We start from the raw sequence: 115343 nt of genomic DNA on the forward strand, positions 1-115343 counted from the left end.
GGCTTTTTCAGCCGACGAAGCCTGCCTGTAGCAGGCAGGCAATCTTGCAACGATGGCTAATAGCGAGCGTATTAAGATTGCTTCGTCGTTCCTCCTCGCAATGACGATTGTTTTATATATCTGTCAATGTTAGTTTGCCGAAGGATTAACCTTAATATATTTTGAGGTGTTTCGATTACTTGTCCCGATTTTCATCGGGAGGCTCAACATGACAATTCCTATAAGAACTTCGTGATCAGCACCACTATATATCTCTTAATAATAAGAAGTATTCAGGTTAACATTGGCTTTCTCCGCGGCTTCAATAATCGAATAATCAGAAAGGATTAATGCCTGGCCTTTTTTAACACAAACATCGTGTTCGAAATGAACCGAAGGTTTCCCATCGGCTGTACGGATAGCCCAGTTGTCTTTATCCAGAAATACATCTTTCGTACCCATGTTAATCATAGGTTCGATAGCCATTACCAGGTTTTCTTTTAACATGGTGCCACTGCCTTTACGACCGTAATTTGCAACTTGCGGGTCTTCGTGCATACTCTGGCCCAGGCCATGCCCAACCAGATCCCTCACTACGCCATAACCTTGTTTTTCGTTATAGTTTTGAATGGCAAAGCCAATATCGCCCAAACGTTTGCCCACCACGGCTTCTTTAATACCTTCGAATAACGATTCTTTTGTGGTTTTCACCAGTTTTAAAACTTCAGGACTTGCATCGCCAATTACAAAAGTGTAGGCATGATCACCGTGCCAGCCATTTTTAATGGTACCCACATCCACTGAAATGATATCGCCATCACGTAGCTCTTCTTTGCCCGGAATACCATGTACTACCACATCGTTAATCGAGGTGATAATATGTGCAGGAAAACCATTGTAGTTATAAAAAGAAGGAACAGCGCCATGATCTAAAATAAACTCATTGGCCATTTTATCTATTTCCAGTGTTTTCATACCGGCTTTTAAAACTTTAGCAACTTCTGTAAGGGTTTGGCTCACCAATAAGGCACTGATCTGCATCAGCTCTACCTGTTCGTTTGTTTTATATAAAATCATGTGCGGCAAAGTTAATAATATCATTTGGTGTTGCGAACCTTCGTGTTAAAACTTTACTCCGCCCTGAAACTGTGTGTTTCGACAGAGATTTCTGGAATTTTATCTACCTTTTAAAGAAACAGGCATTGCGTTTTGCTCAGTCATGATTGTCTCATTCAGCAACAGAAAGCGGTGAAATAAAGCGAAATTGATGGTTTTTCTACCTTTTTGTTTACAATTTTCATCTTTTTTAAGGCAATAATATTCCAGTTTTGATTTAACCAAATTAGAGCTAACCTATACCAATCTTATTGGACAAAACAAGCGTGGGCAGATCAGGAAAAAGGATGTATTTAATAACATTCAGATTAAGGTGCAGGTAAAGTTCGGGTTTCAGGCTGCTAAAACAGATAACCTAAATAAAAACTCAAAAATTATGAAAAAAACCTTAATGCTATTCGCCCTGATGCTGGCTTTTGTGGTAATTAAACCTGCCGCTACAAAAGCACAAACTCCTACACAAGAGTATTACCACGAAATTACCAACGAGCTGGGTACTTTTAAAATTTGGTTATTCATTACCGAAAATGATGGTATCGACCATGCTTATATTATGGATCCGGAATTTAATACCTGGCCGGTAACCATTAGCTGGAAAGTATATGCTGGTGGTTACGGTGTAAACAGTGCGCATGTAACAGAATTCAAAGGTTCATTTGGTGCCTACAACATCGAGTGGGCGGGTCCTTTTGAGCCGGAAGAGAATTATCTACCTGTGATCACGACCCCTTAATAATACCCGTATCGCCCTGTTTACACAATATCTTAATCAAAAAATAAATTAACCATGAAGAAAACTATAGTAATCTTTTCTCTTTTGCTAAGCTTTTTTGCAATCAATAGTCAGGTAAAAGCACAATGCGTTCAACCACCGGCACAGATTTTAACTACCGCTTACGATCAATCGCAGTATTATGTAACCGTTACCTTAAACCCAACAACGGGTGCGCAATCGGTGTTGATTGAAGATCCGGGCAATACAGCTAACAATGCATATGTAACGATCGACAGTACTTATGGCGGTTGTTCAATGTCTGCTTATGAGGTATATGGCTCGTTTATCATATTCGATATTCCTACCCAAAGTTATAAAAGATACAGCGTATCGTTAACCGCACAAACTGGTTTCGATGGTACTAATGCTGAACAGGGGATGTATACCATAGGAGCGTATTTTCAATAAAATAACAGTATAAAAAATAGATTAGTTTGAGTTAGTACCCAGCCTTACTGCTTGTTGGTCAATGCAGGCAGTAAACCGGTTGGGATGAGGGAGCACATTTTAAATCAAGATTAAAACTATGAATTAAAACAACTAAATAATCCATAACCTAAACCACTTAAACAATGAAAAACACCAAAAAAATTTGTCTGGCCCTGCTTTTAACTGCCTCTGGCGGCATGTTGATGAGCGGATGCAAAAAAGCGCCTGTTGCCGAACCACAAACAACAACGCTGGCAAAACCAAACACATTGGCACTAGGCTCGGGAACCACTCCGCCGAGTTTTGTTACCAATACCAAAAATTTAAACATTGTAATGTTTGTGCCAACCGATAATCCGGCGCTATCCGATTACAAAACCAGATTAACCGATTTAATGGTTCATTTTCAGAACTGGTTTCATACCGAAATGCAAAGGTATGGCTACGACAAGTACATGGGCTTGCCTAAAATTGACTCGACCGGGTTGGTGAGGTTTATTGAAATCCCGGCCGCTGGCCCGCAGGCAGATTACCCTTATTCTTCAAGTGTATCGGCAACTAAAATCCTGAACGAAATTGCCGCTTATAAAGCTACGCATGCTTCAGAATTTTCAAATTCGAGCCACACACTGATTCTATTACCCAACCGTACCGATGGTGGCGACCAGCCTTTTTACGGTTACGGCCGAAACTGTTTTGCGGTTGATAATGCAAATATGGCGGTAGATAAAATTCCTAATGCGAGCTCTAATTTACTGGGTGGCATGCTGCACGAACTGGGCCATGGTTTAAACTTACCGCATGACCATGCCAAATATGCTTCTGAGCAACCTACTTTAGGTACTTCCTTAATGGGATCGGGTAATGTAACCTTCAGTAAAGGCCAACCAACCTTTTTAACCGAAGTTGATGCCGCTATCTTAAACCGCAATGAGATTTTTCAAAATCCATTGCCAACTGAAACACCTTATGAAAGTGCTACCACTACCATTAATGCCAATGCAAGTTTCAACAGCACTACACAGGCCTTTAATTTAAGCGGAAGTTTTACCAGCAATAAAGAGGTAACCGATATTTTGGTTTATATGGACCCGAACGTAAATAACGAAGGAACCGGCACAAACAAAGATTATAATGCGGTAACCTGGAGGTTTGCGCCCGGAACCGGAAATACTATTGCCGGAAGTATTCCGCTAAGCGAACTTTACTACAAAACCAACGAGCCTTACGAGTTAAAAGCCAAACTCCTGCTAAAAAATGGAAACGTAATTACACAAACCTATTCTTTCTCATTTTTAAATGGCGTGCCGCAAATCGGGGCTAATGGTTCGGCTAAGTTCTGCCAGAACTCAAATTACGGCGGTTATGCCATATCATTACCTGTTGGTCAATATACAACTGCCGATTTAATCAGCCGTGGCATAAGCAATAATGATGTATCGTCTGTTAATTTGGGCTTAGGAGTGAAAGTGATTATGTACGATGGTGATAACTTTACCGGAAGCAGCATTGAGCTCACTTCTTCGAGTACTTACGTTTCGACCTTTAACGATAAGGCATCTTCTATTAAAGTAATCGCCCTCTAAACTAAGCCGATATGAAAAAGATATATCCCTTAAGCTTGCTTAGCTTCGCTTTTTTACTGTCGGTTACCGCTTGTAAAAAGCCAAATACAGAGACCGATAGCCAGACATTTTCGTTAAAGAACAAGGCTATGGCTTCTGGTCCGGTATCGGGCATGGTTGCGCCGCTAACACAAACCTATACCGAAAACGTAGGCAGCCAGGCTGTGGCAAACAGGTTAATCCAGTCTAACCACAACGAAATGCTATCAACCGGTTACTATGTTGCTGCTAACGATTCTATATACGTTACCGTTGCGCAGGTAAGCGGTTCCCGTTTGCCGCAGTTGGTATTGGGAACGCCATTCAGAGATAATGTTCGGCCGGTGCGTACTTATTACACGCTGCAAGTCGGCTTAAACAAAATTAAAGCTGATCAGTACGGCGGTATGGCCTGGGTAAAATATGTAAGCAGCGCAACGCCCGCTGCTTCTGCCAGTCTGAGTTTTGGCAAAGGTTTTAAACCTGTGCCTTATTTTAAGAAAAATGTAACCAGCCATGCCGATTGGTTAACCATGCTCGATAGTTTGAGTAATGTACCCGATGTTATTATCGAAACCGATCGTGCCCTGGTAGTTGCCCGTAGAGACGATGCCATTACCTACAAAACCGATGATCAGCAGTTGTTGAGCACCAAAATTGATCAGATTGTCGATGCAGAAGATGCTTTCAGTGGCATAGATGGTTCTACAAGCCTGCATACCAAAGGTCCATACAAATATCTCATTACCGTTAGAGATCCGGCAAATTCAGGCGATTACATGGCTGCGGGGATTGGTATTTTCTACATCCGTTCTTTAACTTACCGTATCCTGCAAAATACCAATGTAGGTGGCGTTTCCGGTTGGGGATTATGGCACGAAATCGGCCACATTCACCAGCAGGGGCCATGGACCTGGACGGGTTTGACCGAAGTGACGGTTAACTTGTATGCGATGGCTGCCGAACGTTATTTTGCGGTTACACCATCGCGCATGAACCGCGATGGCAAATGGACATCGGTTGATAATTATTTTGCCATTCCGCAGGCCAGCCGTAATTTTAATGGCACCGTTGCCAATGCCAACGATACACGCCTGGGTATGTTTTATCAGCTATGGCTGGCTTATGGCGATAGTTTTTATATTACCCTGCACAAGCAAACCCGTACCGAAAATCCTTCGCTAACAACTGATGCAGCTAAAATGCGTTATTTTATGTTGAAAGCCTGTAACATCAGTGGTAAGGATTTGAGCGACTTTTTTAAGAAATGGGGGCTACCCGTAACGCAGTCGGTTTATGATGAAATAACAGCCCTGGGATTACCGGCGCCGGCAACAGATTTGACTACATTAAGAGACTAAATTTTAATACCTTACACTCCGGGAGTATTTTCTTCCGGAGTGTAAAAAAATACGAATGAAAAAAATATCCCTGTTTACCTTACTGATTGCTGGCCTGGCCACAAAGCTGTTTGCGCAATCAGCACCTTTAGATCAGTTTAAAGCCGATAAGTTCGGTATGTTTCTGCATTGGGGGCTGTATGCCCAAACTGCCGGCGACTGGAAAAACCATGCGGTAAAAGGAGGTGAACATTTTATGCTGTACGAGCGTATTCCCGTAAACGAATATGCAACCATTGCCAACCAATTCAATCCGGTTAAATTCGATGCCGATGCCTGGGTAAAACAGGCTAAAGATGCCGGAATGAAATATGTTGTTTTTACTGCTAAACATCACGATGGCTTTGCCATGTACAATTCGGCCAGCAGCGATTACAATATCGTAAAACGTAGTCCGTTTAAACGCGATCCCATTGCCGAACTGGCCAAAGCCTGTAAAAAATACCAGCTCATGCTCTGTTTGTATTACTCGCTGGGCAGAGACTGGCAAGATCCCGATGTGCCGACCAACTGGCCTGTAAAAGCCGGTAGAAGTAACACCTGGGATTACCCGAACGAAGATGCCAAGGTATTTAACCGTTATTTCGAAAGAAAGGTTAAACCACAAATTACCGAACTCTTAAGCAATTACGGCCCTATTGGCGTGCTTTGGTTCGATACGCCAGAGTTAATCAGTAAAACCGAAAGTGCCGAACTGAAAGCACTGGTACATCAATTACAACCCAATTGTTTGGTTAATAACCGTATTGGGAATGGGCTGGGCGATTTTTCGATTTCAGAACAATCGTTAACGCCATCGTCTAAAAAAGCCTGGGAATCTTGCTTAACCATTGGCAAAAACTGGGGTTATAACCGGCACGACAGCACCTGGAAATCGCCCGAAGTATTGGTGCGCCACCTGGTAGAAGTGGTAGCCAATGGCGGTAACCTGTTATTAAACATTGGGCCTAAGGGTGATGGTACCTTTCCCGATTGGGCTACGGCCAGATTAAAAGCAATAGGTAGCTGGATGAAAATTAATCAGGAAGCCATTTATGGTACACAGCCCTGGCTTGTGGTTAAAGAAAGTAACACCACATCAGAAGAAAATACCAGCATTGAAGCCAGTAAAAGCGCTACCAAAGATGCTGTTTTTGATGGCACACCACAATCTGTTGCACCAGATGTATATTACACCGCGAAAGATAAACTGATTTATGTGTTTTTAAGGAGCTGGCAAACACCGCAGGTGGTATTGAAGCAAATTAATAACCAAAACACCGCTATAAAAGACATTAACCTATTGGGCAGTAAGAAGAAAATTAAATGGAGCAGCAGCAAACAGGAGTTGAAACTGGATTTACCTGCTGATTTTAAAGCCACAACCAATGTTCCGGTTTATGTATTAAAAATAACAACCAACTAATGAAATTACTTGTTCTGGCCCTATCGTTATTTACAACTGTTGTCTTTGCCCAGGCACCTGGCAACGTTATCCCTATGCCCGATAAATATGTTAAAGGCGAAGGTATTTTTGTGTTAAACAGTAACAGTACCATCAGCTATAACAATAATCAGTTAAAAACAATTGCCTACTATTTTCAAAATGAGCTGTTGAGTCAAAAAGGCATTACCATACAGCAGCAAGCTAAAGGTGCGAGCATTGCACTGGTGCTGAAACCAGGCACGAAAAATGCCGATTCGAGTGCTTACCAGCTGAGTGTAAAGCCTAACCAGGTTACCATTTCGGCAAGTCACCCGAACGGAGTTTTTTATGGTGTAATTTCATTATTGCAAATGGCGCTAACGGCTAAAAATAACCAGATTGAGGCTGCCGAAATTACTGATGCCGCTGCTTATGGCTGGCGTGGCTTAATGCTCGATGAATCGCGCCACTTTTTTGGTAAACAAAAGGTGAAATCGATTTTAAACTGGATGGCCTTTTACAAACTAAACACCTTCCACTGGCATTTAACCGATGAGCCCGGCTGGCGTTTAGAAATTAAGAAATATCCTAACCTGGCACTTATTGGCGGAATAGGCGATTTTTTAAATCCCGGTTTGCCAGCTCAGTTTTATACCCAGGCCGATATTAAAGAAATTGTAGCTTATGCTGCTGAACGCTATATTAAGGTAATCCCTGAGATAGATATGCCCGGTCATGCCACTGCTGCCAACAAGGCTTATCCCGAATATTCAGGCGGTGGTTCGGCAGGTCATCCCGAATTTACTTTTAACCCCGGTTTAGAAAAAACATACAGTTACCTAACCGATATCCTGAAAGAAACCAATGTGCTTTTCCCTGCCGGAATGATTCACCTCGGAGGAGATGAAGTGAGTTATGGCAATGAAAAATGGAAAAGCAATCCCGATATTTTAAAACTGCGCGAGCAGAAAAACCTTAAAAACGATATTGAAGTAGAACAATATTTCATGAAACGGATGGCCGATTCGCTTTACAACCTTCGTGCTAAAGCTATTTTTTGGGATGAAATGGTTGATGTGGGCGTACCCAGGGAAAAAACAATTATTTTCTGGTGGCGGCACGATAAACCAGGTCAGCTGCGTAGTGCATTAAATAAAGGCTATCAAACCGTGTTGTGCCCGCGCTTGCCGCTTTATTTCGATTTCGTGCAGGATAGTACCCATCAGTATGGTCGCAAATGGAACAAGTTGTATAATCCGGTTGAGCAGGTATACCAGTTCGATGCCCGTTCTTTTTCCAAAGATGCAAAAGAACAACCACTCATTTTAGGTATTCAGGCCGATCTTTGGACCGAAACCGTAGATGGTGATGCCCGTTTGGATTATCTGCTCTTTCCACGCATTGCGGCTTTAGCCGAAGCCGCCTGGACCAAAAACAATCGTAAAGATTTTGCCGCCTTTAGCAATAGCTTAAAGCCACATTTAACACTTTACGGTCAGGCAGGTTTGTACTATTACAATCCTTTAAAGCCCTTGCAAAACCCCGAATTACCTGTAAAAAGGAAGAAACCCTTAAATTATAAAGATTAAACACACAAAAATATACATGAAGAATACGTTAAGATGCGCATTAATTGCTGTTGCAGCAGTGGCTGGCATAAGCCAGGCAAATGCACAGTGGACAGGCCCAAAAAAGAAACGCGATACCCTGATTGAAGTGAAATATGGTTCGCTTACACCACGCAACCGTACCGATGCGGATATGCAGGCCTTTCGCAGTTATGGTTTAGGGCAGTTTATCCACTGGGGCATTTATTCTATTGCCGGTAACGAATGGAATGGCGTAAGTGCGAGGGGTGGGGCAGCAGCTTCAGAATGGATCCGCTCATGGGGTGGTCCAACTGCGCCTAAAGACTGGACCAAAACTTACGATAATTTATACAAACAGTTCAATCCTAAAAACTTTGATGCCAAACGCTGGGCTAAACAGGCTAAAGAAATGGGAGCGAAGTATGTAATTTTTACTACCAAGCACCATGATGGTTTTGCCCTTTGGCCAACCAAATATTCAGATTATAATGTTTCGGCTTCGCCTTATAAAAAAGATATTGTAAAGCAGATTGTAGACGCTTATACGGCCGAAGGTATAGATGTTTACCTGTATTTTTCGATTTTAGAATGGAACAATCCGAACTATATGGGTAAGGCTCCTCAAACAGATGAAGAAAAGGCCAGATTTGATAAATTTTTGCAATATACCCGCAATCAGCTCCTGGAACTGGAAAGCAATTATCCAAAAATTAAAGGCTTCTGGTTCGATGGTACCTGGGATGCATCATGGAAAAGTGCTTATCAGTTTACCTATAACTTAGAAAAAGAACTGCGCGAAAAACATCCGGGTTTAATTATCGGTTCCCGTTTCCGCAATGATGAGCATGGTTCGCGCCATTTCGATTCGAACGGTGTTATTTTGGGCGATTATGAGCAGGGATGGGAACGTAAGCTTCCTGCCGAATTTGAATGGTTAAACGGCAACGATTGGGATGCAGTGATGACTATTCCGCCAAATGGCTGGGGTTATATGAAAGATTGGTCGGGCATTTATACCAAAACTACCGACGATTTGCTCGATATGTTAATGCATTCGGTATCGATGAACGGTAATTTCGTATTAAACTTTGGTCCGGATGGTAACGGGAATATGCATCCCGAAGAAGATAAAATAGCCGCAGAAATAGGTAAATGGGTAAAAGAAAATGCCGAGGCCGTTTATGGGGTACGTCATGCCGCTTTAACGCCTTCCAAACTGGGCTATTTTACCCAAAAAGCAGATCAGCTGTATTTAACCATTTTCAATCAACCGGTAAATGGCATTGTGCGCATTGCTGTGCCTAAAAATGCTACACAGGTTCCGGGCAGTGCAGCACTGTTGGTTGGTGGAAAAAGTTTAACCTTAAAACAATCAGATATGGGTATCGACCTGGATAAGAATACTTATTATGATGTACTTCTTCCAAAAGATTTTCAACCCAGCCAGGCATTTGTAATCAAGATGAAATTGGTTGCGCCAAAAGCTAAAACAACGAAATTAATGGATGCCAAAATGTAATTGGTCATCTTCTTTTGATATGCTCAGTGAGCTGAAAACTTAATTAATGTAATTTAAATGGAGACAAAGTGGTAATATAATTTGGTTTATTAGGATATCCAATACAATTACCTGATACTGGACGTACGTAGGATTGGTGATCTAATGTGCAACAGTATAAACATTTTGATTAGTTAGTTAATAATTGCGTAGCGATGGATGTTGCTGCGCAATCTTTTTTTTATAGCCTGTTGTTCTTGCTTGCAAATAGGATAAAGGAGCATTGTGATTGTATTGCCATGCATTACAAATGCATATTTCGCTCATTCTTTTTTGCAAAGGAAGACGATTAAGAGGAAACCTAGCTTGCTGTTTAAATGTTTTATATGCTGATGACTGACCAATTGTCAGATGTAGGCTAACAATTCGATCTGTACACTGACCAATTGTCTGTATACATGCAGCAATTGACTTTGGTACGCTCGCAAACGGCAGTGGAAGCCATACATAGCGTACTGATAGGTTTACATTTGATGCTGGTGCGCTCGCAAACGACACTGGAAGCTAAACATAGCGCACTAATGGGGTTACAATTGATGCTGTTTAGCTCGCAAACGAGCATAGAAGGCAAACATAGTCTACTGGTGGGCTAACACTTGAACCCGCACTCATTATTGTCCTCGTTTGCAACGAGGATACATGAGATTAGCGATTGCATCGCTATATTAAAATACACAGTTCTCTCGTTCTCGTTATTCCAAAGGAATCACTTTGTGACAAACGAGAACTATTAAACAGTGTTGTTCTTTGTCGTACATGTCCGAAAACATCGCATCAACCAAAGGCAGGCTAAAACAGATGGGGTATTGGTCTTATCATAACCAATGCAACGGAATGGATAAGCATTATCAAACGCTAAGGCAAGGCATAATCACTACCATAAGCAGACACCCTGGATGATTTAACTTCTTCATCCTTTCTGAGAATTAATCCGGTCTTTCTGAATATAAAACTTATCATCGTGTTGTTGTCAACCTTAATAAGTTTATAAATATTCCTTTTCTTTTTAATAACCGCTTTCATAATTGATTAGTTTGCGAAAGTAATATCTGTCTAATTGTTAGCTTGTTAAGTTTATCGCAAATATAGAAACGAAAGTTATACCGAATTGCTAATTTATGTAAAATCTTATCATTATTGTCTTCGTTTGTAACGAGGATACATGAGATTAGCGATTGCATCGCTATATTAAAATGCAACTATTGATTTGTGATGTTATTAATATTCAATTAAAACTGGTAGCCTCCTTTTAACAATTTCGTAATCCTAATTAATTAAACCGGTAATAACAGCTTTTCATCTTTGTATTACATTTCTGAAAGTAGAAGCAATAGCAATTCAACGGGCTATTGTTTGGACATATAAGCAAGCTTTCCGGAGAGATAAATTAAGCGAAATATTATGAGACTGATTTCTTGCGCCGCTTTGTTAATGGTTATTCCGGCAGTAGCCTTACTGATGAAAGCAGAAGACTTTACCGCTAATAAACCGACTAATACAGATGCACCTCAGCTTAAAAATAACAGCAAAGTTTTAAGTGTAGCACACTTATCTGCAACACAGGCAACAGTAAAAGATGATGCCCCGAAAGATGCAGCGTTCAAAACCGATTGCAGTCCACGCTTTGATGGGAGTAGCTATTTCACAAACATTCCTTTGTTGACCAAGCCATAACTATTTGTTCATCTGTTCAATGGTTCATGAGCTATGTAACCATTAGGCTACCCATAACCAACCGTCATTTCGAGCGGCCCCGATAGCTATCGGGGGCAACGGAGTCGAGAAATCTGTCTTGATAGATTTCTCCGTTTCGCCACCCGAGAAAACCGGTTGGCTTCAGTCGAAATGACGATCCTATTAGTGGAGCCATCATTGATAAAGAGCAGGGCGGAGTCGAGAACCACACAGTACTCGACACAACTAAATCTAGCTATTTGATGCAAAAAATAATTCCTTCAGCTAAACTAAATCAACTGAAGGAATTACTTAAGGCCTCAACTCCAAACTCCAAACTCCCAACTCCAAACTCAGAACTAACTATTTGCCTTCCCACCAGTTGAGTGGAAACTGAATCTCATCAACCGAACTGGCAATCATATCAGGTTTAAAAGCATAATGCCCTAAGGTATCTTTGGTTGATATGCCCGAAAGCACCAAGATCGTTTTATAACCCATCTGCACACCGCCTTGGATATCCGTTTCCATCGTATCGCCAATCACGGTAGTTTCGCTGGTTTCCAGGCCTAAAAATTTACGTGCCGAACGCATCATTACCGGGCTTGGTTTACCCGTAACAAAAGCCTTCCTACCGGTAGCTTCTTCAATCATAGCGGTAGTTGCAGCAATCCCTAAATTATTCCAGCCCGGTTTTTTAGGTGAGGGATCGCGGTTGGTGGTAATAAATTTAGCTCCAGCCAGAATCATATCTACCGCACGTTGTACCATTTCGAGTGTGAAATTTCTTCCTTCGCCCAAAACCACAAACTCAGGATCGGTATTTACCAATGTAATACCATGATCGTGTAAACTGCTCAATAAACCACCCTCGCCCAAAACGTATGCTGTACCGTTAGGGCTTTGGTCAGAAAGAAATTTACCCGTAGCCATCGCGCTGGTATATACATGGCTTTCCTCAACCTTTATACCCAATCCTTTCAGTTTGCGTACCACTTCGAGTTGGGTTCGCTGACTGTTGTTGGTCATAAATGCAAAGGGAATATCTTCATCAATTAAATGTTTAATAAATTTATCTGCACCAAATATCAATGCCTCCCCGCTGTAAATCACCCCGTCCATATCTATCAATAAGCCTTGTTTCATGTTTTTTCGTCGATTTAATGTTCAGCTGCAAACATAATATTTTCTTGTTCAATCCAGGTTAAGAGAAAAGTATTTCAACAGTCAGATATTATTTTTATCCGGATACCATCTTATTAAATACGATATTGAAATCAATTTATAACAAGAGGTGTAGCGTTATATTGTGCGGTACCGTTTTAACAAAAAAATAAATTATGAAAAACGCTTTCAAAATAACCATTGCTTTTCTATTCCTTATTTGGGGCTTTTATGCTTGTAAAAAGAAATCCGAGATTACCATAGACGATCAAAATTTAACCGAATGCCTTCAGGGAAATTGCACATATGAATATGTTAATAATAGCATAATCGTTAATCAGCCGATGACAGTTATGCCAGGCCAGTACCGGGTTTTTTCGGCTAAGAAAGAGAATGGCTTTAGCACCACTACAATATACTTTCAGGCGCCAATGCAGGGAGATAGTTTTTTATTAACCGAAGCCGATATTCTTGCCGGGAAAGTAAAACATTTCTTTTCTTGTGCTAGTTGCGATTATTATAAATCAACTCCAATAGCTGGAACTGTTAAAGGAATTAAGGTAAAGCGTACAAATACAGCATCCGAAAAATGGTTGTTGGATGCCACTATTGTTTTAGCAGCCGAAAATTCTAAGATACCTGTAGATACCGTTTACATTAAGCAGTATTTTAATTTAGCAGTAAAATAAAAAACAACGCCTTAGTAATGATTAATCAATAAGCCTTGTTTCATGTTTTTTGTCGATTTAATATTTAGTTGCAAACTCCATATTTTCTTGTTCAATCTACGTTAAGCGCATGTGTTTGAAAGGGTTTATTTGATGTTTAAACCCCACTGAACCATTTTTTTGTACATTTAATTGATTTAACATAAACTTAATATAGCTGTTGTAGCGGATAGCCTGCTGCGCACGTCTAGGTAAGAAAACAAAATCATGAAAAACGCTTTCAAGACAACAGCTTTTATTTTATTGGTGTTAAGTACTTTAACGGCCTGCAAAAAGAAAACCGATACACCACTGGATTTTACCATTGATGAGCAAAATTTAACCGAATGCCCGCAGGGGGCGAGTTGCAGTTTTATGTATGCTGATAATGCAGCGATGAGTGGTGACAATTTAATTTTAACCAAAGGGCAATACCGCATATTTTGGGTAAGGAGCCAGGGCGATGGCCGTACTTATTGGCTTTACATGCAGGCGCCAATGCAAGGTGAGCGGTTTTCATTAACTGACGAGGATGTTAAAGCGGGTAAGGTAAAATATGTTTCGTATTGCCCGGCATGCTTCGGTATTGAGTTTAAAGCATTAAAAGGAACGGTTAAAGGGGCTAGGGTGGCCAAAACAAATGCTTCGCCAGAGAAATGGCTCATAGAAGCTACTGTCGGAATTGGTGCAGCAGGTGCAACAGAACCTGCATCAACTATTGCCATTAAACAGTATTATTTTTCGGCGACAGAATAACGTTAACCTGTTTTAAATGTACATCGGTGCCATTTTACGCCAGTAGTGGGGGCGGTGTGCATTGCTCTCCCAGGTATGAAACTGGTTCGGGATACCTTTTTCCCATAATAAGGTACTGAGGTGCTGGTTGCCGCTTAAAAAAGGATCGGTTTCGCCAACTGCCAGTATAATTTCCATATTTCTTACAGCCGTTAATAAGCGGTCGTCGTTAAGGTTGGCAATGTATTGCGCCGGCATATTAAAATACACTTCGTCATTATGGAATCCGCTGAGCAAATCCTTAAAGTCGCCTATGTTGTCGGTTAAATCGTATCTGCCGCTTATGCCAACAGCTTTTTTAAACAACCAGGGGTATTTCATAGCCAGATTAATGGCATGGTAAGCGCCCATGCTGCAACCTGCAGTTTCTACATAACCGCTGTTGTTTTGTTGCCCGATAAAGGGCATTACTTCATCTAAAATATACTTTTCGTATTGCAGGTGACGGTCTATGCGTACCGATGGGAATACACCGTCGTTATAAAAGCTTTCGCCATCAATACTATCTAAACAAAATACCTGAATTTCGCCATTTTCGATCTGTTGGCTTAAGGAGCCGATAATCCCCCAGTTTTCGTAATCATAAAACCTGGCCATCCGGGTGGGGAAAAAGATTACTGCCCTTCCGCTGTGGCCAAAAAACAAAAGTTCCATATCTCTTTGTAAGCTATGGCTGAACCATTTATGGTATTCCCTTTTCATTAATTTAAATCTTTGAGGGAAAAATAGGGCTTCGATATTATCAGGATATTAATTAATGGTAATGATTAACCTAATTTCTCATTAACGATCTGCGTCCACAGGCGATAACCCGCTTCGCTGAGGTGGAGGCCATCATGGTCGTAAAATATGGGATCTGGATTACCTTCTTTTGTGAGCATCCTTTTAAAAACATCAATAAATTTCCAGTTTCCGTTATGCTTAATAATTTCGCTTTCAATCAGGTTATTGGTGTACCTGAACTGATCGGCCATGTGCCAGCGGGTTAAACTGGGTTTTAAGGAAATAAAATAACAGGGCAGATCATTAAACCGGCTGTTCGCCTTGGCCATCAGCTGCTGAAAAAAGATAAATATTTCTTCAGGGTGCCGGCCATCTCCGAGATCATTATCACCGGCATAAACAACCAGTGCCTTTGGCCGGTAATTGGTCATGATCCTTTCGAAAAACCAGACACAGGCCGCTAAAGTAGAGCCGCCAAAGCCCAGGTTAGTTACCTTGCTGGTCGGAAAATCATCTTCAAGGCTATGCCATAAACGTATGGACGAGCTGCCATAGAATACAATGCCAGGATGTTCCCGGTCCAGCCAATGTGTTTTTTCCAATTGCTTAACCTCTTCTTCGTACCAGTACATATCGCTAAAGATAAAAAGATATGCAATCCGAAGAACTGCCGGTTAGGTTAAGTTTATGTAAACAGGTTATTTGTTTACTGGTTTATTAGTCATACTTATAGCTCATCCGCCATTTCGAGCGGAGCTTAGCGAGTCGAGAACCCGAAGGCTCAGCGAAGCTAAATCTGTATGGATTAGATTTCTCCCTGCCCGATGCAGGCGGGCATTTCGCCACCGGCGAAAAACCAGCTGGCTTTAGTCGAAATGACGATTTAATTATGGGATTGTCGTTAGTAGCGGAGCTTAGCGGAGTTGAGGACCCGAAGGCTCAGCGAAACTAAATCTAATTACTCAAGGTGGAGGCAAACACAGTTTGCTAATTGGTTATTGGTAATTGAACATTGAGTATTGGTTATTGCTAATTGCCAATTAAAAATCAATACCCTTCCTACCCACCTCTGCTGATTGGGAAACAACTTAATAAGCATACAGACTACTCGCTGTAGTTTCTCTTGTTTGCATACACGTGGTACCAGATGTACAGTAACCAGATTAATATTACGGTGCTATAAACCAATTCGGGATCAAAAGTAGCATCCGTTGTTAATAAAGCAATTGAAGAGATCAGGGCAGTCAGGAAAATATAAAAGATATTTTTCATAACGTACTGATTTAATGAATTTTGTATGGTAAATCTAATAAAAAATCTTCAATTGATCAAGTAATTATCTTTTTTATTTTGTATTTAAATGACTTTTAGGTGTTTTTTACTGGATTTTGAAATGTAAATCAGTTGGATTGCTGCTTTACGATGATTATATTGTGTTGTTTGTGTGATTTTTATGTTAATTTTTAATTAACCCTGATAAATTAAGCGTGTATCTGAATATTTCTGCTCGTCTATAATGCTTTATTGTTTTTGATTTTGCTGTCCTCGTGTTTAGAATTGTTTAACATAAAGTAGCGTAGAAAGCAATAATTTCTGATTTTTTTTATGAGAATGATTATAATAAGTGCTGTTTAGCGTGAGTAATTCAAAGAAAAGTTAATTATAACAAAATTTTGGCAAGAGTTAATTTGTATTTTTTGTAAGTTTACCCGACACTAACCAAAAAAAGACAATAACAAACACACACAATGATCAAATTCTCTTTAAGTTTAATTTACTTATCTATTATTTTCCTGGGTTTTAAAAACCTTTTTAGTGAACCCGAGAAACCCCGTTTAGCGCCTCCGGGATTAACCATTACTAATTTTGCAGGACCAGATATTACGCCAAGTCCGGCATGTTTGGCCGTTGCACCAACCGGCGAAGTATTTGTTGGCGTAGATATGATTGGCTCTTTGGGTAAAGATGCCGGCAAAGGTCGTATTCTTAAACTCGTTGATAAAAATAACGATGGTAAAATGGATGGCCATACCGATTTTGCCGATGTAGATAATCCACGCGGTATCATTGTTCAGGGCGACCAGGTATTTGTATTGCATACCACTTTCTCTAAAGAAACCGGTAAAGCTACAGGTATGAATTTGGTTGTTTTTGAAGATAAAGATGGCGATGGTAAAGCCGATGGACCTGAAAAACCATTAATCGAGCACATCAGCAATGAAAAATACATTCGCGAACGCGGTACCGACCATGCTACCAACGGCATTAGAATGGGTATCGATGGCTGGATTTATATCTCAGTAGGCGATTTTGGTTTCCATGATGCCATAGACCGCTCGGGCAAAAAAATGACCATGCTTGGTGGCGGTATCGTACGTGTACGTCCTGATGGAACCGAAATGGAAGTATTTACACATGGTACCCGTAACGTATACGATGTAGCTATCGATCCTTATATGAACGTATTTACCCGCGAAAATACCAATGATGGTGGCGGATGGAATGTACGTTTTTCACATCACATTCAGTCGGGCGAATACGGTTACCCGGTTTTATTCCAGCATTTTACCGACGAAATTATTCCTGCCCTTGCCGATTTAGGTGGTGGTTCAGGTACAGGTGCATTATTTATGAATGAACCAAACTGGCCTGCACAATACAACAACGTGCCGATGATGGCCGACTGGGGAAGAAGTATGTTGTACATCCACAGGGTTACTGCTGATGGACCAACTTTTACCCAAAAAGACGAAGAGTTTATCAAACTTCCTCAAATTACCGATTTAGATGTAGATGGATCCGGAAGACTTTACCTTTCTGCATGGGATGGGGCAGGTTATTCAGGTAGTCCGGATAAAGGTTATATTGTTCGTGTAGTACCAACCGATTGGAGCTATAAGGCATTCCCTGATGTAAAAAAGTTATCTGTTAAAAAACTAACAGATTTACTTAAATCGAACAGTTCGGTAGGCCGCCTTGCAGCTTCGCAGGAATTGGTTGCCCGCAATAATAAACAAGCCACTGAGGTTGCTTTAAAAATTGCTGCTGATCAGGCTTTACCACTCGATGTTCGTGTTGCGGGGATCTACACTTATGCACAGTTAGCCAAAGAAAACGCTACTACTGAGCTGGTAGCATTAACAAAAGATAATGCAGTAAAAGAATTTGCGTTAAAAGCATTAACTGATCGTAAAATTTATCTGGCCAATGTGCCAATTGAGCCATTTTTACAGGGGCTTCAGGATGCTTCTCCACGTGTACATGCCGTTTCTATTATCGGTTTAAACCGTTTGGGTAAGGTAGACGAAGCTGCAAAAGTGCTTTTGGCTACCAAGGTTCCGGCATCGTTTACCGCACCTGCAAAAGGCATAGAAGGACCTCACGCTACACCTAATTCAGCTATCATTTTACCTCACCTGGCAGTTAGGGCTTTAGTATCGTTACAAGCAACGGATGCGATGGTAGCTGCTATTAAAACCGAAAATGCCGACCTTGCTTTATGGGCATTACGTTATATGCACAATGCAAAAGCCGTAAACGGATTAATCGATAATTATAAAACAGCTCAGGATGAAAAACTGAAAAAACAGATTTTAATTACTTTAGCACGTTTATATAAGGAAGAAATTGCTTACGATGCGAGCTGGTGGTGGGGAACACGTCCGGATTCGCATGGTCCGTATTTTAAAGCGGTTACCTGGTCAGAATCGCCGGTAATTGAGAAATTTTTAAAAGAAGAAGCGCTTAAACAAGGTGCCAGCGGAAAACAGTTTTTTGTTGATCTAAATGAGCGTAACCGCATGGATATTGCTGAATTTGCCGTAGAGGAAAAAGTTGCAGCAGTTGAAGAGCCTAAAATTGATCTGGAAAAAATTAAAAATCAAAAAGGACAGGTAGGTAAATCATCAATTGAAGATGTATTGCTTGCCATTAATAAATTACAAGGTAACCCTGTGAAAGGAAGAACCATTTTTAACAATCAGGGCTGTATTGCTTGCCACAGTTTAAATAAAACTGATAAAATGAAAGGTCCTTTTATGGGGCAAATCGGTTCAATTATGAACCGTGAGCAAATTGCCGAGTCGATTTTAAAGCCAAATGCTTCTATTTCACAAGGATTTGCTTCGGTAATGATTACTGCAAAAGGCGATAAAACCTATATGGGCTTCGTTCAGGAAGAAACTGCTGCCAAAGTGGTTTTGCGTAATATTGCCGGTGAAGTTTTTACCATCAAAGCAGGCGATATTCTTTCGCGTAAAGAGTTGGAAACCTCGATGATGCCGGAAGGTCTGGCCAATTCGTTATCTTATGAAGAACTGGCTTCGCTGGTTAGCTTCCTATCTGAACAGAAAAAATAAACACACTGAATGAAGAAACGATCATTCAAAACAGGTTTTTGCTTTATAGCCATGCTCTTTTACTGGAGCATGGCTATTGGGCAAACCAATAGTATCGATTCTACATTTAAAATGCCCGCTCATCCGAGGCTACTAATCTCATCCGAACTCGAAAAGCAAATTACACAGGAGATTAACCGCGATGCCGGTTTAATGAAAATCCATCAGGCTGTAATTACCGGAGCAGATAAAATGCTTAGCCTGCCAGGGCTAAACCGGATTATGACTGGGAAAAGACTCCTAGATGTATCGCGTGAAGCACTTAAAAGAATTTATTACCTTTCTTATAGCTACCGGTTAACCCACGATAAAAAATACCTGCAAAGTGCAACACAGCAAATGCTTGCTGTTTCGGCATTTACAGACTGGAACCCCTCGCATTTTCTTGATGTTGGAGAAATGACTATGGCGATGGCCATCGGTTACGATTGGCTGTACAATGATTTGGATCCCGAAACACGACGTACAATTGCACAAGCCATTTTGGAAAAGGGTATAAAACCTTCAATGGATAAGCGCTACAATAACTGGCTCAACATTACCAATAACTGGAACCAGGTGTGCAATTCGGGAATTACTTTTGGTGCCATTGCCACTTTTGATGAACACCCTGCACTTTCAGCCCAACTGGTAAACCGGGCTATAAAAAGTGTGGTATTGCCCATGAAACAATACGCACCCGATGGGGCTTATCCTGAAGGGTATGCTTACTGGGAATACGGTACCTCTTTTAATGTTATGCTAATTAGTGCTTTAGAAAGTGTATTTAAACAAGATTTTGGCTTAAGTAAGGCTCCGGGTTTTCTGCAAACGGCGGCATACATGGTCAATATGACCGGGCCTTCCGGTAAACCTTTTAATTATTCAGATAGCAGGGCCGTAGCAGAATTCAATCCCGCGCTTTTTTGGTTTGCTTCGAAGTCAAAGTCACCCTCATTGCTCTGGGTAAGTAAAACACAACTCCTCAACCCTAAATTATTAAACAACCGCTTACTGCCTTCGGCCATTTTATGGGCGAAAGATATATCATTAAAGGGTGTTCGCGAACCCCAATCACAATTTTGGCTGGGCAATGGCCCTACACCGGTAGCTTTAATGCGAAGTTCATGGACCGATTCTTTAGCTACATTTATAGGCTTCAAAGGAGGTTCTCCGGCTACCAGTCATGCTCATATGGATGTAGGTTCCTTTGTTATAGAATCGCAGGGCGTACGTTGGGCTATGGATTTAGGCATGCAGGAGTATGAGTCATTAGAATCGAAGGGGATTGATTTATGGAACAGTAAACAAGATGCACAGCGCTGGAAAATATTCAGATATAACAATCTTGCGCATAATACCCTCTCTGTTGACAGCGCTTTTCAACTGGTAAATGGAAAAGGAGTATTTCTCAGCAGTTCTGACCAAAGTAATTTTATGAATGCTGTGGTTGATATGCATACACTCTACGCCAATAAACTAAAAAAAGCAGTACGAGGAGTAGCTTTGATTGATAAAAAGACAGTGCTGATTCGCGATGAGGTAGAAACAGGTAACCAGGAGGTAACTTTACGTTGGTCGATGGTTACACCTGCTGTGGTAAAAGTATTAAATGCAAATACTATAGAACTAACCAGTGAGGGTAAAAAATGCTATTTGCATATAGAAACCAAAGCTAAAATCAATATAAAGCAATGGCCATCGGTTCCGGTTACCAATTACGACGCTCCAAACCCGGGAACTGTAATTGTAGGTTTTACGGTTGAAATACCTGCCAACAGCAGCAAAGCGATATCGGTTTTTTTAACTTCTGAAAAACTCAAGACAGGAGGAACCAAAACCATTTCACTGGCCAAATGGCCAAAAAGCTAATTATTCTGTCTTCACTCATAAATTCTTGTAAATCGAAATACTTATTCAAGTTAGTTGTGATGGGCTTTAATTGTCTTAATGTTATTTACACGCAATTTTTCTGATAATAATTGCGCTTTAAGTTTAGGATTAAAAAAACAAAACTTACATTTAACGATTAAATCTATATAGTTAATCAACAAAACAAATTTTAGTGGGGCAAACAATAATGATGGAGGACCATTTTTTTGAGCATATTTTTAAAAATCCCCTCGAACAGCCAAACATTCCACCAAACGAAGTCATCTCGAATTGGGCAGAAAAGCTGATTAAGGTCATTTTTCCCGAAAACACAGGGGAGGAATTCGCTGATATTTCGGCACTGAAACAATATGTGTCAGGCCTGGAGCTCGAGCTTTTTATGATTATCTCGGCAAGTTGTAAACTGAAAAACAGCGAATGCAAAAATGTAGCCGGTGAGTTTTTTGCCGGACTACCTGAGTTATACCGCATCCTTAACACCGATATTTCTGCCATTTATGAGGGCGATCCGGCTGCGCAAAGCAGGTTTGAAGTGATCAGAACGTATCCTGGCTTTTATGCCATTTGTTTTTACCGCATTGCGCATCTTTTGTATAATTTTGGCATTCCACTCGTTCCACGCATACTTACCGAGCATGCACATTCAAAAACCGGCATCGATATTCATCCGGCGGCCAGCATAGGAGAATATTTCTACATCGATCATGGAACAGGTATTGTAATTGGCGAAACCAGTATCATCGGGCGTTATGTGAAATTTTATCAGGGTGTAACCCTCGGTGCTTTGAGTGTTAAGAAGGTACTGGCGGGGAGCAAAAGGCATCCAACAGTAGAAGATCGTGTAGTTATTTATTCGGGAGCAACTATTTTAGGTGGCGATACCGTTATCGGGCACGATAGTATAGTAGGCGGGAATGTTTGGCTTACTGAAAGCATTGAGCCATTTTCTACCGCTTATCATTCGCCAATAATTACCATCAGAAACCATAAAGAAACAAGTTAAAACAGCATAATATGGCAGGAATAATCGATCTCATTGGTAATACCCCAATGGCCGAACTCCAAAAACTTAATATTAACCCTGCAGTAAGGGTATTTGCCAAACTGGAAGGCAATAATCCAGGAGGGAGTGTAAAAGACAGGGCCTCATTAAACATGATCAGAAGCGCAATAGAACGCGGACAGGTAACTCCGGAAACCAAACTGGTAGAGGCTACCAGCGGAAATACGGGCATTGCACTGGCCATGATAGCAAGCTTATATGGTTTAGAGATAGAACTGGTAATGCCCGCCAATTCGACAAGGGAACGTAAAGTAACCATGGAAGCCTTTGGTGCTAAGGTAACGCTGCTGGAGAGTATAGAAGAGTGCCGCGATTACGCGGAGGCCAAAGGAGTTACGCCCGGACACTTCTTATTAAACCAGTTTGCCAATCCGGATAATTATATGGCGCATTATAAAGCCACCGGCCCTGAAATTTGGCTCGATACCGAAGGTGAGATTACCCATTTTGTAAGCTCGATGGGTACTACAGGTACCATTATGGGCTGTTCGAGATATTTTAAAGAAAAAAACAGCAATATTCAGATTGTAGGTTGTCAGCCAACTGAAGGATCATCTATCCCGGGCATCAGGCGTTGGCCGGAAGAATATTTACCTAAAATATTCGAGCCAGAAAGGGTAGACCGTGTAATGGACATTGCGCAGGCAGAAGCTACAGAAATGTCGCGTAGAATGGCTAAAGAAGAAGGACTTTTTGCGGGCATGAGCTCAGGTGGAGCCTGTGCAGCAGCATTAAAACTGGCATCAGAGCTGGAATCAGGAACAATTGTTTTTATTGCCTGCGACAGGGGAGACCGTTATCTGAGCAGCGACCTTTTTGGATAATACACAGATTAATATCGAAAGTAAGCCAGGATTAAGTATTCTAATCCTGGCTTACTTTTTTTGTGAGCAACATTTTTACCCGGTTTACCATAGCGATCATTTCGAATGGTTTTTCGATATAATCATCCCAATGGACAGCAATATGTGGATTGGTGATAAAATTCATCTGCGACGACATTAGCAGGATGGGGATATGCGCATGAACAGATAGTTTTAATTCGGTGCAAATAGAACGCCCATCTGTTAATCCGAGCAAAGCATCAACTAAAATAATATCAGGCTTAAAATCCGATACCAGAGTGTGTAAATTTTGTGGGCCTGAAAGCGCCAATACTTCATATCCTTCAAACTCGAAAATCATTTTAATTGCATCAAGCGTTGCCGGGTAGTTTTCTAAGATGATGATTTTTGGCATGTAAGGGATATATTTTAGGGATAACGGAGGTTACCGGTCTTTCGTTTTTCTATCAACAGATCAATTAATTTAGAATCGGAGCGGGTTAAGCTATCAAGAGAACTGCGCAAACTTTGATTTACAAGACTTAAATTGGTAAACATGAGTCGCAGTTTCTCGTTCTCATCTCGCAGTTCCATCAGTTCGTTGGCAATAGTTCCAAAATCCCTTATCCAGGTATCAAAACATTCTTTATTAATATCTAATTCAGCATAGATGATTTCTGGTTCTTTTCCATTATAAAATTCTTGTATGCTTTCAATAATTTTAGCGGGTGTGGCACTTGGTTTCATAGTTTAGTTTACTTGCTGGCTTCTGGAAGGCTGGACCGTCCCCTGTCCAGGCCCACCAAAGCGCAGCATCTGTTTTAAAATCTTTATTAAGCAGATTGGGACAAAGAAATAACGCATTTAAAAGTTATCAAAATTATTATCTACTCACTCTTACGCGGTATTTTTAACGTGCTGTTTTTCAGTTATATAAAATGGATGTCTTAATAGGGTTTCATCTGTGGATATGGTTTTGAATTGATTAGCGTTTATTTAATAAACCATGCCGGTAGTCGTGTAACAAATCATCCCGGATAAGACCGTTGCTACCGACATGGTAAAAGTTGGGTACTTTCAGACATAAACAAGGGTTTGTTTGGTCATAAACAGCATCGCGCCGCCAGTACGCCATTTGAATTTATACAAAGAAGATGCGGTAGGTACATTTTTAAGCTACTCATTTCTACGCACGGTATATTAAGTTGTTGTTGTTTAGCGATTTAATGAAAGTTCGCAGTCTGTGTAACATGGCAATGATGTTGGTTCGTCTGCTAATACTTTTGTATGTTATTTAGGACGTTCTGGCCAAATCGAGTATCCAGCTTTGCAGATTTGCATCGGCATCGATACCTAATTTCTTACGTACACGGTATTTACGGCTCTCCACAGCCCGGACACTCAGGCGGCAGGCACGGGCAATTTCTTTGGTATCGAAACACAAACGGATGTAGGCACACAGTTCCAGTTCGGCTACCAGTAGCTGTGGCGAAAGACGTAATAATTCCTGTATAAAAGCGGCCTCGCTTTCGCGGAACCTTTCCATAAAAGCCGGATCTCTGGTTTGTGCCAGGGTAGTTAGTTCTTTAAGTGATAAATGGACAACAGGAGCCAGCTTTTTTTCGTCGAGCTGTTTTTTATAACCTTCCATTTGTTCTTGCAAAAGAATTTGCTGCCGGCGAAAGTGTGCGTTATGGCGCGAAAGGAGGCGTAACCTTTGTCCGAAAAGCCCTAAACTGATTAATATACCTTCAATTATTGCCGCAAAAGTAAGCAGGTTAAACGTATAAGACTGAAAGGGGATGATAGCCATCAGGCTGAGCACAAGATAAATAGAAACCAATGCTACAGGAATCCAGCCCAGTACATAAAAACTAATAAACGGGGCGGTTTTGGCATAACCGCGGATTACAATAACTTTTATACTGCTAAATAAAAACAGTAGTGAGGTTATCAGAAACAGCAGTTGCGTAAGCGCATTGGTAATGCTTCTGGCATCCCATAGCGAGCAGATTAAAACCAGGCCCCAGGCAATGTTGAGTATCTTAAAAACCTGATATAGAAAAGGAAGTTGTCTTTTTAACTTTAAAAAGTAAGTGTTGAATAAAATGGTGCAGATGTAACCCAGGGCAATAAAAAAATGGGCATGTAAAAAAATAAACCTGGCTACGGGCAGGCCAAGCATTAAACCATAGCCCTGCAGGTAGCAAACCATCGTAATAAAAAATAACAATATTACGCGCGCCATGTACAGGGCAAAAAGCTTGCTCCTGGTCATTACAAACATAAACAAGTGAAAAATCAGGATCATGAGTGCTATGCCCATATAGATAAGCTGTGCGCTATAATCTTTGGTTAGGGCGCGGTTTAATACAGGCTCGGTAATTAATTTTAAGGGTACCAGCAAGGTATTCATGGTTTGCATCCTGATGTAAATTTCGCTTACCGGTGTTTGGGTATGTTGTAATGGAAAGATATATCCGGTACCCAGTACTGCATCATTTTGTTTTAAACCAAGCATCCCAGAGTGCACATGCTGCACATTACCCAAAGTATCACGGTAAAATAAACAAAGCGTATCAATACTGGCGTAATCAATAAACAGGTAGGGCGTAGTTTCGGGTTTTCGGCTAAAACGTAATTTCATCCACCATACATGGCCATCGGTTCCGCCATTAAAAACAGGCGACTTTCCTGCAGTAAATTTTTTTAGGTTAAATTTTTCTACCGTTTCGAAAGGGGTTTTCCCCGTAGTATCGCACCAATAATAGGCCGATTTCCCTAAATTGATGAAGTTTTGCCCCTCAACCTGTACAACCGGTTGTGCGTTACATAGGGCGCTTACTGTACAGAAAGCAACAACAATAAATATGGCCCTCATTAATTAAACCATTGCAAAACACTCGGGATGATCTGTTACAGGGGAGAAATTATAGCTTTATAATAAAAAATCCAAATTTTATCTGAAAAAAGAATAATACCGCATATATCCGGCACTTGACTGATTCGTCCAAAATTGCATCATGTGTAAAACTTAAGCCTGAAAATTATTCATCAGGTTGAATTTAATTTTATATTTGCTAATTAATTTAGTATTATGTCGGTAAGTGTTAACATTACCTCAAAAGGTATTCAGAAAGTATTAAAAAACTATAATGAGAAACAAGCCATTGCTGAGTACATCTGGAATGGTTTTGATGCAAATGCCGATACCATCCGCATAGATTATGTGGCCAATGCACTTGGTCATTTAGAAAGTCTGGATATTGCCGATAACGGCTACGGCATAAATTTCGATCGTTTGCAAAAGAAATTCGATCCGTTTTTTGAGTCGGAAAAAGCCATCCAGATTATCGCCCCAAAGCATACTTCTAAAATGCATGGACGTAATGGTGTAGGCAGGCTTACCTTTTTTACTTTCGCCCATAATGCCACCTGGCGCACTACCTACAAGGCCGAAAATGGATTCAGGCATGGTGAAATATACATCAGTACCGGAGGGTTGAACAGCTATAGTCATGATTTTACTGCAGCTCCAACCCCAAATGCCCAAACAGGCACCGTAGTTTCTTTTGCGAATCTGCGCATTGGGCAGCAGGAGCTTGAAGAAACCGTACTGCCTTTTCTGATTAACGAGTTTTGTTGGTTTATTGAGTTGAACAAGCATAAAAACTATTCGGTTATTGTAAATGGTAAGGCGCTTAATTTTAGCGATAACATTAAAAGCCAGGAAGAGTTTAATGTTTTTTATGCAGATACTGCCGTAAATTTTAAGATTAAATACGTGCATTGGAAAGATAACCTGCACCGTGAATTGTCTAAATACTATTTTCTGGCAGGTGGAGAGGAAATTTATAAAGATTACACCACACTCAATAAAAAAAGCGACGATTATTTCCACAGCATTTATATTGACAGTGATTTTTTTAGGGATTTTGATTTTAAGAGTTTCGAAAATGAAGGACAGGTAGCCATATTTGGTGCTGCAAAGTCATCGGCCGAATACCGTTTTCTGATCAAAGAACTTACCGAATACCTGAAAAGCAAGCGTAAACCTTTTTTAAAAGAATATGCCAACCGTTTAATTGATGCTTACGAGCAGGAAGATATATTCCCAACTTATCCAACAGAAAGGGAAAAACAGGAGCGTAAACCTGAATTGATTAATTTGATTAAAGCCATTTATGAAGCTGAACCAAAATTATTTGGCGGCTTAAACACCGGCCAAAAAAGAACATTGGTGCGGTTAATGGATTTATTATTGGCATCCAATCAGCGCGATCTGGTTTTTGACCTTTTTAATGGGATGATTGAACTGGAAGCCGAGGAAAAAGATGAACTTTTAAGCATCATAAAAAAAATGGAACCCTACAGAAATTAATTGGTTAATTTATTGTAGGTTAGCCGAAATTGAACCACAACCAAATATGAAGAAAATACTGGTATGCCTAGCTTTATTATTAATTAGTACATCGTTTTTATTTGCGCAGAACGAAAAACGTAACCTGAATATTGTTTTTATTGGTAACAGTATAACCCAGGGCGTACAATTGGCTAATTCGGTAGAAGCTCCGCCGGCTAATGCGGTTGCTGATCTGCTTAAGCAAAAAGGAATAGGCGAGGTTCATTTCAGTAACCAGGGGCACAGTGGCTACACTACTTTAGATTTTTTGCCTGCAACACGCACTTTTACCCAAATAGAAGAGGCTGCAAATGCCTTTACCGATAAGAAAGCCTTACTTATCTTTTCTGTTAAGCTGGGTACTAACGATAGTGCGATACAAGGACCTCATGGTTCGCCGGTATCTGCCGATCGTTATATTGAAAATGTAAAAATAATTGTAGACAAATTATTGGCCGGTTTCCCTAACGCTATAGTGATATTGCAGCATCCGATATGGTATAGTCCAAATACCTATAATGGCTCCAAATATCTGCAGGAAGGTTTAACGCGTTTGCAAAGTTATATTCCAAAAATTGATAGTTTGGTTAAAAGCTACGAGCAAAGCCAACCTAAACATGTTTTTGTGGGCGATAAAAAGGCATTTACTTATTTTAAGAAACACCATTTAACTGAGTTGATCCCAGAGAAAGGGCAGGCGGGTACTTTTTATCTGCATCCGAACAAAACAGGGGCGGCATCACTAGGCCATTTTTGGGCTGATGCTATTGGTAAAATTGTAAGGAAGCATTTTTTGGTTAAATAAAATTAAGAGATTACAAAAGTTGTAATTATTGGACTTTGTAATCTCTTTCTTTAAAAATATTCTTTTTTAATCTCCTTTGAAGGACATTTTTCAGATCATTAACATCATTTAAACCCGTATAAGAATTGGTTAACACCAATCTGTCTTTTAAGTGCCTGGGTAGGTCATTTAACGATTTGTCATCGTCAATTATGACAATCTTGCTAGAGTCAATTTTATTGGAATTTATCCAGTCAAGTATTTCGGTTTTCCGATTACTTTTAGGGTCAAATGATAATTTATCGCTATTTAATATCGAGAGAAATTTAAAATCCATTCCTCTCTTTTCAAATATTTCTTTCCACTTATCTTCATTATATCTATATCTATGTGATGTAGAAAGGATTACTTCGTCTATTGTTTTGTATATAACTGAGTTAAGGATGTCAACTGCTATAGTGTTGAATTTATAAAATCCATCTTCTTCCAATTCCACTTTTTTATGCGGATTAGCATGCACCATTACACCGTCTATATCAAGGAAAAAAATCATTCTTATTTTCTTTATTATAACTTTCTATGAAATTTTTGTCTTTTATAAATTTTCGTTTATCATAAAGATATTCATCCCAATCTTTTGTTTCATCTATTTCAACCTCTTTATACAATATAACTTCATCACACAGAGAGCTGGTCCAAATTATATATTCAATTTCAATCCCAGCTAATAAATAAGTTATATATCTATGGTTGCCATCAATTACTATGCCTTTATCATTACAAATTTTTATTCCACCTAAATTTTTATATCCCATTTTAACGCGCCTATACATCCTTTTTATAATAGCAAAACAAAGTTTCTTTTGAGATGTATTATAGCGAGTTGGGGTAATATTTATAAAATCTTTTAGAACATCAGCAGTAAGTTCTTCAAATTCTTCCAAGCGTTATAGTTAATTTACGACTAACAAAGATATGAAAAATAACTGTAGTAACTATATTGGTTGTCAGTTGGTTGGATGTGATTTTAGATTACGCGATTAGGCCGTTTCTGGGCTGATGCCATTGGTAAAATTGTAAGGAATAACTTTTAAGCAGGTTAACCTAAAAGTCAAGCAAATCTTTAGGATGGATATCTAACCCTTTGGCCAGCTCAATAATGGTGGTAAGCTGTACATCAAATTTGCCGTTTTCGATTTTAGAAATATTGCTGTCGTCAATTTCGCAATTCCGGGCCATTGCACGTAAGCTCAAGCCTTTACTGGTTCTGATTTTCTTCAAATTGAAACCGAAATTATTCTGAATGCTTGAGCCTTCTTTCTTGATCATTGAGGTTAAATAGTTAAGGGCTCAAAGTCTCCAACTTATTTAAATTTTTTGCGGTTATATGTTACCGTATTTTAATTTGTTTTATTATATTTGGTTTAGTAGCGGGTTATTAATCATGACAGGTTCACGGTCATTTTTACCCTTAATCACCTATATATCATATGAGGCAGGAACCAAATGTATTTTATTATATATTTACCTTTTTTAAGGGAGTTTCCCCTGTTCTGCACTTACTCAAAAATCATCCCTTATCCCATGTTGCTATCCCACAGAAATGCCCTTTTAACTGGTTGTATGCATTAAAGCCTAAAAATCCTGTTTAGTTCATACCCACGCCCTGTAGCAACAGTTCAATTATTCCGTAAGATTATAATTGGCAAAGCTGTTGCCTATGGTGTTTTTTCCACAGATTTTCGATTACAATAAAAAGGTTTAACCGCTTCCATAGATCAGGGATGTTTTATTGGTTTGCGGATGACGATTTCTGCTGCTTCTACAAGTGGCGGGATGGGATCGTTTGGCCTAAAGTTAAAACTATTTTCAACTAAACAAACATGCGGAAAAATGTATTTTTTAACGTACTGATATTACTATGCCTAAAAGAAAGAAAATTTACGGCACCTTTCCTTCAACAGGAACGTTATGTGTGCCATTGCACGAATCAGCAAAAATCAGACACAGGCTTAAGTTTCTTATCAGCTTTGGCAAAAAGCGAAATGATTCTTGAGCATTTAAAGCGGAAGAGTCTGCTAAGAATCGAAACACCATAAAATCTATCCTATGAGCATTACCTGACAGATATGTAGTTACCAATTTCAATAAACTAATTGCTTACGCTGGCGATGGTGCAAGTTTCTGGCTGAACGATATAAATGGATAAATATCCATCGACTATGGGTAAATGTCCATCGTTTAAACTTAGCTAAAGGTGTAGTAACTTTCAATAAAATTAGTAGTGTTTTGAATAAGGAAGGTATCGATTATAACAAAGCGGGTGCAGTTTTTAATGAAGCGTGTACGGTTTTTAATAAAGCGGGTGCTGTTTTTAACAAAGCGGGTGCAGTTTTTAATAAAGCGGGTGCTGTTTTTAATAAAGCGGGTGCGGTTTTTAATGTAGCTGGTATGGTTTTTAATAAAGCGGGTGCAGTTTTTAATAAAGCAAGTGGGCCTCTGAATAAGTTGTGGGTAATATTAATTGGGTAGATGATATAAAGTTATTGATAATGGTTAAAGCCATCTTTTGGAATGCAAGCCTTAACAAACAATTTGCCAAAGTCGGTTAGAAAAATTCGTGAATGTTTTATGTAACCAGTTTGAACACCAGTACTATCTTCTGGATACTCTTCTCTGAATACAGGCCCAGTCATTAAATTTAAACTTTCTAGATGTGAATAGTACATATGAAAGTTTTCATTAAACATAAATTGATTTAAAGGGATAGAAGATTTGGTGATTTGATAATTTGAAAATTTTTTAAGTTTCGCATCGAAATCTTGATGCGAGGTTATATCGATTTCCTTATCTCGCAATAAAAAGAGGAAATGAGCTTCATCAGGTGAGAGTTGGTCAATTATGTGAAAAAATGCAGGGTGAGCTTCATTTATTCTCTCCTTATCTATAGCCCTTGATAATAAATTAAGATATAAATCAGTTAAATAATTATCTTCCTCCAAGTACTTTATTCTATCAAGTACAGGTCCAGCTATCGATGCAGGTGCCTCAATTTGGTTTTCTTCTTTAACATTGCCTCTTACTTTTTCTAAATATTTTATTAGCCTATCTTGATATGCAGCCGCCAGCTGAATGGGCGCGGTAAATAACCTGAAAGCTTTAACAACATCTACGGCCACCTTACTAACTTCTTGCAGTGGTTGCGAAGCAACATCTTCATAAATTTTCTTAACCGTTTCGGCACCAAGTATATTAGCTAGTTTTTCAAGATTGGCCATAATTTATTAAAGTAATAATTTATCTAAAGGTAATATTTTGATAAAGAAAATAATAAAAATTACTTAGAGTTATATTAATAGCTATAGCTTTTCCTTATCATGACTTGAACTTTGTTTGCTAGCTCCTAATTCAATAAAAAAACAGGCTATCCATTACAGATAGCCTATCGTTCAAATAGGGGGGCATGAGCCCAATACCTTACATTTTTAGCCTTTTAAACGGGATGCCAAGGATATATTTTTTTTCAGGGTGATCATTCTTTAAGGATGCTTTAATATAAGTTTTCACACCTTGTACGGTATCTATTAAGTTATTTTGGGAATCATAAAAGATATTAAATCTGTTTCTCCGCGCATCATCAATATCCGGTTTTATTAAGGCAACATTATTAACGCTGCTTTGCATTTTTTCGAGTTGGGTTTGAAGTGAGGCGATACTAAGATCTTCTTCAGCAGGTTTATAGACTTGACTAGTACTCAATACATCAATATATTGTTTTAGATGCTCAATTCTATTGTCGTAAGATGTTTTTGCTTGCGATGGAAGTTTTGTTCCATCAGCAGCTGCATTGGATGAAGTAGACTTTTTAACTACTCCTCTTAATTTATCAGCCAAAGTTTTTGCTGTATTAAGCTCAGAAGGATTATCTGTTGCAACTTTTACATAATTATAACTTCTGGTAATTAGGTTATTAAGCTGCTTAAAGATAAGTTCTTGATCATCTACAGCTTTGCTGTAAACAGGAGATACTTTGCTTAAAATTCGATTAGTTTCCTCCACTTCTTTTGCGAGCTTTTCTAAAGCTTCAATTTTAAAATGATCTTTTGGTGGTTGGTAAGCAGGCCCTAAGGTTTTTAAACGAATAATCAAATCGTTTAAATTTGCTGCATTTTTGGTGTAACCACTTTCGGTACCAGACATAACTATTCTACTTTAAATTAAACAATACAGTAATAAAAATAGGGATGGGTACTTAGCAGCTCTAGCTATGTAATATTACGAATTAACTTTGATAAATAAAATAATTCATCTGGTTATTTGTGTGGTTAGTTCACAAATTGTAGATCAACATCAATTTCAACTTGCTATTTCAATATTATATAATCATTTTTATGGTTACACTTGGTTTGCACAAGAGTTTATGAAGCTTATTTATTCTAAAAATGGTTTGGCGTAGTTAATATGAGCGAGCAGCAGGGAGACATTGCGTCTGGTTATTCCATTTCTATATATGCTTTAAGCGAAAAAGCCCTTACTGTAGTGTTTGGCAACACCATAAGCGAACGCCTGTGGCGCCAGGTAAGCAGTTTTAACCAGCTTTTAAAGCAAAATCCTTTTCCGGGTTTAATAACCACCGTACCTGCATACAGTACCTTAACCGTGTTTTTCGATCTTATCCAGGTTGCACAGTCCGATTTGCCGGGTAAAACATGTTACGAAAAGGTATCGGGTTATTTAAAACAACTGAGCCATAGTGCACCCGGTTTAGCTGTGCAGGCGGGCAAGCATGTGGTTATTCCGGTATGTTATGGAGGCGATTTTGGTCCGGATATTTTAACCGTGGCGCAAAATAATGATCTTACCGAAAAAGAAGTAATTGCTTTGCACAGCAGCGCCGTTTACAGCGTTTATATGATGGGCTTTGTACCCGGTTTTGCCTACATGGGCGGTATGTCACAAAGTTTATCAACGCCCAGAAAAGAAGTACCGCAGGCTGCAATACCCGCAGGCTCCGTGGGTATAGCCGGTTTACAAACCGGTATTTACCCCATAGCCATACCCGGTGGCTGGCAAATTATTGGCAGAACGCCTTTGCAAATGTTTAACGCAGCGCGCCAAAACCCTGCACTTTTACAAGGTGGCGATACGGTTACGTTTAAAGCCATTACTATCGACGAATTTAATGCTTACCCTGTTTAAAAAATGGAGATAAGCATCATTAAAGCCGGCCTGCTTACTACAGTGCAAGATTGCGGAAGGTACCAGCACCTGGCCGAGGCCATACCCGTTTCGGGCGCAATGGACCAGCTGGCACATCGCCTGGCCAATAAAGCAGTGGGCAATAACGATAATCTGGCCACGCTCGAGTTTACTTATGCCAATGCTTCCTTTAAAGCGCTTAGCCCTATTTTAATTGCTTACTCTGGCGATGGTGCATTACTTACCTATAATGGCGAGGTAATGCCTGCCGAAAAACCTTTGTTTTTTGCAGCAGGGGCAACGCTTACTTTTATCCATAATCCACATGGTGTGCGTACCTATCTGGCTGTAGCCGGTGGCTGGGAAGTGCCCGAAGTATTGGGCAGTAAAAGCACTTATCTGCCGGTTAAATTTGGTGGTTTCGAGGGCCGGAAACTGGCAGCGGGCGATGTATTGCGCAGTAGCGAAGCCATTAGTACCGTTGCTGCGGCCATTATGCAGCAGCTCAGCAGCAAGGCTTTAATTTATCCGAACTGGCGCATCTCGCGCGAAAGTTTGTTGCCGCTTGACCGCAAAACCATCAGGGTAGTGCTGGCTAACGAGTTTAGCTGGTTTGATGCCAGCTCGATTATTGCCTTTTTAACCAAACCTTACCAAATTGCTTTAAGGAGCGATAGGATGGGCTACCACTTATCGGGCAAAGCCATGGTGCGCAAAACCAAAAAAGAATTGCTCAGCACCGCTGTAACACCCGGCATTATACAGGTAACCGGAAATGGCGATCTGGTAATATTGATGGCCGATTGCCAAACCACCGGAGGTTACCCGCGCATTGCGCATGTTGCCGCTGTAGATTTGCCTTTATGTGCGCAATTAAAACCCGGCGATGAAATTAGTTTTACCGAAATTTCGAGCGATGAAGCAGAAGAGCTGTATCTTCAACAAGAGCATGATTTGTTATTGATTACCAATGCTATAAATATTAAGTACACCAATACCATATGAAAAAAATAGATCTGAATTGCGATATGGGCGAAGCATTTGGAAATTATCCCATGCCCAACGATGCTGAGCTGATGGATTACATCTCGTCGGCCAATATTGCCTGCGGTTTTCATGCCGGCGATGCTGCCGTAATGCAGCAAACTGTAGCCCTGGCCATCCAAAAAGGGGTAGCCATAGGGGCTCATCCGGGTTTGCCCGATTTGCAGGGCTTTGGTCGCAGGGAAATGAAAATTTCGCCACAGGAAGCCTACCAGCTTACTTTATACCAGATTGGGGCTTTGCATGCTTTTGTAAAGGCAGCAGGGGCGCATTTAAATCACGTAAAAGCACACGGTGCATTATATAACATGGCGGCTAAAGATGCTGCCCTGGCTAAAGCTATTGTACAGGCTGTGTATGATTTCGACCCGAAATTGATTTTGTATGCACTTTCGGGGAGTGAAATGATTACCGAAGCCAAAAATAAAGGCCTGGCAACAGCATCCGAAGTATTTGCCGACCGCAGTTATCAGGATAATGGATCGTTAACGCCCCGTACAGTGTCCGGCGCACTAATTACCGATGAAGACGCTGCATTAAAACAGGTTGTTGGCTTTGCATTAAAGCAAGAGGTGCAAAGTATTAGCGGTAAAACCATTGCTGTTGATGCCGAAACCATTTGCATACATGGCGATGGGGCACATGCTGTAGCTTTTGCAAAGCGCATTGCCGAAAAGTTAAAATCGGAAGGGATTTTGGTTAAAGCACCTCAATATGAAAAATAAATACAATTGGAGTGTGCTGCTGGGGGCAGCTTTTTTAATGGCATCGTCGGCTATTGGCCCCGGATTTTTAACACAAACGGCGGTTTTTACGCAACAGTTGGGCGCCAGTTTTGCTTTTGTAATCCTGCTTTCCATTGTACTCGATGCCATTGCACAGCTCAATATCTGGCGCATTATCGCGGTTGCCGATAAGCCTGCACAAGATATTGCCAATAAGGTTTTTCCCGGGCTCGGGTATTTTATCTCCTTTCTGGTTTTTTTAGGGGGCTTGGCCTTTAATATCGGTAACATTGCAGGTGCAGGTTTGGGTTTAAATGTGCTGTTCGGTATAAGTGTGGGGCAGGGCGCTGTAATTAGTGCCATAATGGCCATTGGTATTTTTATTTATCGCGAAGCCGGTAAAGCCATGGATCTCTTTGCCAAATGCATGGGGCTGATTAAAATCCTGCTGGCCCTGTTTATTGCCTACACCAGCTCGCCACCTCTGGCCGAAGCCGCTTTAAGGTCGGTTAACCCTACGCAGTTTAGTTTTACAGCAGTTTTAACCATTGTAGGTGGCACAGTAGGCGGTTACATCACCTTTTCGGGGGCGCACCGTTTATTAGATGCCCGCCAAACCGGTATAGCCAATCTCGGCGCTGTAAATAAAGGCGCTTTAAGTGCAATAGGCCTGGCATCGGTAATGCGCTTGTTGCTGTTTATAGCTGCTTTAGGTGTGGTGAGTAAAGGTTTTACTTTAGATGCAGGCAACCCGGCAGCATCTGTATTTAAACTGGCCAGTGGCGAAATTGGTTACAAAATATTTGGTGTGGTGATATGGGCTGCGGGCATTTCATCTGTTGTGGGATCGGCTTATACCTCTATATCTTTTATCAAAAGTTTTCACCCTTTGATTCTTAAATTTAACCGCGCCATTATTATTGGCTTTATAACCGTTAGCTGTGTTATTTTTATCCTCATTGGTAAACCGGTTAAAGTATTGCTAACTGTGGGTGCTATAAATGGCTTTATTTTGCCTATAGCGCTGGGTGTAATGCTTGTTGCTGCCTACCGGACTAAGATTATTGCCAGCTATAAACAACCGCTATGGCTTACCCTTACCGGTTGGGGTGTAGTGCTCACTATGGTTTGGATGAGCTACGGCACCATACTACAAATGATTAACGGAGAATAAATTCATGATGAAGATTAACCCTAAATATTTTTTTACTTTTTTAATGCTCAGTCAGGCGGCTTTTGCACAACAAAAGAACCAGACTGTTCCGGTTCAACCCGGGGTATCGCTGGCACTGGCCACGCACAGAAGCACAACCATTAGTAGCATTCAATACCAGGTTCATTTTAGTATTCCTGATGAGCTAAACGCTTCCATTCAATCGACAGAAAATATTGATTTTAAATTGAATAAGGCAGGAGAGGTGCAGATCGACTTTAAGCAGGATGCCAGTCATTTAAAAGGGCTTAAAGTGAATGGAAAGGCTGTAGCCCTTAACTTTAAGAACGAACATATTGTTATTTCGGCGGCTAATTTAAAAACGGGTAATAACCGCATTGCCATTGATTTTATTGCCGGTAACGAATCGTTAAACCGGAATAAAGATTTTCTGTATGCCCTTTTTGTGCCCGACCATGCGCGTACCGTTTTTCCCTGCTTCGATCAACCCGACTTAAAAGCTAACTTTTTACTTTCGTTAACCGTTCCAACAGATTGGAAAGTAATGGCTAATGCAAGTAAAAAAGATTCGGTGCTGAACGGAAATGCAATTACCTATCACTTTAATAACTCTGATAAACTGCCAACTTACCTGTTTTCGTTTACAGCCGGAAAATATACCTACCTGAGCCGTAAAGTAAAAAACCGCAACATGGAGTTTTTGCACCGTGAAACAGATTCAGCTAAAATTAAACTCAGTGTCGATTCGGTGTTTATCGGGCATAGCGATGCACTCGACTTTTTAGAAGATTGGACGGCGATTAAATATCCTTTTCAAAAAATAGGTTTTGCAGCCATTCCCGATTTTCAGTTTGGTGGTATGGAACATCCGGGTGAGGTACAATACAAATCGTCGGCCTTGTTTTTAGATCAGGGCGCTACTAAAGATCAGTTTATTTCGCGTTCAAATCTCATCTCGCACGAAACGGCGCACATGTGGTTTGGCGATTTGGTTACCATGAAATGGTTTAACGATGTTTGGATGAAAGAAGTGTTTGCCAATTTTATGGCCGATAAGGTTACCGAAAAGTTAATGGGCAAAAGCACCTTCGATTTAAAGTTTCTGCAAGACCATTACCCCGCAGCTTATGGGGTAGACCGTACATTGGGTGCCAATCCCATCCGCCAGCAGCTGGATAACCTGCAGGAAGCAGGCTCGATGTATGGCAACATCATTTACCATAAAGCACCGGTTATGATGCGCCAGCTGGAACAATTAATGGGCAAAACAGCTTTTCAGCAAGGTATACGCGAGTACCTTAAGCGTTACGCCTATAAAAACGCTACCTGGAACGATTTAATTGCCATTTTAAGCAAATACACCAAAAGCGACCTGTACAGCTGGAACAAAGTTTGGGTAAACCAACCCGGCAGACCTATATTTAATTACGAAATTAAGTACGATGGCGATAAGATAAGCAGTTTAATACTGACACAAAAAAGTGAAAATGGTGCGCCGCGCGTATGGCCACAGGCTTTTACAGTAAAGCTGGTATACGCCGACAGCAGCAAAATTTTAAACATTAACGCTGTAAATGCCAGTACGGTTATTAGCGAGGCTAAAGGTCTGGCAAAGCCTGATTATATGCTGTTTAATGCCGATGGTGCGGGCTATGGCCTTTTCCCTGTTGATATGGTCATGATGGAGTATCTGGCCTTAAGCAATCCGCTTGAGCGGGCATCGGCTTATATCAATGCGTACGAAAACATGCTGGCAGGCAACAGCTTTAAGCCTAAACAATTACTCGATTTCTATATGAAGGGCTTGGCCACCGAAAAAAATGAAATGAATTTAAGGTTAATTGCCGGCTACCTGACCAATATTTACTGGACCTTTCTTAAACCGGAAACACGGATGGAGTTGCATAAAGATCTTGAAAACGCTATTTGGACAGCGATGCAGCAGCAAGAGCAGCAAAACCATAAGAAGATTTTATTTAATGCCTATCAGAACGTTTACATTGGGGGCGAAGCAGGAGAAAGGCTGTATCAGATTTGGTTTAAGCAATCGGCACCTGAAGGAGTTAAACTGCAGGAAGACGATTATAGTAGCCTGGCGCTAACCCTGGCACTTAAAACAGATACAGCCAATAACATTTTAAAAACCCAATTATCGCGCACCAGTAATGCGGACCGTAAAAACAGGTTAATGTACCTGATGCCTGCACTCTCGTTAAATGCTGCGGAAAGAGATCAGTTTGCTGAAAGCTTAAAAGTGCGTAAGAACCGCCAAAAAGAAGCCTGGACGACAACAGCACTGGCTTATCTGCATCATCCGTTAAGGCAACAGACCTCCATAAAATACCTGAAACAAAGTTTGGAGCTGTTAGAGGAGATACAGCAAACCGGCGATATATTTTTTCCGCAATCATGGTTGGCTGCAGTATTTTCTAGCTACAACAGTAACGAAGCTTACCTGGTTGTGCAGGATTTTTTGAAATCGCATCCTAACTATAATGTCAAGTTAAAAGACAAGATTTTACAAACTACCGATAACCTGAGGAGGGCACAGCAGATCGTAAACTAAAATGATTTAGCGAAGTAAAATGTTGCTTATTTGTTACATTGTTTTTTAGCGAGAATTTCTACTTTTGTCGCGAGAGCGTTAATTTAGATGGAAAGGGGTGAACATTAATTTGTTTCGCCCTTTTCTTTTTTAAGCTGCTCCGGGAAATAGTCACCAGTTTTAGTTGAAATCGTCGGTTTCGGCATTCAACCCTTCCAACAAGGTTTTTAATAAAGTTTCTCTTTTATCATTAATGGATGCATCATCCTGAACGTGAACGGTAAGATCTGTGTTTTCTGTAGCTTGAGTATACATAAGGATAGTTTTGTTAATGTCTGTTTATTTAACGCTCATTTTCCGGTATAGTTTGTAACTTTTTTATTCGATGAAATATTTTATCTGCTTAACCCGCTGTTAAAGAAGATTTAATTTAAAACGGGCAAACTTTGATCGCTTATTTCGGTTATATTTAATCAAAACAAATAGGCGGTTATAAACAACCTTTTTACCTTAAGCAACAAAACAATGCAATATTACGATGCCATTATTATTGGCGCCGGGCAAGCAGGGGTTCCTTTAGCTAAAAAACTGGCTGAAGCAGGAAAGAAAACGGCGCTGATTGAAAAAAGATATGTAGGCGGTACCTGTATTAACGACGGTTGTACCCCAACAAAAGCCATGGTGGCTTCTGCACGGGCGGTGTATCAGGCCAAAAATGCCCCGGCGCTCGGTGTTGAAACCGGCAATATCAAAGTTGATTTCAAAAAAATAATCCAACGTAAAGATGATATTGTCAACAGTTTCAGGTCTTCTTCAGAAAAAGGCATCAGTAAAACCAAAGGCCTTAAACTGATTTTCGGCACGGCGAAGTTTAGTGGTCAGAAAGAAATCACGGTTTCACTCACCGATGGTGGAACAGAAACATTAACGGCCGACTGGATCTTTATTAATACCGGAGCGAAAACGGCGCTTCCGGATATTGAAGGGCTACAGGACGTAAATTATCTTACCTCTACCACCATATTAGAACTGGATAAATTGCCAGAAGAACTGATTATTATTGGTGGAAATTATATTGGTCTGGAGTTTGGCCAAATGTTTAGCCGGTTTGGGTCTAAAGTAACCATACTCGAAAAGTCGGCCAGTATCCTGGCTAAAGAAGATAGTGATATCGCTGCAGCATTAACCGGAATTTTAGAGGCTGAAGACATCGGGATTTTAACCGATGTAAGCATCAATAAGGTCGTACATCATCAAAATCAAATCAAGGTATCCATAACCGCTGAAAAAGATAGAAAAGTTGTTAGCGGAAGCCATTTACTCGTTGCCGCAGGACGGATTCCGCAAACCGCTGATTTAGGACTCGAAAATTGTGGTGTAGAAATCGATGATCGCGGGCATATTCTGGTCAATGAAAAACTGGAGACAAACGTAAGTGGCATTTATGCTCTTGGCGATGTAAAAGGCGGTCCGGCCTTTACCCATATTGCTTACAACGATTATACCATTGTGTACCGTAACCTGATAGAAAGAACCAAATACGCTATTGCCGATAGACCAGTACCTTATTGCATGTTTACCGATCCGCAACTTGGGCGGATTGGCCTTTCAGAAAAGGAGGCTAAGGAGAAAAAGTTAAATTATAAGACAGCTGTATTGCCCATGGAATACGTTGCCCGTGGAATTGAAACCGGCGATACCCGTGGGCTAATGAAAGCCGTAGTAGATGTGGATAGCAAAAAGATACTGGGAGCTGCGGTGCTGGCCAGTGAAGGCGGCGAAATCATGTCGGTTTTGCAGCTGGCAATGGAAGGTGGCATCACTTACGATAGGATCAGGTATTGTGTATTTGCACATCCTACCTATGCTGAATCGCTGAATAACCTGTTCATGAAAATTGATTGAGGGCTATGATCGAACTAAAAGCGGTAAGTAAAAAGTTTAACCATACCCATGCGGTTAACGAGGTTTCGTTTAAAGTAAACGAAGCCGAAACCCTGGTATTATTGGGAACAAGTGGCTGCGGTAAAACCACTACCTTAAAGATGATCAATCGTTTAATCACACCCGATGCCGGTGAAATTTATATAGGAGGCGAAGCCATTGCCAATCAGGATGGAGATGCACTCCGCAAAAAAATAGGTTATGTAATGCAACATATCGGTCTTTTTCCACATTATACCATTGCCGAAAATATTGCTGTAGTACCCAAATTGTTAAAATGGCCCAAAGCTAAAATTGAAGAGCGCATCCACGGATTGATGGAAAAACTACATTTACCTGCACATACGCTAAATATGTTGCCTAACCAGTTAAGTGGAGGGCAGCAACAGCGTGTTGGTTTGGCCAGGGCTTTAGTTGCCGATCCGGCGGTACTGTTAATGGATGAACCCTTTGGGGCGCTAGATAATGTAACCCGCACCAGTATTCAGCAAGAATTTAAAGCGTTAGACGAATTGAAACGGAAAACCATTGTGATGGTTACCCATGATGTTCAGGAGGCTTTTGAACTGGCCGATCGCATTTGTTTAATGGATAAAGGCAAGGTGGTACAATTGGGTACGCCAAAAGAACTGCTGTATCAGCCTGTAAACGATTTTGCAAAGAAATTTTTAGCCGGTCAGCAATTAACACTCGAGTTTAAAATAACCAAATTGAGCGATATCTGGTCTTTCCTGCCCAATGCCGCTGCTGCTGAAGAAAAATCGGAGGTGGCAGATGTAAGTGTTTGGGAAGCAATGGAGTTATTAAGATCAACAGGAAAGGATAGACTGCTGGCGGTGGATGAACACGGGAAGATAAAAGCACTCAGTTTTGAACAGCTAACTAAAGGATTTAACCAATATCAAAACCTGCAGGCACATGGGTGAGCAACAGCAAACTTTATGGCAGTTTATGAGTGGACAGTCTGACAAACTGTTTACCCAAACCTTACAGCATGTTGGTTTAACTTTTATTTCCTTATTGCTTGCCATTGCTGTAGGATTGCCCTTAGGCATATTAATTGCCCGGAAAAGAAAATTGTCGGGTCTGGTATTGGGCATTGCTGGTGTACTGCAAACTATTCCAAGTATTGCTTTGTTAGGGTTTATGATCCCTGTTTTGGGTATTGGTGCTAAACCGGCCATTGTAGCGCTGCTCATTTATGCGTTATTGCCCATTATCAGAAATACCTATACAGGCATTACCGGGATTGATGAATATGTAAAAGAAGCTGCTAAAGCCATGGGAATGAGTGCCAGTCAAATCCTTTTTAAGGTAGAGCTACCTTTAGCCATGCCGGTTATCCTGGCGGGTATCCGTACCGCAACAGTTATTAATGTTGGTGTAGCCACCCTGGCTTCTTTTATTGCGGCGGGCGGACTTGGTGAGTTCATTTTTGGTGGTATTTCATTAAACAATACCAATATGATTCTGGCAGGCGCTATCCCTGCAGCATTACTGGCAATTATTTTAGATCTGCTACTATCTGTTATTCAAAAAATGGATTTTAAAAGGCTACGCAGGGCAGTTTACATTTTGCCTGTGCTGATTTTGATACTCGGAGGCTTTTATATTTTGCCCTCGGCTTATGGCTCAAGTCTTACAGCCGGTTTTACACCAGAATTTATGGGCCGGCAGGATGGAGATCTGGGTTTGAAATCGGCCTATGGTTTAAAAATCCACACCATTGTAATCAGTGATGCGGTGATGTACAAGGCTGCCTTTTCTAAAGAACTCGATGTAATTAGCGGCTACTCAACCGATGGCCGACTGAAAGCTTTCGACCTGCGCATTTTAAAAGATGATAAAGGCATTTTTCCACCTTATTACGCTGCACCTATTGTGCGGGAGTCAGCATTGCAGCAATTTCCACAATTGGAGGCTACATTAAACCTACTGGCCAACAAAATTACCGATTCGGCAATGACTGACTTAAATTACCGGACCGATTACCTTCATCAATCGCCTGAGCGGGTGGCTAAAGATTTTTTAATCAGCCAGGGGTTGTACAAAGCCTCCCGAAACGGAAACCGGGGCACAGTTCGGATCGGATCTAAAATTTTTGGCGAACAATATATTCTCGCCGAAATGTACAGCATGCTGATCAAAGGCAATACCGATTACAACGTATCAACCAAAACCGGACTTGGTGGAACAAAAATCTGTTTTGATGCTTTAACGAACGATCAGATCGACCTTTATCCCGAATACACTGGTACAGGTTTATTGGTACTCCTGCAGCCCGATCAGCAAGTTGCTAAAGCAATGGCACACGATAAAGACAAAACATATCAGTATGTATACGGAGAATTTAAAAAGAAATTTAACATTAAATGGCTTAAACCTATAGGTTTTAATAATTCGTATGCTTTAATGATGCGGGATAAACAATCGAAAGCACTGAATATTAATACGATTACCGACCTTAAAAAATATTTAGATCAAAACTAATGGCATTTACAGAAGAATATTTACAGATCAGGAAATACACCGAAAAAATTTGTGAGCCGCTGCAAACTGAAGATTATGTGGTACAACCTGTAGCAGATGTAAGCCCACCCAAGTGGCATTTAGGCCATACTACCTGGTTCTTTGAAACCTTTATATTGATGCCATTTTCGCTTAATTATCAGGTGTATAACACCGAATATAATTATGTTTTTAACAGCTATTATGAAACGGTGGGTAACCGGGTTATCCGTACTGACAGGGGCAATTTAAGCCGGCCAGGCGTACATGATATTTACCAGTACCGGGCCTATGTAGATGAGGCCATGGTGAAGCTCTTAGCGGCGCCTTTAAATTCAGTGCTTGAGGAATTGCTCAGGCTCGGTTTTAACCACGAGCAGCAACATCAGGAATTACTGCTTACCGATATCAAGTACATTTTAGGTAATAATCCGCTTTTTCCGGTGTATGCCGATAAAACAGAAGTTTTAAATGAAGCATTACCGCAGGCAGATTTTATAAGCATTGCGGCAGGAATTTATGAGGTGGGTTACACGGGAGATAGCTTTTGTTTTGATAACGAACTTAGCCGGCATCAGGTTTACCTTCAGCCTTTTGAAATTTGCAGCCAATTGGTAAGTAATGGCGGTTTTATGGAATTTATCGAAGCAGGAGGTTATAGTAATTTTAATTACTGGCATGCAGAAGGATGGGATTGGGTGAAAAATAACCACATTACCAGCCCCATGTACTGGCACCGGATAGAAGGTAAGTGGTTTAACTATACTTTAAAAGGTCTACAACCTGTAAATGTTGATGATCCTGTTAGTCACATCAGTTACTACGAAGCCTATGCTTTTGCCAGCTGGAAAGGGATGCGCCTGCCTACCGAATTTGAGTGGGAAATAGCTGCCAAAAGCTTTAACTGGGGTGAAAGATGGGAGTGGACTGAAAGTGCGTATTTGCCTTACCCCGGCTTTAGTAAGGCACCAGGAGCCATTGGCGAGTACAATGGTAAGTTTATGGTTAACCAAAAAGTACTCCGTGGTGCATCAATCGCAACACCCCCAAATCACTCGCGCATTACGTACCGAAATTTTTTTCACCCCCATTTAAGATGGCAATACACAGGCATTCGTCTGGTTAAATAAAAATATATATGAGCACAGTTACTATCGAAAACGCAACAGACAGTAAATTACAGTTCCTGCACGATACCCTAAATGGCTTGCAGGCTAATCCGAAAAGGTTAGATTCCAAGTATTTTTATGATGCCATAGGCGACCGCATTTTTCAGCAGATTATGCAAATGGAGGAGTATTATTTAACGGCGGCTGAAATGGAAATTATGCAACATCAGTCTGCTGATATCGCACGGGCAATATTGGCTGATGGTTCTCCTTTTGATTTAATAGAACTTGGTGCCGGCGATGCAACCAAATCCATTCACCTGTTAAGATCTTTACTAAATACCCAGGCTACATTTAGCTATTGTCCTGTTGATATTTCTGAACATGTAATTGCCGATTTGCAACAAAATTTGCCTAATAAATTACCTGGATTGGATGTAAAAGGCTTAAACGGCGATTATTTTGATATGCTGAAACAGGCTACTGAACTTTCCGGTCGCAGAAAGGTAGTGCTGTTTATGGGTGCAAATATCGGTAACATGACCATTGCCGATGCCGAACAGTTTTGTAAAACGTTGAAAAGTTTGCTGGCGCCCGGAGATTTACTTATTATCGGCTTTGATCTGAAAAAAAATCCAAAACAGATTTTAGCGGCCTATAATGATAAAGCAGGAATAACAAGCGCTTTTAACCTAAACCTGCTGCGGCGGATTAACAGCGAGCTGGATGCCAATTTCGATACCACTTGTTTTGAGCATTACGCCAGCTACGATCCGGAAACCGGCTCCTGTAAAAGCTACCTTATCAGTTTAACAAAACAGCAGGTAACAATTGGGCAAACGACTATTCAATTTGCCGAAAATGAATACATCATGATGGAGATCTCGCAAAAGTATGCACTAAGCGATATCGACCGGTTGGCCAAATTTTCGGGATTCGAGCTACATCAGCGTTTTTTCGATCAGCACCGGTATTTTGTTGATGCAATCTTTAAAGTAGCCTAAGGCTGGTCTAAAATGCCTAGCAGCAGTTCTAATTCGGCTTCGGTATTGTAAAAATGAAACGAAATCCGGGTTCCTGCTCCACGGGGCGAGCAAATAATTTTAGCGGCCTGTAACTGTGCAACCTTTTTTTCGCCAAGGGGCATGCTGATAATTGTCGACTGGTATTTCCTATCCATCAACCAATCGGCAATCAAGTTACGGCGGTGCAGCTCCAATCTGGCCTTGTTTGATAATGCCTGTACTTTTTGCTCAATGGTATCAAAACCCAAAGCTTCCAGCTGAATCAGGCTTTGGTATAATGTACCGAAATTTAAAGTATCTAAATGGCCCGGTTCAAAATATAACGAAAGGTGATCTCTACCTTGTAAAAAAGGCGCAGTAGGTAAATCAGCAAGTTTATTTTTTTGATAAAGCTGCTCTCTTAACGCATCAGAAAAAAAGACATAACCATTTCCATAACCGCCCAAAAGCCATTTATAACCACTGCCAAGCAAAGCATCTAATCCCGATTTTTCAAAATTAAAGGCAGTAGTTCCGGTAAATTGAGTGCCATCGCCAATAATTAGCAGCTGTGGATAGCGGCTTTTTAGTTGTTGTATCCATGTTTCATCCATCCGAAAACCACTGATGTATTGCACCATGCTAAAAGCCAGTACGGTAGGCTTGAATTTTTCAATGGCCTGAATCAGATGGTCAGCAAGGTCGGCGTCAACTTTAACAATTTGATATTCGAAACCCATGCTGATTACGGGGTAACTAACTGAAGGATATTCCTCCTCAAGCAACAAAAAACGGTGACTTTTATCCAGTCCGTTTAAAAGTGCGTTAAAACCCACCGAAAAATTAGACACTAAATAAGTATTTGCAGCTTTCGCACCAAAACAGCTAGCCAGCTTATTTCTAAGTTGGTCAATTACCTGTGCGTTTTCCATCCTGAAAATGCTGCCACCGGCAATAAAAGCTTCATCGTGTGCCTTTCTCCAGGCAGCAAGCTCAGTTGAGAGTAAGCCGGAATTGGCGGTGTTTAAGTAAGTACAGGTTTCGAGGATCGGAAAAGATAGCTTCATACCCAAAAATAACAGAATTAGCGGTGAAAGAGATAAAATGTCTCACGAAAGTGAAGATTATACAAACCTATGAGAATTTTACTTGTTAAATCTTAGGGCTTTAAATCATAAATATGGAAAATAATACATCGGTTTTAATTATTGAACTTAAAAAACTACTAAATGGCGGTTCTGCACATGTAGGCCTTAAAGCCGCTGTTGCAGATTTACCTTTTAAATTGCTGGGCGAAAAACCCGCTGGTTTGCCTTATAGCATTTGGCAATTGGTCGATCACATTAGGATTGCCCAATGGGATATGCTGGAATTTAGTCGTGATGCTACGCACCAATCGCCAAAATGGCCCGACGAATACTGGCCAAAAGCACTTGCCCCTCAAGATGAACAAACCTGGGTTGCTGCTTTAGCGCAAATTGAAAGCGATAAAGAAGCTTTCATTCAGCTTTTAGAGTCTGCCGATTTATATGCGGAGATTGAGCATGGCGATGGCCAGAGCGTTTTGCGGGAGGCCTTACAAATTGCCGATCACAACGCTTATCATATTGCCGAAATTGTAGTGATACGCCGTTTACTTGGTGCCTGGAAAAGTTAATTGAACAAAAAAAGCGCTCGTTAATGTTTGAACTTAAATAATACAGTTATGTTAAAAAATAGAGAAGCATTCAGCTCGTTTTCTGTAAATGATATACAGGAAGCTAAAGATTTTTACCAGGGCACACTCGGTATCGAAGTCAAAGACAGTCCGATGGGAGTGATCGAGTTACAGATTTCAGGCTCAAATAATGTGCTTATATATCCCAAACCTAATCATATTCCGGCAACTTTTACAGTTTTAAACTTTCCGGTCGATAATATTGATGAAGCGGCTGATGAACTGATTGCTAAAGGGGTGAAATTTGAGCTGTATCAGACTGAACAGATCAAAACAGATGAGAAAGGGATTTCCCGTGGTAATGGTGGGCCAAATATTGCCTGGTTCAGAGATCCCGCAGGCAATATTCTATCGATTCTGGAAACCACAGACTAAAGATATACCTGAATGACTGATTTTTGAATGAAAATCGGCGTATAGCCGGGAACATTCCATTATTCAAAAATCAGTCATTGCATAAAAACTAGGCAACAGTTAACAAATCAAAACACTGGTGCGCAATTTCATATTCTTCGTTGGTGGGGATTACCAGTATTTTTACTTTTGAATCCGCATTGCTGATCTCCTTTAATTCGCCTGCATAAGTTTTGTTTGCTGCTGTATTGAGTGTAAGGCCTAAATACTCAAGGCCGGAGCACACTGCTTCGCGCATCTGACTATCGTTTTCTCCTACACCGGCCGTAAATACCACTGCATCTATACCGTTCAGAACGGCAGCGTAGGCTCCTATAAATTTTTTAATGCGGTAAGCGTATAACTGGAGGGCTAAAATAGCTGCCTGATTGCCTTCATCGGCCATTTTTCTGATATCGCGCATGTCACTGGAGCCACCTACGCCCAAAAGCCCCGATTGTTTGTTCAATAAAGTGCTTAACTGCTCTAGTGTATAACCCGAATGCTCCATCAGGTGAAAAATAACCGATGGATCGATATCGCCCGACCGTGTGCCCATCATTAATCCACTTAGCGGGCCAAAACCCATGCTGGTATCAACCGATTTGCCATTGCTGATTGCGGTAATGCTACAGCCATTACCTAGATGCACGCTGATAATTTTGGTATCTTTTTTATTTAACCATTTTATGGCCTGTTCACTTACATATTTATGGCTGGTGCCATGAAAACCATATACCCTGATGCTATCTTCTTTGTAATACCACTCGGGTATGGCGTAGCGGTAAGCCTGCTCGGGTATAGTTTGGTGAAAGGCTGTATCGAAAACGGCTATTTGTTTAGCTTTAGTAAAGGTTCTCTCAGCTACTTCTATACATTTGTAATTTACAGGGTTATGTAATGGAGCAAGCGAAAACAGTTTTTTAATCTGCTGTTTTACCTCGTCGGTAATTAAAGTGGGTCCGGCAAAATGTTCGCCGCCATGTACCACACGGTGTCCAACTGCGGCAATATCATTGGAACTGGCGATTACCGCAAATTCACCTTCGCTAAGTAAAGCCAATACCTGTTTTAAGCCTTCTCCATGACTGGCAATAAATGCAGCTAGTTCGATGCTATGCTTATTGCCATTGGTATAAACGTTATGTTTAATAAAAGAGCCTTCAATGCCAATGCGTTCGACCAAGCCACTGCAAACCGGGGCTTTTTCAGGCATTTTAAAGAGCTGGTATTTTAAAGAACTGCTTCCTGAGTTAATAACTAAAATATTCATATTAAAGATCCTGGCATTGAATTGCTGTAATTACAACGGTGTTAAAAATATCATCAACCGTGCAGCCACGGCTTAAATCGTTTATAGGCTTATTTAAACCCTGTAGCATTGGCCCAATAGCCAAAGCGCCTGTTTCTCTTTGTACGGCCTTGTAGGTGTTGTTGCCGGTATTTAAATCGGGGAAAATAAGCACACTGGCCCGGCCGGCCACTTCCGATCCCGGTAGTTTTTGCTGACCTACTAAAGGATCAACAGCTGCATCATATTGGATAGGGCCTTCTATTTTTAATTCAGGGTACCTGGCTCTTACAATTGCAGTAGCCTCTCTTACACGTTCTACATCTTCACCTTCGCCTGATGTACCCGACGAGTAAGAAAGCATGGCAATACGGGGCTCAATGCCAAATTTAGCACTGCTTTCAGCCGATGAGATGGCGATTTCTGCAAGTTGTTGTGCTGTAGGGTTGGGGTTAACCGCGCAATCGCCAAATATGGCTACACGCTCAGGTAGGCACATAAAGAAAATAGATGAAACGACCGATACGCCCGGTTTGGTTTTAACAAACTGCAGTGCAGGCCTGATGGTGTGCTGAGTGGTGTGTATTGCACCTGATACCATTCCGTCGGCATCGCCCTTGTAAACCATCATGGTACCGAAGTAGGAAACATCGGTCATCATATCCCTGGCCATTTCGAGATTTACATTTTTGGCTTTACGCAACTCGTGAAGCGTTTCTACGTAATTATTGTATTGAGCCGAATGGATGGGATTGTAAATTTTTAAGATATTGATATCCAGATTGAGGCCAAGCCTTTTGATGCTGTTTCCGATTTCAACCGGATCGCCTAACAGCGTAATGTCTACAATATCCTGTGCAATTAGTTTTTCTACTGCTTTTAAAATCCGTTCGTCATTGCCTTCGGGCAGTACAATGTGTTTTTTGTCGCGTTTGGCCCATTTCACCAGCTGGTATTGGAACATGTGCGGCGTAATGCCCTGGTAAGAGAAGGTGATAATTTTATTATCGAGTGCTTTGCTATCTACGTATTTCTCAAAAAGCTCAATGGCCAGTGCAATTTTCTTTTTGTTGGCGATGGTAATTTTAGAATGGATACTGCCAATAGTGGTGGTAGTTTCGAAAGTTCCTTTCTGTACCGAAATAATTGGGATAATGGTTTGCAAACCTTCTATCAACTTAATAATGGGCTCATCGGGCAAGCTGCCTGCAGTTAATACAATACCGGCAATTTTTGGGTAGTTGGCCGATAAATTGGCTTGTAAAGCGCCAATAATGATATCGCCGCGGTCGCCAGGGGTAACAATAAGTACATTTTCTTTAACATGCCTTAAAAAGTTGGGCAACATCATGGCACCGGTTACAAAATTATCAACCTGGTTGTCGAGCAGTTCCGTACCGAAAAGTATTTCGCCGCCCAATGCCAGTGTAATTTCTTTCATAGTTGGGCTCTGTAATCCGGTTTCAGTTGGGATTACCGCGATAAGCAATTCAGAAGGTAGCTGGTTGCTTAGCGCCTGTTTGATGCGTTCGGCCTCTTCGGGGTTAACCATATTGGCTACTACGCCCAATACCTGTACATCCCTCAATAAAAAGTTGCGGTAAATATTAATGGCACTTTTAAAAAGCTGACTGGCGGTTTTGTTTTTGCCTGATACCACGATAAGTACCGGAGCACCTAAATTTTTAGCCATCAAAGCATTCGATTCGAATTCAAAAGCCATGCCTTCGCCCAAAAAATCACTACCTTCAATTACGGTAAAATCATAATTGTCTTCGAGCTTTTTGTATTTACTGATAATGGTATTGATAATTGTTCCGCTATCTTCTGATTGATGCAGCATTTCCTGCCGTGTAAAAGCAAAAGCATCTTCGTAATTAACAGGCAACGAAAAGTAATCGAGCATGGCCTCTACATGTTCGTCTCTAACATTGGGGTCGTCCTGGGCGATAATGGGTTTAAAATAACCTACTTTCTGGGTTTTTGCCAAAAGCATATTGATCATGCCGAAAGCAATTACCGATTTTCCGGTGTAGGGTTCGGCTGAGGCAATGAAAATATTTTTCGTCATAAGGGAATATCAGGATATAGGTATAACCAATTAGCCCCAATATAGTTGGAAATATTTGTTTTAAAAACTGATGCTCGTCAGGTTTTAAAATCTGCCTTCGAATAATTTAAAATTTTACTTTACGCAGTTATAAATCTGTTTTAGGAAAGTTGTTTCTTTCTGGAAGTAAAATAATCAACTGCAAGTACAACAATCAGGATCAGCAGGCCCCCAAATTCGCGGGTTTCTTCTATCCATGGTTTGGTAGCTTTCATGCTCATGGCTATATTTTCTGCGGCATGGTCATTATACCAGTTGAGTACGCCATATTTATCAAAAAACAGATATACCGCATAAATACTATAGGCTAAAATTCCGCCTAAATATGCTTTCCGGTAATATTTTCCTCGGAAATACATCCAGCATAACCAGGCACCAAAAAGGTAAATCGGCATCCAAACATAAGGATCAGGATCATTGTACTGAAGGCCCGCAGAAACAATAAAAAGGAAGCAGAATAAGAGATTAAAAGCTTTCAATGTGAATTTATTAGATGCTAAAATACATTGTTTTATTTAGAAAATGAGTGTTGCGTTAAGCATTCGATTCGATAAGCAATTTTAAAAGCTTTAGTCTGTGTATTAGCGGGGCATTTACTTTGGCATCAGGATTTAGCCTTAATGGAAGAAAATGGCTTTCCAGGAAATGTTTATAATTGGTAATAATGGTAGCCTCGTTAAGATAGATCGGAACTTGCTGAGGTTCTGCATTGGCAAAAAAATCTTCTAACTGTTTTAATTCTTCCAGGGTCATGCACAAAGTTACCATTATACCGCTGGTACTTAAAAACAAGTTTTACATTAAGTGTTATATGGCTCTGCCTCAGTGTAAATAATTTCCGTTTGCAGCAACATCAACACCGGGAAGTTTTGAATATATTTTAAGTGCTAATATTTTTAGTTTAAATTTGCATATTCCTGCTTAATCAACTTGCAGGCATTAGCTAATGAAGAAAGATATTCCCCTTCCTGAGCCTGTTCAGGATGTTTCTGCATTTAAAAATGAATTTTATAGAAAAGAAACGGCCTGGCATCGCGATTGGAAACTGGCTTTTCCGTCATCTTTCAGGGAGATTGCCTTTTTCGATAAAGCCAATAACAACCTGCATCGTGCCGATATTTTTACGCCGGCAGGGTATACCATCGAATTTCAAAATTCCCCAATTTCTCTTGCTGAACTAAACAGCCGCGAAGCCTTTTATCCAAACTTGATTTGGGTATTAAACGGGAAGAAATTTAAAGGTTTTAAAGTGCTAAAACACCTTCCAGACGTAGATGACCCTAAATTAAAAGACTATGAATTTTGCCATAGCGACCACCTTTCGATGGTTCGGAAGGCAGAGGTAAAAATGGGGAGTTTTTTGCCCAAACCGTTGAATTTTTACCACAATGAGTTGAAGCACATAAAATTTACTTCCAATCTCTATTCTTTTTGCTGGAAACAGCCCCATAGCGTATGGTATAGTGCTACCGCAAAGATCATTGTCGATTTAGGCGGCCATTTTCTGTATGAACTTAAACAAAGGCCACAACTCAACGGGAATTACCCATACTTAAAATTGATTAATCGCAAAACATTTATTGCTCAGCATACCCCACCTGAATATTGATGCTGATGAGCTTGTTTATGTGTTTTTTATTGGTTTAAAAGCAGTTTTTGTTGTTTGATTGGTTACCAGACAAGTGTTTTTTTCTGCTCAAAAAGCTTATTGTGGTTTTGCTACAGTTAAGGTTTGGCTTGAGGCTTGCATAGAGATAATAAAAAGTTAATGCAAACATCTCACTCTATGTTATATACCTTTATTATTATCGATGATGATCAGATCAGTATCGATATTTTGAAAGCTTACCTTTCGCGCATGAAAGAATTTATCATGCTTGCAACGTTTACCGACCCCATAGCGGGAGTAAAGGCTATTCGCGAATATGGTGAAATAGATTTTCTTTTTTTGGATATTGCGATGGAAATTTCTGGAATTGATATCGCCCCGGTAATACGTGAGCAGGTTAGGTATATTGTTTTTGTAACTGCTTACGAAAAATATGCCTTAGATGCTTTCAAAGTACATGGCGATAAATTTTTAGTTAAGCCAATTAATCAGCAGAAAATGCAAGCCGCCATAGCCGACCTGATTAGAAAGGACAAAAGGAAAAAGATTTCATGATCACCTCCGTCTGGTGACGGAGGTGAATGGTATTATTTCATGCTATCACTTATTTTATTGATCATAACCAGATGACTTTGAACAATAGGAGCAGTTTTGGTAGCGAAAGATTTAAGGTCTGCATCTTTTCCGTCTTTCGATTCGTCTTCCATCAATTTTAAAGTCGATTTGTGTCCGTTTACCATCGCATCTACATAGGCTTTATCGAAATCAGCTCCTGTTTTTTTGCTCAGGTCATCCATTTTCTGCTTATGTTCCTCGTCAACTGTACTGGGAAGGGTAATATTTTTTTGTTTTGCTATAGCCATTAATTCGGTATTGGCCATGCCATGGTCTTTCACCATCATGGTAGCAAACTCTTTTACTTTTGCATTACTGCTTTTTTCGAGTGCCATTTTACCAAGTTCTACTTCGGCCATGCCGCCCACAGCTGCCTGTGTGGTGAATTTCGCATCGGCTTCATCTACTGCAATGCCGCCTGTTGCCGCTACATTGGTGGTAGTATCTTTAGCCATGTTTACACTGTCGGCACTTTCTTTAGCATCTTTATTTCCGCCGCTACAAGCCTGGAAAGTTAACGCAGAAGCCGAAATAGCCATCAAATAAATTAAGTTTTTCATATACAATTGTTTTTGTTGTATAAGAAGAACATGCTTTTAACAAAAAGGGTTTAAATATTTTAAAAGAATTTTAAGCGACGTTGTTTTTCTGCTTAGGGTAGGAAGAAGAGAAGTGATCTTATATTGTTCAGATAATCGGTACTCTTTGGATATGGAATTGTTTGCTTAACTGCCTTAATTTCTTAATGTTAAAGGTGATTCAATCATTAAGAAATTAAGGTCATTAAGGATATTGTTTTTTGAGGAAGGTTAAAGAAATGCCATAAAGCTTTTGGTCTTTATTGGCGTGAAACTTTGTTTTAAGCCACTACAGCTTTACTTTTTTTAGCTTTAGGTTCGGCTTTTTCTGGTAATTGAATCGATAAAATCAGGTCGATACTTTCTGAGTTGGTCTCATAATCAGCAGCGATTTTTTCCCATCTTTTTAATTCTCCCTGTAAGTTTTCGATTTCCTTACCCAATGATTCGATTTTATTCTGAATTGATTTTCTAACGTTCGTATTTGCCATAACACAAAATTATAATTTGGCTGCATATCTTTAAACTTCTTTATGCACAGTTGCCCGTTAAAAAATGCTAAAGCTTCACTTTCAGGGAGTTTTGTTGTAATAAAATTATCAACAATGGTTAAGAACCAGGTATTTCGGCAATAGGAAGGTAAAAACCGGCAACATTTATTAATTTTACGTCTATATCCCATTAAATTATGAAGAAAAATAGTAGTTGCGATCTTAAAACTTGCTTTATGTGTCAGCTTACCTTAAAAGAATGGCATACTGCTATTGGTACTCATAAAAAGAACTTTACAGCTAAAAAAGGGGAGGTGATCATAAAAGAAGGCGATCCGGTAAGTGGGGTTTATTTCGTAACTTCAGGTAATGTAAAAGTGCATAAGCATTGGGGCGATAAAGAACTGATTTTACGCTTTGCTAATGATGGTGCGATTATCGGGCACAGGGGAATCAGCAATAACATTTCTACCTATCCGATATCGGCAACTGCTTTAGAGACTACTCAGCTTTGTTTTGTGGATATTGAGTTTTTTAAAGCAACGATAAAAGTAAACCAGGAGTTTGCCTATGGCTTGTTGATGTTTTATGCCGACGAACTGCATACTTCTGAGAAGAAGATGAGAGATCTGGCGTTAATGTCGGTTAAGGGCAGGTTAGCCATGGCCATTTTAAATCTTAAAGATCAATTTGGTTTAGATGAAGCTGGTTTTCTAAAGCTTTCATTAAGCCGGCAGGATTTGGCTGCCTATACGGGTGCTACCTACGAAACGGTTTTCAGGACGATGAATGAACTGCTTGCAGAGCAATTGATTGTGGTATCGGGCAAGCAAATTGGTATTTTAAATGAAGCAGGACTGAAAGATTTGAGTAATAAATAAAGCTTTTGTGATGTTAGGCGTAGTTTTATGTGGCGGACAAAGTTTAAGGATGGGATCCGATAAGGGTTTAATGAGCCATCAGGATAAGCTTTGGGCACAACTAGCCGCTGATAAGCTTGCCTTATTACAAATTCCGGTTGTATTTTCGGTTAATGCAGCACAGCAGGAAACTTATGTTGGTTATTTTGGTGAGGCACAGTTAGTGACCGACCATGCTTTAGTGGATGTTAGAGGTCCTTTGCTCGGTGTACTTTCTGCTCATTTATTAAACCCTAAACAAGATTTATTTGTACTTGCCTGTGATTTGTTGCTGATGGAAAGCAGCTTGCTCGAAAAATTATTGGCTGCCTACCATGCTTATCCATCTTTTGATGCCTTTGTTTTTACGCGAAATGGTCAGCAGGAACCTTTGTGCGGTATTTACTCGGCTAAAGCATTAAAAAAGATTTGGCATTTAGTGCAAACACATCAGCTGACTAAACACAGCATGAAATTTGTGTTGAGTAATTTATTGGTACACGAAATAATTGTAGAGGATAAGGATGACCGTTTTTTTGGAAATTTTAACTCCCATGCAGAAATTAACGGATTGTAATGCGATGATCTTTTACAGCAATTGCAATGCAGCTTGGTCAATCTTGCTAAAGTTAGCTTTATCTTCTTCACAAAGCGGGCAGCAGTAAGTTTCGGGCAAATCTTTAAAGTTTGTTCCAGGCAAAATGCCTTGTCCTTCGTCTCCTACCTTTTCATCATATACAGTTAAGCAGCTGTTGCACTGGTATAAGAAATCGACACCTTTTTTAGCAGGTTCTTCGGTAACCATGTTTTGCTGCCGATCCATTTTAATGGTGTTTAAACGATATTTGTAAAACCTATATACTGCGCGCCGTACCTGTTCTGGCAGCAAAAAACCTGGGTTGCTTCTGCTGAATACTTCGCCTGTACGTTCGTTGGGATTAAAATCTTTGGCACATAAAATATCGTAAACCGGAAACAGTTTTAAACCAAATACATCAATTAAATGACGTTTCCGGATCAATATGCTGCTAAATACTTCACTTTTTTTTCGTGTTTTAATGCCGAAACAAATACCAAAAGTGCGGGTATCATCAATGCTCAGGCTTTTTACCAGAAAGCTTTTGAGTGCCAGGCCTTCGTTGCAATTGTCTTCGACCTGAAAATTGAGTTCATTGGCAGCATGGCGCATGTTCACTTCAAACTCTTCAAGTAAGGTGTTCCACAGGTTTTTGTCTTCCTCATTAATTCCTTTTACAATAATGGTTTTCCACGAGGTGCAGCAAAGTTGCCCCAGTTTAGTGGTAAGACAGAGCTGGCAGAGTTTTTTTAAAAAGGCGATGCTAAACAGCTCGTCGCGGCGATATATTCCCAGCCAGTATTTATTGTTGTAACGGTTTAAGCCTTCGTAATACGGAAGGTTAAATGAAGATAGGGAAGCAGGTTGTGGCGCAGCTTTGATGATAAAATGTTCGTACTTAAGCGCAGTAAATAATTCTTCGCCATTTGCTGATGGGTTGTCGATAAATTTATCCGGATTGTTTTTTATAATGGTTTCTATAGCCTGAGTAACCTGTGCAATGTGGTTGGTGTAACAAAGCTGGTTCCACTCGTATATTACATTTGTTTTGGGGAAACGGATAATTAAGTGCCAGTAATGTTCTGATTGAGAAGAAGCGATCCAGTTGATATTGCCCGTTAACATAGGCGTGAAGCTCTGGTCGTTATCGCAGATATTTACTTTTATGGTTGGTTTAAAGTCGATACTGTCGAGGATATCTTTATACACACCTTCAGTTAGCCATGTTTTGCGGATAAAAATTTCTTCAGCCGGGTAAGAGCTGATGATGTTCGGAAAATTATTGGTATTTTCTTCATAATCGATTTCCAGTTTATCCAGTTCAGCAGTAAAAATAGCTACGTTATAAGTAGTGGTATCAATTAATAGCTGCTGGCGCAAACCAAAGCGCACATATTGAATGCGTGCTTTGCTTGCCGCTACGAGGATATTGTAAAGCTTACCCGGTGAGATAATGCCGCCTGGAAAGTTGATGATGATGGTTTTGTACATGCTCTGCGGTTTAAAATCCAAATTCTATAAAGGCTTTAGGAAAGTTTTTGTTCTCATGCCCGGGCCTGCATAATTTTAAAAGTGCAAATCGCTGTATGTTAGTAATTTTTCGCCATTGGCTAATGGAAAGCTGTAGATTCAGCTCTGCCAGTTTTTCCTGAAGCATGGCTGGGATTTGATTTAAATTAGCCCAGTCGGGTATAGGATCGATAGCCAGTGTTGTGGCCTGATTTCCGGTATATTTGGCAATGAGGCTGATTAAAAACTGATGGTATTTATTGATTTCCTCCTGGGTAGAAACAGGTAGCAAAGCCAATTGTACTCTTTCTTCCGGGTGAAACTTACTCCATTCTGCCAGTTTGAGTTTTATACCTGCTGCATCCATCTTAAAACGGACAATCATCGGGATACAGCGCACATTCGCTTCAATAAAATCTTCTTCGAACTTAAAATATTCGATGCCTTTAACGTTAATAAATTCAGAAGGACCAGGTGTTGCTTTCATCATTGTTTTTGGTTTAATTTGTTCGGACAAAGCGGCTTTAGATTCGGTTTTAAGCACATTTACAAAAGAATCCAGAATAGCTTTAACTTCAGGCCGGCAGCTGCCACAACCCATACCTGCACCTGTGAGTTGGCAAAGTTGCAGGTGGTCTTTACAGCCATCTTTTATTTTGTTAATTAAATTACCTTCGCCCACATTGTTGCAGCTGCAAACGGTTCGGCCAATAATGGGTTCTGTGGTTTTGTCACTTCTCAAAAGCTGGAGTCTTTTTTCGCTCAGTTCCATCTTGTTTTCAATCAGGTTACGGAACTCCAGAAACTCGCCTTTATCGCCAATTAATACGGCGCCAACCAGCTTATCATTGTGTACAATACACTTTTTGTAGTAACGTTTGGCTTTATCGATAAAAACAATTTCTTCGTAGGTGGGATCGTTATTGGGGATTTCGGCAAGGCCCAGTGAGCAAAGTTCGAGGCTGTGCATTTTCAGGATGTTCATTAGCAGGCTTCCCTGATAATACTTGGCAATATCGCCACAAAGAAACCTGGCCACTATTTCGGCCTGTTGTTCTGCAGCGGCCGTAATACCATACATTTGGCCTTTAAATTCAGCAATTTCGCCAATAGCAAAAATATCTGCTTCGTTGGTACGCAGATATTCATCAACCACAACCCCTCTTTTACAGGTTATGCCAGCTTCTTTAATTAATTCGATGTTGGGAACAGTACCAATGGCAGTAACAAAAGATTCGCATTCGAGCATTAGCCCACTTTTTAACCTTACACCAGTAATGCTTTTCTCACCAATAACCCGGTCTATCTCATCGTTGTAAAAGATTTCGATACCTTTGCTAATCAGCTCCTCATGTAACAGCTGACTTCCTAAAGCATCAAGCTGGCGACCCATTAAGCGCGAAATCCTCTGGATAATGGCTACTTTCGATCCTGTTTCGGCCAGCGAGGTTGCAAGTTCAATTCCAAGCAAACCACCACCAACAATTACCACTTTGCCATTTGTTTGGGTAATGTGTTTCTTGAAATTATCGGCATCGGTACGGCTACGCATGGTAAAAATGCCATCCAGTTTAGGCAAATCTTTAAGCACAAAAGCCCTGCTGCCGGTGGCCAGCAGCAATACATCGTAATGGTGTGTTTTTCCGTTACTATCTACAACGGTTTTATCGGCTTTATTTATTTTTTCGATGCTTAGGCCACGGTGTAGCTTAATTCTGTAATCTTCTTCTTCGCTATCGCTCATTTTGATGAGGTTGTGCCAGGGGAGTGTACCGATAATGTAATCGGGGAGTAGTACCCGGTTGTAAAAAGGAAAATTTTCTTTGCTGAAAATTTCGATATCGTCGGTGGTATTTAAAGAACGATAACTTTTAACAAAGCCGCATGCACCTGCACCAGCACCAATTACAATAATCTTTTGTCTTGCTTTTTCGTAAAGTTTCACCTCTACGGCTGTAAATTTAAAATCAGGCTCCTTGCTCAGTGGATCAACCAAATTGTTGGTCAGGTTGTTTACGCGGTTTAAATCGCTTTTTAAAATCAATCCCCAGTGCATAGGCATAAAAACAACGCCAGATTTAATATCGGTAGAATATTTGGCCTTTACGCGTACATTGCCTCGTGAGCTTTGTACCTCGATGATATCGTTATCTTTAATGTTTCGTGATTCGGCATCAACCGGATTTATTTCCAGAAACGACTCGCTGATATGCTGATTTAGTTTGTTAACCTTGCCGGTTTTGCTGCGGGTATGCCATTGGTCTCTGATTCTGCCTGTGGTTAAAATCAGCGGATATTCTGGGCTTAAAGCTTCTGATTGATTGATGTGGCTTACTGCAACAATATTAGCTCTTTTGTCAGGGGTATAAAATTGATGATCGGTAAATAATCTGGCAGTTCCTGCTGAGTTTTTGTTTTTTGGATAAGGCCATTGTACCGCTCTTTTTTCTTTTAAAATCTCATAATTCAGACCGCCGATATCGATGTTAGTGCCTTCGGTAAGTGCTGCATGCTCATCATAAATCGCTGCTGCATTTTTGAAATCGAAGCCATGATAGCCCATTTTTTGCGCAAAGCGACAAATAATCTCCGAATCGGGTAGAGCCTCGCCGGGAGCCTCCGTAATTTTACTGAGATAGGCAATATAACGACCTGCGTTGGTCATAGTACCTTCTTTTTCGGCCCAGGCGGCGGCAGGAAGCACCACATCGGCATATTTTAGTGTTTCTACCTTGTTGCTAATGTCTTGTACTACTACAAATCTGGCATTTTTTAAACCTGCTTCAGCTATGCGTACATCAGGTAAGCTAATTAAGGGGTTGGTACATAGGATCCAAACTGCTTTCAGTTTTCCTGAATTCAGTTCATCGAACATTTCGGTGGCAGTTAAGCCGGGTTTAGCCTGAATGGTGCCCAGTGGGATTTGCCAAAATTTTTCAACTTCGTTACGGTGGTTTTCGTTGGCCAGATTACGGTGTGCAGGTAATAAATTGCTTAAACCACCAACTTCGCGGCCACCCATGGCATTGGGTTGTCCGGTTAATGAAAACGGACCGCTGCCGGGTTTGCCGATGTGACCGGTAATGAGGTTAAGGTTAATTAAGGAAAGGTTTTTATTGGTGCCCACCACGCTCTGGTTAAGTCCCATTGTCCACATCGTAATAAAACCTTTTGTGTTGCCAATATAACTGGCTGCTAAGCGAATATCACTTTCTTCAATTCCGCAAATGGCAGCGGCATCGGCGATTGAAGTTTCAAAAACGGTTTCGTGGTATTTTTCGTACCCATTGGTGCTGTTGATAATAAAGTCTGCATCAACCTTCCCGTCTTCAATCAGGCAGCGGCCAATGGCGTGGTGCAGGGTAATATCCGTTCCGGGATTTAGCTGTAAATGGACATCTGCTAAGGAACAGGTTTGTGTTTTACGTGGATCGCTGACAATGATTTTTAAGTCGGGGTTGTTTTGTTTTGCGGCTTCAACCCGGCGCCACAGGATGGGGTGGCACCATGCCGGGTTTGCGCCTGCAACAAAAATGCAATCGGCAATTTCAATATCATCGTAGCTAATGGGCACAGTATCCTCGCCCAGGCTCATTTTATAACCAACAACCGCACTGCTCATACATAAGCGGCTGTTGGTATCGATGTTATTACTACCGATAAAACCTTTTATTAATTTATTTACTACATAATATTCTTCTGTTAAGCATTGTCCGCTGGCGTAAAAGGCAACACTATCGGGGCCATGTTTTTTAATAAGTGCTTTAAATACGGCTGCAGTTCTATCCAGAGCAGTATCCCAGCTTACCCGTTGTAAGGGCATGTTTTTGTTGTAACGCATTTCGGGATAAAGCAAGCGATCGCTCTTATCGTTTACAGTATAATGCAGGTTCATCCCTTTGCTGCACAACATGCCCTTATTTACGGGGTGGTTTTTGTCACCTTCAACCGTAATTCTTTCATGGATATCTTTATTTACCACAATACCACAACCCACTCCACAATAGCAGCAAGTTGTAGTATTGGTCGACGATATGTTTGTTTCGTTATTCAAATGATAAACAAGGTTATAGGTATTACTGATTGTATTTTTATTTGCCGGTACTCAGTACAAGCTCATCGACTTTTACAGTTTTCTGTGCCATCAATGTTCTGAAAATGAATACAGCAATACCAATAGCTAAAATGACGAAACCAAGCAGGGTAAAGGCGTTGGTGTAGTCAATCAGATCTTTGTGTACGTTTACACCGTTTTCAATGATGTTTTTTGATGCATGGCCGGCTTTTGCCTTAAACATGAAAGCAATTAACATGGCGCCGATATTTCCGCCAGCACCAACAATCCCGGCTACACTGCCTACTGCAAGCGGGTTGATAAACGGAACCAGGCTGTAGGTGGCACCATTTGCCATTTTTAGGCTCAGACCAAATACAAACATCATGAAGATAGCCGTGCCGATATTACCCGATTTGGCAAACCAGATTAATCCGATACCTTCTACGAGTAATAATATGGCCAGTAGCAATGTTTTACCATCAAAACCCCAGGTTTTGCCAATCTTATCGGCAACGATTCCGCCAAGGGGGCGGGCAAAAATGTTAATCCAGCCAAAAATACCTGCAACCATGCCTGCTACAGCTATTGTTGCACCAAATGAATCGGTGAAAAATATAGGTGCAAAATTGTCGACCGTAATTTCTACACCGAAACAAGCTGCATAGGCAATGGTTAAAATCCAGGTACGGTAATCTTTTGCGGCAATTAAGAATGTGTTTTCCGTACTTTTTACATTCTCGTCTTTAATGTTTTTAAAATCTCCCTGCGGGCTATCGAGCGTGTAACGGTTATAGAGGAAAGCGCAAATTAAAAGCATTACCCCCGGGAAAATCATGGCATAACGCCAGCTGTCTTCGGTGCTGCAAAAGCCTAAAGCGGTAAAAGCAGAAGCAATTAATGGCATAAATAAATTGGCCGCACCACCACCTGCATTGCCAAAACCTCCGGCTGTAGCATTGGCAGTTCCTTTAATGTTTGGTGCAAACATAATAGAGGTGTGGAATTGGGTAATTACAAATGATGCGCCGATTACGCCAATAGCCAGGCGGAAAAGCAAGAAAGAGGTGTAAGATTGGCTGGTACCAATTAACAATACCGGGATGGCGCAAAGCACCAGTAGCCAGGTATAAATAAGTTTTGGACCAAATTTATCAATCAGTCTTCCGATTAACAGGCGGGCAATAATGGTGGCCGATACCGATGCAATCTGGATATTGCCAACCTGATCTTTGGTTAAGTGTAATTGCTCGCGGGCGATTTTCATGAGTGGCGCCATTCCGAACCAGGCAAAAAAGCAAAAGAAAAAAGTAAGCCAGGTAATGTGGAAGGTTTTCATCTGTACGCCTTTAAGCGAAAAGATGTTCAGTTTATCTAAAGGTTTGGGGCTAAGGTTAGTTGTCATGATGTTCAGTTTAGCGTGGTCAATTCAATACTTCGGGTTAAAATTTATAGCCAAGTCCAAAACCCGGGTTCCATTCGCCATTTTTTGTGGCTGTTTTGGCGTTATAATATAATGGTACCTGAACAGCAAGATGACGGAAAGCTGCTGTTAAGCCGAAACCGAGGTTAGGGGTTAGTGCCGAGTTTTTGGTAGCGCCAGCGGCAACCTTATCTTCCTTGATTCTTAAACTGGGAAGCATCCCGAGTAAAACTGTGTATGGTTTTTTGCTGAACTTAATGCAGGGCCCTGTACAATTGATAAAAGCGCCATGATCAACGTATCCGGCAGTTAAAATGCCTTCAAATAAAACGACTTTAGTTTGTGCTTTGGCTGAAAAAAAGAACATAGTGAGTACCAGGCAGCTTGTAAAAGCTACACGATTATTAAATTTCATGTTGGTTTGGTTTGAGTTTAAATTAGGTTGTTTTCTCTTAATGGGTTAGTTTAAGATTTTGGGACCGTTCCCACGTAAACTGTTCCGTTTTCTACTTTAACAGGGTATGTTTTAATGGCGCATTCGTCGCCGCTTAAGCATTCACCGGTGTTTAACGAAAACGTTTTTTTATGAAAAGGGCAGGCTACCTTAGGTTCGTCGGTAATTGAGCCAATCATTCCACGGCTTAATGCCATTTGTTTTTTGTGCGGGCACTCATTTTGTGTGGCGTACCACTCATTTCTTCTGGTAAAATAGAATAACGCAATTTGCTCTTCACCGTGTTTTACACATACCCCTCCATTTTCTACTGCGTCTTCAACACGACATGCGGCTAACCAGTTGTTTGTTGATTCTGTCATAAGATTAAGTTTAAATTGAAAATTGTTGGTTAATTATATTTGGTTAGACTATTTTCCATTCAGCGGTTCTTTTTTGTCCGCGCATTTCTACAAATTCGATCGAAGGATCTTTCTCTTCGGGCGCATTAACAAAATGAGAGAAGCGTTTTCTGATCGCCGGGTTCTCTACTGCTTCTTTCCATTCGCATTTGTATGAGCTGATCAGTTTTTCTATTTCATGCTCCCATTGTTTGGCCATGCCTAAGCTATCGTTAACAATTACATTCCGCAGGTAATCGATACCGCCTTCCATTTTATTTAACCAGGTTGCGGTTCTGGTCAATGGATCGGCTGTGCGGATATAGAACATCAGGAACCTATCAATGTATTTAATGCAGGTTTCGCTATCTAAATCGGTTGCCAGCAGGAGGGCGTGCTGCGGTTTGCTGCCGCCGTTGCCACATACATATAAATTCCAGCCTTTTTCGGTGGCAATAATGCCGAAATCTTTACTTTGTGCTTCAGCACATTCTCTGATACAGCCACTAACTGCCGATTTAAATTTGTGTGGGGCGCGAATGCCTCTGTATCTTTCTTCAATGCGAATGGCAAAACTTACGCTGTCGTGCAATCCAAATCTGCACCAGGTGCTCCCTACGCAGCTTTTTACTGTCCTTAATCCTTTTCCGTAAGCATGACCGCTTTCAAAGCCGGCCGCAATCAGTTCTTCCCAGATTACAGGCAGGTCGTTCAGGTGTGCACCAAACAAATCAATACGCTGACCTCCGGTTATTTTGGTGTATAGGTTGTATTTCTTGGCTACTTCGCCAATCACGATTAATTTTTCCGGCGTTATTTCTCCACCCGGTATGCGTGGTACTACTGAATATGAGCCTCCTTTTTGGATATTGGCTAAAAAGCGGTCGTTGCTATCTTGTGCCACATCATTTCCTTTTTTAAGGATCATTTCGTTCCAAAGACTGGCCAGAATTGATGATACCAATGGCTTACATACCTCGCAACCATCGTTTTCGCCTAAAGCGGTGAGTACCTCGTCGTAGCTTTTCAATTCATGGATATGGATAAGATCGTAAAGCTCCTGTCTGCTGTAGTTGAAGTGCTCGCAGATTACATTTTTAATGTATTTACCTTGCGATTTTAGGGTGTGGTTCAATAAATCTTTCACCATCGGCATGCAGCCACCACAACCTGTACCTGCTTTGGTGCATTTTTTTACATCATCTATGTTTTCGCATCCGCCATCGGTAACCGAAGCGCAAATGTCGCCTTTGCTTACACCTTCGCAGCTGCAGATCAGTGCACTATCAGGCAAGCTGGTAATGCCAGCACCCGCAGGTTCGCTTCCGCCACGTGCGCCCAGGATAAGTTCTTCCGGGTCTTCGGGTAACGCGATTTTATTGATTGCGGTTTGCAAGAGCATGTTGTATGCTGATGCATCTCCGATTAATATACCTCCCAGAAGGTATTGTCCGTCGTTACTTACATTGATTCGTTTGTAAACACCTTTATGCTTGTTTTCGAAAATAATGGTGCGGCAATCCGGTTCGGTAATAAAGTTATCGCCAAAGCTGGCTACATCAATACCAATGAGTTTCAGTTTGGTACTCATGTCAAAACTGCTGAAGCTTTTATTCCCTGCGCAGAGGTTGGTGGCTAAAACTTCGGCCATTTCATAGCCTGGTGCTACCAATCCGTAAATCATTCCTTCAAACAAGGCGCATTCGCCGATCGCAAATATGGCCGGGTCGCTGGTTTGCATTTTCTCGTCAACTACAATGCCTCCCCGTGCACCAACTTCAATTCCACAGGCTTTTGCCAATTCGTCTCTCGGTTTAATACCCGCCGAAATTACCAGCATGTCGGCCTCTAATGAAGTATCGTCGCTAAATTTTAATGCTGTAATCTTACCTTCGCCTTCGATATTGGAGGTATTCTTATTTAAGTGGATCTGTAAACCAAGGTCAGTTAATTTCGATTTTAACATATCACTGCCTGCGGCATCAATTTGCCTGGGCATTAAGCGCGGTGCAAATTCAATGATATTGGTTTTGTCGATTCCTAAATCTATCAGTGCTTTTGCAGCTTCCAGGCCAAGTAGTCCGCCGCCTATAACAGAAGCTGTTTTTGCTTTTTTTGCATATGCGCTAATCAGGTCGAGATCTTCGATTGTGCGGTACACAAAAACACCTTCTTTTTCTATGCCCGGAATATTCGGAACAAAGGCGCCCGAGCCTGTTGCGAAAACCAATATGTCATAAGTGTAATCTAAACCATTGCCAGTATATACCTTTTGTTGTTCGCGATCTATTTTAACTACAGGGTTATTTAAAAAGAGGGTAATATTTTGTTCCTGGTACCAGTTTTCGGTAGAAAGCGAAAGATCATCAGCAGTTTTACCATTAAAGTATTCGCTCAGGTGAACCCTGTCGTAGGCTCTGCGTGGTTCTTCTCCAAAAACGATAAGATTAAAGGAAGATGTTTTTGATCTCAGTTTCTCGCAGAACTTATATCCCACCATTCCATTTCCGATTACGATTATTTGTGGTTCTTTCATAAATCTTGAAGGTATATTGTGTTTATGGTATATTTTTTTTAGTTGTTTGGTTGTTTTGTCGTGTTTTTACAGGTTTTTTATGTTTAAAATATATAATATTTAATAATTATATGATTTTTGATATTCAAATATAGGTTAAAAATGATTTAAAAGTTGTTTTATTGTGATTTTTATCATAAAATATTTAATTTTTTAGTAAATTTTAATTAATTTTATGATTAAATAGTTAAAACATTAAAATTATGAATCAAAAAACGGGAGATTTTGGAGTTTTTATAATGGGTGGAGGCCCTGGTGATCCTGAATTGATCACTATGAAAGCATTTAATGTGTTAAAAAGAGCAGAAGTTATACTATATGATAACTTAAGTAATGAAAAATTGCTTGATATCGCGCCAAAAACATGTAAAATGATCTATGTTGGTAAACAACCTTATCAGGAATATACTCCACAGGAGAAAATAAATGAATTAATTGTAGAAAATGCACATCAATATCAGGTAGTAGTACGTTTAAAGGGTGGTGATCCCTTTATTTTTGGTCGTGGTTTTGAAGAATTGATTTATGCAGAAGCCCGTGGCATCAAATGTCACTATATTCCGGGGATAAGCAGTATGCAGGGCGCAGGTTTTATCGATGTTCCTTTAACGCATCGGGGTATTAGCGAAAGTGTTTGGATATTAACCGGAACTAAGAAAGACGGAAGTTTGACGGAAGATTTGAAATGCGCGATGAAAAGTTCTGCTACTGTAGTGATTTATATGGGCATGAAAAAGGTGGCCGAAATTTCTAAAGCGTATTGCGATGCAGGTTTAGGTACTATGCCGGCGGCAATTATTCAGCATGCCACTCTTCCGCATCAGAAACAGGTAGTGTGTTTGGCTAATAATTTACAGGAAGCTGCCGAAGAAGCTGGTTTAACCTATCCTGCTATTATTATTATCGGTAATGTAGTACAGGCAAAAGCTTATGCTGCTTTGCATCAGTCTGATTTGTTGTCGGCCTAGGTAGAGAGGATCAAGGTTTCTGTTTAAGGTGATTTCAATCTTGAGGAAAACTTGTTGTATAGAGTAAATGTATATTTGTTTGTCCTGCCGGACGGGCTTTCTTTTTGGTGTCAAAAAGAAACAAAAAACATCGGCTGAAAATTTTTCTTTTAAAAGTTAGTGCTTAGGCATAATCAATGCAATCCGAAAAATTTGTTAGGCCGAATTTAAGTAGAACGAAGATACCGTACTTTGGCCAAGTTGGATGCTTCAGTAAAGCCTCTAGTTGTAAAGTATGATAGTGTAGAGGATTCAAAGTCTTAATTTTCTTAACTGCTTAATGGTTTCGAAATAAGCTTAATTGTTCTTATTTGGCTTTTATGGTTATAGCTGATGACTCATGGCTGATAGCTTGATATACAAAAGCTTAGTTGTTTAATGGTTTCAAAATGAGCATAAAAAAGCCCGCAAAGTTTAGCTTGCAGGCCCGATCATTAACATTAATTTGGGTTAATTTAATATCAATTCTATTACTGGTATTTCGAAGTTTGGTTTTTTCTTCGGTAATTTTAAAACCAGGCTGTTGCCTTTCGATTTTTCAGCATCAACCTGAAGTTCTGAGTTATCATGTAAAAACTGAGCATACTTAACTTTGTCTTTGTATCCTTCTAAAGCAATGTTGCCTGTATTAGGGTATTCGAACAGGTGGACATATAAACGCTTCGTATCTTTGTTATAAGTAAGTCTTGTACCTTCGGCTGCTTTAAAATCTGATGGTGCAAAAGTGCAGTGGTATATCGATTTTGAGTTGGCGTGCATCCATATGCCCAAGCTATCTAATGCTGTTTCAGCTCTGTAATCAAATTCGCCACGCGCAGTTGGCCCTACATTTAACAATAAATTGCCACCATTGGCTACCGATGTGATTAATAAATCCAATAATTTTCTGTTGCTTTTCCACGTATTTTCATCGCGGTGGTAACCCCACGATCCGGAGAAGGTTTGGCAGGTTTCCCATACTTTGCCACGGTATTTTTCCAATTCTTTCGGACCTACCTGCTCAGGAGTTTCAAAATCGGTACCGTCTTCATAATCATTTAAATCTAAACGATTGTCTACAATAATACCCGGCTGCAATTTTCTGATTTGTTTAAGCAATTCAACTGATCCCCAGTCGTCTTTACCTTTGCCATATTTGCCAGGGTAAGAAAAATCAGCCCAAAGGATATCTATTTTACCATATTTAGTCAGGAGTTCGGTTACCTGATTATATAAGTATTTGCGGTATTTGGCCATGTCTCTGCCTTTGTTTAAGGCTGCATATGCCTCTTCCGAGTCTTTTGCTGGTCTTAGCGGGTGAACATTATCGATTGTGAAATCGGGATGATGCCAGTCAATCAACGAATAGTAAAAACCGACTTTAATTCCTTCAGCACGGAAAGCGTCAACAAATTCTCTTACCAGATCTCTTTTTGCCTGTGTATTGGTGGCTTTATAATCGGTGTATTTGCTGTCAAAAAGTGTAAAGCCTTCGTGGTGCTTGGTGGTTAAAACGGCATATTTCATACCTGCAGCTTTTGCTTCTTTAGCCCATTGTTTAGGGTTAAACAAATCGGGATTAAACTGATCGAAATATTTTTGATAGTTTTCATTGGTGATGTGCTCATAGTTTCTCACCCATTCGTGGCGGGCAGGTAGTGCATATAAGCCCCAGTGAATGAACATGCCAAAACGGGCATCTGTCCACCATTCCATTCTTTTGGTTTTTTCGGCAGCGGTTTCATTGCCAAGCCGTTTTTGTGCTGAGCCCGTTAAGGCCAGGTTAAGCGATAATAAAGTGAGTAAAATTGTTTTTTTCATTGTGTGATTTGGTTAGGAATGTGAAAAACTAATTTAAAGAGGTATAGCTGATCAAAATAATCGGATTTGAGCAAATGATTAAGCTAAATTACCCTACTGCTGACAAATAGGAGACTGGTAGGATTAAATGAAATTTTGATTGTAAAACTTTGGGCTTTGTATGCTTGTTTGTTTTAAAAGATACATTAAAACAGATAATAGGGCTATGAAAACTCAAAAAACACCTGCAAAACAAAATAAGCAACCCGGTATAGAAGCTAAAATGGATCCCCAACCTGAGGTAATTAAAGAAAATTATAAAGCGGCAGGAAAGCTTGAAAATAGAGTGGCTTTAATAACCGGTGGCGATAGCGGTATTGGGCGTGCGGTTGCCGTACATTTTGCCGCAGAGGGTGCAGATATTGCCATTGTATATTTAAATGAAGATGTTGATGCCAAAGCAACCCAAAAAATGGTTGAAACTGCAGGCAAAAGCTGTCTTTTAATAAAAGGGGATGTAAAGAAACCCGCATTTTGTAAAAAGGCAGTTGATGCAGTAATTAAAAAGTTTGGTAAGATAAATATCCTGGTTAATAATGCAGCTATTCAGGTGCCGCAAAAAGATCCCAATAAAATTGATAACAAACAGCTCGATGAAACTTTCCGCACCAATATATATGGCTATTTTTATTTTGCCAACGAAGTTCTGGAACATTTCGGAGCTGGTGATACCATTATTAATACTACTTCGGTTACAGCTTACCGTTCCTCACCAAACCTGATCGATTATTCATCAACCAAAGGCGCTATTACTTCTTTTACCCGTTCGCTGGCTACCAATCTGGCTAAAAGTGGTATCAGGGTTAATGCAGTGGCTCCCGGCCCGGTTTGGACGCCACTCATTGTATCAACATTTGATAAAGAAAAAATTAAATCGTTCGGGATCGAAACTGCAATGGAAAGGGCAGGGCAACCGTCAGAGCTTGGACCGGCTTATGTGTTTCTGGCTTCTGATGATGCTTCTTACATTACCGGGCAGGTAATACATGTAAACGGTGGCGAAGTGGTTAATGGTTAATTCTGTATCTTAGCTAAAAACTACATGGCATCACTTGCTCCTAAAGATTGGCGTTTTAAACTTCATGAGATTATTTACGAATCAAATACTCCGGCAGGCAAAGCTTTTGATGTTGGGCTTTTAATTGCTATTTTCTCCAGTATTATAGTCGTGATGCTCGATAGTGTAGCCAGCATCCATCAGCACTACGGCAAGCTTTTTAATGTGATGGAGTGGATTTTTGCTGCGCTCTTTACTCTCGAATATATTTTGAGGCTTATCAGTATCCGCAAACCGCTCAGGTATGTATTTAGTCCGTTGGGAATTATTGATATGATTGCGTTATTGCCATCTTATCTAAGTATTTTCTTTGCAGGTGCGCAATCTTTGCTCGTGTTTAGGGCGTTACGTTTATTGCGGGTTTTCAGGATTTTTAAACTTGGACATTTTTTAACTGAAATTAATTTTTTAACCCAGGCTTTAAAAAATAGCGTCCGCAAGATCAGCATTTTCCTGCTTACAGTTTTAACCATTACCGTTATCCTTGGTTCGGTAATGTATCTGGTAGAAAAACGCGAAAATGGCTTTTCTAATATTCCTGAAAGCATATACTGGGCCATTGTTACCATTACAACAGTAGGTTATGGCGATATTTCGCCCATTACCCCATTAGGCAAATTTGTGGCTTCTGTTGTGATGTTGATTGGTTATGCCATTATTGCTGTACCTACAGGTATTATAACGCATGATATTGCGATGGCTGCAAAGCATAAAAAAGAATTGCCCGAATCGTGCCCCAGTTGCAGCAGGGAAGGGCATGATAGCGATGCCTTGTTTTGTAAATATTGCGGAGCATCGTTATTCAGATAAAAAAAATGCCAGATTGTTTATGGTCTGGCATTGCTTAACTGGATTTGTTTCATAACAGCTCATCGTCATCTTCATCGTAAGCGTCGGGGTCGTTATTCAGTTCTCCGATGTCCGATTCGTTATAGCCGTAATTGTCTTCCTCCTCTTCTTCATCGTCATCATCCTCTTCATCATCCGGACCTTTAATTTTTTCATTTAATTGCGTGCCTTCGCCGTCGGCAAATTGCACCTCATCCTCAGTATATTCATCATCTTCCGTTTCGGGAGTTAGGTGCCCTTCAGCAGCATTTCCCTGCGACCGGTTGATCTGAAACTGTTCGATATTTTGAATTTCTTCTTTCGGTTGGTTGTTTTCCTGGTTTTTCATGGCAAGTTCTTTTATGTTAAGAACAGATAGACAGGGGATTAAGTTTATAGAAAATAAAAAAATAAACACTCAGAGTTGTTCCGTTTTATCTGGCTTACTATACTAAAGGATAGCGCTATCCTTTGGTATAGTAATAATTTTTTGATAGCTGGTGTATATAATTTTGCCAGTAATAAATAATAAAGACAAAAAATGAAAATATTAAATTTAATATCAAGTCCAAGGGGCGAAGCATCTTCCAGTATTAAATTAGGGAATGCCATTGTAGAAAAACTAACAGCTGCTAATCCTGATAGCATTGTTATTACGCACAACCTCACCAGCAAGCCATTTCCACATCTGGAAGAAGTGCACATCAATTCTTTTTTTACACCGGCAGAAAATCATACTCCTGAATTTGAAGAAGCAATAAAACATTCTAATGAGGCTATTGCCGAACTGAAGGCTGCAGATGTGATTGTAATTGGCGTGCCGTTATATAATTTTGGTATTCCATCTACATTGAAAACCTGGATAGATCATATTGCACGAGCAGGCCAAACTTTCAGTTATTCGGAAAATGGCCCCGAAGGTTTAGTAAAGGGTAAAAAAGTTTACCTGGCGATTTCTTCTGGTGGCGTGTATTCGGAAGGACCGATGAAAGCTTATGATTTCACAGAATCGTACCTGAGATCGGTATTGGGGTTTTTAGGTATGGTAGATATCGTTGCGTATAGGGCAGAAGGATTAAGTGTACCTGACTTGAAAGATGAAGCTTTGAGTAAAGCCATTGAAACTATTGCACTTTAAAAAAAAATATTTCTACAGCGGAAACTCAGCGCTGTAGAAATTATTCCTTAATTAACCAGATGTTTCTCAATCCTGCCAGCAAAATCGTTCAGATCAAAGGGTTTATTGATAAAGTCTTCTGCATCGCATTTGGCCTTAATGGTGTTTAAGTGGTTGTTGGCCGACATCATCATTACCGGGATATTGTGCGTTTTAATATTTCGTTTTAAAGTATTGCAGATATCCAGTCCGTTGCCATCTGGTAACATCACATCTAAAATCACCATATCTGGCAGGTGCTTGTTCATCTGTAGCCAGAAATCGCTGGTGTTGGGGCAGGTTTTTACTTCGTAAAGTTCTTCAATCAGCAGAAACTCAATAATCTCCCTGATATTCGGGTTGTCTTCTACAACATAAATGCACTTTTTCATAATTCCTCCTTTTAAATTAGATAACGAGTCTAATTATCAGATGTTTAAAATAGTTGTGCACATTTGCCAGGTTATCAACGTAGGTAATACACTTGTCATGCCTGTATCTAATTTTTATTTTGACCAGAAAAAATGTGAGAATAAATTTTGATGCTAATTTTTTTAGTATAAATTTGCTTTTGGAGAAACCGAAAATACGTTAAGCGTTATATTTAAACGCAGCGTTGGGTGTGTAATTATTTTAAACAAAAAGCTTATGGCTTCGTTTGTTAGCTGATATATTTATTTTTTATGACCGTTACCGTTTTAGCCATATTTGAAACAGATTTCAAGCCTGATCTTTCTTTAGGGAAAATTATGAATGAAAGATTAAAGATAGCTGCAGCCGATTTACAGGATATTCATTTACAGTCGTTAAATAGTATTGGGCAACGCAGTGATGATGTTGTGGTTTACATGAGTTACAACCCCAAATATAAAATCAGATGGCGTGTGGTAAATGATGTGCCTGAAGATGTTGAGCAATTTGTTGGGCAGGTTTGCGGCGATTTAGGCTATATTCATTGGAAAACCGCTACCATTAATGTTTTTAAGGGAAGTGAGTAATAGGCTAAAATAACTTTATTTTAGTTTTATAACTATTTTTTGTAATCGTCTGTTAAAGAGTGTCTTTTGGTTTTGGGTTTTAATATTTTTATATTTGTACGTTATGTTGAATAAGACAATAGATCAGGAAATGCCAAAGAATACTTTAAACCCTATCATTAAAATGATAGAGGATAAAAAAAGTATCGTAAAAGCCATTAGAGCCGGTAAGGATTTATCTAAGTTAAAAGGCATTAATCTTGTCAGCCCCATATAAACTTACTAATGCAGGTAAAGGAACTTATTTATTTACTTGCGACAATGGAACCGAATACACCTGCTTTTTTATCGCACTTCCTATTACTGATAAGGATGGCAACAATCATTTGATTTATAGTTTTGGATTTGATAGAAGCGGGAAGTTTGTATCAACCAATTTTACTAATCGTTTTGATGTAAGAATAAAATTGACAATAGTTTATATAATCAAAGAGTTCTTTAAGCTAAATGAAGATAATGCTGTTCTTTATTTTTGTTACCCTGATGATCAGTTGGCCAGGCATAGAAGTATAGCTTTTAGTAAGTGGTACAATGAAGAATTGTCCGGCGAAATTGTTCATTTGAAAAAGGATACAGTATATAACAATGAAATCCTTTACGGTGCTATGCTGATTCTTAAAGTAAATCCATTTTATGAGCTGCTTGTTAATGCAGTAGATAAGTATATAGCTGAGATAAATGATCAGAAATAATCCCAATAACTTCGATTATTTTTTTGATGAACAGTCTACAATAAAAAAAAACGAGTTGCCATTATGGTAACTCGTTTTTTTTATAATTAATGAAGCCGAATTTAAACTAAAAATCCGCCACCCAATAAGTCATTTCCTTCGTAGAACACTGCCGATTGGCCTGGTGCAATGGCTGATACATTGTGGTCGAACACTACACGCATTTTATCTTTCTCCTGTACAATTGTACTTAGCATACCTGCATCTTTATAGCGTATTTTGGTAATGATATCGCTCATCGGCTCTTCAATACTCGCATATTTAATCAGGTTAATATTTCGAACCATCGCTTCGCGACGCTCCAGTTCTTCCGCTTTGCCCAAAACTACCGTATTGCTTTCGGGCAGGATTTGGGTAACAAACATGGGTTCGCCAAAAGCAACGCCAAGACCTTTACGTTGGCCAATGGTATAAAAAGGATAGCCTTTGTGTTGGCCTACCACCATGCCATTGCTCAGAATGAAATTACCACCCGCTACGCGATCTTCTAAATCTTCTACTTTATGTTTTAAGAAAGCCCTGTAATCGTTATCCGGAACGAAACAAATTTCGTAGCTCTCCGATTTTTTAGCCAGTTCTTCCTGCCCCATATCTAAAGCCATTTGTCTGATTTCAGCCTTTGCGAAGCTGCCCAAAGGGAATTTAGTACGCGATAGGTTTTCTTGCGAAACACCCCATAGCACGTATGATTGGTCTTTATTTTCGTCTTTTCCTTTCGAAATTACATAACGGCCGCTATCTTGCTGGCGGATATTGGCATAATGCCCGGTTGCAATAAATTCGCAGTCGAGTTTATTGGCCCGCTTTAATAATGCTTCCCATTTAATGTGGGTGTTGCACAGTACGCAAGGGTTAGGGGTTCTTCCGGCCAGGTATTCATCTACAAAATTATCGATTACATAATCGCCAAATTCATCTCTGATATCCAGTATATAATGCGGAAAACCATAATTTACAGCAAGCGTACGGGCATCATTAATGCTATCTAAAGAGCAACAGCCGGTTTCTTTGCTGCTACCGCCGGAGCTGGCATAGTCCCAGGTCTTCATGGTTAATCCAATCACCTCGTAACCTTGCTCATGCAACATTACAGCCGCTACCGAACTATCAACCCCGCCACTCATGGCTACCAGAATTCTACCGTGTTTACTCATTTCAAAAATATAGGATGCAAAAATAAGGTTTATTTAGCTGAAATTGATTAAAGGAAGTCAGTTACTTGTAAAAAGCGACAAACCTGTAAGGTTTGCATTGTTCTATTGCTTAATTGTTAGGATCACCCCAGTTAACCAATTTAAACAATTAACCGGTTAACCAATAATTAGTGAATGTTAAATTGCTTGATTGTTGGGATCACACCAGTTAACCGATTTAAACAATTAACCAGTTAACCAAAAAGCCGGAAATGTTCAATTGCTAAATTCTTTGATTGTTAGGATGACGCCAGTAAACAAAAAATGTATTTTTTGCTTTACTTAAACGTTTTAGTTATGTTATTTGTCGATATTTGCAGATAAATTTCTACCTTAGAATTTTAAAGAAAACAAGCTAATCTCAAAAAAGATATGATTAAAAAAATTATGCTGCCCTGTCTTTTGTTGTCGGGCATGGTTGCCTCGGCACAGCAGAACCTGGTGCAGTATGTTAAGCCCATTATTGGCACTTCAAAAATGGGGCATACCTATCCGGGTGCAACGGTTCCTTTTGGTGCGGTGCAATTAAGTCCTGAAACCGATACCTTATCGTATGAAGTAAATGGTAAGTATAATGGCGATGTGTACAAATACTGCGCAGGTTATAAATATGAAGACAAAACCATTACAGGTTTTAGTCATACGCATTTTAGCGGTACTGGACACTCTGACTTGGGCGATTTTTTAATCATGCCGACACAAGGCAAGCTGCAATTGAATCCAGGTACAGCCTCAAATCCGAAAAGCGGCTACCGCTCGGCTTTCTCACACGCAAATGAAGTGGCCGAAGCAGGTTATTATAAGGTTAAACTCGATGATGATAATATCCTGGCCGAATTGACTTCTACCACGCGCGTAGGGATGCATCAGTACACTTTCCCTAAATCAGATCAATCGCACATTATATTAGATTTGATGGCCGGAATTTATAATTATGAAGAAAAAACCGTTTGGACTTACGTTCGTGTGGTAAACGATACGTTGATTACCGGTTACCGCCAGACCAACGGCTGGGCCAGAACCAGAACGGTTTATTTTGCCATGAGTTTTTCTAAGCCGTTTAAAAGCTACGGACGCAAAAGTTACGATGCCAAACAAGCTTACCGCGGATTTTGGGGTAAATTTAACCAGGAGCAAAACTTCCCTGAAATTGCCGGTAAGAAGTTAAAAATGTTCTTCGATTTCGATACCCAGGAAGGAGAAAAGGTTAAAATTAAATTTGCGCTATCGCCCGTTAGTCAGGAAAATGCTTTGCAAAACATGCGTGCTGAGATTTCGGGCTGGGATTTCGAAAAAGTAAAAGCACAAGCCCAGGCCAGCTGGAATAAGGAGTTGAACAAAGTGCAGGTAACGACTTCGAATGATAATAAATTCAATTTCTACACTGCTTTATACCATGCTTATATCAATCCAACTACTTATACTGATGTTAACGGCGAATATAAAGGTTTAGATCAGGGCGTACACAAAGCTGATGGTTTTACCAATTACACGACTTTCTCACTTTGGGATACCTACCGCGCTTTGCATCCGTTTTTTAACATTACCCAGCCTGGCCGTAGTAACGATATGGTAAAATCGATGCTGGCACATTATGATCAGAGCAGTTTGCACATGTTACCAATCTGGTCGCACTATGCCAACGATAACTGGTGTATGAGCGGTTACCATAGCGTTTCGGTTATTTCTGATGCCATTATTAAAGGTACTTATACCGGCGATGCCAATAAAGCACTGGATGCTTGCGTAGCTACAGCTAAACACCGCGATTACGAAGGCATCGGTTATTATATGGATAAAGGCTATATTCCTGCCGAAAAATCGGGTATTTCTGTTTCCAACAACCTGGAGTATTCTTACGATGACTGGTCTATAGCTCAATTAGCTAAAAAGTTAAACCGGATGGATGTTTATGATGAATTTATCAAGCGTTCTAACAACTGGAAAAACAATTACGACAGTGCAACAGGTTTTATGCGCCCTAAACTGGCCGATGGTACCTTTAAAAAACAATTCGATCCGAAAGATACCGAAGGACAGGGCTTCATTGAAGGAAACAGCTGGAACTACAGTTTCTTCGTGCCGCAAGATCCGGCTACACTGATTGAAATGATGGGCGGTAAAAAGAAATTTGCAACACGTTTGGATACCTTATTTACCATGCACTTGCCAGATGAGTTTTTTGCGCATACCGAAGATATTACCCGCGAAGGTATTATTGGTGGTTATGTGCATGGGAATGAACCTGCTCACCACATTGTTTATTTGTACAACTGGGCCGATCAGCCCTGGAAAACACAAGCACAAGTTCGCCACATTTTAAACATGCAATACAAACCAACTGCCGATGGCCTTGGTGGAAATGACGATTGCGGACAAATGAGCGCCTGGTATATGTTCTCTTCACTAGGGTTTTATCCGGTAGCACCAGGTTCTGATGTTTATTCGTTAGGTAGTCCGTTGGTTAACCACGCGGTTATCAATTTAGAAAATGGCAAGACCTTCACCGTTGAAGCGATTAAACAAAGTGATAAAAATGTTTATGTAGAAAAGGTTTTATTGAATGGTAAAGAAATTACCGACCATAAAATTAAGCACGCAGATATTACCAATGGCGGAAAGCTTACTTTCTACATGAGCGCAAAACCGAAAAAGTAATTACTCATCCCTATATAAATGTTGAACCGTTGGCTATGTATTTAGCCAGCGGTTTTTTTGTAGACATTACATCTAAAGCAAAATCACAATGCTTCCTGCAACGATAAGTCCGCCGCCAATAAGTGTTTTAGCATCAATGGGTTCTTTTAATATCAAAAATGCAAGCCCCATGGCAATAGCTACGCTAAGTTTGTCAATGGGCGCTACTTTAGAAACATCTCCGGTTTCGAGTGCTTTGAAATAGAAAATCCACGATAGACCGGTGGCCAGTCCGGATAATCCTAAGAATATAAGGTTGTTTTTGCTCAGGGTTTTGAGTTGGGTAATTTCGCCGGTAGCCAGAACAATTCCCCAGGCAATGAATAGAATTACGATTGTTCTGATTGCCGTTGCAACATTTCCATTTACTCCTTTAAGACCAATTTTGGCCAGTATAGCTGTTGCTGCCGCGAATAGGGCTGATAGTATGGCGTAAAATTTCCACATAATTTACGGGTGTTTAATTGCAAATATGCTTAGCATACATCAATTATCCAATGCTATATCAACCCGGTAGCTGGAAATTTGTTTGATAACTATATGATTGGAATAGTTTTGTTAGCCTGTGCAAAGCGCTGATTAAAAAAGATAGGTGAGCGGGGCAAATGAAACAGTTATTAAAAAAATCGTCATTGCGTCGGCTGTAAAAGCCTTTCCGCAATAACGACACTTGTAAATATTAAGCATTCACCTCTTCAAAATTCGTAGCTGTAGCTAGAAATTTCCAGTTGGCCATGTCTCGTTGTACATCAGCTATTTTAGCTTCTGCAACCTGATAGGCATCCGGTCCGAGGAATAAATGTAATGGCGGGGTTTCGCTTTTTGAAGCTTCAATCATCACTTCAGCAGCTTTAGCCGGGTCGCCGGGCTGTTGGTTGTTGATGTCGTTCTGGTGCATAGCCTGCGAATCACGTACTTCTTTATAAGCATCAATCGGCGAGGCTGGTACAGCAAGTGAGCCTGCATTTAGGAATGCTGTCCTGAAATAACCCGGCTCTACTACTGTTGCTTTAATGCCATGCGATTTTACTTCAGCAGCAAGCGATTCGGTAAAACCGGCTACTGCAAACTTCGTAGCGCAATAAATTCCAAAGCCTGGGAAGTTTCCGGAGAAACCACCAATCGATGAAATATTAAAGATATGTCCTGATTGTTGTTTACGCATTTGTGGCAATACTTTTCTAATCACATTCAGCGAACCGAAAACGTTGATGTCAAAATTTTCGCGCGATTCTTTATCGCTTAACTCTTCCAGTGCGCCCAGCATCCCGTAGCCTGCATTGTTAACCACCACATCTACACGGCCAAATTTGGTAATGGTTTGGCTAATGGCCGCTTCTACACTGCTTTCGTTTATTAAATCTACGGCTAAGGGTAAAAAGTTTTCGTGTTCACCTACGGCATTGGCTAAATCGCCTAAATTGCGGGAGGTTGCTGCAACCTGGTATCCGCTGCCTAATAATTTTTTTGCTAAGGTTAGTCCCAGACCTTTTGATGCGCCTGTTACAAACCATACTTTTTGGTTGTTCATCATCTTTTTCTAAAATTTAAATGTGGTTTACTGGTCGAAATCGGTTGAGATCGAAATTGGTTTCCAGTCATTAATTTCTTTGCTTAGTGCTTCAAGTTTGGTCGTAGCACGGTCAAATGCATCTTTGCCCAATAGTAAATGTAATGGTGGGTTAGGCATACTGGCCAGCGAAATCATGGCTGCAGCTGCTTTTTCGGGGTCGCCAATTTGCTGGCCATCCATTTTTAAATAACGGGCATGAATTTCCCTTACCCCTTCATAATCGGCAATAGGGTTAGCTGCCAGGTTAAGCGAATCGGCGGTTAAGAAACTTGTTCTAAATGCTCCCGGAGCAACTACAGTAACTTTTATGCCAAAATCTTTCAGGTCTTCAGCTAATATTTCTGAGAGAGAAATTACTGCAGCTTTCGCAGCAGCATAAATCGCCCAGCCCGATGCACCGGTAATGCCGGCAATTGAAGAAATATTGATGATATGTCCGGAGCGTTGTGCCCTTAAATAAGGCGAAACTTTCCTGATTACATTTAAGGTGCCGAAAACATTTACATCAAAACTGTTGCGTGTTTCTGCATCGCTGAGTTCTTCTATACTGCCACCAATACCATAACCTGCATTGTTGATAATCACATCAATGCGTTCGAATTGGGTGATGGTTTCTTTGATCGCTTTTTCTACGCTTTGTTCGTCTGAGAGATTAACCGCAAGAGGAAGAAATTTTTTCGAATCGGTAGCTACTGCCCGCTTAAGTTCGTCAATATTTCTCGAGGTGGCGGCAACATACTGGCCAGCTTTTAACAATTGATGAACCAAACTTAATCCTAAGCCTTTAGAAGCTCCGGTAATAAACCAAACTTTTTTCTTGTCCATAATTTTATCTTTTTTTGTTTAGACAAAGTTACAGACAAGAGGTGCTCTACTTATTACATGATTCAAACCGATGATTACGAAATTCAAACAATTCGGTAAGAAGTAGGGGTGTGGTTGGTTAATTTTTTGAAAAAGTTATTGAAATGGGTAGGTTCTTCAAAGCCCAGGCAGTAGCCAATCTCAGAAATGTTCCAGTCAGTATGCTTTAATAAAGCTTTGGCCTCGCTCAGTAAGCGTTCGGTAATGTAATGGGTAGTGGTTTTGCCGGTAGTTTCTTTAATGGCACGGTTCAGATGATTAACATGTACCGAAAGTTGCGAAGCATAATCTTTTGCTGAACGCATGGTGAACCTTTGCGTCGTATTTTCGATTGGGAACTGGCGTTCGAGCAACTCCGTAAATACTGAGGTAATCCGGCTGTTCGCGTCTACATGCCTGAACAAAGCTTCGGAAGGCTGTGTTTTTAAAGCAAAATGCGTGATCTCGGTAATATAGTTCCTCAACAGATCGTATTTATACACATAATCCGTATTGATCTCTTCAAGCATTTTTGCAAAAATACCTTCTACATGCGCTTCCTGTGCTTCGTTTAAAATGTAAGCGGGTTTGCCTCCGGGGATAAACATAGGTAAATCGCCAATGTTCCCGCGGATTTTTTCCTTAAAAAAAGATTCAGTAAAAATGCAGAAGAAGCCTGTAACATCACTTTTCTGGCCGCTGGCCAGCTCCCAGGTATAGGGAACAAGCGGATTGAAAAATATCAGGGCCGTGCCGTTTATCTCTACACTTTTATCGGCGTAGTGATATACGTTGTGACCGCGGATGAGTGAGACTTTGTAATAATCGCGGCGGTTATAGCTCATCGGCCTGGCGTCTTCTTTCAGGCAGTCTTCCAGCTTAAAAACATTAAAATGCCCTACGCCGTTCTGCAAGTTTTCGGGTAGGAAACTAAATTTATTTTTATAAAAATCTTCAATACTTTCTGGTTTGCTCATGAAATCAAAGTTACAAAATTCAAACGTTAAAATGGAAATCTGGTTTTAAGCTTATTATGCATTTCTGATTTATAGATGTAACCTTCTGCAAAAAAGATTTTTCGCTGACAAATAAATATACCAATCGGTATATATTTGTCGTGTCAATTGAAAGGGATTGATAATAGTTTTTGCAAATGAGAGGGAACTGACTCGTTTAATGCAATTATTAAATCTTAGTGAGTCATTTTTTTTGATCAGAAATATACCGATTGGTATATTAATAGGAAAATGGAAGACTAATTTGATTGAAGCCAGTTAATTGATAAAATAATAGCGTTACGCTCATGTGATGAGCATTGGTTTAATCTTAAAATCTTAAAAAAAATATAAAATGAAAACTTCACAAAATACTGTTTTATTAATCGGCGGTACTGCCGGAATCGGTTTAGAAATTGCAAAACAATTAACCGCCTTAAATAACCATGTAATTGTTACCGGAAGAAACCCCGAGCGTTTAGATGCAGTTGCTGCATCGTTAAACAATGTTACCACCATATTATCGGATGTAAGCAAGGCTGAAGATGTAGATGCTTTGGTTGCACGTATTAAAGCCGATTTTCCGCAGTTAAACATCGTAATTAATAATGCTGGCAGGGCCATTCTATACAATCTGGCCGATGATAATGAAGATGCTTATGCCAATGCAGCCGATGAAATGCTGACCAATTATTTATCGATCATCAGGGTTAACCAGAAATTATTGCCTGTACTTACCAAACAAGAATCGGCAGCTATTGTAAATGTTTCTTCTATTGTAGCTTATGTGCCAGGCGTTACTTTGCCAACTTATGCGGCCAGTAAAGCAGCCCTGCATTCGTACTCTACTTCGTTAAGATTAAGTTTGGAAGGATCGCCGGTTAAGGTGTTTGAATTGATGCCACCACTGGTTGATACCGAATTTTCAAAAGAAATTGGTGGCCATAACGGTATAAAACCAGGTGTTGTAGCCGACGAACTGTTAGCTGCTTTGGCCAATGATGAATATGAGATCAGGGTAGGCGATACCGCGAAAATATATGAATTGTTTAGACAATCGCCGGCCGATGCCTTAAATGTGATGAATGCCAATAGAAAAGCCTGGATTGAGTCTGTTTAATGGATAACTAAAAGAATTAGGGCTTTACATTTATCATATCAATTTTAGCTGCAGGAATAGTACTTTTGCCGCTATAAGTGTAAATCACAGATTTGCGCTTGCCCTTAATGGTGCATAAGCCGATTTAAAGGCATTGACTAAAAATAATTAACATGAAAAGAGTAGTAGTAACAGGTTTGGGTGCAATAACCCCGCTTGGAAATACGGTAGAAAGCTTTTGGCAAGAGATTTTAGCTGGAAAAAGTGGTGTTGGTCCGATTACAAAATTCGATGCTTCGAAGTTTAAAACGCAGTTTGCCAGCGAAGTAAAAGACTTTAATGCAGAAACCTTTCTGGATAAAAAGGAAATTAAAAAATACGACGTTTTTACGCAGTATGCCATTGCATCAAGCGATCAAGCCATAACCGATTCGGGATTGGATTTTAGCACCATGACCGATGACCAGCTGGCTGAAGTTGGGGTAATCTGGGCAACAGGAAATGGTGGTATCGGTACTTTTGAAGCGCAACTGGAAGAATTTCACGCCGGCGATGGTACACCAAGGTTTAGCCCGTTTTTTATTCCTAAAATGATTGTTGATATTGCCGCAGGGGTAATTTCGATCAGGCATCGTTTACGCGGTCCGAATTATTGTACCGTTTCGGCTTGTGCGTCTTCTAATACGGCTATTATTAATGCTTTTGATACCATTCGTTTGGGTAAGGCAGCTATTATGATCGCCGGTGGTTCCGAAGCAGCCATTACCAAATCATCGGTTGGTGGATTTAATGCTGCCCAGGCCTTATCAAAAAATAATGATGATCCGCAAGGTGCTTCACGACCTTTCGATGTAGATCGTGATGGATTTGTGATGGGAGAAGGTGCCGGAGCACTGATTTTAGAAGAATTGGAGCATGCCGTTAGTCGCGGTGCACATATTTATGCTGAAATTGTAGGTGGTGGTATGGCCGGAGATGCTTACCATTTAACAGGAACGCCTCCTGATGGGGTTGGTGCCGGCCTGGGTATGACCAGCGCTTTAAAAGATGCTGGTATTACTCCTGATCAGATTGATTACATTAACGCGCATGCTACTTCAACCGGTTTGGGCGATTTGAGTGAATTACAGGCGATAAACCGTGTTTTTAAGGATTTACCTGTAGTTATTGGTGCAACTAAATCGATGACTGGTCACTTATTGGGTGCTGCTGGTGCGATTGAGAGTGTAATTAGTATTCTGGCCATTAGAGATGGCATTATTCCGCCAACCATCAATACGAAAAACCTGGATGAAAACATTCCTAAAGGCTTAAATATTGTATTGGGCGAGCCAATTAAAAAGGAAATCAATTATGTGTTAAATAACACATTTGGTTTCGGAGGCCATACCGCCAGTACCATATTTAAAAAGTACAAAGCTTAATGGCTTTTCGATTATAAAGTAAAATGCCTGGTTAATCGCCGGGCATTTTTGTTACTAGTATTCTGCCACGGAGCCATGGAAAAACACGGAGGATTTTATGATATTCCAGGTAGATTTAGCTGCGCTGAACCTTCGGGTTCTTGGCTTTGCTTCGCTATCAACGACAGCTCAAATATAGGATCGTCATTTCGACTGGAGCCAGCCGGGTTTTCACGGTGGCGAAACGGAGAAATCTCTTCAAGTTAGATTTAGCTTCGCTGAGCCTTCGGGTTCTCGACTACGTTGCCCCCGATAGCTATCGGGGCCGCTCGAGATGACGGGAACTAATGAACCATTGACCAATAAACCAATGAACCTCTCTATTTATCCATCAACAAATTAACCAGTTCTTTCAGTTCTTCAACTTCTTTTTCCAGTTTCTCAATGCGGTTTTCCAACTTAGTCGAATCAAATTGCGCCACAGCTGTTGTTTCGGTTTCCGGTTCTGTGGCAATTTCTGCCTGTTCTCCAAGCAGATGAACAAAACGGGCTTCTTTTTGTCCTGTTCTTTTGGGCAGTTGTTTCACAAAAGCCGGTTCTTCTTCAGATAGTTTTTGCAGCTGTGTTAAAACTTCTTCTATGCTCTCAAATTCATACAACCTGCCCGAATTACTGTTTATTTCACCCGGTGTTAAAGGGCCACGTAACAACAAAAGGCAAATAATGGCCAGTTCGGAAGGTACCAATGGGTAAACGATGGCCAGGTTGTGTTTATATTTAGTTGCACGACTGGAGCCACCTGTTGCTGTCGAAATTAAACCCTTAATTTTAAGCTGGTTCAGGGTTAAGGTAACTGTTTCTTCATCGTAATTAACTACCGGATTTCTGGAGCTTTTTTGATTACAGGCCGCTGTTAAACTGTTCAGCGTCATAGGATAATAATCGGGGGTAGTCCGGCTTTTTTCAATTAATGCGCCTAAAACACGTTGTTCTTCTGCAGATAAATCGGGTAGTGGTTTTACGTTGTCCATGTTATAAAAATATAAATTGAATGAATATTTTGAAAATTATTTTGCTATAGCTTAATTTATAGGTGATTAGGGGATGGAAAGCTGTTTTTGGGCATTGCTGAAATAGAAATGCAACATTATGGCATATCCTGAAATGAAGCCGGCATGACGAATGCTAAAGCTTAATCATCTAGCTTTGAAAAAAATAAAACATATGATAGCTGCAAAAGGATACGCTGTTCACAGCCAAACTGATAAACTGGCTCCATGGAATTTCGAAAGAAGAAACGTTGGACCAAAGGATGTATTAATCGAAATTTTATTCAGCGGAATTTGCCATTCCGATATTCACCAGGTGCGGAGCGAGTGGGGGCCTGCACGTTACCCAATGGTTCCGGGGCACGAAATTGTTGGCCGCATAACCGAAGTAGGTGCAGAGGTTTCTAAATTTAAAGTAGGCGATTTGGCTGGTATTGGCTGTATGGTTGATAGCTGTAAAGAATGTCCTACCTGCAAGGGTGGTCAGCAGCAGTTTTGCGAAAAAGGCGAAACCGTATGGACTTACAACAGTGTAGAACGCGATAAAACCACACCAACTTATGGAGGCTACTCAAACAAAATTGTTTGTACCGAAGAATTTGTGGTGCATGTATCAGATAAACTTCCACTGGCGGGGGTAGCACCTTTACTTTGTGCCGGAATTACAACTTATTCGCCAATTAAAAGATGGGGCATTACCAAAGGGCATAAAGTAGCTATTTTAGGGCTGGGTGGTTTAGGGCACATGGCGGTTAAATTTGCCGTTGCTTTTGGTGCCGAAGTTACGGTTTTAAGTACTTCGCCTTCAAAAGAAGCTGATGCAAGGAAACTAGGCGCCCATAATTTCGTGGTAACCAAAGATGCTGAGCAATTGGCTCAATACACCAAACATTTCGATTTTATCATTGATTCGGTTTCGGCACCACACAATTACGAGATGTACTTTAAACTGCTAAAGGTTAATGGCGTGCACATTTGCGTTGGTTTACCAGCTGAGCCAATTAAATTTCCGGGTTCGGCCTTAATGCATGGCAACAGGGCTTTAACGGCTTCGAGCATTGGTGGCATTGAAGAAACACAGGAAATGCTCGATTTCTGTGCTGCGCATGATATCGTTTCAGAGGTAGAGGTAATTAACATTAACTACGTAAACGAAGCTTACGAACGGGTATTGAACAGTGATGTGAAGTACAGGTTTGTAATTGATATGGATACATTAAAATAGTTCAAACAAAAAAAGCGGATCAAACGATCCGCTTTTTTTGTTTAAAATGAGTTGTCGTCATCTAAGGTTTTGGAAGGTCCTTCGACAGGCTCAGGATGACAAACGCTAATATTATTTCGCATTAGCTTTACCTGAATAAGTAGCCGCTAATTTTAATGCATTATATGCGTTAACAATACCACCGCTGATGCAAAGATCAGAGAATGGAACTGAAACCTTCTCGGCACCAGGCTCTTCGCCTTTAGCATAAGTTACATTGTGGTTTACTTTGGTAACCGATTTAACAATGATTTCTTTTACCTGCGCAGCAGTTAGCTTTGGATAGTAAGAACGGATCAAACCTGCTAAACCTGCAACCACAGGCGAAGCCATACTGGTACCATCTAAGTTTTTGTATTTAGATCCCGGTACAGTAGAGTAGATGTGCACACCTGGTGCAAATACATCAACCTGGGTTTTACCAAAGTTAGAGAAACTTGCTTTTAACGTCTCGTCATCAGTTGGGCCTGAAGCACCTACTGTAATCCACGATGCGATGGTTTTTTCATCCAGATCTTTGTGGTTAGGGTAGTTGTTTTCTACATCGATATCCTTGTTTTCGTTACCAGCAGCCTGTACAATTAATACATCTTTTGAAGCTGCATATTTCATGGCTTCGTTAACAATGGCCTTATTCCAGCTGTAGGCTTTACCAAAGCTCATGTTAATTACCTTGGCACCATTATCAACCGCATAACGGATGCCGTTTGCCACGTCTTTATCGCGCTCATCGCCATTTGGTGTACAACGCACGCCCATAATGGCAACATTATCTGCAACGCCCCAAATACCAATTTTATTGGTTCTGTCGGCAGCAATAATACCTGCAACGTGCGATCCGTGCATGGCATCCGGACCAGCTACATCATTATTGCCGTAAAATTTCTCGTTTACATCATCCGGATTATCGCCAACAATATCTCGTGGGTTATAATCAAGGTTCAGGTTATATTCTGCCTGACGGGTGTAATAATCAAAACCTTCTTTAATCTGATCTTCGTAAAAATCTTTAAAGCTGCCTTCTTCCAGTTGTTTAACCAATACACTCTGTATACGGCCTTCAATTGGCGTACTTGGTTTAAAGTTTTTAAAGTCTTCTGCTGTTGGATTTTCTTTACCGATTTTTTTAACCACAGCATCAAGTGCGTTTTTAAATCCGCTTATTCCTGCCAGGTTAGCTTTGGCTTCTCCCAGTTGTTTTTCGAGGTCTGCTCTTTCTGCTTTAAACGTTTCCCAGTCTTTTTTATCTTTTTCTGCAACGTTGGCATCAGTTGTATTGGCAAAACGGGCCATATCACGACGCACCAAACGGGTTAACTCTAAAGTTTCAAAGTTTACTGATCCTTTAGGGCCACCAATAAAGTTCCAGCCGTTAATATCGTCGGCATAACCGTTTTTATCGTCGTCTTTGCCATTGCCTGCAATTTCCTTTTTGTTTACCCACATGATACGTTTTAAGTCTTCATGTGTAGCCTCAACTCCGCCATCGTTAACGGCAACAATTACCTTAACCGATTTTTTGCCTTTTAAAAGTTCTTTATATGCTTTTTCGGTACTGATACCGAATGTACTGTCACTTTTAAGATCAAGATTTTGCCAGTTTGCCTTTTGTGCATGTACCAGAGTCGGTACGGCACTTACGAGCGCAGCACCTAATAGCGCGCTGAAAATTCTACTTTTATTCATTCTATATTTTTGAATTAAACGCCGAAAGTTAATTTTAATTTTTCTATTAGAGAAAATCTACTAAAAAATAATGTTTTCAGCACATTCTTAATTAAAAAAATCCTGAAGAATTTCTTCAGGATTTATATTTTGAAAGGAAGTTTAAGACAATAGATTACTTCATATTTGAAACAATTTTTTTCGCCATTGCTGTGTGCGATTCGATAATCGCCAGATTCTCCGTTGCCCAGGTTTTTAAAGCTGCATCGGTACTTTCCATTCCCTGCTTAAACAGGGCAACCGTTTTATCATGGTCTGTCACCATCATATTCATATAGTGTTTATCAAATGCATCACCGGTCATTTTTTTCATCTCGGCCAAATGCATCTCATCTTCAGCGGGTAAGCCATCAGGAGTAATTACTTTTTTATCTATTGCCAAAGCTTTTAACGAAGCATTAGCTTTGGTGTGGTCGGTTAGCATTTTTGCTGCAAAATCTTTTACCTGCTGACTTTTCGCATTGGTTTCGGCAATTTTAGCTGCTTCAACTTCCATAATGCCGCCTACAGCTGCCTTTCTTAGAAAAGTTGCGCCAGCTTCGTCTACACCAGATTCCGTACTTTCAGAGCCGGTTACGTGCGTTCCGTTAACCATGCTGGTATCGCCAGTAACACTGTCCTTGGTGGTTGACGATTTTTTATCGGCCGTTTGGCAAGCCTGGAAACTGAGCGCTACAGCAAAAATGGCGGGTACTAGAAAGATCTTTTTCATTGTTTTTCAATATTGGTATCTATTGAAAACAAGGGCATTTTGAAAAGGTTTTTTTTAATCTATTTGGGTTCGCTGTAAATATTGGGGATGACGATACCCATTTGCCTTTCTGGATTTTCGATTGCTGCAAATCCAAACTGCTCGTATAAGCCATGCGCATCTAAGGTTGCCAGCTGATAACGACGCAATCCCTGCAAATCAGGGTGGAAGATCATAAATGACATGAGCTTTTTAGATAATCCCTGGCCACGGTAGTTTTCTTCAACATAAACATCGCAAAGCCAGGCAAAAGTAGCCTTATCAGTTACCCAGCGGGCAAAACCCACTTGTTCCTGGTTTTTGTAGATACCAAAGCAAAGCGAATTTTCAATCGAACGTTTTACCGTTTCGAAAGGAATATTTTTAGCCCAATACGACTCTGTACTTAAATAATGATGGATGGCCTCAATATCTAAAAGCTCCTTTTTATCTGAAAATATGAATCCGTTTTCGCTGATTTCCATTTTTATTAGTTAATCTTAAGTGTTGGTTAATCGGTTAATTGTTTACCTGTATATTGTTCATTGGTTCAGTTGTCATTAGTTCATTCGTAAGAATTTACTAAAACAGTTAACCAATTAACCAGTTTAAACAGTTAACCTTAATTACGCATATTAATATACTGCAATGGCTGGCCAAAGTCTTCGCCTCTGCAAAGACTGATTACAGCTTGCAAATCATCGATTTTTTTAGCCGTAACCCTTACCTGATCGTCCATAATTGCCGGCTGTACCTTTAAACCGCTGGCTTTGATTTTAGCGACTACTTTTTTAGCGGCTTCTTTATCCAAACCTTCTTTTATACTGATTTCTTTTCTGATCATATTGCCCGAAGCCGCTTGTTCGTCGCCGAAATCAAGACTTTTGGGATCGAGGTTTTGTTTCATCATGCGCGAAATAATCGAACCCTCAATCGCTTTTAAACGCATATCATCTTCAGTGACGATGGTTATCACATTGGTTTTTTTATCCAGATCGATGGTACTTTTCGATCCGTTAAAATCGTATCGGTTAAGGATTTCTTTTTTTGCATTGTTAACCGCATTGTCGAGTGTTTGCGCATCAACTTTACTTACTATATCAAAAGAAGGCATGGTTTTAGCTTTAAAGTAAAAAAATAAGTAGATTTAGTAGAAATTATTCTGTCCTCACAAAAAAACGAAAAATAATATGAAAACCACTAAGCCGAAGTCTCAAAAAAAAGTCACCAAAAAGGAAGTTAAGAAACAGCTGGAGCAATCTATAACCGACAAATTTTTGGAGGTAATCAAAAGTTTAGGCCATGATGTATCAGAAATCAGTGTGGAGGTGGGCAAAGCAAGTAAACGCGTTGCGAAAAAGCTAACCAAGAAATTTACGATTGTAAAGGCCGAGGTTGGGCAAAAAATAGATGATTTGGTACATGCCTCGAAAGAGAAAGCTAAAGAAGTTAAAAAACCGGTAGCTAAAACACTCAGTAAATCAGAAAAAACAGCTGAAAAGGTAGTGAAAAAGGCTGTATCTAAAGCTAAACCAGTGGTACAGAGTGTAAAAGTTGCTGCCATTGCTACCGAAGAAAAGGCCGAAAAAGTACTGGCAAAACCAGCAGCTGCAGTTAAAGAGGTGGTTGCTAAGGCAGCACCAGCGGTTAAAAAGGCTGTGCCGGCAAGTAAAGTGCCTGCAAAAACGGTAAGCGCACCTAAAGCCGAAAAAGCTGATCCGGTTAAGAAAACAACAACAAAAGCGGTCGCACCAGTTAAGAAAACAGCTAAAACACCAGTCAAAAAATAAATTTGTTAACGTTAATACGTCAATTAATTAACATCGATTTAACAAATTAATATGCAGTTTTGAACATCCCTGTTTTGGCAGGGATTTTTTATTTTTTTAAATGAGTAAGAAGAAGATCCCGTTTTTTAACCGCGAAATTAGCTGGCTTTATTTTAATGAGCGCGTGCTGCAGGAAGCAGCCGATGAAACTGTGCCACTAATTGAACGCATTAAGTTTTTATCGATCTTTTCGTCAAATTTAGAAGAGTTTTACCGCGTTCGTGTGGCTACCATGAGCCGTTTAACCAATCTGAACGATAAAGCCAAGGCACTTTTGGGATTTAACCCGAAGAAAATCCTGAACGAGATTAAAAATATAGTTGTTAAGCAGGAACGTAAATTCGACCAGCTTTTTCAGGCTACCTTAATTAACGAACTGGCACAAAACCGGATTTTCATTTTAAATGATACCCAGCTCAACGTAAGTCGCGGCGAGTTTGTTAAAAATCATTTCAGGGATAAAATCTTATCCAATCTGGTGCCCATTATGCTGGATATGGATAAACCTTTTCCGGAAATGAAGGACAGGTTTTTGTATTTCTTCGTAAAGTTATCGAAAAAAGACACCAAGATGAGGGAAAAATATGCCCTGATCGAAATTCCACCCAGTTTACCACGTTTCCTTGTACTGCCTGAAACGAACGATTTAAAATTTATCATCATGGCTGAGGATATTATCCGCTACTGCCTGGATGATATCTTCTATATTTTTACTTACGATAGTTTAGAAGCTTACTCCATTCAGCTAACCCGCGATGCCGAGCTGGATATTGATAATAATGTGAGCGATAAGTTTATCGAAGATCTTAAAAACAGTCTCGAGAAACGTAAAAAAGGTAAGCCAATGCGTTTATTATACGATTCGGCTATGCCTTTAAATATGCTTACTGTTTTGGTAAATAAACTTAAACTGGAAGCCGAGAGTTTAATTCCGGGTAACCGTTACCACAAATTCGGAGATTTTATTGCTTTTCCGAATGTAGGTAAAAAGGAATTGGAGTATACACCTAATGTGCCGCTAAAAGTGCACGATTTGCACCGTACACAAAGTGTTTTCGCTAAAGTGGCGCAAAAAGATTATCTGGTTAACCTGCCATATCAGTCTTACGATTATATCATTTTGTTTCTTCGTGAAGCGGCTATCGATCCGAAAGTAACCGAAATACAGATTACGCTCTATCGTTTGGCCGAAAACTCAAAGGTTATTAATGCTTTAATTAATGCCGCCAAAAATGGCAAAGCTGTTTCAGTTGTGCTGGAGTTAAAAGCCCGTTTTGATGAGCAGGCCAATATTTTCTGGACTACCCGTTTAATGGAAGAAGGTGTGAAAGTAAATTACGGTCTTACCGATTATAAAGTACACTCTAAAATCTGTTTAATAAAGCGCATTGAAAAAGATAAACCCGTGTATTACGCCAATCTGGCCACTGGTAACTTTAACGAAAAAACAGCAGGCTTATATTGCGACCACAGTATTTTTACCGCCAGAAAAGAGATTACCAACGATTTGGTGAAGCTTTTTGATGCGCTGAACAAAAGAACGGTAACAGGTGGCTTTAAGCATTTGATTGTTTCGCCTTTAGAAAGCCGGTCGAAGCTGGTGAATTTCATTAACCGCGAAATTAGAAACGCCAAAGCCGGTAAAATGGCTTATATCTTATTGAAAGTAAATAGTTTGGCCGATGAAGGTATTATTGCCAAGCTTTACGACGCCAGTAATGCAGGCGTTAAAATTCAGTTGATTGTTAGGGGTATTTGTTGCTTAATTCCTGGTGTTAAGGGATTTAGCGAAAACATTACGGCTATCAGCATTATAGATAAGTTTTTAGAGCACGCCCGTGTTTACATTTTCGGTAACAACGGTAAAAACGATATGTATTTATCGTCGGCCGATTTGATGAGCCGGAATTTTGAGCACCGGGTTGAGGTGGGGTTCCCTGTTTTAGATCACGATGTTAAGCAGGAAATACAGGATATTATTGACCTGCAATTGCAGGATAATACCAAATCGAGACAGATTAATGCCCTGAACAACAATAAATACCATAAAAACAGATTAAGTAAAAAAATAAGAGCGCAGGTAGATATCTACAACTATTTAAAAACCAAGCATCAATCATAATGTTAAGATACGCAGCTATAGATATTGGTTCGAACGCCGTGAGGTTACTCATTGCCGATATCAGCAAACAGGACGGAAAATACAAATACAAGAAAAATACACTCATCCGTGTGCCGTTAAGGTTGGGCGATGATGCCTTTCTGGATCAGCATATTTCGGAGAAAAAATCGGCAGATCTGGTAAAAACCATGACGGCTTTTAAAAATCTGATGGATGTTTATCATGTTTCTGAATACCTGGCCTGCGCTACTTCGGCTATGCGCGAAGCCAACAACGGGCAGGATATTGTAAAGCTGATTAAAGCACAAACTGATGTAACGCTCGAAATTATTGAGGGGCAGCGCGAAGCCAATATTATCTATGCCAACCACATTGAAGAAGAGCTGGATGAGAATAAAACTTACCTGTATATTGATGTGGGTGGTGGTAGTACCGAATTATCTGTTTTTGTAAAAGGTGTGCCAGAGGCTTCAAGGTCTTTTAATATCGGTACCATCAGGATGTTGGATAACCAGGATAAAGAAGAAACCTGGGATGAAATGAAAGACTGGGTAAAAGAACATACCAAAGCATACAAGCATTTGGCTGGTATTGGAACGGGTGGAAACATCAATAAGCTTTTCCGAATGTCTGACGAGAAAGAAAATGCACCTTTATCATTGCAAAAGCTTAATGCGATGTACAATAAGTTAACCAGCTACTCATTAAAAGAGCGGATTAACACGCTGGGCTTAAATCCCGATCGCGCCGACGTAATTATTCCGGCCTGCGAAATTTATTTAACCCTGATGAAATGGACGGGAATTAAACAAATTTACGTACCTAAAGTGGGCCTTGCCGATGGTATTATTAAACTTTTAATTGAAGAAAAGCTGGATTAAGTGGGTTGTTAATTCTTAGTTCGTGCAGACACGAACCAAGGTTTACTAAGGCTTTCTCATTAACGTGGTGTCAGATGTTACCAGCTGACACTTAGGAGTGTTTGGTGAATCACCAAACACTTTTTTTATAGGGTTTATGAATTAATTGGTTGGTGTGTACCAACCAAGGGTAGAAATTTATTTTTTGTTAAACTGTCGGATGGTAACATCCGACAGCACTAAAAAGAACTTAGCTTATCATCGCCATTTTCAAAAATCCTTTCACTTCTTCATTTACATCTGCTTCAAAATAGATTCTTAAATGATGGTTAAATTGATTAGTGCCAGGCACCTGAGCTATTTTAGTGAAGCACAGATTATCTGCAAAGGGCTGATTAAATGGAATAACTACATGAATAAAATTTTTGCCCAGTTGAGTAATGTAGGCAAAACTCTTTTGGCTTTCAATGGCAATCATTGATTTGGTATGCCGTAGGTTAATCGGCCCCAATTCGCTCAGTTGAGCTATAAAAAAACGGAATAACCGTAAGGTATATTCCGTTTTTCCGTTTAAAAAGTCTGATAATTGTTGCTCGTCAGACATGGTAATTTAATCTTCTAATAATTTGGTAGCTGCCTCGTCTGTAAACCAGGTTAATTTACCTTCAATAGGGTTAATCAGCTGCGAAGGGTAAGTGTTTACATCTTTCTGCTCGTCGCCAATTACATGCTTTAAAGCCTCTGCTTTGTTCTCTCCAAAAACCAAAAAGGCTACATTATCGGCTTTATTAATTAATGGCGCAGTAAAACTGATCCGGTAGGTATTTAATTTCTCTACAAATACCGAAGCTACATTTACTTCTTCATCTTTAACCAAAGTGGTATGCGGGAAAATAGAAGCGGTATGTGCATCATCACCCATACCCAGCAATATCAGATCGAAAGCAATATCATCGCCGTTAAAATGCTTGTCAATTGCTTTTTTATATTCTATAGCTGCCTTTTCTGGTGCCAAAGTAGTATCAACATAAAAAATGTGATCTTCTTTAATACCCAGCGGATCTAAGATCGTTTTTTTAGCCATTAATCCGTTGTAATTATCATCGGTGGCTGGTACATTGCGCTCATCGCCAAAAAAGAAATAAACCTTTTCCCAGTCGATTCTGTGCTGGCACTCGGTAGCCAAAAAATGGTACAAAGCTTTCGGTGAGCTTCCTCCGGTTAAAACAAAGTTAAAGCGGTCGTTTTCTTCGATCGACATTTCTGCGATTTTGATTACGTAGTCGGCTAAATCCTGGTTTAACTCTTCGAGGGTTTTGTATATCAATAAATTCATTTTTATGTGTTAATCGTCATTGCGAGGTACGAAGCAATCCTACAACGTTAGCTATTCAAAATCCATAGCATTAAGATTGCTTCGTGCCTCGCAATGACGGGATAAATTTTAATCCTTATTCTTTAATGGCAGGTTAAACCAGTGGAAACCATCTCTAGCAATTAACGCCTCAGCTTCCTCAGGTCCCCAGCTATCGGCAGGGTAGTTAGGGAAGTTGATTGATTTTTTGCTCTCCCAGGTGTTCAGGATTGGCATTACCAGTTCCCATGCTGCCTCTACCTGGTCGCCGCGCATAAATAGGGTTTGATCGCCCATCATGGCATCCAGCAATAAAGTCTCGTAAGCTTCAGGGGTATCGCCTTCGTAAGTTCCTTTGTAATCGAAAACCATATCAACCGGGTTAAGCACCATATCCAGTCCAGGACGTTTAGCCTGTACTTGCATGCGGATACTCATTTCTGGCTGAATACTGATTACCAAACGGTTTTGCTGCCAGTTTTCGGTTACGCCTGATGAGAAAATCTGATGCGGTACATCTCTGAACTGGATGGTAATTAACGATGAAGTTTGGTTTAAGCGTTTTCCTGTTCTTAAATAGAAAGGAATGCCCTGCCATCTCCAGTTATCGATATGGAATTTAACTGCAGCGAAAGTTTCGGTATTAGAATGTGCATCAACACCTTTTTCCTGACGGTATCCCGGAACTTCTTTACCTTCAACCCAACCTTTACTGTATTGGCCACGAACGGTATGAAAACGGATATCTTCTGCAGAAAAAGGACGCATAGCCCTTAAAACCTCCACTTTACGGTTTCTGATTTCATCAGCATCAAAATTAATTGGCGCTTCCATTCCAACCAAACAAAGCAATTGCAGCAAGTGATTCTGGATCATATCTCTCAAAGCACCAGAACCTTCGTAATAACCTCCACGATCGCCCACGCCCAATTGTTCGGTTACCGAAATCTGTACGTGGTCGATGTAAGACCTGTTCCAAAGCGGCTCAAACAAGGCATTGGCAAAACGGAAAGCCATCATGTTCTGTACGGTTTCTTTACCCAGGTAATGGTCGATACGATAGATTTGCTTTTCGGTAAAAATGGTGCTCAATAAAGTATTCAGCTCCTTTGCCGATTCTAGATCGTGACCGAAAGGTTTCTCGATTACGATACGGCTGTTATCTTCGTCTTGTGTAAGTTTATATTTTTGTAAACACTCAGCAATAATCGGGAAGAAGTTTGGCGCAACAGCAAGATAAAAAATTACCTGTGTGTTTGGTCCATATTCTTTCTGGTATTTTTCTACCGCATCTTTCAGGTTTTCGAAGGTTTTAGGCTGCGCAAAATCGGTAGGGCAGTAGTGGATGGTATTTCCAAAAGCATCCCATTTTTCCTTTTTTACTTTTCCGCTACGCGAAAATTGGTTTACAGCATCTTCTAAAGCAGCTTTGTAGCTGTCGTCGGTAAATTCGGTTCTACCAGTACCAATAATGGCAAACTTTTCTGGCATGTAACCCTCCATAAATAAATTGTATAGGGCAGGTGCTAATTTCCTTTTGTTCAAATCACCTGTTCCGCCAAATATTACAAATATGGTCGGGTTTAATGCGGTTTTGGTTTTCATTTTTTGTCTTTATTCGTAAGTGTACTCGGTTATGATAATTTGTTCCAGTCAGCGTGGAAAACACCTTCTTTATCAATACGTTCGAAAGTGTGTGCACCAAAGAAATCTCTTTGTGCCTGTATTAAATTAGAAGGCATACGGCCTGTGGTAATGGTATCGAAATAAGTAAGTGTAGAAGCAAATGCCGGGATACCTAAGCCTGAGTTAATACAAGCCGATATGGTTTTGCGTGTTCCAGCCAAAGTAGCTTTAATGATTTGCTGAATGCCTGCATCACCAAAAAGGTGTTCTAAAGCATTATTGTTATCGTAAGCTTTATAAATATCAGCTAAGAAAGTTGCCCTGATGATACAGCCACCGCGCCAGATTTTGGCAATTTCCTGTAACTGCAAATCGTACTGGTATTCTTTTGAAGCCTGTACCAATAAGTGCATGCCTTGAGCATAAGCGCTAATCATGGCGAAATAGAAAGCATCTTCTAATTCATCAACAGAAACCTCAATTTTAGTATCTTTTTTACCAAATGCTTCTTCGAGCGATACCCTTAATTTTTTAAATTTAGATAAATCGCGGTTCGAAACAGCTTCGTTAATGGTTGGTACCGGTAACTGAAGTTCCATAGAAACTTCGGAGGTCCATTTTCCTGTTCCTTTTGAACGTGCTTCGTCTTTAATCTGATCTAAAAGATCGTTTTGTGTTTCGGTATCTTTAAACAGGAAGATTTCAGCTGTGATTTCTAATAAGAATGACTGCAATCTGCCTTCATTCCATTTTTTGAAAACTTTGTAAATTTCTTCATTCGAGTAGCCTAAACCATTTTTAAGAATGCCATATACTTCGGCAATAAGTTGCATAATGGCATACTCGATACCATTGTGTACCATTTTAACAAAGTGACCTGAAGCACCCGGACCTATGTAGGTTACGCATGGATCGGTACCCACTTTAGCGGCTACGGCATCAAAAACATCTTTAACTACGTTGTAAGCCTGTTTATCGCCACCTGGCATCATACTCGGACCGAAACGTGCACCTTCTTCGCCACCAGAAATACCCATGCCAAAGAAATGTAAACCATCTTTTTCCAGTTCATCTACACGGCGGTTGGTATCGGTAAAATGCGAGTTTCCGCTATCGATTATGATATCGCCTTTGCTTAAAAGTGGTTTCAATTCGGCAATAACGCTGTCTACAATCGGGCCTGCAGGTACCAATAAAATCAGGGTACGCGGAGTTTGTAAGCTCGAAATAAAGCTTTCAATATCGTTAAAGCCCTCTAATTGATGTGCTTTACCTTCTTCTTCAAGCTTGGCAATCATTTTGGTGTCTTTATCATAACCGGTTACCGAGAAGCCTTTATCAGCCATGTTTAATAAAAGGTTGCGGCCCATGGTGCCTAAACCAATCATTCCCAATTTATATTTTTTCGAATCGTTATTTGCCATTTTTTATTTTTTTGAATGCACCCAAAAATAGGGTTTACAAATTAATATTGCAGATTTTGTTGTTAAAAGATTGTAATAAAGATTTAATAATTATGCCACATTATTTTTTAGGCTCAACTGTAAAAATATTGTACTTATCGGCCAGTTTCCAGAGTTTTGCACCGCCTTTAATGCCGTCGCGATTGGTTACAATTTTAATGTTGCTTTCGAGTTTAAAATCGATTTGTTTCGAATTACCGCCGCCGATGTATAATGTATCGTAATTAAATACTGTCTTATAGGTTTCAATTACTTTTTTAAGCCTTTTATTCCAGCGTTCGGCACCAATTTTTTCGAAGGCTTTATTGCCGATGTAATCGTCGTAATCTTCTTCTTTATTAATAGGAAAGTGCGCCAGCTCTAAGTGGGGCAACAACTCGCCATCAAATAACAAAGCTGTACCGAATCCTGTACCTACAGTGAAAACAATTTCAAAGCCTTTACCGGCTACTACGCCTAAACCTTGCTGATCAGCATCGTTAACCAAACGCACCGGATGCCCCAGTATGTTGGCTACGCGTTGAGCCAGATCAACATCTTCCCATTTGTTTTTGGCCAGGTTAGGGGCTGTTTTTACTATGCCATTTTTTATATAACCCGGAAAACCAATCGAAATGCGGTTGTATGTTTTTGGAAAAGGTTTAACCAGTTCTGCTATGCCGTTAACAATATCCTTAGGCGTAGCCTCGGGTGGCGTTTTGCTTTTTACATATTCATTAAGCATGTTGCCATTTTCATCTAAAAGCACCGATTTAATACTTGTGCCGCCAATATCAATAGATAATACATTGTTATTCTCAACTTTTTTCTGTGTAGTCATGGTATGTATTTATGGGATCGAAGTTCTGTAAATAATTTAAAAACGCAAACTATAAATAGATATAGTGGTAATCAGTATGTAATAAAATAAATCTATTAAATCTATGTATTTAGTAGAATATGATTAAGTTTGCAGCGTTAACCTTAAAAAATATTCAAACTGTTATGACGGTAAACTATCTCGCATTTGCTATTCCTGCGTTTTTTATTTTCGTTTTTATTGAATTTAAAATTGCCCGACACCAAAAAAAGGCAAAGATTTTTAAATATGAAAGTACCGTAGCAAATTTTAGTGTGGGTATTGCCGAACGTTTGTTGAATTTATTTATTGCTGCCAGTTTTTATCAGGTTTATCAGTGGGTATATGCTAATTATGCCATTTTTAATATTTCTACGGCCTGGTATGTATGGGTTTTATTACTGCTCTCTACCGATTTGGTTTGGTACTGGTACCACAGGTTGGGGCACGAAATTAATTTTTTATGGGCAGCACACATTGTACATCATCAAAGCGAAGAATTTAATCTTTCGGCAGCGGCACGGATTACCACCATTCAGGCTGTTTTCCGAAATGTTTTTTGGTGCGTATTACCATTAATCGGTTTTCATCCCAATATGATTATTACCATATTGCTGGCTCACGGGGCGTATTCTTTTTTTACGCATACCCAGCTCATAGGTAAGATTGGCTGGTTAGAAAATGTATTAATTACCCCTTCCTTACATGGCGTGCATCATGCTTCTGACGAGAAATACCTCGATAAAAATTATGGCGATGTTTTTGTGTTTTGGGATAAACTTTTCGGGACTTTTCAGGCTGAAGAGGAAGCTCCAAAATATGGATTAACACATCCTATTAAAAGCTATAGCTTTTTGTGGCAACATTTTCACTATTATTTAGAAATAGGAGAGGCTTATCGCCGGGCAAATGGCTTTAAGGACAAATGGAAAGCGGTTTTTGGCAGCCCGGCCCTGATGGACCAAAATATCAGACCGGTACTGGAAAAGCGTTACTTTCAGGATAAAAAACAACCTACCGGTAAGCCTCAGTTTAAAATCTATTTAAACGTACAGCTGATTCTCGTGGTTGGCTTATTAACTTTTACTACCATGTATTATGCTTTTCTTACAACCGTAAACAAAGCCGCTATTTTAAGTTTTATTCTTTTAACGCTTATCAATATCGGTGCATTGCTGGAGCAGCGCCGGTGGATATATTACCTGGAGTGTTTTAGGCTTATGGTACTTTTTGCTTTTTTCTTTTACCAGTTTAACATTTTGGAACTATTAATTTTTCCGGTTGTGGGATTAATTATTCTGGAGCGTATTTTTTCACTGAATAAGCTGTATAAGAAATATGTTTTTAAATACGAATCCAACCAAATTAATACATAGCTAACCTAAACGCAAAGTTTTCTTAATATTTCCCTAATGTTGGCAGTCTAATTTTGCTGCCAGCATGAAGGATACATACATAAGCAAAAGTGATGAAGAATTAGTTTCTTTGTTAATTAGTGAAGATAGCCTTGCGCTTGAAACCTTATTTAACAGGTATTACCCTGCCTTGTGTAAGTTTACTTCTATTTATATACGCGATTACAACAAAGCCGAAGAGCTTATTGCTGATTTGTTTATGAAACTTTGGAACAAGCGGAATGAGTTGCAGGTTAAATCCATTAAAAAATATCTTTTCGCATCGGCCAAAAATCTTTCTTTTAACGAAATACAAAGGGTAAAGCTTAATACACTGAGCTTAAATGAGCATGAAGATAGCTTAAACTACCCCGATACTTATTTAAACCCGCACGATCTGCTGGCCAGTCGCGAATCGTATACCGAAATAATGGACTTAATTCATTTATTGCCCGGTCGCCAGCGTGAAGTACTTTTAATGAGCCGGATAGAGCTGCTTGAGAAAAATATGATTGCCGAAATACTGAATATTTCAGTAAGGACTGTAGAAACATTACTGTACCAGGCTGTAAAAAATTTCAGGTATCTGGCTACCGACAGATCGGCTATTTAAAGCCATTTATTTACTTGATGTTACCATTTTGCGTGTGTTAACATTTTCTTAATCATAACTTAACTTTTTTCACTACGTATTCTTGCTGTTTATGCTGTCTTACCTGTAGAACAGCAATTAAATGGACCAACACTATTATAAATTAATTGAAGATTACAGCAAGAAAACCATCCGCAGTGAAGATCTTACCGATCTGCTGATCTGGGTTGACAGCAGTCAGCAGAATCAGCAGATTTTCAGGGAAACCTTACAGGCTTTTGAAACAGCTGATCAGTTTCTGCACAAGCCTGCCAACAAACAAAAAAGCTGGGCGGCGATTCAGCAACACCTGGCTAAAAGTACACCTGCACCAGTTGCTGTGGTTAGGAAAATAAATTACCGTCGCTATATCAGCATAGCTGCAGCTGCAATTATCATATCGCTGCTCCCGGTTATCTATTATCATGCGCTTCGCCCTAAACCCGCGGTTCAGGTTGCATACCATGAAATTTATAACCCAAAAGGACAAAAAAGGCTGGTGTCTATGCCTGATGGATCTAATATTTATTTGAATGGAGATAGTAAGATCCGTTATGCGCAGAATTTTAATACCGGCAAAAGGATTGTTTACCTGGAGGGCGAAGCTTTTTTTGATGTTCAGCACCGCGATAAGCAGCCCTTTGTGGTTTACACCGGAAAGGTGAGTACCACGGTGCTGGGTACCTCATTTAACATTAATGCCTACCGATCTGCAAAAACCATCAGTATTACTGTTCAAACAGGTAAAGTTGGGGTGATTGTTAAAAATAACGGCAAGGCAGAACCGGTTAAGTTTCTTTTGCCTAACCAACAACTTAATATTATAAAAGATAACGGACAGGCCACCAGGCAAGTTGTAAATGCAGCTGATTTTGATAGCTGGCGCGAATACAAACTGTTTTTTTACAACCAGCCCCTTAGCCAGATCGCGGATGTAATTGCTCGCGAATATGATGTTGAGGTACTGATCAAAAGCGAAACACTGAAAGCCATGAAACTTACTGCAAAATTCAATAAAACAGGGGTGAACCAGGTGATGGAAGTAATCGCCAGACTCTCAGGCGCAAAATATAAAATCTATGAAAATAAGGTAATTATTTATGAACAATAAATTATGAAAATAGATATGGTATAAAGGTTACAAAATTAAAATGGCCCGAAATGCTGGACACATTCCGGACCCGGAAAACTGTTTAAACTCATTTGAAAAAGTAAAACTTAGTAAAGATATGAAAATTAATACCGGGTGGATGAAAAACATTCATCAGTATCACTCCAAAATGATTGTATTGATGGCTTTTATTGCCATTAATATGCTCTTGATTATAAATAATGCAAATGCCCAATCGGATAAGAAAATATTCTTTGAAGCAGACGGAATTACCTTAAAAAAAGCTTTTGAAAATATAGAAAAGCTGAGTGGAAATACTATTGCATACAATAATACCCAATTAAACGACCAAAAGAAGGTTTATGTGGCTCGCGGACAGCGTCCGGTAAACGAGATAATGGACCTGCTTTTAAAAGGATTACCTTTTAGCTATAAAATAAACGCTAATGGCAGTATTGTGATTACAGCAAAAAGTTTGGTTTCAGGCAAGCTAACCGGTGTTGTGGTAGATGAAAATAATGAACCGGTACCTGCAGCTACCATAAAAGTGGTTGAGTTAAATTTGCAGGCACAAACCAATAACAACGGGGAGTTTAACCTTAACGTGGCTGCCGGTACCTATACTGTTGAAGCCAGGTTTATTTCGTACGAGATAGCCAGGAAACAACAGGTAAAAGTAACTAACGGTACGATTACCAAACTTCGTTTTCAGCTTAAAGCTGCCGATAACTCACTAAATGAGGTGGTTGTGACTGCTTTAGGTATTAAAAGACAGGAAAAAGCACTGGGTTATGCCGTAACTAAAATAGACAGTACACAGTTAACCGATGCAGTATCTACCAACTGGACAGATGCACTTTCGGGTAAAGTTGCGGGCTTGAACCTCATCAGATCGAACAGTGGTCCTGCAGGATCAAATAAAATTATTTTAAGGGGGGAAAATAACCTTACCGGCGATAACGAAGCACTGATTGTATTGGATGGAGTAGTAATTAACAACAGTGGTGGTAGAAGAACGGCAAACAGTTCTGATGGCGTTTATGGTACTGGTAGTGATAACATGCCTGCAGATTACGGTAGTTCTATCAATGATATCAATCCCGAAGACATTGAAAGTGTAACGGTATTAAAAGGGCCGGGCGCTGCCGCGTTATACGGCCAGCGTGGTGCCAACGGAGCCATTATAATTACCACCAAATCGGGTAGTGCAAAACATAAAAAAGTAAACATCAAATTTACATCGAACGGATCGTTTGAAGAGGTAAACCGCTGGCCAGATATGCAGTATGAATATGGTCAGGGTTTAGATGGAGCAGCCTATTACTCTTATGGTACAACTGCAGACGGAGCGAGTACAAGCGGAACCAGCTCTGCTTACGGGCCTCGTTTTGATGGACAGATGTTTTTTCAGTACGATCCGGTTACACAAACAACAGGAAAAACCAGAACACCATGGGTACCATATAAAAACGAAATCAGAGACTTTTTTGCCACTGGTGAAAATTTAACCAACTCTTTAAGTTTAGATGGTCGTTTTAAAAACACAACTGCCCGGGTTTCAATTACGAACCAGAACAATACCTGGATTGTGCCTAAAACAGGGATTGAGCGTACTACGCTTACCTTATCTACCAATACAGATGTAACCTCGAAATTAAAAATCGCGACCAAAATTAATTACGGTAACCGTTTTAGCGATAACTTACCTGGTGCAGGTTATGGTAACCAATCGTTAATGTACTGGTTTATTTTCTGGCAGCCGAATGCGAGTTTAGACTGGATTAAAAATTACTGGGTTAATGGTAAAGAGAATTTATCAATTAAATATCCTTTTAGTTCATTTCCTGAGAATCCTTATGCTGTGGTTAATGAGTTTATTAACAGAACCGGACGTAATAACGTAACGGCAAACGTTCAGGCCAGTTATCAGTTTACCAAAGAGCTAAGTTTGTTACTGAGATCGAGTATCGATTATTCTTCAGAGCAACGTGCGCAGGAGCGTCCATATGATGCAGGTAGCCGTTTACCTCAGGGATCTATTCGTAAGCAGGATATTCATGCACAGGAGACCAACATCGATTTCTTATTGCGTTATGATAAAAAAATCAATAAAGATTTTAGCATCAATGCTACTTTTGGCGGGAGTCAGTTGAGAAACAAGTACGATAAATCTGATTTACGTGCCGATGGTCTTAAAATTCCTAATGATTACGAATTAACCAATAATTTATATCCGTTAATTTCTATTCCTGACACCAGCAGGTACCGCATTAACAGTTTTTACGGTGTATTATCTACCAATTATAAAAACTATCTGTATGTAGACATTACCGGCCGTAAAGACTGGAGTAGTGTATTGGCAACAGCTACCAGAACTGATAATGTTGGTTTTTTCTATCCTTCAATCAGCTCGAGCTTTGTACTTTCAGAGTTTTTCAAACTCCCTAAATTCGTAAGCTTTGCCAAATTACGGGCATCAGTTTCGCAGGTAGGTAGCGGCGGTACTACACCTTACAGAACAGCATATACCTATTCGTTAGCCGCAAATGGTACCTATCCTGATAGCTCGCTTGTTAACCCAACCATTTTGCCTAACGAGAACTTAAAACCGCTTAAAACCACAACTTATGAGGTGGGTACAGAAGTGAGCTTATTTAAAGGCAGATTAGGTTTTGATGTGGCCGTATATGCAGGTAACACCAAAAATCAGATTTTAACCCGTATCATCGACCGTTCTACCGGTTACAATCAGGCTTTAATTAACGCAGGTCAGGTTAACAATACCGGAGTTGAGGTTGCCCTTAACGGAACGCCGATAGCGGTTAAAGGCGGCTTTAAATGGACGCTGAACGCCACTTTTGCTTCTAACTCGAACGTAATTAAAGCTTTAACTGACAGCTCGATCATTTTACGTACCGGTCCTGTAGCAGGCGGACAAATTGTAGCTAAAGTTGGTGGAAGTATGGGCGATTTGTATGGCAGGGGCTATGTGCGCGATCCTCAGGGAAATGTGGTGTACGATGCCGCAACCGGTTTTGCTAAAATTACAGATGGAGTAGTTTATTTAGGTAATACCATGCCAAAATATAAATTCAGTATCGGTAGTAATTTCGCCTATCGCAACTTTAGCCTGAACGTGTTATTCGATGCCCAGGTTGGTGCGGTTGCACACTCACTGCTAAACTACAAAATGGTTGAACAGGGTAAATTAACCAGTACTTTACCTGGAAGATACAATGGTATTATTGGTAACGGCGTGGTTCAACTGGCTGATGGCTCTTACGTACCGAATACTACAGTTGCTTACGATATTGATGAGTATTACCGTTCGCACATGGGGGCTGATAATGCCGAAGGAAGCACATTCAGTACCGATTTTATCAAATTCAGGGAAGCTTCTTTAAATTACAGGTTTAACCCTAAGTTTTTAAGAAAATTAGGGTTTTCATCGGCAACTTTCGGAGTGTACGGACGTAACCTTTTCATCTGGTCGCCATGGCCAATGTTCGATCCTGAGTTTGGTACACTTAGCGGTTCTGATATTGTTACCGGTTTCGAAATCGGTCAGTTCCCTTCAACCAGAACTTATGGTTTCAATTTATCAATTGGTATATAATCTTTTAAAAAAAAAATGAAAAAGAATCTATATAAAAGTATTGCGGTACTAGGTGTTTTGATGACAACACTTTCTGCCTGCGATAAAGATTTTCAGGAAGTTAATATCGATCCGATCAATATTCTTTCTACCACGCCAGATAAGCTGCTTGCACCGGCACTGGTAAATACGCTTACTCCGGGTATGATCCGTAACCGTAACTTCAATAACGAATTGATGCAGGTAACCGTAAGTATCAGTGATGGCGATGGTACGGTTTTCAGATATGAATACAGAAATACCTATTCTGATTATTTGTGGAATGCCTGGTATGTACAGTTAACCAATTTTAAAGATGTATACAAACTGGCCGGAAAGCCTGGAATGGAAAATAAATCATACCAGGGTATTTCATTGGTATGCCAATCGTGGGTATATTCAATGCTCTCAGATACTTATGGCGATATTCCTTACTTCCATTCTAATGAAGGTAGTACTGGTGTTTTAGAGCCGGTTTTTGACAAACAGCAGGATATTTACCTGGATATTTTTAAGAAACTGGAAGAAGCCAATACGTTATTGGCTGAAGGAAAAGCGATAACCCCATCCAGCGACCCAATTTTTAACGGTGATATTGCCAAATGGCGTAAATTCTGTAACTCTTTATACCTGCGTTTACTGTTGAGGGTATCGGGCAAAGCCGAAGTTTCAGCCCAGGTAATTGCTAAAATCAAAGAAATAGTAGATACCAATCCGGTTAATTATCCTATTATGACTGCCAATACAGAATCTGCCACTTTAAAATGGACAGGTTTAACCGGAACAGATCCTTTTGTAAATCCTTATGTTAACGGGATAAGGGTGCAGGATTTCAGATCACCAGCTATCGGAAGTTTCTTTATCGATCATTTGAGAGATTGGGCCGACCCTCGAATTGATATCTCTACGGCTAATGGTTATGCCAATAATGGTATTAACAGATTAGGTATTGCGCAAGGAAGTACAGGAGGATTTAAAGGTGTGCCAAGTGGCTATCTTGTTGGATCAGGGGTGGTAAAAGAATCGTATTTCTATTCTTACGATCAAACGAGCTCGAGTGTGGCTATTGCTGCCAGATCATTGCAACAATCGGCATTAACAGGTATTTTAATGAACTATGCTGAACTACAGTTTATACTTGCTGAGGCGGCAGTAAAAGGCTGGATTAATGGCTCAGCAGAAACTTATTACAACACTGGTATTGCCAATGCCATTAACTATTGGGTGCCATCGTTCCCAACAACAATTTCATCTTCTAAATTTACCGATTATGTAACCAATGCCGATATCGACTGGAACAATACGCTATCAACTGACGAAAAAATGGAACAAATCCATCTTCAGAAATATTACGCTTTGTTTTTAGTAGATATGCAACAATGGTTCGAATACAGAAGAACCGGTCACCCTGTTTTACCTAAAGGGCCGGGTTTAAGAAATGGTGGTGTAATGCCAGCAAGAATGGTGTATCCGGTTTACGTGCAATCTGCAAACCCAACCAATTATCAAAAAGCAGTAGCTGGGCAAGGTGCTGATGTGATTTCTACACAGGTTTGGTGGCAAAAACCATAATTAAGGATCATTAATACAATTAAAATGAAAAAGATAATATTTTATAGTCTAATTTTATTAGCAGTTCCGTTGTTTTGGCTGGGCTGTAAAAAATCAAATTATCCAGGTGGTACCATCAGTTCGTATATTCCGATATTTGATTTAAGGAGCCTTTACAAAGGTTCTGATGTTACCTTAAGTACAGATAATATGTTTGGCTCTACAAGTCTGGCTGCGGTGGTAATTTCCGATCACTCAGGTAAAAACCTGCCTGCTGGTTTACTCATTGTGCAAGATAAACGTAGATTATCGGAACTAAGGGGGATTGCTATTCCGATAGGTGCCGATGCAGCTAAATATGTTCCCGGCGATTCGGTTACCATTAATATTGAAGGCGGGGTATTAAAGCGTGTGGATGGAATCCTTCAGGTTACCGGTATTTCTCCAAATAAAATAGAGAAAAAAGCATCTAAACTGATTATTCCACCCAATAAAGTACCAAGTTCGTTTATTCTGGCCAATCCTGATAAATATGAAAGTACGCTGGTCGCTATTGTAAAAGGAGGTTTCGATCCGCTACCCGCGCCAACAGATGTTTTACAAGGCGATAAAATGGTTAACGATGGTTTTGATAATATTACTTTACATACCGAGGCCAGTGCAACTTTTGCAGACAGGACATTACCGATCAGCGCCAATTTTTATGGCATTGTTTTTAATACTGTTGGTGCCAACGGGCAGTTAAAGCCACAACACCGTTTGCGTACAGCAGCTGATATAGCCATTTTAAGCTCTACAATTGAAATTCCTGATGCCATTATCACCGGTTGGATTGCAGATCCGATGGGTACTGATGCGAACAACGAATATATTCAGTTTTTGGCCACCAGAGACATTAATTTCGCGACCACACCTTTTTCTGTAGTTACAACCAATAATGCAGGAGCGTCTACACCTCAAATTTATCCAACATCGGGTTGGGCACTGGGCGATTTAAGAACTTATAAGTTTAACCTCACCAGTGGTACGGTTTCGAAAGGGCAGTTCTTTTATGTGGGTGGATCTAATAAATTGATCAACAGTACCGGCTCTACCAGTATTGCTGCTTCAAAATGGATCAGGTCGTTTAATTATTCGACAACAAATGGTGATGGGTTTGGTACTAAAACCAGCAACTTGCTGGCCAACAGTGGTAATGCTTATGGGATTGCCATCTTCCAGGGAACTACAGTTGATGTAAATACTAAACCTATTGATGTGGTATTTGTGGCAACAGGAGGTCAGTTATATCAGGCTGGCCCACCAGAAGCAGGTTATCGTATTGCCAATACCGATTTTTACGATGTCATTAACCCGATAACTTTGGCTCCACAACCATTTTACAGAGCTGGATCAAACACATTGAATTTTGCGTACCACCCTAATGCTGTAGCCGATCAGGGTTACTATTATAAATTGGGTGGAATATACAGTGTTACCTTAGGTAAGTGGGTTAAGGCCCGCTCTGCAAACTATTTACAGCTGAGTAAAACTTCTACCATTGCTGCTATAGAACAGGAACATTATGTGCAAACAGTAGACGGTTCAGGTAATGCTGTAAAAACAGATACCATACCTCCAACCAGAATTAAATAAACTATAAAACAAAGCACAAAGAAAACCATTCCGGTTTTCTTTGTGCTTTAACCCTAAATCATCCCAATTTTTTCTTTATTCATGAACAGAAGATCTTTTATACAAAAAGGTGGGTTATTGGCTACAACTTTATTTGTGAGCCTAAAAAGCCATTCTTTTTCTTTTTTAGCAGGCGATAAAAAAATTACAGGCAAGATTACCAGCAAAGGTAAAGCTGTGGCCAATGTGGTTGTCTCTGACGGATACAGCGTGGTGCAAACCGATAAGAATGGAATTTATAACTTGGAGGTACACGAACTTGCCCGCTTTATCTGGATCAGCACACCTGCTGGCTACGAATTTACAACCGATAGCTTTCTGGCTAAATATTACGAAAAACCTGAAGCCAATACCCAGTTGAATTTCGAACTGAAAAAAATGAAGGTCGATGATAACAGGCATAACTTTATTGTTTGGGCCGATCCACAGGTGAAAAGTAAAAAAGATGTGGCTCAAATGATGGCAACTTCAGTACCTGATACTAAGAAGGCAATAAAAGCAATGGGTAATATTCCAGTGCATGGTATTACGGTTGGCGATATTGTGTGGGATAACCATGAACTCTTTGCCGATTATAACCAGGCTGTGGTTGAAATGGGTATTCCGTTTTTTCAGTGCCTGGGTAACCACGATATGGATTACCGTATGGGAGATGATGAAACTTCTGACCGCACTTTTCAGGCACATTACGGGCCAACCTATTATTCATTCAACCGCGGTAAAGCGCATTATGTGGTTTTAGATGATGTACGTTATTTGGGTGTAGAGCGCACTTACGATGGTTTTATTTCGCAAACGCAATTAGATTGGCTAGCCAAAGATTTAATGTTTGTACCGAAAGATGCGTTGTTAATCATCAATACGCATATTCCAATCCACAATTCGGTAAAGAATAACGGCGATTTTTATGCCCTGCTTAAAGATTTTAAAAATGTGCATATCATGTCAGGTCATACCCATTTTAATAAAAACGTTATCAAAGATGGTGTTTTTGAACATAACCACGGTACCGTTTGCGGTGGTTGGTGGACTGGTCCGATTTGTGGCGATGGAACACCGCGTGGTTATGGTATTTACGAGGTTAGCGGAACAGATTTAAAGTGGTACTACAAGTCAACTGATCAGGACCGTAAAGTACAGGTAAGCATTGATGTAGAAACACTAACCAACCAGAAAAGATTGATTGCCAATGTATGGAATTATGATCCGGAATGGAAAGTAGAATACTTTTTAGATGGAAAAGCGATGGGTGCCTTGGCGCAACAGGATGGTTTTGATCCTTTAGCCGTAAAATTGTATAAAGGCGATAAACTACCTAATCCACGTCCGTTTGTAGAACCTATTGCAACCAATCATTTATTTATGGCGCATTTTGGCCCCGAAGTTAAAAATGTGAAAGTGGTAGCTACCGATCGCTTTGGCGAAAAATTTGAAGCAGAAATTAATGCTTAAAGCGGTTTGGTTTGCTATCTGATGTTACCATCTGATAGTGATTGAAAAATTAATGTAGATTTAATTAAGCGTGTTAGATGGTAAGGCCTGATACCATTATCTTGTAGATTAAATGAACAGCGTCGGAATGTTATACATCCAACGCCACTATAAAATCCCTTTTTGGATATGAAACTTAAAAAAACAGCAATCTTTATTCTTTTATCTGCATTCGCGGTGAAGTCGAATGGTCAAGAAGTTAAATTTCCTGCATTTAGTGCAGAAGCGCATCGCGGTGGACGTGGTTTAATGCCTGAGAACACCATCGCGGCAATGCTGAATGCCATGAAGATTGAAGGCATAACCACCTTGGAAATGGATACCCACATTTCGAAAGATGGGAAAGTTGTGGTAACGCATGATGATTATTTAAGTCCGGCGTTTATGCTTACACCTGAAGGAAAAGAAATTCCGGAAGCAGATGCGCGTAAATATCCGATTTTTAGTATGAATTACGATGAAATTAAGAAATTCGACATCGGAAGTAAATATTACGGGCTTTTTCCGCAACAGAAAAAAGAAAAAACGCAGCTGCCTTTGCTGGGCGATTTAATTGATGCTGTTCAGCGCGATATAAAAGCCAATAAACGCAAACAGTTCTTTTATAATATCGAAACCAAATGCAGCGAAAAGGGAGATGGGTTAACCAATCCAGATCCCGAAACTTTTGTTAAGCTTTTAATGGAGGTGATTAACAAGAAGAAAATTACCCCTTTTGTCGTTATCCAATCGTTTGATAAACGCACCATTCAGCTTATACACCAGAAATATCCTGAGGTTAAAACATCTTTCCTTGTAGCCAATAAAAAAACTTACGAAGAAAATATTGCCGATTTAGGTTTTAAGCCATTTATTTTAAGTCCGGTGTGGCAAATGGTTACCGAAGAGCTGGTAACAAAAGCCCATGCCGATGGGGTTAAAATTATTCCGTGGACAGCCAATACCCTGGCAGATATCCAAAAGTTGAAAGCTCTAAATGTAGATGGCATTATTTCTGATTACCCGGATGTTTTAGTACAGGCAAAGTAGTATTTTAGGCTTTTATAATCATTAGTATGAGAACATTTTTAAACAAGTTACTGGCTTTTGCTTTTGCACTTGTACTGCTAAATTTCAAACCGGTACATGCGCAGGTAGTAAAATGGGACAGCACTTATCGCCCGGGTAAATATGTTGAGCTGGTAGCGAAATTTAAAGCTGATCCGAAATCGAAAAAGGATTTTGTTTTTCTGGGCAATAGCATTACAGCTGGTACCGATTGGGCTAAATTATTGGATTTGCCACAAGCAAAAAACAGGGGCATTTCGGGTGATATTACTTTTGGGGTGCTGGAACGCTTGCAGGATGTAATTGATGGTAAACCTGCCAAAGTTTTTGTGCTAATTGGTATTAACGATATCTCGCGAAATATTCCCGACAGTATTATTTTAAGGAATTACAAAACTATCATCAGCAGAATCAGAAAGGGCTCAAAGAAAACGCATATCTATTTCAATACCCTTTTACCGGTAAACAGTGCCTTCGAAAAGTTTAAAAACCATTACGGTAAAGATGAGCACATTTTGTGGCTGAATGAGGAGATCAGGAAATTTGCTTCAAAAAATGTAACGGTTATCGATCTCTACCCGAATTTTACCGATCAGGATAAGCATTTAAGAGCCGAATTAACCAAAGATGGTTTGCATTTAATTCCGGCAGGCTATCAGGTTTGGGCCGATTTCCTTAAAAAGAGTGGCTTTTTAACTGAACGTTAATTTTTTAGACCTCGCAGGTTTTTTAAACCTGCGAGGTCTTTGTTCTTTAAAATAGCTTAATGAAGTCCTTCGACAGGCTCAGGATGACAAATTTGTGTTTAGTTTTTTAAGCTTTTAAAACGAAATACACTCGCCAGCCATAGCTACCTGTTCCTGATTAATCTCGATTAAGTGAGGTACATAGCCTAGTTTTTTTACCTGACTATACTGCAGGATATATCTTTCCGTTTCGGCATTTTCATCGCCATTAAAAATGATTCCTTTAACCGGAATATCGTACTGTTTTAGCAGATTGAGCGATAATAAGGTATGATTGATGCTGCCCAGATAATTTTGTGAAACCAGTATCACTTCAGCATCCAGTTTTTTAATTAAATTGATAATCAGCTCGGTTTCGTTTAAAGGGACCATTAAACCACCTGCGCCTTCAATAATCAGGTTGTTCGTCGTTTCAGGCATGTTAATCTGATTAAGGTCGATTTCAATTCCATCCAGCCTGGCCGATAAGTGCGGCGAAAGAGGTTGTGTTAAGCGGTAACTTTCGGTATGAATAACTGTTTTAGTATTGGTAATTAAGCTGCCAATGGTTAAACTGTCGCTTATATCAAGATCTCCCGACTGGATAGGTTTCCAATAATCGGCCTGGAGTTTTTCGGTTACAATAGCACTAATCAGTGTTTTGCCAATGCCGGTTCCAATGCCGGTAATAAAGTATTTAGCCATTAAGTTGAAATTCGTTTAAGTGATTAACCAATGACGTAATTTCCTCATCGGTATTAAAAGTGTGGAGGCAGATGCGTAAGCGCTCTTTACCCAATGCCACAGTTGGGCTTAAAATTGCCCTTACATCAAATCCTGCTTGCTGTAAAGTTGTTGCAGCTTGTTTAGCCTGCTCGTTTGATGGAAATAAAATACCCTGTATAGCGCTTTCGCTATCTAAAGCCTGTATGTTCTTAGCTTTAATTAGCTTCCTGAAAAGCGCAATTTTTTGATGAATGATAGTGCAATCTGTTTTACCTAGTAGCTGATAAGCTGCATTTACCGTTATGATGTTATGAATCGGTGCTGCGGTAGTATAAATAAACGACCGTGCAAAATTGATCAGGTAATGGCGCAGGTTTTGGCTACCCAGTACTATCGCGCCATGCGCACCTATAGCTTTACCAAAAGTAACAACAGTTGCAAATACCTGATTGGTAAGGTTGAGCTGATGCACCAAACCTTTACCCATTTCTCCAAAAATGCCGGTAGCGTGTGCTTCATCAACAATTAAATTAGCCCCGTACTTTTCGCATAATACCGCTATTGCCGTTAGGGGGGCAGTATCGCCATCCATTGAATAAACACTTTCTACAACCACAAAGATGCTTCCCTGTGCGGTTTTAAGCCTTGTTTCTAATGCATTTATATCGTTGTGTGCAAATTTGTAGCGTGTAGCATGACTTAAGCGGCAACCATCTATAATACTGGCATGAACCAGTTCATCCGTAATAATGGTATTGCCACGCTGTGGGATGCTTGATAAAAGACCGACATTGGCATCGTAACCCGAATTAAAGATTAAGCCGCTTGCCGCACCGTGGAAACTGGCAATGAAATGTTCGGTTTCTTCTATATAGGTCGTGTTGCCACTTAGTAGGCGCGAGCCTCCAGAACCATTTTTATAGCGCGGTACTTGTTGGGTTAAAGCTGAAACAAGTTGTTGCAATTCGGCAGATTGGGCAAAACCCAGATAATCATTTGAACAAAAATCGACAGGAGGGAGGCTGGTAGACAAGTTTCTGATCGAAAGATTATCTTTCCGTTCCTGAAGTTTGCTGTTAAGGAATTGCTCAATTTTATGCATTGGCCAAAAATACAGAAAGCGTGCTGAATAATCAGAACGCTTTCTAAAATATGACGAATTAGCTTTTTGGTTAAAGCCAATGTAATGAATTAGCCTTGTGTTGGCGGGTTAGAAACCACCGGAGCTTTATCTTTTCTGTGCTGACCCATTCCTTTTCTCATTTTTCCTGCTTTTTCTTTGGCTTCTGCACGGAAAGCATCCATTTTGGTTTTTTGATCGGCAGTTAACACCGCATCTATTTTAGCTTTTTGTGCATCCATAGCTGCTTTGCGATCTTTCATTTTACCTTTCATATCGCCCTTGTCTGCATTTCTCCAGGTATCCATGGTTTTTGCATTTTCCAGTTGGATGGCATAAATTTTCGACTTCTGATCGGCAGTTAAGCTCAGCTCTTTTTCCATTTTGGCTGTTACTTTTTCCGCACGCTGTTCAGCTGTCATTTTAGGCATTTGTCTTCTGGCCCTTTTTGTAGTGTCTTGTTGAGCAAATGCAGCTGTTAGACCCATCACTGCAATTGCTATTGTTAAAATTGCTCTTTTCATGTTTAATTTTTTTATGTGTTTGTTAAATCAATAGATATAAAAAAAGGTAAACGGTTTAATCGGAGCCTGTTAAAAAATGTTAATTCTTATTCAATTGCGAAATTGATTTCTGCATTTGGGCCATCATTTGGGTTAAGGTTTCCATTGTTGGATCTGGTGCAGGTTCCGGTAATGCAGTAGAAATATAGGCTTTTGCTTTCCAGATTTCTAAAATATCTTCTGCGGCAATGGTATAAGCATCGTACACCTTATTGTCGGAAATTAATTTCAGGTCTTTGTTCTCTTTAAAACGGTTACCGGCTCTTTTATATACTACGCCTTCATTTTTGCTGATAATGACATAGGTTTCACCTGTTTTTACTTCGTTCCAGTTATCTAAATATTCGCCGATAATTACGCTGCCTGGCTGCACAGGTAACATACTATCGCCCATAATTTCGAAAGCACGGAAAGTACCTTGTCTTAAAGCAGGTATAGGCAACTGGAATTTAGGCAGGTCGCTGATATATTGTGGATCTGAAAAACCATTCAGGTAACCAGCGCTTGCTTTAACGGGTACTAATTCTATATTCTCGCGGTCGTGCTGATCGACAGAAATACTTAGTACCCTCAGGTTAGAACCCTGGCTTTTTGGCTTCGGTTTCCAGCTGTCCGATATTTTTTCATTGATGAATTCGTCAATGGTTAAGTCAAAATATTCTGCTATTTTTTTTAGTAATTCATATTTAGGCTCAGCACGGTCTTCCTCGTAGGCGCCGATTAAAGATCTTTTGATTTCCATAATATCAGCGAAATTTTGCTGTGTATGGCCTTTTTTCTTCCTGAGGTACTTTAAATTATTTGAAATATTTGACATAAAAATAAATTTTAAAATAAATTTGGAATTACTAAAATAGTTAGTAATTTTATGCTCATAAAGTTAGTAATATTATTTTGAATTGCAAGAAGATATACTAAATAGTTTAGTTTTAATTTTTAAATACAAGATCATGAAAAAGTTTGTTTATATCGTTACCGACAGAAATCGCACCAGTATGCACGTAGGCATGAGTTCTGATTTGATTAAGACATTGGATTTCTACAAACAGATGCCAAACTTATTCTTTGATAATGGAATGCAATTAACCCGTTTAGTTTATTTTGAAGAGTTTAAATCTGAAGCCCAGGCTTTAGCCCGTTTTAAAACCATTAGCAGATTTACCCGCATGCA

105 protein-coding genes (1 of these 105 running past the window's edge) are annotated in these 115343 nt (G+C 40.1%); 56 read left to right on the forward strand and 49 right to left on the reverse strand.

What is annotated here, in order from left to right; genetic code table 11:
* Positions 1–255: 255 nt before the first annotated feature.
* A complete protein-coding gene (gene map, locus OC25_RS00835; RefSeq protein WP_039470778.1) occupies positions 256–1056 on the reverse strand; it encodes a type I methionyl aminopeptidase in 801 nt (266 codons plus the stop codon).
* Between the two features lie 415 nt (positions 1057–1471).
* Here map and OC25_RS00840 point away from each other — a divergent pair, with 415 nt between their 5' ends.
* The 8 genes from OC25_RS00840 to OC25_RS00875 all read left to right on the forward strand — a co-directional run bounded on the left by OC25_RS00840 (position 1472) and on the right by OC25_RS00875 (position 11529).
* Positions 1472–1828 carry a hypothetical protein gene (locus OC25_RS00840; protein WP_156131357.1) on the forward strand — a complete coding sequence of 119 codons (357 nt, stop codon included), beginning with the start codon at positions 1472–1474 and terminating at the stop codon, positions 1826–1828.
* 54 nt (positions 1829–1882) lie between these two features.
* A complete protein-coding gene (locus OC25_RS00845) occupies positions 1883–2278 on the forward strand; it encodes a hypothetical protein (protein ID WP_039470782.1) in 396 nt (131 codons plus the stop codon).
* Between the two features lie 164 nt (positions 2279–2442).
* The gene (locus OC25_RS00850; RefSeq protein ID WP_052265866.1) at positions 2443–3885 is read left to right on the forward strand and encodes a hypothetical protein; all 1443 of its coding nucleotides are present in this window, start codon (positions 2443–2445) and stop codon (positions 3883–3885) included.
* A gap of 11 nt (positions 3886–3896) precedes the next feature.
* Positions 3897–5264 carry a M60 family metallopeptidase gene (locus tag OC25_RS00855; RefSeq protein ID WP_039470784.1) on the forward strand — a complete coding sequence of 456 codons (1368 nt, stop codon included), beginning with the start codon at positions 3897–3899 and terminating at the stop codon, positions 5262–5264.
* Between the two features lie 55 nt (positions 5265–5319).
* Positions 5320–6708: an alpha-L-fucosidase gene (locus OC25_RS00860; RefSeq protein ID WP_039470786.1), complete on the forward strand. Its 1389-nt coding sequence runs from the start codon at positions 5320–5322 to the stop codon at positions 6706–6708.
* A complete protein-coding gene (locus OC25_RS00865) occupies positions 6708–8297 on the forward strand; it encodes a beta-N-acetylhexosaminidase (RefSeq protein ID WP_039470788.1) in 1590 nt (529 codons plus the stop codon). The genes OC25_RS00860 and OC25_RS00865 overlap by 1 nt, the downstream gene beginning before the upstream one ends.
* 16 nt (positions 8298–8313) lie before the next feature.
* Positions 8314–9816, forward strand: a complete 1503-nt coding sequence (locus tag OC25_RS00870; protein ID WP_245221832.1) for an alpha-L-fucosidase — start codon at positions 8314–8316, stop codon at positions 9814–9816.
* Between the two features lie 1440 nt (positions 9817–11256).
* On the forward strand, positions 11257–11529 hold the full coding sequence (locus OC25_RS00875; RefSeq protein WP_156131358.1) for a hypothetical protein: 273 nt from the start codon (positions 11257–11259) through the stop codon (positions 11527–11529).
* Between the two features lie 363 nt (positions 11530–11892).
* Here OC25_RS00875 and OC25_RS00880 read toward each other — a convergent pair whose 3' ends face one another.
* A complete protein-coding gene (locus tag OC25_RS00880; RefSeq protein ID WP_039470795.1) occupies positions 11893–12675 on the reverse strand; it encodes an HAD-IIA family hydrolase in 783 nt (260 codons plus the stop codon).
* Positions 12676–12869: 194 nt separating this feature from the next.
* Here OC25_RS00880 and OC25_RS00885 point away from each other — a divergent pair, with 194 nt between their 5' ends.
* Positions 12870–13382 carry a hypothetical protein gene (locus OC25_RS00885; RefSeq protein WP_039470797.1) on the forward strand — a complete coding sequence of 171 codons (513 nt, stop codon included), beginning with the start codon at positions 12870–12872 and terminating at the stop codon, positions 13380–13382.
* A gap of 246 nt (positions 13383–13628) precedes the next feature.
* On the forward strand, positions 13629–14156 hold the full coding sequence (locus OC25_RS00890; RefSeq protein WP_039470799.1) for a hypothetical protein: 528 nt from the start codon (positions 13629–13631) through the stop codon (positions 14154–14156).
* A 12-nt stretch (positions 14157–14168) separates the two neighbouring features.
* Here OC25_RS00890 and OC25_RS00895 read toward each other — a convergent pair whose 3' ends face one another.
* The 3 genes from OC25_RS00895 to OC25_RS27765 form a co-directional block, all read right to left on the reverse strand.
* On the reverse strand, positions 14169–14897 hold the full coding sequence (locus tag OC25_RS00895) for an esterase family protein (protein WP_039470801.1): 729 nt from the start codon (positions 14895–14897) through the stop codon (positions 14169–14171).
* Between the two features lie 65 nt (positions 14898–14962).
* Complete coding sequence (locus OC25_RS00900; protein WP_039470803.1) at positions 14963–15550, reverse strand: GDSL-type esterase/lipase family protein; 588 nt, start codon at positions 15548–15550, stop codon at positions 14963–14965.
* Between the two features lie 472 nt (positions 15551–16022).
* Positions 16023–16190 (reverse strand): hypothetical protein, encoded by a 168-nt coding sequence (locus tag OC25_RS27765; RefSeq protein WP_156131359.1) that lies wholly within the window; start codon positions 16188–16190, stop codon positions 16023–16025.
* Positions 16191–16666: 476 nt separating this feature from the next.
* On the opposite strand from OC25_RS27765, the gene OC25_RS00905 reads away from it, so the two are divergent.
* The 4 genes from OC25_RS00905 to cysM all read left to right on the forward strand — a co-directional run bounded on the left by OC25_RS00905 (position 16667) and on the right by cysM (position 23074).
* A complete protein-coding gene (locus tag OC25_RS00905; RefSeq protein WP_039470804.1) occupies positions 16667–19276 on the forward strand; it encodes a DUF7133 domain-containing protein in 2610 nt (869 codons plus the stop codon).
* 9 nt (positions 19277–19285) lie between these two features.
* Positions 19286–21166 carry a heparinase II/III domain-containing protein gene (locus tag OC25_RS00910; protein WP_039470805.1) on the forward strand — a complete coding sequence of 627 codons (1881 nt, stop codon included), beginning with the start codon at positions 19286–19288 and terminating at the stop codon, positions 21164–21166.
* Positions 21167–21359: 193 nt separating this feature from the next.
* A complete protein-coding gene (locus OC25_RS00915) occupies positions 21360–22190 on the forward strand; it encodes a serine O-acetyltransferase (RefSeq protein ID WP_342418088.1) in 831 nt (276 codons plus the stop codon).
* Positions 22191–22201: 11 nt separating this feature from the next.
* The gene (gene cysM, locus OC25_RS00920) at positions 22202–23074 is read left to right on the forward strand and encodes a cysteine synthase CysM (protein WP_039470807.1); all 873 of its coding nucleotides are present in this window, start codon (positions 22202–22204) and stop codon (positions 23072–23074) included.
* Between the two features lie 40 nt (positions 23075–23114).
* Here the strand turns inward: cysM and OC25_RS00925 are convergent, their stop codons facing one another.
* From OC25_RS00925 to OC25_RS00935, 3 genes are all read right to left on the reverse strand, one after another.
* Complete coding sequence (locus tag OC25_RS00925) at positions 23115–23489, reverse strand: response regulator (protein ID WP_039470809.1); 375 nt, start codon at positions 23487–23489, stop codon at positions 23115–23117.
* A gap of 14 nt (positions 23490–23503) precedes the next feature.
* Positions 23504–23821: a hypothetical protein gene (locus OC25_RS00930; protein ID WP_039470812.1), complete on the reverse strand. Its 318-nt coding sequence runs from the start codon at positions 23819–23821 to the stop codon at positions 23504–23506.
* A 547-nt stretch (positions 23822–24368) separates the two neighbouring features.
* Positions 24369–25955 carry a 7TM diverse intracellular signaling domain-containing protein gene (locus OC25_RS00935; protein WP_039470815.1) on the reverse strand — a complete coding sequence of 529 codons (1587 nt, stop codon included), beginning with the start codon at positions 25953–25955 and terminating at the stop codon, positions 24369–24371.
* A gap of 216 nt (positions 25956–26171) precedes the next feature.
* Between OC25_RS00935 and OC25_RS00940 the strand changes: the two genes are divergently transcribed.
* The gene (locus tag OC25_RS00940; RefSeq protein ID WP_039470817.1) at positions 26172–27455 is read left to right on the forward strand and encodes an ATP-binding protein; all 1284 of its coding nucleotides are present in this window, start codon (positions 26172–26174) and stop codon (positions 27453–27455) included.
* A gap of 46 nt (positions 27456–27501) precedes the next feature.
* Positions 27502–28281, forward strand: coding sequence for a GDSL-type esterase/lipase family protein (locus OC25_RS00945; RefSeq protein ID WP_039470819.1), 780 nt, complete (start codon positions 27502–27504; stop codon positions 28279–28281).
* Between the two features lie 25 nt (positions 28282–28306).
* Here the strand turns inward: OC25_RS00945 and OC25_RS00950 are convergent, their stop codons facing one another.
* The 3 genes from OC25_RS00950 to OC25_RS00960 form a co-directional block, all read right to left on the reverse strand.
* On the reverse strand, positions 28307–28813 hold the full coding sequence (locus OC25_RS00950) for an HAD domain-containing protein (protein ID WP_039470821.1): 507 nt from the start codon (positions 28811–28813) through the stop codon (positions 28307–28309).
* A complete protein-coding gene (locus tag OC25_RS00955; protein ID WP_039470822.1) occupies positions 28797–29204 on the reverse strand; it encodes a hypothetical protein in 408 nt (135 codons plus the stop codon). Before OC25_RS00955 ends, OC25_RS00950 begins: the two co-directional genes overlap by 17 nt.
* Positions 29205–29364: 160 nt before the next feature.
* Positions 29365–29589: a helix-turn-helix domain-containing protein gene (locus OC25_RS00960; protein ID WP_039470823.1), complete on the reverse strand. Its 225-nt coding sequence runs from the start codon at positions 29587–29589 to the stop codon at positions 29365–29367.
* A 960-nt stretch (positions 29590–30549) separates the two neighbouring features.
* Between OC25_RS00960 and OC25_RS00965 the strand changes: the two genes are divergently transcribed.
* A complete protein-coding gene (locus tag OC25_RS00965; RefSeq protein ID WP_039470824.1) occupies positions 30550–30792 on the forward strand; it encodes a hypothetical protein in 243 nt (80 codons plus the stop codon).
* 11 nt (positions 30793–30803) lie between these two features.
* On the opposite strand, the gene OC25_RS00970 is transcribed toward OC25_RS00965, so the two are convergent.
* Positions 30804–31538, reverse strand: coding sequence for an Abi-alpha family protein (locus tag OC25_RS00970; protein ID WP_039470825.1), 735 nt, complete (start codon positions 31536–31538; stop codon positions 30804–30806).
* 199 nt (positions 31539–31737) lie between these two features.
* Positions 31738–32460, reverse strand: coding sequence for a hypothetical protein (locus OC25_RS00975; RefSeq protein WP_039470826.1), 723 nt, complete (start codon positions 32458–32460; stop codon positions 31738–31740).
* A gap of 261 nt (positions 32461–32721) precedes the next feature.
* Between OC25_RS00975 and pxpB the strand changes: the two genes are divergently transcribed.
* Genes pxpB through OC25_RS01000 form a run of 5 tightly spaced genes read left to right on the forward strand, consistent with a single transcriptional unit; the run spans position 32722 to position 38968 of the window.
* Positions 32722–33459 carry a 5-oxoprolinase subunit PxpB gene (pxpB, locus tag OC25_RS00980; RefSeq protein ID WP_052265867.1) on the forward strand — a complete coding sequence of 246 codons (738 nt, stop codon included), beginning with the start codon at positions 32722–32724 and terminating at the stop codon, positions 33457–33459.
* A gap of 3 nt (positions 33460–33462) precedes the next feature.
* Positions 33463–34464, forward strand: a complete 1002-nt coding sequence (locus OC25_RS00985) for a 5-oxoprolinase subunit C family protein (protein ID WP_039470827.1) — start codon at positions 33463–33465, stop codon at positions 34462–34464.
* A complete protein-coding gene (locus OC25_RS00990; RefSeq protein ID WP_039470828.1) occupies positions 34461–35228 on the forward strand; it encodes a 5-oxoprolinase subunit PxpA in 768 nt (255 codons plus the stop codon). Before OC25_RS00985 ends, OC25_RS00990 begins: the two co-directional genes overlap by 4 nt.
* A complete protein-coding gene (locus tag OC25_RS00995) occupies positions 35218–36402 on the forward strand; it encodes an NRAMP family divalent metal transporter (protein WP_039470829.1) in 1185 nt (394 codons plus the stop codon). Before OC25_RS00990 ends, OC25_RS00995 begins: the two co-directional genes overlap by 11 nt.
* Before the next feature lie 4 nt (positions 36403–36406).
* Entirely contained in the window at positions 36407–38968 is a 2562-nt protein-coding gene (locus OC25_RS01000; protein WP_245221834.1) for a M1 family metallopeptidase, read from the forward strand.
* A 159-nt stretch (positions 38969–39127) separates the two neighbouring features.
* Here OC25_RS01000 and OC25_RS28400 read toward each other — a convergent pair whose 3' ends face one another.
* A complete protein-coding gene (locus tag OC25_RS28400; RefSeq protein ID WP_279615708.1) occupies positions 39128–39262 on the reverse strand; it encodes a hypothetical protein in 135 nt (44 codons plus the stop codon).
* A 210-nt stretch (positions 39263–39472) separates the two neighbouring features.
* On the opposite strand from OC25_RS28400, the gene OC25_RS01005 reads away from it, so the two are divergent.
* From OC25_RS01005 to OC25_RS01025, 5 genes are read left to right on the forward strand one after another with little or no spacing between them, the layout of a single operon-like run.
* Positions 39473–40852 (forward strand): mercuric reductase, encoded by a 1380-nt coding sequence (locus OC25_RS01005; RefSeq protein ID WP_039470831.1) that lies wholly within the window; start codon positions 39473–39475, stop codon positions 40850–40852.
* 5 nt (positions 40853–40857) lie between these two features.
* Positions 40858–41817 (forward strand): ABC transporter ATP-binding protein, encoded by a 960-nt coding sequence (locus OC25_RS01010; protein WP_039470833.1) that lies wholly within the window; start codon positions 40858–40860, stop codon positions 41815–41817.
* Positions 41810–43381 (forward strand): ABC transporter permease/substrate-binding protein, encoded by a 1572-nt coding sequence (locus OC25_RS01015; protein ID WP_039470835.1) that lies wholly within the window; start codon positions 41810–41812, stop codon positions 43379–43381. Before OC25_RS01010 ends, OC25_RS01015 begins: the two co-directional genes overlap by 8 nt.
* Positions 43381–44529 (forward strand): ergothioneine biosynthesis protein EgtB, encoded by a 1149-nt coding sequence (gene egtB, locus OC25_RS01020; protein WP_039470838.1) that lies wholly within the window; start codon positions 43381–43383, stop codon positions 44527–44529. The genes OC25_RS01015 and egtB overlap by 1 nt, the downstream gene beginning before the upstream one ends.
* A gap of 8 nt (positions 44530–44537) precedes the next feature.
* Complete coding sequence (locus OC25_RS01025) at positions 44538–45512, forward strand: L-histidine N(alpha)-methyltransferase (protein WP_039470840.1); 975 nt, start codon at positions 44538–44540, stop codon at positions 45510–45512.
* Here OC25_RS01025 and OC25_RS01030 read toward each other — a convergent pair.
* A complete protein-coding gene (locus OC25_RS01030; RefSeq protein WP_039470842.1) occupies positions 45509–46579 on the reverse strand; it encodes an aminotransferase class V-fold PLP-dependent enzyme in 1071 nt (356 codons plus the stop codon). The two genes, OC25_RS01025 and OC25_RS01030, sit on opposite strands and share 4 nt — an antisense overlap.
* 113 nt (positions 46580–46692) lie before the next feature.
* On the opposite strand from OC25_RS01030, the gene OC25_RS01035 reads away from it, so the two are divergent.
* Both OC25_RS01035 and OC25_RS01040 read left to right on the forward strand, forming a co-directional pair.
* Positions 46693–47169: a DinB family protein gene (locus OC25_RS01035; RefSeq protein WP_039470843.1), complete on the forward strand. Its 477-nt coding sequence runs from the start codon at positions 46693–46695 to the stop codon at positions 47167–47169.
* A gap of 48 nt (positions 47170–47217) precedes the next feature.
* Positions 47218–47604: a VOC family protein gene (locus OC25_RS01040; protein ID WP_039470844.1), complete on the forward strand. Its 387-nt coding sequence runs from the start codon at positions 47218–47220 to the stop codon at positions 47602–47604.
* An 88-nt stretch (positions 47605–47692) separates the two neighbouring features.
* Here the strand turns inward: OC25_RS01040 and OC25_RS01045 are convergent, their stop codons facing one another.
* The 4 genes from OC25_RS01045 to OC25_RS01060 form a co-directional block, all read right to left on the reverse strand.
* Positions 47693–48895 carry an acetate/propionate family kinase gene (locus OC25_RS01045; protein WP_039470846.1) on the reverse strand — a complete coding sequence of 401 codons (1203 nt, stop codon included), beginning with the start codon at positions 48893–48895 and terminating at the stop codon, positions 47693–47695.
* Position 48896: 1 nt separating this feature from the next.
* Complete coding sequence (gene pta, locus OC25_RS01050) at positions 48897–50984, reverse strand: phosphate acetyltransferase (protein WP_039470848.1); 2088 nt, start codon at positions 50982–50984, stop codon at positions 48897–48899.
* 140 nt (positions 50985–51124) lie between these two features.
* Positions 51125–51502 carry a transmembrane 220 family protein gene (locus OC25_RS01055; protein WP_039470849.1) on the reverse strand — a complete coding sequence of 126 codons (378 nt, stop codon included), beginning with the start codon at positions 51500–51502 and terminating at the stop codon, positions 51125–51127.
* A 55-nt stretch (positions 51503–51557) separates the two neighbouring features.
* The gene (locus OC25_RS01060) at positions 51558–51776 is read right to left on the reverse strand and encodes a DUF6965 family protein (protein ID WP_039470851.1); all 219 of its coding nucleotides are present in this window, start codon (positions 51774–51776) and stop codon (positions 51558–51560) included.
* Between the two features lie 193 nt (positions 51777–51969).
* Here OC25_RS01060 and OC25_RS01065 point away from each other — a divergent pair, with 193 nt between their 5' ends.
* Both OC25_RS01065 and OC25_RS01070 read left to right on the forward strand, forming a co-directional pair.
* Complete coding sequence (locus tag OC25_RS01065) at positions 51970–52632, forward strand: competence protein CoiA family protein (RefSeq protein ID WP_245221836.1); 663 nt, start codon at positions 51970–51972, stop codon at positions 52630–52632.
* 177 nt (positions 52633–52809) lie between these two features.
* The gene (locus OC25_RS01070) at positions 52810–53187 is read left to right on the forward strand and encodes a LytR/AlgR family response regulator transcription factor (RefSeq protein ID WP_052265868.1); all 378 of its coding nucleotides are present in this window, start codon (positions 52810–52812) and stop codon (positions 53185–53187) included.
* A gap of 32 nt (positions 53188–53219) precedes the next feature.
* Here OC25_RS01070 and OC25_RS01075 read toward each other — a convergent pair whose 3' ends face one another.
* The gene (locus OC25_RS01075) at positions 53220–53807 is read right to left on the reverse strand and encodes a DUF4142 domain-containing protein (RefSeq protein ID WP_039470853.1); all 588 of its coding nucleotides are present in this window, start codon (positions 53805–53807) and stop codon (positions 53220–53222) included.
* A gap of 299 nt (positions 53808–54106) precedes the next feature.
* Positions 54107–54316 carry a hypothetical protein gene (locus tag OC25_RS01080; RefSeq protein WP_039470855.1) on the reverse strand — a complete coding sequence of 70 codons (210 nt, stop codon included), beginning with the start codon at positions 54314–54316 and terminating at the stop codon, positions 54107–54109.
* Positions 54317–54552: 236 nt separating this feature from the next.
* Here OC25_RS01080 and OC25_RS01085 point away from each other — a divergent pair, with 236 nt between their 5' ends.
* Positions 54553–55197 carry a Crp/Fnr family transcriptional regulator gene (locus OC25_RS01085; RefSeq protein WP_245221838.1) on the forward strand — a complete coding sequence of 215 codons (645 nt, stop codon included), beginning with the start codon at positions 54553–54555 and terminating at the stop codon, positions 55195–55197.
* A 10-nt stretch (positions 55198–55207) separates the two neighbouring features.
* Positions 55208–55792 carry a molybdenum cofactor guanylyltransferase gene (locus tag OC25_RS01090; RefSeq protein WP_039470859.1) on the forward strand — a complete coding sequence of 195 codons (585 nt, stop codon included), beginning with the start codon at positions 55208–55210 and terminating at the stop codon, positions 55790–55792.
* 12 nt (positions 55793–55804) lie between these two features.
* Here OC25_RS01090 and OC25_RS28480 read toward each other — a convergent pair whose 3' ends face one another.
* From OC25_RS28480 to nirB, 6 genes are read right to left on the reverse strand one after another with little or no spacing between them, the layout of a single operon-like run.
* Entirely contained in the window at positions 55805–57283 is a 1479-nt protein-coding gene (locus OC25_RS28480) for a rubredoxin (RefSeq protein ID WP_039471575.1), read from the reverse strand.
* A 10-nt stretch (positions 57284–57293) separates the two neighbouring features.
* Complete coding sequence (locus OC25_RS01100) at positions 57294–61355, reverse strand: nitrate reductase associated protein (protein WP_082018467.1); 4062 nt, start codon at positions 61353–61355, stop codon at positions 57294–57296.
* Positions 61356–61392: 37 nt separating this feature from the next.
* Positions 61393–62760, reverse strand: a complete 1368-nt coding sequence (locus tag OC25_RS01105; RefSeq protein ID WP_039470862.1) for an MFS transporter — start codon at positions 62758–62760, stop codon at positions 61393–61395.
* Positions 62761–62797: 37 nt separating this feature from the next.
* A complete protein-coding gene (locus tag OC25_RS01110) occupies positions 62798–63193 on the reverse strand; it encodes a hypothetical protein (protein WP_245221839.1) in 396 nt (131 codons plus the stop codon).
* 50 nt (positions 63194–63243) lie between these two features.
* A complete protein-coding gene (gene nirD / locus OC25_RS01115) occupies positions 63244–63594 on the reverse strand; it encodes a nitrite reductase small subunit NirD (RefSeq protein WP_039470865.1) in 351 nt (116 codons plus the stop codon).
* Between the two features lie 43 nt (positions 63595–63637).
* Positions 63638–66148, reverse strand: coding sequence for a nitrite reductase large subunit NirB (gene nirB / locus OC25_RS01120; RefSeq protein ID WP_082018468.1), 2511 nt, complete (start codon positions 66146–66148; stop codon positions 63638–63640).
* A gap of 242 nt (positions 66149–66390) precedes the next feature.
* Here nirB and cobA point away from each other — a divergent pair, with 242 nt between their 5' ends.
* Entirely contained in the window at positions 66391–67155 is a 765-nt protein-coding gene (gene cobA, locus OC25_RS01125; RefSeq protein ID WP_039470869.1) for a uroporphyrinogen-III C-methyltransferase, read from the forward strand.
* Between the two features lie 489 nt (positions 67156–67644).
* Here the strand turns inward: cobA and OC25_RS01130 are convergent, their stop codons facing one another.
* Entirely contained in the window at positions 67645–68994 is a 1350-nt protein-coding gene (locus OC25_RS01130; protein WP_039470872.1) for an alpha-L-fucosidase, read from the reverse strand.
* A gap of 160 nt (positions 68995–69154) precedes the next feature.
* Here OC25_RS01130 and OC25_RS01135 point away from each other — a divergent pair, with 160 nt between their 5' ends.
* Both OC25_RS01135 and OC25_RS01140 read left to right on the forward strand, forming a co-directional pair.
* Positions 69155–70051 carry an SDR family oxidoreductase gene (locus OC25_RS01135; protein WP_280740753.1) on the forward strand — a complete coding sequence of 299 codons (897 nt, stop codon included), beginning with the start codon at positions 69155–69157 and terminating at the stop codon, positions 70049–70051.
* Positions 70052–70075: 24 nt separating this feature from the next.
* The gene (locus OC25_RS01140; RefSeq protein WP_039470874.1) at positions 70076–70900 is read left to right on the forward strand and encodes an ion transporter; all 825 of its coding nucleotides are present in this window, start codon (positions 70076–70078) and stop codon (positions 70898–70900) included.
* Positions 70901–70949: 49 nt separating this feature from the next.
* Here OC25_RS01140 and OC25_RS01145 read toward each other — a convergent pair whose 3' ends face one another.
* Entirely contained in the window at positions 70950–71267 is a 318-nt protein-coding gene (locus OC25_RS01145; protein WP_039470876.1) for a hypothetical protein, read from the reverse strand.
* A 192-nt stretch (positions 71268–71459) separates the two neighbouring features.
* Between OC25_RS01145 and OC25_RS01150 the strand changes: the two genes are divergently transcribed.
* Complete coding sequence (locus OC25_RS01150; protein WP_039470878.1) at positions 71460–72056, forward strand: FMN-dependent NADH-azoreductase; 597 nt, start codon at positions 71460–71462, stop codon at positions 72054–72056.
* 47 nt (positions 72057–72103) lie between these two features.
* On the opposite strand, the gene OC25_RS01155 is transcribed toward OC25_RS01150, so the two are convergent.
* Entirely contained in the window at positions 72104–72466 is a 363-nt protein-coding gene (locus OC25_RS01155; protein WP_039470881.1) for a response regulator transcription factor, read from the reverse strand.
* A gap of 291 nt (positions 72467–72757) precedes the next feature.
* Between OC25_RS01155 and OC25_RS01160 the strand changes: the two genes are divergently transcribed.
* Positions 72758–73072 carry a hypothetical protein gene (locus OC25_RS01160; protein ID WP_039470883.1) on the forward strand — a complete coding sequence of 105 codons (315 nt, stop codon included), beginning with the start codon at positions 72758–72760 and terminating at the stop codon, positions 73070–73072.
* A 239-nt stretch (positions 73073–73311) separates the two neighbouring features.
* Positions 73312–73803, forward strand: coding sequence for a DUF6169 family protein (locus tag OC25_RS01165; protein WP_039470884.1), 492 nt, complete (start codon positions 73312–73314; stop codon positions 73801–73803).
* Positions 73804–73904: 101 nt separating this feature from the next.
* Here the strand turns inward: OC25_RS01165 and mnmA are convergent, their stop codons facing one another.
* A complete protein-coding gene (gene mnmA / locus OC25_RS01170) occupies positions 73905–74996 on the reverse strand; it encodes a tRNA 2-thiouridine(34) synthase MnmA (RefSeq protein ID WP_039470885.1) in 1092 nt (363 codons plus the stop codon).
* A gap of 411 nt (positions 74997–75407) precedes the next feature.
* Here mnmA and OC25_RS01175 point away from each other — a divergent pair, with 411 nt between their 5' ends.
* Entirely contained in the window at positions 75408–77693 is a 2286-nt protein-coding gene (locus OC25_RS01175) for a GH92 family glycosyl hydrolase (RefSeq protein WP_082018469.1), read from the forward strand.
* 72 nt (positions 77694–77765) lie between these two features.
* On the opposite strand, the gene OC25_RS01180 is transcribed toward OC25_RS01175, so the two are convergent.
* From OC25_RS01180 to OC25_RS01195, 4 genes are all read right to left on the reverse strand, one after another.
* On the reverse strand, positions 77766–78179 hold the full coding sequence (locus OC25_RS01180; RefSeq protein ID WP_039470888.1) for an EamA family transporter: 414 nt from the start codon (positions 78177–78179) through the stop codon (positions 77766–77768).
* Positions 78180–78411: 232 nt separating this feature from the next.
* Positions 78412–79266, reverse strand: a complete 855-nt coding sequence (locus OC25_RS01185; RefSeq protein ID WP_342418089.1) for an SDR family oxidoreductase — start codon at positions 79264–79266, stop codon at positions 78412–78414.
* A gap of 24 nt (positions 79267–79290) precedes the next feature.
* Complete coding sequence (locus OC25_RS01190) at positions 79291–80130, reverse strand: SDR family NAD(P)-dependent oxidoreductase (protein WP_039470893.1); 840 nt, start codon at positions 80128–80130, stop codon at positions 79291–79293.
* Positions 80131–80213: 83 nt separating this feature from the next.
* Positions 80214–81125: a helix-turn-helix domain-containing protein gene (locus tag OC25_RS01195; RefSeq protein WP_039470894.1), complete on the reverse strand. Its 912-nt coding sequence runs from the start codon at positions 81123–81125 to the stop codon at positions 80214–80216.
* Positions 81126–81498: 373 nt separating this feature from the next.
* Here OC25_RS01195 and OC25_RS01200 point away from each other — a divergent pair, with 373 nt between their 5' ends.
* Positions 81499–82263: an SDR family oxidoreductase gene (locus OC25_RS01200; RefSeq protein ID WP_039470896.1), complete on the forward strand. Its 765-nt coding sequence runs from the start codon at positions 81499–81501 to the stop codon at positions 82261–82263.
* A gap of 152 nt (positions 82264–82415) precedes the next feature.
* Positions 82416–83666, forward strand: a complete 1251-nt coding sequence (gene fabF / locus OC25_RS01205) for a beta-ketoacyl-ACP synthase II (RefSeq protein ID WP_039470898.1) — start codon at positions 82416–82418, stop codon at positions 83664–83666.
* Positions 83667–84025: 359 nt separating this feature from the next.
* Here fabF and OC25_RS01210 read toward each other — a convergent pair whose 3' ends face one another.
* Entirely contained in the window at positions 84026–84676 is a 651-nt protein-coding gene (locus OC25_RS01210) for a YceH family protein (protein WP_039470900.1), read from the reverse strand.
* A 193-nt stretch (positions 84677–84869) separates the two neighbouring features.
* On the opposite strand from OC25_RS01210, the gene OC25_RS01215 reads away from it, so the two are divergent.
* Entirely contained in the window at positions 84870–85919 is a 1050-nt protein-coding gene (locus OC25_RS01215) for an NAD(P)-dependent alcohol dehydrogenase (protein ID WP_039470902.1), read from the forward strand.
* Positions 85920–86030: 111 nt separating this feature from the next.
* Here OC25_RS01215 and OC25_RS01220 read toward each other — a convergent pair whose 3' ends face one another.
* The 4 genes from OC25_RS01220 to OC25_RS01235 form a co-directional block, all read right to left on the reverse strand.
* Positions 86031–87644, reverse strand: coding sequence for a S8 family peptidase (locus OC25_RS01220; RefSeq protein ID WP_039470904.1), 1614 nt, complete (start codon positions 87642–87644; stop codon positions 86031–86033).
* 154 nt (positions 87645–87798) lie between these two features.
* Positions 87799–88395: a DUF4142 domain-containing protein gene (locus OC25_RS01225; protein WP_039470907.1), complete on the reverse strand. Its 597-nt coding sequence runs from the start codon at positions 88393–88395 to the stop codon at positions 87799–87801.
* Between the two features lie 59 nt (positions 88396–88454).
* Complete coding sequence (locus tag OC25_RS01230; RefSeq protein ID WP_039470909.1) at positions 88455–88898, reverse strand: GNAT family N-acetyltransferase; 444 nt, start codon at positions 88896–88898, stop codon at positions 88455–88457.
* Positions 88899–89035: 137 nt separating this feature from the next.
* Positions 89036–89527: a YajQ family cyclic di-GMP-binding protein gene (locus tag OC25_RS01235; RefSeq protein ID WP_039470912.1), complete on the reverse strand. Its 492-nt coding sequence runs from the start codon at positions 89525–89527 to the stop codon at positions 89036–89038.
* Between the two features lie 76 nt (positions 89528–89603).
* Between OC25_RS01235 and OC25_RS26640 the strand changes: the two genes are divergently transcribed.
* From OC25_RS26640 to OC25_RS01250, 3 genes are all read left to right on the forward strand, one after another.
* A complete protein-coding gene (locus tag OC25_RS26640; RefSeq protein ID WP_052265870.1) occupies positions 89604–90203 on the forward strand; it encodes a hypothetical protein in 600 nt (199 codons plus the stop codon).
* Between the two features lie 100 nt (positions 90204–90303).
* On the forward strand, positions 90304–92364 hold the full coding sequence (gene ppk1 / locus OC25_RS01245; protein WP_039470914.1) for a polyphosphate kinase 1: 2061 nt from the start codon (positions 90304–90306) through the stop codon (positions 92362–92364).
* Positions 92364–93245: a Ppx/GppA phosphatase family protein gene (locus OC25_RS01250; RefSeq protein WP_039470916.1), complete on the forward strand. Its 882-nt coding sequence runs from the start codon at positions 92364–92366 to the stop codon at positions 93243–93245. Before ppk1 ends, OC25_RS01250 begins: the two co-directional genes overlap by 1 nt.
* A gap of 229 nt (positions 93246–93474) precedes the next feature.
* On the opposite strand, the gene OC25_RS01255 is transcribed toward OC25_RS01250, so the two are convergent.
* The 5 genes from OC25_RS01255 to OC25_RS01275 form a co-directional block, all read right to left on the reverse strand.
* Positions 93475–93828, reverse strand: coding sequence for a DUF5655 domain-containing protein (locus OC25_RS01255; protein ID WP_039470918.1), 354 nt, complete (start codon positions 93826–93828; stop codon positions 93475–93477).
* 6 nt (positions 93829–93834) lie between these two features.
* Positions 93835–94560 carry a 6-phosphogluconolactonase gene (gene pgl, locus OC25_RS01260; RefSeq protein ID WP_039470920.1) on the reverse strand — a complete coding sequence of 242 codons (726 nt, stop codon included), beginning with the start codon at positions 94558–94560 and terminating at the stop codon, positions 93835–93837.
* Between the two features lie 108 nt (positions 94561–94668).
* Positions 94669–96183, reverse strand: a complete 1515-nt coding sequence (gene zwf, locus OC25_RS01265) for a glucose-6-phosphate dehydrogenase (protein WP_039470922.1) — start codon at positions 96181–96183, stop codon at positions 94669–94671.
* Between the two features lie 29 nt (positions 96184–96212).
* On the reverse strand, positions 96213–97628 hold the full coding sequence (gene gndA / locus OC25_RS01270; RefSeq protein WP_039470924.1) for an NADP-dependent phosphogluconate dehydrogenase: 1416 nt from the start codon (positions 97626–97628) through the stop codon (positions 96213–96215).
* A gap of 100 nt (positions 97629–97728) precedes the next feature.
* Complete coding sequence (locus OC25_RS01275; protein ID WP_039470926.1) at positions 97729–98487, reverse strand: ROK family protein; 759 nt, start codon at positions 98485–98487, stop codon at positions 97729–97731.
* 119 nt (positions 98488–98606) lie between these two features.
* Here OC25_RS01275 and OC25_RS01280 point away from each other — a divergent pair, with 119 nt between their 5' ends.
* From OC25_RS01280 to OC25_RS01320, 9 genes are all read left to right on the forward strand, one after another.
* On the forward strand, positions 98607–99881 hold the full coding sequence (locus OC25_RS01280; protein WP_245221842.1) for a sterol desaturase family protein: 1275 nt from the start codon (positions 98607–98609) through the stop codon (positions 99879–99881).
* A gap of 64 nt (positions 99882–99945) precedes the next feature.
* Entirely contained in the window at positions 99946–100512 is a 567-nt protein-coding gene (locus OC25_RS01285; RefSeq protein WP_039470928.1) for an RNA polymerase sigma factor, read from the forward strand.
* 121 nt (positions 100513–100633) lie between these two features.
* Positions 100634–101641 carry a FecR family protein gene (locus tag OC25_RS01290; RefSeq protein ID WP_039470931.1) on the forward strand — a complete coding sequence of 336 codons (1008 nt, stop codon included), beginning with the start codon at positions 100634–100636 and terminating at the stop codon, positions 101639–101641.
* A 118-nt stretch (positions 101642–101759) separates the two neighbouring features.
* Positions 101760–105257: a SusC/RagA family TonB-linked outer membrane protein gene (locus tag OC25_RS01295; RefSeq protein ID WP_245221844.1), complete on the forward strand. Its 3498-nt coding sequence runs from the start codon at positions 101760–101762 to the stop codon at positions 105255–105257.
* A 15-nt stretch (positions 105258–105272) separates the two neighbouring features.
* Positions 105273–106847, forward strand: coding sequence for a SusD/RagB family nutrient-binding outer membrane lipoprotein (locus OC25_RS01300; protein ID WP_039470932.1), 1575 nt, complete (start codon positions 105273–105275; stop codon positions 106845–106847).
* Positions 106848–106871: 24 nt separating this feature from the next.
* On the forward strand, positions 106872–108461 hold the full coding sequence (locus OC25_RS01305) for a DUF5689 domain-containing protein (protein ID WP_039470934.1): 1590 nt from the start codon (positions 106872–106874) through the stop codon (positions 108459–108461).
* Between the two features lie 81 nt (positions 108462–108542).
* Positions 108543–109952 carry a calcineurin-like phosphoesterase C-terminal domain-containing protein gene (locus OC25_RS01310; RefSeq protein ID WP_039470936.1) on the forward strand — a complete coding sequence of 470 codons (1410 nt, stop codon included), beginning with the start codon at positions 108543–108545 and terminating at the stop codon, positions 109950–109952.
* A 168-nt stretch (positions 109953–110120) separates the two neighbouring features.
* Positions 110121–111020 carry a glycerophosphodiester phosphodiesterase family protein gene (locus tag OC25_RS01315; protein WP_039470938.1) on the forward strand — a complete coding sequence of 300 codons (900 nt, stop codon included), beginning with the start codon at positions 110121–110123 and terminating at the stop codon, positions 111018–111020.
* 26 nt (positions 111021–111046) lie between these two features.
* Positions 111047–111745, forward strand: coding sequence for a GDSL-type esterase/lipase family protein (locus OC25_RS01320; RefSeq protein WP_039470940.1), 699 nt, complete (start codon positions 111047–111049; stop codon positions 111743–111745).
* Positions 111746–111859: 114 nt separating this feature from the next.
* Here OC25_RS01320 and bioD read toward each other — a convergent pair whose 3' ends face one another.
* The 4 genes from bioD to OC25_RS01340 all read right to left on the reverse strand — a co-directional run bounded on the left by bioD (position 111860) and on the right by OC25_RS01340 (position 114989).
* Entirely contained in the window at positions 111860–112468 is a 609-nt protein-coding gene (gene bioD / locus OC25_RS01325) for a dethiobiotin synthase (protein ID WP_039470941.1), read from the reverse strand.
* The gene (locus OC25_RS01330) at positions 112461–113591 is read right to left on the reverse strand and encodes an aminotransferase class I/II-fold pyridoxal phosphate-dependent enzyme (protein ID WP_039470943.1); all 1131 of its coding nucleotides are present in this window, start codon (positions 113589–113591) and stop codon (positions 112461–112463) included. The genes bioD and OC25_RS01330 overlap by 8 nt, the downstream gene beginning before the upstream one ends.
* An 89-nt stretch (positions 113592–113680) precedes the next feature.
* Positions 113681–114133 (reverse strand): hypothetical protein, encoded by a 453-nt coding sequence (locus OC25_RS01335; protein WP_039470945.1) that lies wholly within the window; start codon positions 114131–114133, stop codon positions 113681–113683.
* 79 nt (positions 114134–114212) lie between these two features.
* Positions 114213–114989 carry an XRE family transcriptional regulator gene (locus OC25_RS01340; protein ID WP_039470948.1) on the reverse strand — a complete coding sequence of 259 codons (777 nt, stop codon included), beginning with the start codon at positions 114987–114989 and terminating at the stop codon, positions 114213–114215.
* A gap of 133 nt (positions 114990–115122) precedes the next feature.
* Here OC25_RS01340 and OC25_RS01345 point away from each other — a divergent pair, with 133 nt between their 5' ends.
* Positions 115123–115343: the 5' portion of a GIY-YIG nuclease family protein gene (locus OC25_RS01345; protein WP_039470950.1), read on the forward strand. It continues 130 nt past the right edge of the window; 221 of the gene's 351 nt are visible here — the first part of the coding sequence; its start codon is at positions 115123–115125; the stop codon falls past the right edge of the window.

Source organism: Pedobacter kyungheensis (assembly GCF_000812965.1).
In the GTDB taxonomy this organism is placed as follows: Bacteria; Bacteroidota; Bacteroidia; order Sphingobacteriales; family Sphingobacteriaceae; genus Pedobacter; species Pedobacter kyungheensis.

Bases quoted from the DNA above. Each gene is read 5' to 3' on its own strand.
- map (WP_039470778.1), bottom strand. From the start codon at position 1,056: ATGATTTTATATAAAACAAACGAACAGGTAGAGCTGATGCAGATCAGT.
- OC25_RS00840 (WP_156131357.1), top strand. From the start codon at position 1,472: ATGAAAAAAACCTTAATGCTATTCGCCCTGATGCTGGCTTTTGTGGTA.
- OC25_RS00845 (WP_039470782.1), top strand. From the start codon at position 1,883: ATGAAGAAAACTATAGTAATCTTTTCTCTTTTGCTAAGCTTTTTTGCA.
- OC25_RS00850 (WP_052265866.1), top strand. From the start codon at position 2,443: ATGAAAAACACCAAAAAAATTTGTCTGGCCCTGCTTTTAACTGCCTCT.
- OC25_RS00855 (WP_039470784.1), top strand. From the start codon at position 3,897: ATGAAAAAGATATATCCCTTAAGCTTGCTTAGCTTCGCTTTTTTACTG.
- OC25_RS00860 (WP_039470786.1), top strand. From the start codon at position 5,320: ATGAAAAAAATATCCCTGTTTACCTTACTGATTGCTGGCCTGGCCACA.
- OC25_RS00865 (WP_039470788.1), top strand. From the start codon at position 6,708: ATGAAATTACTTGTTCTGGCCCTATCGTTATTTACAACTGTTGTCTTT.
- OC25_RS00870 (WP_245221832.1), top strand. From the start codon at position 8,314: ATGAAGAATACGTTAAGATGCGCATTAATTGCTGTTGCAGCAGTGGCT.
- OC25_RS00875 (WP_156131358.1), top strand. From the start codon at position 11,257: ATGAGACTGATTTCTTGCGCCGCTTTGTTAATGGTTATTCCGGCAGTA.
- OC25_RS00880 (WP_039470795.1), bottom strand. From the start codon at position 12,675: ATGAAACAAGGCTTATTGATAGATATGGACGGGGTGATTTACAGCGGG.
- OC25_RS00885 (WP_039470797.1), top strand. From the start codon at position 12,870: ATGAAAAACGCTTTCAAAATAACCATTGCTTTTCTATTCCTTATTTGG.
- OC25_RS00890 (WP_039470799.1), top strand. From the start codon at position 13,629: ATGAAAAACGCTTTCAAGACAACAGCTTTTATTTTATTGGTGTTAAGT.
- OC25_RS00895 (WP_039470801.1), bottom strand. From the start codon at position 14,897: ATGAAAAGGGAATACCATAAATGGTTCAGCCATAGCTTACAAAGAGAT.
- OC25_RS00900 (WP_039470803.1), bottom strand. From the start codon at position 15,550: ATGTACTGGTACGAAGAAGAGGTTAAGCAATTGGAAAAAACACATTGG.
- OC25_RS27765 (WP_156131359.1), bottom strand. From the start codon at position 16,190: ATGAAAAATATCTTTTATATTTTCCTGACTGCCCTGATCTCTTCAATT.
- OC25_RS00905 (WP_039470804.1), top strand. From the start codon at position 16,667: ATGATCAAATTCTCTTTAAGTTTAATTTACTTATCTATTATTTTCCTG.
- OC25_RS00910 (WP_039470805.1), top strand. From the start codon at position 19,286: ATGAAGAAACGATCATTCAAAACAGGTTTTTGCTTTATAGCCATGCTC.
- cysM (WP_039470807.1), top strand. From the start codon at position 22,202: ATGGCAGGAATAATCGATCTCATTGGTAATACCCCAATGGCCGAACTC.
- OC25_RS00925 (WP_039470809.1), bottom strand. From the start codon at position 23,489: ATGCCAAAAATCATCATCTTAGAAAACTACCCGGCAACGCTTGATGCA.
- OC25_RS00930 (WP_039470812.1), bottom strand. From the start codon at position 23,821: ATGAAACCAAGTGCCACACCCGCTAAAATTATTGAAAGCATACAAGAA.
- OC25_RS00935 (WP_039470815.1), bottom strand. From the start codon at position 25,955: ATGAGGGCCATATTTATTGTTGTTGCTTTCTGTACAGTAAGCGCCCTA.
- OC25_RS00940 (WP_039470817.1), top strand. From the start codon at position 26,172: ATGTCGGTAAGTGTTAACATTACCTCAAAAGGTATTCAGAAAGTATTA.
- OC25_RS00945 (WP_039470819.1), top strand. From the start codon at position 27,502: ATGAAGAAAATACTGGTATGCCTAGCTTTATTATTAATTAGTACATCG.
- OC25_RS00950 (WP_039470821.1), bottom strand. From the start codon at position 28,813: ATGATTTTTTTCCTTGATATAGACGGTGTAATGGTGCATGCTAATCCG.
- OC25_RS00960 (WP_039470823.1), bottom strand. From the start codon at position 29,589: ATGATCAAGAAAGAAGGCTCAAGCATTCAGAATAATTTCGGTTTCAAT.
- OC25_RS00970 (WP_039470825.1), bottom strand. From the start codon at position 31,538: ATGGCCAATCTTGAAAAACTAGCTAATATACTTGGTGCCGAAACGGTT.
- OC25_RS00975 (WP_039470826.1), bottom strand. From the start codon at position 32,460: ATGTCTGGTACCGAAAGTGGTTACACCAAAAATGCAGCAAATTTAAAC.
- pxpB (WP_052265867.1), top strand. From the start codon at position 32,722: ATGAGCGAGCAGCAGGGAGACATTGCGTCTGGTTATTCCATTTCTATA.
- OC25_RS00985 (WP_039470827.1), top strand. From the start codon at position 33,463: ATGGAGATAAGCATCATTAAAGCCGGCCTGCTTACTACAGTGCAAGAT.
- OC25_RS00990 (WP_039470828.1), top strand. From the start codon at position 34,461: ATGAAAAAAATAGATCTGAATTGCGATATGGGCGAAGCATTTGGAAAT.
- OC25_RS00995 (WP_039470829.1), top strand. From the start codon at position 35,218: ATGAAAAATAAATACAATTGGAGTGTGCTGCTGGGGGCAGCTTTTTTA.
- OC25_RS01000 (WP_245221834.1), top strand. From the start codon at position 36,407: ATGATGAAGATTAACCCTAAATATTTTTTTACTTTTTTAATGCTCAGT.
- OC25_RS28400 (WP_279615708.1), bottom strand. From the start codon at position 39,262: ATGTATACTCAAGCTACAGAAAACACAGATCTTACCGTTCACGTTCAG.
- OC25_RS01005 (WP_039470831.1), top strand. From the start codon at position 39,473: ATGCAATATTACGATGCCATTATTATTGGCGCCGGGCAAGCAGGGGTT.
- OC25_RS01010 (WP_039470833.1), top strand. From the start codon at position 40,858: ATGATCGAACTAAAAGCGGTAAGTAAAAAGTTTAACCATACCCATGCG.
- OC25_RS01015 (WP_039470835.1), top strand. From the start codon at position 41,810: ATGGGTGAGCAACAGCAAACTTTATGGCAGTTTATGAGTGGACAGTCT.
- egtB (WP_039470838.1), top strand. From the start codon at position 43,381: ATGGCATTTACAGAAGAATATTTACAGATCAGGAAATACACCGAAAAA.
- OC25_RS01025 (WP_039470840.1), top strand. From the start codon at position 44,538: ATGAGCACAGTTACTATCGAAAACGCAACAGACAGTAAATTACAGTTC.
- OC25_RS01030 (WP_039470842.1), bottom strand. From the start codon at position 46,579: ATGAAGCTATCTTTTCCGATCCTCGAAACCTGTACTTACTTAAACACC.
- OC25_RS01035 (WP_039470843.1), top strand. From the start codon at position 46,693: ATGGAAAATAATACATCGGTTTTAATTATTGAACTTAAAAAACTACTA.
- OC25_RS01040 (WP_039470844.1), top strand. From the start codon at position 47,218: ATGTTAAAAAATAGAGAAGCATTCAGCTCGTTTTCTGTAAATGATATA.
- OC25_RS01045 (WP_039470846.1), bottom strand. From the start codon at position 48,895: ATGAATATTTTAGTTATTAACTCAGGAAGCAGTTCTTTAAAATACCAG.
- pta (WP_039470848.1), bottom strand. From the start codon at position 50,984: ATGACGAAAAATATTTTCATTGCCTCAGCCGAACCCTACACCGGAAAA.
- OC25_RS01060 (WP_039470851.1), bottom strand. From the start codon at position 51,776: ATGACCCTGGAAGAATTAAAACAGTTAGAAGATTTTTTTGCCAATGCA.
- OC25_RS01065 (WP_245221836.1), top strand. From the start codon at position 51,970: ATGAAGAAAGATATTCCCCTTCCTGAGCCTGTTCAGGATGTTTCTGCA.
- OC25_RS01070 (WP_052265868.1), top strand. From the start codon at position 52,810: ATGTTATATACCTTTATTATTATCGATGATGATCAGATCAGTATCGAT.
- OC25_RS01075 (WP_039470853.1), bottom strand. From the start codon at position 53,807: ATGAAAAACTTAATTTATTTGATGGCTATTTCGGCTTCTGCGTTAACT.
- OC25_RS01080 (WP_039470855.1), bottom strand. From the start codon at position 54,316: ATGGCAAATACGAACGTTAGAAAATCAATTCAGAATAAAATCGAATCA.
- OC25_RS01085 (WP_245221838.1), top strand. From the start codon at position 54,553: ATGTGTCAGCTTACCTTAAAAGAATGGCATACTGCTATTGGTACTCAT.
- OC25_RS01090 (WP_039470859.1), top strand. From the start codon at position 55,208: ATGTTAGGCGTAGTTTTATGTGGCGGACAAAGTTTAAGGATGGGATCC.
- OC25_RS28480 (WP_039471575.1), bottom strand. From the start codon at position 57,283: ATGTACAAAACCATCATCATCAACTTTCCAGGCGGCATTATCTCACCG.
- OC25_RS01105 (WP_039470862.1), bottom strand. From the start codon at position 62,760: ATGACAACTAACCTTAGCCCCAAACCTTTAGATAAACTGAACATCTTT.
- OC25_RS01110 (WP_245221839.1), bottom strand. From the start codon at position 63,193: ATGAAATTTAATAATCGTGTAGCTTTTACAAGCTGCCTGGTACTCACT.
- nirD (WP_039470865.1), bottom strand. From the start codon at position 63,594: ATGACAGAATCAACAAACAACTGGTTAGCCGCATGTCGTGTTGAAGAC.
- nirB (WP_082018468.1), bottom strand. From the start codon at position 66,148: ATGAAAGAACCACAAATAATCGTAATCGGAAATGGAATGGTGGGATAT.
- cobA (WP_039470869.1), top strand. From the start codon at position 66,391: ATGAATCAAAAAACGGGAGATTTTGGAGTTTTTATAATGGGTGGAGGC.
- OC25_RS01130 (WP_039470872.1), bottom strand. From the start codon at position 68,994: ATGAAAAAAACAATTTTACTCACTTTATTATCGCTTAACCTGGCCTTA.
- OC25_RS01135 (WP_280740753.1), top strand. From the start codon at position 69,155: ATGCTTGTTTGTTTTAAAAGATACATTAAAACAGATAATAGGGCTATG.
- OC25_RS01140 (WP_039470874.1), top strand. From the start codon at position 70,076: ATGGCATCACTTGCTCCTAAAGATTGGCGTTTTAAACTTCATGAGATT.
- OC25_RS01145 (WP_039470876.1), bottom strand. From the start codon at position 71,267: ATGAAAAACCAGGAAAACAACCAACCGAAAGAAGAAATTCAAAATATC.
- OC25_RS01150 (WP_039470878.1), top strand. From the start codon at position 71,460: ATGAAAATATTAAATTTAATATCAAGTCCAAGGGGCGAAGCATCTTCC.
- OC25_RS01155 (WP_039470881.1), bottom strand. From the start codon at position 72,466: ATGAAAAAGTGCATTTATGTTGTAGAAGACAACCCGAATATCAGGGAG.
- OC25_RS01160 (WP_039470883.1), top strand. From the start codon at position 72,758: ATGACCGTTACCGTTTTAGCCATATTTGAAACAGATTTCAAGCCTGAT.
- mnmA (WP_039470885.1), bottom strand. From the start codon at position 74,996: ATGAGTAAACACGGTAGAATTCTGGTAGCCATGAGTGGCGGGGTTGAT.
- OC25_RS01175 (WP_082018469.1), top strand. From the start codon at position 75,408: ATGATTAAAAAAATTATGCTGCCCTGTCTTTTGTTGTCGGGCATGGTT.
- OC25_RS01180 (WP_039470888.1), bottom strand. From the start codon at position 78,179: ATGTGGAAATTTTACGCCATACTATCAGCCCTATTCGCGGCAGCAACA.
- OC25_RS01185 (WP_342418089.1), bottom strand. From the start codon at position 79,266: ATGATGAACAACCAAAAAGTATGGTTTGTAACAGGCGCATCAAAAGGT.
- OC25_RS01190 (WP_039470893.1), bottom strand. From the start codon at position 80,130: ATGGACAAGAAAAAAGTTTGGTTTATTACCGGAGCTTCTAAAGGCTTA.
- OC25_RS01195 (WP_039470894.1), bottom strand. From the start codon at position 81,125: ATGAGCAAACCAGAAAGTATTGAAGATTTTTATAAAAATAAATTTAGT.
- OC25_RS01200 (WP_039470896.1), top strand. From the start codon at position 81,499: ATGAAAACTTCACAAAATACTGTTTTATTAATCGGCGGTACTGCCGGA.
- fabF (WP_039470898.1), top strand. From the start codon at position 82,416: ATGAAAAGAGTAGTAGTAACAGGTTTGGGTGCAATAACCCCGCTTGGA.
- OC25_RS01210 (WP_039470900.1), bottom strand. From the start codon at position 84,676: ATGGACAACGTAAAACCACTACCCGATTTATCTGCAGAAGAACAACGT.
- OC25_RS01215 (WP_039470902.1), top strand. From the start codon at position 84,870: ATGATAGCTGCAAAAGGATACGCTGTTCACAGCCAAACTGATAAACTG.
- OC25_RS01220 (WP_039470904.1), bottom strand. From the start codon at position 87,644: ATGAATAAAAGTAGAATTTTCAGCGCGCTATTAGGTGCTGCGCTCGTA.
- OC25_RS01225 (WP_039470907.1), bottom strand. From the start codon at position 88,395: ATGAAAAAGATCTTTCTAGTACCCGCCATTTTTGCTGTAGCGCTCAGT.
- OC25_RS01230 (WP_039470909.1), bottom strand. From the start codon at position 88,898: ATGGAAATCAGCGAAAACGGATTCATATTTTCAGATAAAAAGGAGCTT.
- OC25_RS01235 (WP_039470912.1), bottom strand. From the start codon at position 89,527: ATGCCTTCTTTTGATATAGTAAGTAAAGTTGATGCGCAAACACTCGAC.
- OC25_RS26640 (WP_052265870.1), top strand. From the start codon at position 89,604: ATGAAAACCACTAAGCCGAAGTCTCAAAAAAAAGTCACCAAAAAGGAA.
- ppk1 (WP_039470914.1), top strand. From the start codon at position 90,304: ATGAGTAAGAAGAAGATCCCGTTTTTTAACCGCGAAATTAGCTGGCTT.
- OC25_RS01250 (WP_039470916.1), top strand. From the start codon at position 92,364: ATGTTAAGATACGCAGCTATAGATATTGGTTCGAACGCCGTGAGGTTA.
- OC25_RS01255 (WP_039470918.1), bottom strand. From the start codon at position 93,828: ATGTCTGACGAGCAACAATTATCAGACTTTTTAAACGGAAAAACGGAA.
- pgl (WP_039470920.1), bottom strand. From the start codon at position 94,560: ATGAATTTATTGATATACAAAACCCTCGAAGAGTTAAACCAGGATTTA.
- zwf (WP_039470922.1), bottom strand. From the start codon at position 96,183: ATGAAAACCAAAACCGCATTAAACCCGACCATATTTGTAATATTTGGC.
- gndA (WP_039470924.1), bottom strand. From the start codon at position 97,628: ATGGCAAATAACGATTCGAAAAAATATAAATTGGGAATGATTGGTTTA.
- OC25_RS01275 (WP_039470926.1), bottom strand. From the start codon at position 98,487: ATGACTACACAGAAAAAAGTTGAGAATAACAATGTATTATCTATTGAT.
- OC25_RS01280 (WP_245221842.1), top strand. From the start codon at position 98,607: ATGATTAAGTTTGCAGCGTTAACCTTAAAAAATATTCAAACTGTTATG.
- OC25_RS01285 (WP_039470928.1), top strand. From the start codon at position 99,946: ATGAAGGATACATACATAAGCAAAAGTGATGAAGAATTAGTTTCTTTG.
- OC25_RS01290 (WP_039470931.1), top strand. From the start codon at position 100,634: ATGGACCAACACTATTATAAATTAATTGAAGATTACAGCAAGAAAACC.
- OC25_RS01295 (WP_245221844.1), top strand. From the start codon at position 101,760: ATGAAAATTAATACCGGGTGGATGAAAAACATTCATCAGTATCACTCC.
- OC25_RS01300 (WP_039470932.1), top strand. From the start codon at position 105,273: ATGAAAAAGAATCTATATAAAAGTATTGCGGTACTAGGTGTTTTGATG.
- OC25_RS01305 (WP_039470934.1), top strand. From the start codon at position 106,872: ATGAAAAAGATAATATTTTATAGTCTAATTTTATTAGCAGTTCCGTTG.
- OC25_RS01310 (WP_039470936.1), top strand. From the start codon at position 108,543: ATGAACAGAAGATCTTTTATACAAAAAGGTGGGTTATTGGCTACAACT.
- OC25_RS01315 (WP_039470938.1), top strand. From the start codon at position 110,121: ATGAAACTTAAAAAAACAGCAATCTTTATTCTTTTATCTGCATTCGCG.
- OC25_RS01320 (WP_039470940.1), top strand. From the start codon at position 111,047: ATGAGAACATTTTTAAACAAGTTACTGGCTTTTGCTTTTGCACTTGTA.
- bioD (WP_039470941.1), bottom strand. From the start codon at position 112,468: ATGGCTAAATACTTTATTACCGGCATTGGAACCGGCATTGGCAAAACA.
- OC25_RS01330 (WP_039470943.1), bottom strand. From the start codon at position 113,591: ATGCATAAAATTGAGCAATTCCTTAACAGCAAACTTCAGGAACGGAAA.
- OC25_RS01335 (WP_039470945.1), bottom strand. From the start codon at position 114,133: ATGAAAAGAGCAATTTTAACAATAGCAATTGCAGTGATGGGTCTAACA.
- OC25_RS01340 (WP_039470948.1), bottom strand. From the start codon at position 114,989: ATGTCAAATATTTCAAATAATTTAAAGTACCTCAGGAAGAAAAAAGGC.